This window comes from Chloroflexota bacterium, assembly GCA_016219275.1.
Classification (GTDB): Bacteria; Chloroflexota; Anaerolineae; order UBA4142; family UBA4142; genus JACRBM01.
Map to the genome: position 1 here is coordinate 230686 of JACRBM010000040.1, position 99097 is coordinate 329782.

Sequence of the window (99097 nt, forward strand, 5' to 3'; positions counted from 1 at the left end):
GTTCGATCGGTGGGGTGGCGTGGGCGATGTTCTTGAGCGCGCCCGATGTGACGACATTGGCAGAAGCAATTACGGCAATGATGGCGATTACGGTTGCGGCGTTCATCGCGCATCTCTTGGCGGAAAATATGCGGCAGAACCTGGCACACGCGCAACGCCAAGTCGCGGAACGTCAACGGATCGAAGTCGCCTTGCGCGAGAGCGAAAAACGGTATCGGCTTTTAGCGGAAAATATTTCGGATGTCATTTGGATTCTCGATTTGGACGCCGCGCGTTTTCGCTATGTCAGTCCCTCGGTCGAGCGGCTGCGCGGTTATACCGCCGAAGAGGTGCTCGCGCAAGATATGGCGGCGGCGCTCACGCCCCAGTCGCTGGCATATCTACAGCAAGCTCTCCCAGGGTGGCGCCACGCCTTCCAGCAAGGTCAGACGCACATTGACGGGTATGCCGAACTCGAACAACCCTGCAAGCATGGCGGAACAGTGTGGACCGAAGCCAAAGCGCGCTTTGTCGTCAACCCAGACAACGGGCATTTAGAAGTGTACGGCTTGTCGCGCGATATTTCGGCGCGCAAACAGATCGAAGATCAACTGCGCCAACTCTCGCGCGCCATCGAGCAAAGCCCGGTGTCTATCGTCATCACGGATACTGTCGGCGACATCGAGTACGTCAATCCCAAATTCACCCACGTGACAGGATACACGTTTGAAGAAGTACGCGGCAAAAATCCCCGCATCCTCAAATCGGGCGAGATGCCACCCCAAGCATACAAAGAATTATGGGAAACGGTTTTCACGGGGAAGGAATGGCGCGGCGAATTTCACAACAAAAAAAAGAATGGCGAATTGTACTGGGAGTCCGCCTCGATTTCGCCAATCACCGATATGGCTGGGAAAATCACCCATTTCGTCGCCGTCAAAGAAGATATTACCGCGCGCAAACGAGACGAAGAACAATTGCGCTTTCTCAGCACGCACGACACCCTCACCGGGCTGTACAATCGCACATTCTTTGAAGCGGAAGCCGCGCGGCTAGAACAAAGCCGCGCTGTTCCGATCAGCGTGATCATCGCCGACGTGGACCGGATGAAAGAGACCAATGATACCCTGGGACACCACGCCGGCGACGAATTGCTCCGCCACATCGCGCAGGCGCTGCAGTCGGCGCTGCGCACGTCCGACATTATCGCGCGCATCGGCGGCGACGAGTTCGCCATTTTGTTGCCCGAAACGGACGCGCGGACGGCAGACCAAGTATTGGAACGGATCAAGACAAAACTGGGTGAATCTCAGACCAGGCGCACGGATCTGGTTCTGAGTTTATCGCTCGGCGTGGCAACCGCCGAGGGTGGGCAACTCGAAGAAACGTTCCGTCTCGCCGATCAAGGCATGTACACCGACAAGCGCGCCCATAAACGGAACGGCGGATAATTAAAAGACCTTCCAGGTTTTCTCATGTAACCTGGAAGGTCTTTGCTCATTCTCGTCATTTTCGCCACGACGCCTTGGCGTAAATTTGCGCGAGAGGAATCTCGCACTCGACCGCGGCGAGTTTTAAGCTTGCCTCCAAGCCCTCGATCATCTCCACCGTCCACAAATCGCCGGCGCGGCGGTACACCTCGACATGCGCTTGCTCCGACTCCACCACCACATACTCTTGCAAACTCGGAATCTGTTTGTAGAAGTTGAATTTCGCGCCGCGATCATACGCGCGCGTGGACTCGGATATCACCTCGACAATCAACAACGGATTCATGATCGTATCGTTGTGTTGCTCGGCGTACTGAATCTTGCCGCACACGACTATGGCATCGGGATATGTGAACAGACCACTGCGCTTGACGAACAAGCGTGCATCGCTGGTATAGACGTGACAGGGCTTGGACTTGCCATCAATTTGTTGATTGAGCACAGTGATCAATCTGCCGGCAATTTCACTGTGATCAGTAGTGCAACCCACCATCGCAAAGATTTTGCCATTGTAGTACTCGCTCTTGGATTCGGCGGCATGTTCCATCGCGAGGTACTCGGCGGGCGTGAAATTGTTTTTCACTTGTCGGTTCATCGTCGCCTCCCGAACGCGCGCCAAAAGGTATCTACCCAGCCCATCCTTGCGAAGGTTACCAACCACGTTGCCGAGACTTGGCGCCTTCAAACCTTCGCACGGCTGAACCATCGCGCCAAAAGTACAGCGCGCGCCTCTACGAGTGTCAACCAGTTCACGCACAACGGTGCATTTGGATGATTTCTCCATCGGCGCGGGATGTGCGGCAATCCTCCACGCCACCCTAGTCAAGATTCAGAGACGCTAATTTTGACCAATTTTGACCTAATTTGCTATTGTAAATTATAGCAATTTATTGCAAAATAGGCACATGGACGATCTGCTGACCACCAAACAATTGATGGGTTTATTGAGCGTAGACCGCACGACGATCTATCGCATGCTGAACGATGGTCGCTTACCGGCGGTACGCGTCGGCGGACAATGGCGCTTTCCGCGCCAAGCCATCGAAAAATGGCTCGGCGAACAACAAGAACCCGCCGCAACGGATTCGGGTGCATCTATCGCGCCGCCGACAACGCCACATGCGACCATCGAAGTTTTGCCGGTCTATTGTTTGCAACCGATTCAAGAAGTGTTCGCCCAGACGAGCGACGTGGGCGCAATCACAACCGATCTCAACGGCAAACCGCTCACGCCCGTCAGCAACTCGTGCGCGATGTGCAACTTGATTCTTGCGACAGAAAAAGGACGCGCGCGGTGCGCGGCATCGTGGGAAAAACTCGCCGACCAAGCGGAGAAACAACCGCGCTTGGAAAAGTGCCACGCCGGTTTGACCTACGCGCGCGGGCGCATCGTCGTTCAAGACGAATTCATCGCGATGTTTTTCGTGGGGCAATTCGTCGTGGACGATCCAAAACCGCTGCGCGCGAAAACGCATCTAGCCCAGGTCGCGCGCGCGTGCGATGTGGATCCAAAAGAACTGACGCGCGCCGCGCAGAACATCCGCGTCCTCGAAAAAACTCGCGCCGAGCGTTTGCTTCATCTCTTGCAAATGGTCGCCGACACGTACTCGCACATCGGCGAAGAGCGACTCGATTTGGTCACCCGCTTGAAAAAAGTTGCCGAAATCGCGGGCGTCTCAACGGGATAACATGGCTCAATCTATTTTCGATCTCCAAGCCGAACTATGCCAGGCGATGTCGAACGCGACGCGCTTGCGCCTTGTCCACGAATTGCGCCAGGGTCCGCGTCGCGTCGGCGAATTGGCGCTTGCCGTCAATCTGGCGCAAGCCAAAGTGTCGCAACACCTGGCGATCTTGCGCACGCGTAACATTGTTCACGTCCAGCGTGAAGGCAACGAATCCATCTATCAAATCACGAATCCCAAAATCGAACAGGTCTGTGACTTGATGCGCGAAGTGTTAGCAGAACAAGCGGCGCAACGTTCGGAACTGATGCAAACGATGCAACAAAACTAGATCAATCATCAAGGTGATGAATGCCTTGGAAAAACGCTCGCCGGTTTTTTCCAAGGCGTTTTTGTGTCCAGGATTTTTTATAGGAGCGACGAAACGTATGCGAAAGAAACACGTCGGATTTTTTCTGGTGCTGGCAATTCTGTTGGCGACCGTTGTCTTTATCGCCTATCCGCGACCGGCAGATGCGCAGTGCGGTTCTACCGCGTCGTCGTGCAAGAATTGCCATGAAGTGCAAAAAGCGATGCCGGTCAACGCGAAAGGCGCGTGGCATACCGCGCACGCGTTTGGCGATTTCTGCGCGTTCTGCCATTCCGGCAACACCAAGTCGAAAGATAAAACTGCGGCGCACACCGGCATGCTCGATCCATTCACCGATGTCAAGGGCGGCTGCCAATCGTGCCACCCGAACGATTACCTGGATCGCGCGAAAAAGTACGCCGACGCGCTTGGCAAAACGATTGGCGCCGGCTCTGGTTCCGGCACAACGACCGCGAGTGGCACGACGATGACCGCGGACGCCGGACCCTGTGGTCCTGCCGCACCTACCGGCGGTCAGACGATTGACCTCAACAAGGTGTACGCTGAACTCGACCAAGCCGCGCCCAATATTCTCGGCAACGCGATTTTGATCGGGTTGATTCTTGCCGTCGCGTTCGTTCTCGCGGGACTCGTGTTTTATTACGAAAAACCTTTGCCGCGCGGCATCGCCGCGTTCCGTCAACTGCTCGCCACGCCAGTCGCCGCGCCGGAAGGTGTCGTGACGCGTCCCGAACTAGGATCGTTGTTGCCTCTACTCTCGTCGAGCGATCCTGGGACGGTGCGCGCGGTGACGCAACTCCTCTCCGACCGCGAGAACGGTCCGCGCATTTTGAAAGCGTTGAGTCATCTCGATTTGCGCGCGCTCGCGGAATTGGGCGAGAGCGATCAAAAGGCGCTCGCGTCATTGTTGACGCTGGCGAAAGAAATGAAGGCGTAAATTACCAATTACCACTTACCACTTACGCAATTTGTAATTTGTAATTGGCTTGAGGTGAAAACAATGATGAAACTCTTGAAACAGAAAGAATGGTCGCCGTATCTTGCTGGGACGTTACTGGGTTTGGTGTACGTCATCAGCATCGCCGTCACCGGCATCATCCCCGGCGCGTCCGGCGCGTTTGAAAACATCGGGGGGTTGATTGCGCAGGTGCTCTATCCCGACTTGGTGAAGAACACGTACTTTCAATTCGTGATGCCACCTGGCATTACGACCGCCGTGATGATCTTACTTGGTATCATTGTCGGCGCGTTCGTCTCGGCGAAATTGTCCGGCGATTTCAAACTGCAAGCCGTGTCCGATCCGCAGTGGAAACGCGTGTTCGGCAACGCGATGTGGAAACGCTGGCTCGTGTTGTTTATCGGCGGCATCATTTTGGAATTTGGCGCGGGCATCGCGGGCGGCTGCACAAGCGGATTGGCAATCGGCGGCGGCTTGTTCCTCGCGCCCTCGGCATTCATCTTTATCGCGGCGATGTTCATGTCCGGCATTCCGGTCGCGATGTTGATGTACTGGAGGAAATACTAGAATGTTTGAAATGATCTTTTCGCTCGTGATGGGTTTTGGTTTCGGCTTTGCGCTGCAAAAAGCCGGTCTCGGCAAGTACAACAAAATCGTCAACGTGTTTCGCTTTACCGATCTCGCCGTGCTCAAGTTTATGATGACAACGCTCGCCGTTTCGATGATTGGCGTGTTCGCGCTCAACTCGCTTGGCATCATCGCTCTGCCGAATATTCCGGCGACGTACGTCGTCGGCAATCTCATCGGCGGTTTGATTTTCGGCGTCGGCATGTCCGGCGCCGGCTTCTGACCGGGTACGTGCGCCGCTGGAAGCGGTCAAGGCAATCTCGATTACTTGATTCCTGGGATGCTCGGTTTCTTGACGGGCGCGCTGATCTTTGGCGCGGCATATCCGACGATCTATCCACCGATTAGCAAAATCATCAACCTGGGCAGCACGATCCTGCCCACCGCCCTCGATGTGAATTTGTGGTTGAGCATTTTGCTGTTCGTGTTGATCGCCGTCACGCTGTTCTACTTTTTGGAAAAGTTTGGGCAGTTGCGCCGCGACAAGGCGGCGTGATTTCAGATTGCAAATTTCAGATTGCAGATTGAAGGTTCGTAAATCTGAAATCTGAAATCTGAAATCTGAATTTGGAGTTTGGCATGAGTGATCACGAAATCAAGGTAGGCGATACGTTTCATTGGGAGATGTCGCGCCGTCAATTCTTGGCGATGAGCGCGGCAACCGTTGGCGCGCTCGCGGTGGGCGCGATTCCGTTTACGCACAACTCGGGCGCGAAACCGGTGCGCGCGCAAAACTCGCACACGCCGCCGACCAAGTTTGATCGCGAAGTGTTCACATTGTGCGAGCAATGCGTGTGGCGGTGTGGCTTGCGCGCCAAAGTCGTCAACGGCAAGGTGTACAAACTCGACGGCAACCCGAACCATCCACACTCGAACGGCATGTTGTGCCCGCGCGGGCAAGCTGGCATCGCCGCGTTGTACGACCCAGACCGTTTACAATTCCCGATGATTCGCGGAGGTGATCGCGGCAGTGGAATGTGGAAGCGCGTCACCTGGACTGAGGCGCTCGATTACGTCGCGGGCAAACTGCAAGCAATCAAGCAACAGTACGGACCCGAAGCGATGGTGTTCAGTTCGACGCACAACTTGTCCCAGGTGCAGTTTGAAAATCTCTTGCGCGCGTACGGCTCGCCGAATTACGGCACGCAACGCTCGCTCTGCTTCAACGCGATGATTGTCGCAAATCTGTTGACGTTTGGAATGCAAGAACCGGGGCGCGATTACAGCGCGGCGCAATACATCATTTATTCCGGACGCAATCTTGCCGAAGCGATTTCCAATTCCGAAACGCAGGATCTGATCGCGGCGATTGATCGCGGCGTGCGCGTCGTTCTGCTCGATCCGCGTTTTACCAAGACCGCGTCGAAAGCGACCGAGTGGTTGCCGATTCGACCGGGCGCCGATCTCGCGTTTTATCTCGCGATGTTGCACGTGCTCATCACCGAAAATTTGTACGCAAAAGAATTCGTCGCCAAGTTAACTGCTGGCTTTGACGAAGTTTCAAAAGCGGTCAAGCCGTACACGCCGGAATGGGCGGCGAGCAAAACTGAAATTCCGGCGGCGACGATTCGCCGCATCGCGCGCGAGTTTGCGGTTGCCGCGCCGCACGCATTCATTCATCCCGGCTGGCGCACATCAAATTTCGTCAACTCGTTCCAAACCGAACGCGCGATGGCGATCATCAACGCGATCTCCGGCAACTGGGGCGAGCCAGGGGGATTTTTTGCCGGCGCAGGTGAAGAAGGCGGCGGGTTAGGCGCGATTCCGCAACCGCCGTACCCGCGCGCGTCGGCGTTGCGTCTCGACGGTGTGCCGTGGAAGTATCCGCTCGTCCCGCTCGAAATCGGCGTGTATCAGGAAATGCGCGACGCGATTCTCGCGGAGAAACCGTACCCCGCGCGCGGCTGGTTCGTGCATCGCCAAAATCCAATCGCGTCGCTGCCCGAACGACGCAAGACGCTGCAAGCGTTCAGCAAACTCGATTTCATCGTGACGGTAGACACGACGATGAACGATACCGCGTGGTTCAGCGATGTCGTTTTGCCAGAGGCGACGTACCTCGAACGCTATGATCCACTCGCGGTCGTTGGCGACGGCGTGTTCATTCGCCAGCCCGTCGTGCCCGCGCTCGGCGAAAGCAAATCGGCGTTGTGGATTTTCAAAGAACTCGGCACGCGGCTGGGTCTGCAAGATTATTTTCAATACAAGGACGAGGAAGATTACATTCGCCAACAACTCAAGCCGCTCGGCATTTCGCTCGAAGAGTTGAAAGCGAAAGGGCATTATCGTCCGCCAAGCCATGAAGCGGCAACGGAAGAATTCAAATTCAACACACCGAGCGGCAAGATCGAATTATATTCCGCGTCGCTCGCGAAAAATAACTTTGCGCCTGTCCCGGTTTGGCAAGAACCGCCCGCGCCGCCCGCCGATCAATTTTATCTGTTGACCGGCAAGGTCGCGCAGCATACCCAGTTCGGCACGCAAAACAACAAACTTTTGTCCGAACTGTTCCCGGAAAATGTCGTGTGGATTCACACCAAGCCAGCCGCCGAGCGCGGCATCAAAGATGGCGACTGGGTCTACGTCGAAAGCACCGCCGGCAAAATCAGGATCAAGGCAAACGTCACCGAAGCGATTCGCCCCGACTGCACGTACATGACGCCTGGGTTTGGTCACTTGTCGAAAGGGAATCGCGTATCGTATGGCAAAGGCGCGAGCGATTCGGATATCCATTTGACCTTCACCGACCCGGCGAGCGGCGGGCAAGCGTTGTCGCAAACGTTCGTCAAAGTGTACAAGGCGTGAAACCTTGAAACCTTGCGAAGGTTCGGCAAGGGTGAGGAAGAATCATGGCATCAGAAAATAAACGACGCTGGGGATTTGTGATCGAGGTCAAGCGGTGCATTGATTGTAAAGCGTGCATGGTCGCGTGCGAAGTTGAAAATGCCGTACCGCTGGGCAAACATCGCAACTGGATCGGACGCATCGGACCGACCGGCACATTTCCAAACCTGGGTTTGAAATTCGAGCCGGGCAATTGTATGCACTGCGAAAATCCGCCGTGTATGCGCGTGTGTCCGACCGGCGCGACATATCAGCGCGAAGATGGACTCGTGCTCGTGGACTATGACAAGTGCATCGGTTGTCGTTACTGCATGCAAGCATGCCCGTACGATGCGCGCTATGTGGATCACGAACACGGTTACGTGGACAAGTGCACTTTTTGCGTCCATCGTCTCGACGCCGGACAACCGCCCGCGTGCGTCGAAACGTGCGTCGGCGGCTCGCGCCACTTTGGCGATCTAAACGATCCGAACAGCGAGGTCTCGAAATTGCTCGCGACGCGCGATCATTACGTTGTGTACGAAGAAGCCGGGACAGAGCCGAAGATTTTCTACGTTTCATAATGGAAACAAAGGAAATAAGGGAAATGAAGGAAATTTCCTTCTGTTCCCGCATTTCCCTCCTTTCCCTTGCTTTTCGAGGTTTTCATGGAACAAATTGAATGGAACTTGCTTGTCGTCAATTATCTTTTTCTCGCCGGCTTGAGCGCGGGCGCGTTTGCGATTTCGAGTTTCGCGACGTACATCGGCGGACCGCACTTTAGGCGCGTCGCGCGCATCGGCGCGCTCATCGCGCCGTTCCCGGTCGCACTCGGTGTCGGCATTCTCGTGCTCGACCTGGGACGACCGCTCGCGTTTTATAATTTGTTTCTCACCGTGCAATTCACCTCGCCCATGTCTATTGGCTCGTGGTTACTAACTGGTTTTATCTTTTTGGCGCTGGCATACGCCGCGCTGTGGTTGCCCGCGCCGTTCGATAATTTGTTGCGCGTTCCCAGCCGCGCGCACCTGCGCGATTTCTCGCGCTGGACACCGCTCGCGCAAAATACGATTCGCCGCTGGCGTGCGATTCTCGCCGCGATCGGTTTTCCGCTCGCGCTCGGCGTCGGCATCTACACCGGCATCTTGCTCGGCGCGATTCCGTCGCGACCGTTTTGGAATACGCCGATGGTTGCGCTACTATTTCTGTTCTCCGCGATGTCGTCCGGCACGGCGACGGTGTTGCTCGTCACCGCGCTGCTTGGCACACGACACGAACACGGGTACGAAGAGGAACGCCGTCTGCTCGTTTCGACCGACGTGGTTTTGATTGTGCTCGAAATTTTCATGCTCGTGCCATTCCTCCTGCATCACGCGCTCTCGACGTGGAGTTCCGCGTCGTCCATCGAATTGATCCTGGGTGGCAAGTATACGCTCTGGTTCTGGATCGGCGTCATCGTGCTCGGCATTGTGTTGCCCTTGTTGATCGAAGCGTACGAATTGTTCCCGGTCATTTTGAAAGAAGGTGCGGCGCGTTACAGTCTCGCGTTGAGCGCAGTCTCGGCGGTGCTTGTACTCGTCGGCGGATTCATTTTGCGTTTTGTGTTTGTGTATGCCGGGCAAGCGTCGCATTTTTTGCCGCTGGTGGAGCGGTGACAATGTAAACAGGTAAACAGGTAGACAAGTAAACACGAACCTGTTTACCTGTTTACCTGTCTACAATCTTACGGGGTTATTCCTTTGAAAAAACTTTTTCTCCTCGTAGCGCTCGCCCTCACCCTCGCCGCATGTGATCGCCGCGTGCCCGCACCGCCGCGTCCGACGATTCAATCGGTTGCATCGAACACAACACTCACCGGCGATGTGGCAGATGGCGCGAGGTTGTGGCGCGAGAAACAATGCGTCGCGTGTCACGGCGCGACTGCGCTGGGAGGCATCGGCAAACCGTTGGCGAACACCGCGCTGCCATTCGATCAATTCTTGTCGAAAATTCGCAACGCGATACCGCCCAAGCCGGCAATGAACGCGAACGATTTGCCAGAAGCGGACGCGTACTCGATCTATTTGTGGTTACACGCGTTCGGCGCGCAATCGTCAAAGGCGACACCCGCACCCGCATTGCCGTCCGGGCAAATCCTGGGAATCCAGGTCTGGGTCGAAAAAGGATGCGATCAATGTCACGGCGCGTTCGCACAGGGAAGTCCGAGCGCACCGGCACTTGCGCGTGAAAATTTTCCATTCGAGCGACAACGCGCGGTCATGCGACAGTACTCGGAGCAAAACCCGGCGCACAGTGAAAAGAATATCGCTGACGATCTTTTGCAACGCTTGCTCGACTGGCTCAAGCGCGGCGCTGACCCGGCGAGTGGCTGTTAAAACAGATAGGACGCAGACGAGCACAGACAACCGCAGATAAATTTTCGCAGGGCGTCCGCGTTCACCCGCGTTCATCGGCGTCCAATTTAGATTTGATTTTGAATGTCTCGATTTTGGCGTAAAGAAAAGAGTATCATTTACGCGCTCCACCCGGAAAAAATTCCGGCAAGCGGAGCGCGGCTTACATACACGTTTGGACTCGGCGGTATCGCGGTTCTCTCCTCACTCGTCACGCTGCTCACCGGCGTCGCGCTCACGTTCTACTACGTCCCCACACCCGGCGACGCGCACGCTTCGCTCATTCTCATTCAAGACGTCGTGAGTTTCGGCGCGGTGATGCGCGGCTTGCATTACTGGGGCGCGCAAGTGATGGTACTCGCCGTGACGCTGCACCTCGCGCGCGTCGTGTTCACCGGCGGCTATCGTCCGCCGCGCGAATTCAACTGGCTCATCGGCGTCGCGCTTCTCGTCATTACGCTTGTCTGGGATTTCACCGGCTATGTATTGCGCTGGGACGATGGCGCGTACTGGGCATTTCTCGTCGGCACGAATTTGTTGCGCGAAATTCCAGCGTGGGGCGATGCGATCTATCGCGCGATTGTCGGCGACGTGCAGATCGGCGCGAACGCGTTGTTGCGCTTTTACGGCTGGCACATTTTCGGGTTGACCGTCGCCGGCGTGTTCGGCGTTGTGTACCATTTGTGGCGATTACGCAAAGACGGCGGCATCTCGCGTCCTTTGCCGGACGAAGGCGAGACGCGCGAATTTATTTCGCGCGACGAATTGTTCTTCCGCGAATTCATAACCGCCGCGTTGGTTTCCGCCACGCTCGTTTTCATCACGCTGATTTTTCCCGCGCCGCTGGGCACTGCCGCGAATCTCGACGCCGGTGTGAGCGATGTGCGCGCGCCCTGGATTTTTCTCTGGGTGCAAAATCTGTTGCGAATTCTGCCGCCGCTGTGGGCGGGGATCATCGCGCCGCTGTTCATTCTCGCACTCATCTCCGCGCTCCCGTTTTTGGATCGGCGCGGACCTGGACGCGCGATTTGGTTTGCACGCGAACGCTGGAAGCCGCAAGTGATTCTCGCGGCGATTGCGCTTGTGTTGATTGCGTTGAGTGTGCGAGAGGTATGGCGATGAAACACAAGGGAGTGGAGGGAAACAAGGGAAATGAAGGAACTGAGGGAAAAACCGAGTTCCCTCAGTTCCTTTATTTCCCTTCAACCTGGCTCTTCATCGCTGGATTTGCATTACTATTCGCCGCACTTGCAATCGCCTGGAACGAATCGCACCAGCCCTGGCAAGGTTGGATCGCACGCTACAACACGCAAAGCGATGTAACGCCGGTACCTATCGAGATTCGCACACTCGTGCCGACCCAGACCGGCAAGCCAGAGTTGTGCGTCACGTGCCACATCGGGATCGAAGACATCAGCGCGTCGCACCCGGCGGAGACGTTTGGTTGCGTCGTTTGTCACGGCGGACAGCCGCTCGCACTCGATAAAGATCGCGCGCACACGACGATGCGCGGCGGGCGCAATCCATCCGATCTCAGCGTCGCGGCGCAATCGTGCGGGCAAGCGAATTGTCACGGCGGCTATACGGACGCGGAGCGGAATCATGTAGATCGCGTTTTGAAAAGCGTGCAGGCAACATACGCGGGCGGCGTCGCGCACGTGCGCTTTTCGTTCGGCGCGCAAAAATCGCCAACTGCGTTGTTCGGCATTCGCGCGGTGAGCGATCCGACCCAGGTTTTGCCGAGCAAGGAGTTGCGATCACTCGATATGTTTGCGACGAACCCAGTTTCTGGAACGCTGGATGCGAAAATGGTGTCGTGCTTGGACGGCGGTTGCCATCTGTGGACGACGCCGGCGAAACCGCAAGCGTATGCGTATCGCAGTTCGGGCTGTGCCGCGTGTCACTATGTTTACGCGGACGATGGGTTGTATCGCGGCAAGGACGCGACGATTGCGCGCGATGAACCGGGGCATGGCGTCGCGCATCAACTCACAACCGCGATTCCGTTTTCGCAATGCAATCACTGCCACAATCGCGGCAACTATGATTTGAAATCCATGACGTTCGATCTACGCGACGATTTGTCGCCGGTCGCGCGCCCGCTCTCCGCGCAAATGCCTCTCGAAGGGCGGCGGTTGCTCGAGTACTATCAGCCGATTGCTGATTTCACAAAGTGCGAGTACGAGTTGAACTGCGTGGACTGTCACACGGCGCAAGAAGCGATGGGCAACGGGCGCATCTACGGTTCGAAAAAAGACGCGCAGTACATTCAATGCCAAACGTGTCACGGCACGCCGACGACGAAACCGCAAACCGCGACGATTCGCAGCGCGAATGAACTCGCGATGCGGCAGGCGCGCATCAACGGACATGCGGAATTTTTGAAGGTGGGCGATCAAGTGATCGTGACCGAGCGCGGGGAATTATTGTGGAGCATCAAGCAGATCGCGCCGAACAAGTTTGTGCAGACCGAAAAAGTGTCCGGCAAAATCCACAACGTGCCGCTCGTGCAAGGGAGCAAGTGCACGCAAGATGGCAAGACGCAAACGTCGGACTATTGCCATGAGTGTCATGCGGTAGTCAGATAGTCGAATAGTCGGATAGTCGCATCGTCAACGTGACTACCCGACTATTCGACTACTCGACTATGAGACTAGACGACTAGATGACAAGACGTGATTTCCTAACAAACCTGGGTTACGGCGCGTTCCTTGCCGCGAGTGGGGCGTTGGCGACGATGTTCGCGCGCTTTCTCGCGCCGAATATCGTTACGCCCGCGCCGGGTCCGGTCGAAATCGGAATGGCGGACGAGTACGCGGTTGGCTCAGTGACGCACATCGAAAATGCGCGTGTGTACCTGGGACGCGACGAGCGGGGATTCTACGCGATTAGCGCGACGTGTACGCACCTGGGTTGCACGCCGCGTCTCGATGGCGACAAGTTCGCATGTCCGTGTCACGGCAGTCGTTTCTCGCGCGAGGGTAAAGTGCTCGCCGCGCCGGCAACACGCGCGCTAGATCGCGCATTCGTTGGGCGCGCGGCGAACGGCAAATTGTTCGTGGATCGGAGTCGCGTCGTGGATGCGAGTTATCGCCTGATCTGATCGCCAGTCTCAATCAATGTGGTTTACAACCCAAAGTGTTGTTTGGTCGGATGATCGCGCGCATCTGTCGGAAACAGTACGAGCAAGGATTGCGAAGGCACTTCGCCCACATTCTGCCAACGATGCGGCAAATGGGATTCGAACAACAGACTATCGCCTGGCTCTAACAGGTAGGTCTGAGTTTCAATCGTGTATGCGATGCGTCCTTCGAGACAGAACACAAACTCGTAGCCGGTGTGAACAATTGGATTGGCACCGCTACTCGCAAACGGTTCGAGACGAACCATGAAGGGTTCCACCCCGCGCTCGGTCAAACCCGCGCCCAGGTCTTCCAGACCACCGTGTTCAAACGCGACGCGCGGTCGGCGGTTCGATTTGATATGCGCGATCTTGCTCTGGGGTATATTCGTTTCAAAAAACGCGGTGATTGGTAGTTCAAGCGCGCGCGCGATCTGCTGCAAGGTGCTGACACTGGGTGACGTTTTCCCATTTTCAATTAGCCCCAGGGTATTGATCGAAAGACCACTTTTTTCGGCGAGCGCGCGAATGGAAAGACCGCGTTCGGTCCGCAACGCGCGTAACCGGCTTCCAACATCCACTTCGAGAACCGATTGTGATCCATTCGCAGCGGCTAACTTGCGCCGACCGTGGACTCGGCTTGCCGCGCGACGCGATGTTTGTTTAGGCATGGCATCACCCACTCTGGTTGAGAGTTCTCCCAGCATTATAGTTTAGAACAGCGGCAAGTCAATGCCTGGGCACACCAATTGACGCTTGCCAAATTATCAATCCCCATGCTTGGGGCTTGCCGCATTCATGGCTGTCCAGGGTCTGGGCTAGTGCAGTTTTTCAGGATGGTTCACCAACGAACCATCAAGATACTTCTTGATCGCGTCTACAATCATGGGGGTATCTGTCACGACCGGCGTAATATTCGCGGCGCGAATGGACTCGTATGCGCCAGCGCCCATCCCGCGCGCGATGAGCACCTGACAATCTGAAATCGCGTCCAGCATTCGCGCATGACGCGATTGCGCGCCGGCGTCAAAGCCGTGTCCGCGCGAATCACTCGCTTCCCCGTGCGCCTCGCCGTTAAAGTGCGCGTGTCCCATTTTGTCAACGATCTCCGAAGAGGTGATGCGTTGATTCTCCACGGTCACGACCACATAGTGCGCGGCGCGTCCAAAATGTTGGCTGATGGTCACTCCATCATCTGAAACAACGGCGATCTTCATTCTGACTCCTTATCGAAATTGGATTATCGAACCAGGGAGTACTCAAGCGCGGTTTAAGGCAATTGCGAACAACCTGGGTCTGGCGTTGGCGCAGGCAAAAGCACCGGCGGCAAGCAGGGTGGAAATTTTTGCGTAACGATGTTCTTGATTTGAAAGGGAATCTCTTGCTTCTCCCAATAACTTTGGTCGGCAGGGACGAACTGGGCGAGCGTTTGCTCTGCCGCAACTAACCAGATAGACGAATAGTACTCGGTCTTCAGGTGTTCCGGCTCCGAGGGACACGAGTTTGTCCATCCTTGTGATTGAGGATAATAGATCACCATCGCTTCTTTGATCGTCCACACGGTCGTTAGTATCTCGCGCGTCTCGACGTTGACCTTTTGCCATCCCGGCGCAGTAAAGAGGACCACTTCTCCCCCGTACTCGATCAGACCTAGGTGACTGTGACCGTAACTGCACATCGGACGTTCCGGAACCAGGGCGAGTGCCTTGACTCGACTCAACGCTTCGTAAATTGTATTTGGATTCATCGGCGGACCATCGGCTTGCCAATGATGAGTAATAGCTGGGTCGGTCGGTACCATCAAGTCGTTCAGCCGGGGAATCCATTTACTTAGCACATGGAGGATCCACTTTCCGCGCTCCTGAAACCGACAATAGCGCATCTGTTGTGGATCGAAGAGCCATGAAACCGCGCGGCTTTTTTCGAGCGCGGACATCTTTTCCCAGTCCCAGGTAATGTGTTGGTTGTGTGCCCGGTCATTCGGATCAAATCGCGCGACAACCGCGCCCGCCGAATTGGAGTAGTGAACTATTCGCGCGTTCGGTTGATTGTCGAATTCAAGGTCGGCATCAAACCCAGGAATCTCTGGAATCACGATAGACGGCGCGGTCACCGTGGGCAATGGCGTGGGCGGGCGCGTGATGACGACAGTAGCTTGCGTCGGCAAAACTGTCGGCGTCGGGGTCAGGATGGGCGCGCAGGCAAGACAATCTGCCACGACGATTAGAACCAGGGCAACGAGCCGGTGACTCATGCAGTCTTGCCTTTCCACATAACCCAGACTAGGATCAAGACAGCCGGAACGGGAGTTAGCCACAAAGTCCAAACCCAGTCGAACGAATTGGTAGGGATTGCTGACGGAACAACCAACGGCGTAGCAATCGGTCGAACGGCAACGGACGTCACTGATGCGAGGGAGCGCACCGCTGGTTCACGTGCCGATACGGTCACACCCAGCATCTTGGCAAATCGCTCCGCGAGTTGTTTATAGTCCTCGGGGTGACACACGTAACAACTGGTGTACGCATCTTCGAGCGGATGGCGTACCAATCCGACGTGCGCCAACTCTTTGTCCTGAGCTGTATCATTACCGCCATGACAATTCCAGCAAGCATAGCGATGACCATATTCCGAGTGCCACTCCGTTTTGCCACAGACTGGATGAGTATCTTGGTGACACTTGACACATGAGGATTCGATGCTTCTGCATTGTGCGCTTGTCACCGATGGCATCGTCGCCCACAGTATTGCCAATCCAACCAGAACGAATGCTCCCAGGATAAACAGCAGCAATACTCTAAACATGTGAACCTCCTTGTCCTTCAGTCTGGTGGTTAATTCGTAACGATGCAACGCGCACCGACCAACCCTATACCTCGCTCATCAAATTCGGAATTCACTCATTCCATCGAACAATCGTCCTTGCCCAAGATGGTGATCGCGAGTCCATTCATTGTTTTGATCGTCTCGTGAACCGGGCACAGGTCTGCCACGCGCTCGATGGCGTGGACCCGTGCCCCGCAATCGCCGTAGGGCAACTTGACGATTGCCTTCAAATCAACCAACCGGGTTGGTTTCGATGTTTTCTCGAAACTCATCTCCACGGTCATGCCAGCATCATCAATCCCATTGATCTCACAATACTGCGCCACGAAAGCGCCGATGCAACTGCCCAACGAAGCCACAAACAATTGTGGCGGAATCGGACCACGGTCTTCGCCGCCCACCATATCGGCGGGCACATCAATCGTAAGAATGTGATTCCCGATTCTGGACTCGAATAGCATGTCACCTTTGTAGTACGTTACAATTTGAGCCATTCCCTTTTCCCTTCTCCATGTGATCGGTCGGTTCATATCAAGAACCAGAATCTTGACGTATCGCGCTCTATAATCAAATAGAACAATATAATGCTGACTACACACAATATTATAGTCTATTTTTTCACTTATTGTCAATATTAAAAACATTATTTTGTGCTATCACAAAGAATGCGCTGGTCGGGAACTGCGCAAACAGATTTTTCTTTGTAACCTCCGGCGCTTTGGGGCATCAAAGAATGTGAAAGCGCAAAGACAAAGGAGATAGAAAATGGCAATTCTCAAGGATCAAGACCGCCAAGTTTTGCGGAAAGAATTCCAAGCATTGGTTCAGCCGCTCAAAATGAAAATCATCTACTATAAATCGCTCATCTGTCCGCGTTGTATTTCGACGAATCGCTTGCTCGCACGTGTGCGGCGCGAGTATCCCGAAATCGAGATCGAAGAAATCGAAGTCGTGACCCATCTACCGCGCGCGATTCGCGACGGGGTGATGATGTTGCCCACGCTTATCGTCGGTGAGAAACGGTACCACCACGCGCCGCCGATGGACGAGTTGCTCGATGCGCTTGGCGTCACACGTCGAATAACAGAACGGGTCGCGGCATAACTGGTAAACAAGAACGTGTTCCTTGTTGCCTCACTCGGACAAGCCGAATCCGAACAAGGCAATCTGGGACACGGATTTTCGCGGATAAAGAAAATATCCGCATTCATCCGCGTTTGTCCGCGTCCCAAAGATACAAACCTCTCGAAAGGCAAATAACATGAGTCTGCTCTCGCAATTATTCGGACCACCGATTCCCCAACTCGACGCGTCCACGGCAAAAGCTAAACTCGACGAAAAGCCGCGACCGTTTTTGCTCGACGTGCGCGAGCCGGAGGAATTTCACGCGGGGCACATTGCCAACGCCACGCTGATTCCGCTGCGCGATTTAGGGCGGCGCATCCACGAGTTGCCGCGCGACCGCGCAATCATTTGCGTTTGTCATTCCGGCAATCGCAGTTCGAGCGCGACGCGGCAATTGCTCGCGGCGGGATACAATGTGACGAACCTGCATGGCGGAATGCTTGCCTGGTCGCGCAGTAACTTGCCGATCAAACAAGGTTCGCGCTAAACATGCCGGCGTTGTGGCTCGACCTGATGCTGGGTTTTGGTATCGGCTTGTCGCTGGGATTGCTCGGCGGCGGCGGCTCGATTCTCACCGTGCCGGCGTTGGTGTACCTCGTCGGGCAATCGCCGCAAGCTGCCATCACGACCTCGCTCGCGATTGTCGGAGCGAACAGCGCACTCGGCGCGACGTTTCATCACGCGCAAGGCACGCTCAATTGGCGCGTCGCGGTAATTTTCGGCGGCGCGGGGATGCTGGTCGCGTAATTTGCCGCGGGAGTATCGAAATTTTTCTCGCCCGCGATGTTGATGGTCGCGTTCGCAATCCTTATGCTCGTCGTCGGCGCAGTAATGCTCGTACGCCGCGCGGCGACGCCGCGCGCAACCGCGCCGAACTGGACATTGATCATCGCGAGTGGCGCCGGCGTTGGCTTGCTCACCGGCATCCTGGGTGTCGGCGGCGGTTTTCTAATCGTGCCCGCGTTGGTGATGCTCGTCGGCTTACCGATGAATCAAGCGGTGGGTACGTCGCTCGTCATCATCGCCGCGAATAGCGTCGCGGGATTGCTGGGACATTTGAGCGGAAGTATGTTCGACGTGACGCTCACACTCACTTTCGTCGCGGCGGGTCTCGTCGGCGCGTTCGCCGGCGCGCGTCTCGCGCATCGCATTTCGACGGATCGCCTGCGCCAAGTGTTTGCGACGTTCGTCATCGTGTTGGCGCTGTTCTTGCTCTTTGACAATTTTATTGTTGGATAGGGTGAGCAAGACTTTGGAATCCAGGTTTCCCCGCAGGGGAGAAACCTGGATTTTTTCATTCTATCGTTTCTCAATCATTTCTCCATCGCTTTTCCACATCGCCGGTTTATAGTGCGGGCAAGAACGTAAATCAAATGGAGGATAACATGTTGAAACAAATCGCTATTGCCGTGTTGATCGGTGGATTGGTCGGGATTGTCGCGCTTGGCTTGGGCATGCGCGCACTGACGCCGGCGCCGGCAAACGTGGCGAATCAAGCGCTCGCCGCGCGTGGTCAAGGCACTGGCGCGCAATTGCGTGGCGGTGGTCAAGGACAAGGGCAAGGCGTCGCGGCGCAAGGTGTGCAATGGACGACGGTGCAAGGCAACGTGATTAGTGTGGATCAGTACGCGATGACCGTGCAAGCATCGAACGGCGAACAGGTGCGGATTGAAAATCGTCCGTGGTCGTACGCGCTCGAACAAAAATTTTCGGCGAAGGTTGGCGATCAGATCAAACTAAACGGTTTTTACCAGAACGGTTTGTTCGAAATCGGACAGATGCAGAATCTGTCGAATGGCGTGAACGCGCAGATCCGCGATCAATCTGGGCGACCGGGTTGGGCGGGTCGCGGCAATGGCGGCAACGGCGGTTAGAAATTAGCCAACCTTGCGGAGGTTTAGCCAACGAAACGAGTGTGTTTCGCAAGTGGCAGGAATGTCAATGCGAAACGCGATTCATATAAACCTTCGCAAGGTTCTTCGCTTCTCCTGACCGTGGGAAGAGTGCGCGTCCTTTCCGCTTTTTGTGAATCGTTATTTTGCGATGACGGAATGAGATGATGAATCCATCGAATAATTCCCCGCTTTCCATTTGGCAGCGCGTTTGGCGCAGCGCCGTGCGCGAGCCATTCACCGGCGACCGGCGCAGTCGTCTCCGCTTGGTGATGAATAACCTGGTTTTGCACTTGCACCCGTCCCAGGTTCCGGCGCGCACGCTGCGCTTTACGTACTCGTTTGGACTGGGCGGGTTGGCTGGCTTGCTCGTCGTGATTCTCGCGGCAACGGGGATGTTGCTCGAAACCGCGTACACCCCTTCGCCGGACAAAGCGTACACTTCGATTCTCGCGTTGAGCACGCGCATCTGGTTCGGGCAGTTCATCCGCAACTTGCACCACTGGTCGGGCAATTTGATGATCATCGTCGTCGCGCTTCATCTCTTGCGCGTCTTTTTCACCGGCGCGTTTCGCGCGCCGCGCGAGTTCAACTGGCTTGTCGGCATCGCGTTGTTGCTGTTGACCGTGATGGCAAATTTCACCGGCTATCTCTTGCCCTGGGATCAACTCGCATACTGGGCAATCACGGTCGGTTCGAGCATCATCGTCTACGTGCCGTTCATCGGTAACGGACTGTCAAACGTCTTGCTCGGCGGTCCCGAAATTGGCGCGGCGACGTTGCTCAACTTTTACGCGCTGCACATTTCGATCATTCCGATGGCGATGCTCGCGCTGATGAGTTTGCATTTCTGGCGCGTGCGCAAAGACGGCGGGCTGTCACTGCCGCGCGGAGTGGACGAGCCGCCGGTGAGCAAAGATGAAAACGTACTGACGGTCGCCGATCTCGTGCGTCCCGAAGCGGTGTGGGCGATGGTGGCGCTTGCCACACTGGTGGTCTGGGCGGCGCTCGTCAACGCGCCGCTCGAAGCGCTCGCGAATCCGGACGCGAGTCCGAATCCCGCCAAAGCCGCGTGGTATTTTATGGGCATCCAGGAATTGCTATTGCATTTTCATCCGCTCGTCGGCGCGATCATCATTCCGACACTCGGCTTGCTTGGACTGGGCGCGTTGCCGTACATGGACAGTGATATGAACAGCGTCGGCATTTATTTTCGCTCGCGCCGCGGACGCTGGCTTGCGTTGTTTAGCGCGGCAACCGGCGTATTGCTCACCGCGCTCTACATCGTGCTGGACGAGTACGTGATTGATTTCGCGGGATGGTTTTACGGTTTGCCCGCGCTCGTTTCAAATGGCATCTTGCCGCTGATTCTGCTGATCCTGGGAATCATCGGTTACTATGAATTTGTGCGCCGCGCGTTTCGCGCGACGAAATGCGAGGGCGTGTTGAGCGTGTTCGTCCTCGTGCTAGCTGGATTCATCGTGCTGACGCTCGTCGGCGTTTTCTTTCGCGGCGCGGGTATGCAACTGATGTTTCCGTGGGAAATCACGCCGACGCATTAATGGAGTTGAACGATGACAGAAAATCAACAACGATTGTGCGCTCCCGAATCACTCCATTCGCAAACCGGAATTCCGCGCCGCGATTTTTTGCGCCTCGGCTGGACGGCGCTCGCCGGCGTTGCCGTGGTCGAAGCGGGCGTCGTCAGCGTGGGATTCTTTTTACCGCGTCTCAGCGAGGGTGAATTCGGTGGGGTGTTCAAGTGCGGTGCAGTGGACAAGTTTCCGAACGGTTCGGTGACGCCGTTCAACGAAGGGCGATTCTATCTCGTGCGAACCCAGGACGGCGGATTTCTCGCGCTGTATCGCAAATGCACGCACCTGGGTTGCGCAGTGCCCTGGGATCAAACCAAGCAACAATTCATCTGTCCGTGTCACGCCTCGGTGTTCGACCAAAACGGCGATGTGTTGAACGCGCCCGCCCCGCGTCCACTCGACCTCTTCCAAGTCAACCTTGTCGGCGACCAAGTCCAGGTGGACACGAGCAAACAAACCCGCCGCGACCGATTCGATCCAACGCAAATCGTATACCCGACTTAGGATTGGCTAATCATGCGAACACAAATTTTCATCGGCTTTGTCGCCGCGCTCGTGCTCGTCACAACGCTCGGCGCGTACATGTTCTACGAACCGTACCGTCAAGACCGCGCCCGCGCGGATTTGCTTGCCGCGCAAATTCGCCAAGGGCAAGTCGTGTTCGCGCAAAATTGCGCGGTCTGTCACGGCGGCGCGGGCGAAGGATTGGGCGCAACGCTTCCGCTCGACAATCCTGGGTTGCGCGCGATGGAGTACGACACGCTCTACAAAACGATTGCGCGCGGGCGGTACAACACCGCAATGCCGGCGTGGGGCGTCGCCGATGGCGGCGCGCTCAACGATGCATCTATCGAGGCGGTGATCGCGTTGATTCAACACGGCGATTGGAATGGGACGCGCCTCGTCGTCGCCGACCTGGGATTGACGCCGCGCGTACCGGTCAGTGTGACGATTCCGGCGGAGACGCTGAAACTCATCGCGGCATTGCCGGATGGAACGCGCTTGTCGAACGCGGCGCAACTCTACGCGGCGAACTGTGTGGCGTGTCACGGCGCGAATGGTAAAGGTACCACGCTCGCGCCCGCGCTCAACGATCCACAAGTCCGCACCGACCGCACCGCCGATCAACTCACAAAAACAGTCACGCTCGGCTCGCCCGCGACATTGATGGCAGGTTGGAATCAACGTTTGAAACCCGAACAAATCGCCGACCTGGTTTTACTGATTCAACGCTGGGACACATTGCCGGCGAACGCGATTCCCGAACCGCCAGCACGACCGATCGTGGTCACGCAGAAAATACTCGATACCGGCAAAACGCTGTTCACCCAAAACTGTTCGTGGTGTCACGGGGCGGAAGGACAAGGTACGCGTCGCGCGCCCGCACTCAACGTGCAAAACTTTTTCCAAAAAGTGACGAGCGACGCGGCGATGGTTCAAATCGTGACGAACGGCGTGCCGAACACGGCGATGCCGGCATGGGGCACGCGCTTGGGCGCATCGGAGATCGAAGCAGTCGTCGCGTACGTGCGCCAGTGGCAAGCAACCGCGCCAGCCGTCGCCGCGCCGCAAACGACCGGCGGCGGTGGACCGCCGTGGATGCGGAACAATGCCGCGACGAATCCGCAACCGGTCGCGCCGGGTCAAGCGGGGCAAACGCAATCTGCCGCGCGCGCGCCGATGGATTGGCGACAAATTCTTCTCCTGGGTGTCCCAGGCATCCTGTTGATGATCGCGCTCGTGTGGTCGAGTTGGGCGCTGTGGACGTTGCGGCAAAGTCGTTGATTCAGGGCGCGTGCCAAGTCGCTTGACGCGTGTCCCGCCATCATTGCGAGGGCGTTCTTTACCCGAAGCAATCCCCTAAACCAACCCTCTCTCCGTTGTCGTGCGCGTGAACGCGACCTTGCAACAGCCGGGATGTCGCAGAGCATCTTTGTTGACAGGCATAATCTTCTACCATATAATCGAACCACTTTGTTGCTATTAACTCACTCGCTCAATCTGAAAGGGGGTGGTCGGATCAAAGACGATGCTCCACCACTCGAAAAGCAAAGACAATGAATGTCGCTTTTGCGGCGTGCCGCTACACATTTGTGCGCTTTCCCCGCGTGCACTTGCTTCGCTCTGTTTTTGCGCGACCCTCGTGTGGTTAGATTCTAATTCATGCCCATGCGTTCCCCATTCGAAAACTCTCAGGAGGAGAAAAGTAAGATGAAAAAGGCAACACTCATTCTCGGGCTGATGCTCGTCTTGGTGATGCTCGCCGCGTGCGCCGCGCCGACGGAAGCGCCCAAGCCAACGAGCGTGCCCGCCGCCGCGGCAACGACTGCTCCCGCCGCGACACAAGCGCCCGCCGCGGTGCGGAATAAAGGCGGCACCTTCATTGATGCCTCATTCGCCGAAGCAGTTTCGCTGCAACCGCTCATCACGAACGATACCGCGTCGAGCTCCTATCAGAGCTTTATCTATGCCGCGCTTACGCGCTCGGACCCCAACACCTTGGAAGTGTTAGGGAACCTTTACGAAAACAATCCCACGCTTTCTGCGGATGGCGCCAAGTTGATCTGGAAATTAAAGCAGGGTCTCAAGTGGAGTGACGGCACGCCGATGACCGCGAAGGACGTGCAATTCACTTGGGACAAGATGATGGAGGAAAAGACAAAATTCCCGGCGAAAAAGTTCTACTCCGATTCCTTCAAGTCGGTCAAGGCGCTTGATGATTTCACGATCGAGTACGAGTTGACCCAGCCGGGATTCTGCCCGGCGATTCGTAACAGCGCGATCCCCGGTCCCATTCCCATGCACATTTTCAAGGACGTGGACATTAACCAGAACCCGGCGAACGACAAGCCTCTCGCCATCAACGGCTATTGGAATTTGAAGGATTGGAAAAAAGACGACAACGCGCAATTCGCGCCATCCTATCCGAATTTTGTTCGCGGCGAAGCGTTGCTCGATGGATACACGATTCGCATCGTCAAAGACAACACCGTCGCCTTGCAAATGTTCAAGACCCAGGACATTGACATTGTGACTCCCGATCCGATTGATTGGGATGAAGTCAAAAAACTGCCCTTTGCCGCGACGTATGAATACTATCCCGCCGCGCCATCGTGGACGTATGTCGGCTTTAACACCGTGAATCCGTTGTTAAGCGATAAAAAGGTGCGTCAAGCGATTTCGCACGCGATCAACAAGCAAGAGTTCGTGGACAAGATTCGCCTCGGCTATGCCAAGGTGCAACACTCGAACATCCCCGCGACCTCGTGGGCGTTCACCGACGATGTGCCCAAGTTCAATTACGATGTCGCCAAAGCCAAGGCGTTGCTCAAGGAAGCGGGCTGGGTTGCCGGTTCCGACGGCATCCTGGCGAAAGACGGCAAAAAATTCCAAATTCGCTTGTTCTACAACGCGGGCAATAAACAACGCGAGATGATCTCGATCATTACCCAGGATTATCTCAAAGCGGTAGGCATCGCGGCAGAAGTGATTCCGGAAGAATGGACGGCGTACCTAAAACGCGTTCAAGAACCGGATCCAAAGAAACGCGACTTTGAGATGTTTGTCCTTGGCTGGTCGGGTGGGATTGATCCATTCGGCACCGGCAATATCTGGAAGTCCAAAGGTTCGCAGAACTATACCGGTTTCAACAGCGCGGAAATTGACAAACTGTACGACGACGCCGCGGTCGTGCCGGGTTGCAAGCAGGATGACCGCAAGAAACTGTACGCCAAGATTCAGCAGATCGTCGCCGAAGAACAACCGTACCTTTTCTTGTACACCAATCAATCGCTCATTGGGGTCAACAAACGCATCAAAGTGAACCCGGCTACCATCCTGGGTATCAACTACACTCTCGAAACCTGGCAACTCAACAAGTAACAACCTGTCGAATGTTGACAGTCCATTAGGGGCGAGCGCAGTCGCTCGCCCCTATATTGATTCAAGGGACGAACGTCATGACGCGTTATTTGGTTCGGCGCATTCTCCAAACGATTCCGGTCTTGTTCGTAATCTCGATCATTCAATTCGGTCTGATCAACGCCGCACCCGGCGGTCCGATCAAACAATATTCGCTCGATCCGAACATCAGCGCGGAAGACATTGCGCGGTTGGAACATGAATTGGGTTTGGATCAGCCCTTGCCGATTCAGTACTTGCGGTGGATGGGGAATTTTTTGCAGGGGAACCTAGGTTACTCGTATTTTTCACATCGCCCAGTCATCGAGGAGGTGATGGGGCGTCTGCCGGTCACGATTGAACTCAGTCTCGCCGCGACGCTGATCAGTTATCTCATCGGCATTCCGCTCGGCGTGTACGCCGGTTTGCATCGCGGCGGCAGAATTGATCATGTGATTCGCTTTTTTACTTCCCTTCTCAATGCCGTGCCGCATTGGTGGTTGGGTCTGCTCATTCTCATCGCGCTGGCGAACATCCGGGTGGCAACCGGCATTCAACTCTTACCGATGGGTCGCGCTGGCACACTCGGCAGAGAAGGATTCGACCTACTCGATTCCTTGTGGCATTTGGTTCTACCCGCGCTGATGCTCGGCACCGGCGGCTGGGTCGGCTTCGGTCGCTACATGCGTTCCGAGACGCTCGAAGTGCTGGGACAGGATTATGTCCGCACCGCGCAAGCCAAAGGTCTCGCGCCGCGCGTAGTCGTGTGGCGACACGTGTTGCGTAACGCGCTCATCCCGGTCGTGACGATCTCCGGTGGTTTGCTCGTCGGTTTACTGAGCGGCTCGGTCATTTACGAAAATATTTTTTCGTGGCCCGGCATGGGGCGTTTGTTGTTCGATGCGACGCTCAAAAAAGATTATCCGATTAGCATCGGCGTCGCGTACGTGTACACGATCCTGGCAGTGTTCGGACGCTTGATTGCCGATCTCGCGTACGGGTGGGTTGACCCGCGCATACGATACGATTGAGGTGAATTTAGCGATGGCATTCCGTACCCCGAATGATGAATCCCGTTTCGCCGCCGAGAACGCCTCGCGCGGACCCAGCCGTAGTTTTTGGCAGGACACGTGGCAACGCTTTCGCCGCGATCGGCTTGCGATTGCGGGTGGTCTGGTCTTTTTGTTGCTCTGTTTGATTTCGCTGGCAGCGCCGCTCGTCTCGCAGTACGTTACCGGGTATGATCCCGACAAGAATAATTTGAGCGAGCAGTGGAAACCCCCGACTGCCAAGCATTGGTTTGGCACCGACGAGTACGGACGCGATTATTTCACGCGCATTGTGTGGGCGGGACGCGTATCGTTGAGCATCGGCTTTTTCGTCGCGATTGCGAGCGTCGTGATTGGCGTCACGCTGGGTTTGATCGCCGGCTACTTTGGCGGTTGGATTGACGACTTGCTCCAAGCCGTCGTCAATGTCATCGCGGCAATTCCGTTTCTGCCGCTCCTCATCATCATCGGCTCGATGATTCGCTTGGACGCGCTGGGGATGGCGTTCTTGTTATCCGTGCTCGGCTGGACCGGCGAACTGCGTCTCGTGCGCGGGCAAGTGCTCTCGGTCAAGCAACGCGATTACGTGCTTGCCGCACGCGCCGTCGGCGCGCGCAACGGACGCATCATGGCGCAGCATCTCTTGCCGAACGTTTTTTCGATTGTGCTTGTCATCCTGGGTTTCGACATTGTCGGCGCGATTCTCACCGAATCGTCGCTGTCGTTCCTGGGTTTCGGCGTCGCGCCACCGACCGCAACCTGGGGCAATATGTTGACCAACTCCCTGTCGTACTATACGCGCGCACCCTGGCTCGTCGTTTTTCCAGGGATCGCGATTTCGCTCACCGTGCTGTCCGTTTATTTGCTCGCCGATGGATTGCGCGACGCGATGGATCCGCGTTTGCGGCGCTGATTCCTTTTCGCTTTTCGTTAACGACCGCCGATGACCGACCGCCACCATGTAATGCGGTCTGCCGTCGGCGGTCGTTTTGAGAGACAATTGTTGCGACGCATCAAAATTCTGTTTGCGCTTGCCGTTTGGCTTGTCGCGTGTCAAACCACACCGCCGAACATGTGGCTCACGCGCGCGAGTTTGCGCGAGCCGCGCAGTTGGTTTGGCACGGCGACGGTCGCCGGAAAAATCTACGCGCTAGGTGGGATGGTCGGCGCAGATGGCGCGCGGCGTGATACGAACGAAGTGTTCGATCCGCGCGCGAATGCGTGGAGTACGCTCGCCCCGATGCCGAGCGCACGCGCGTCGCTTGCCGTCGTCGCGGTCGGTGACACGATTTACGCGCTGGGGGGTTATCTTGAAAACGGCACGACGAATCGCGTCGAAGCGTTCGACACGACGACCGGACGTTGGCGCGCGCTGCCGCCAATGCCGACGCCGCGATTCGACCTGAGCGCGAATGTCATCGGCGAGACGATTTACGCGCTCGGCGGATTCGACGACGCCGTGATGAACGTCGTCGAGGCGTACGAAACGACGACCCAGCAGTGGCGCGCGCTGCCACCCATGTTGCGCGCGCGTTATGCGTTCAGCAGTCTCGTGCTCGATGGCAAACTCTACGCGTTCGGCGGTAGAGGCGAACGCGACGCGCTCGACACGATCGAGGTGTTCGATCCGCAAACGCAAACGTGGAGTATCCTCAATACGAAAATTCCAGAACCGATTGCCGGGTTTGGTACCGTGTACGCCGAGGGCTGGGTGCATGTGCTCAAGTACGACAAACATTTCGCGTACAATCTGCAGACACACGCGTGGCGCACCGATTTGCCGCCGATGCCGACCTCACGCCACGGCTTGAAAGCCGATTACATTGACGGAGTGATTTACACGGTCGGCGGTTGCTCGACCGGCGATGGCAACTTGTTCGATGTGGCGCGAAACGAAGCATTCCCGCTTCATCCTCCGGCGTACCTCACGCTTCGCGGTGCGCCGATGGAATTGCCGACCATCGTTTACCCGGCGATGCTTGCCGCCGCGATTTTTATTTGGTTCATGTTGCGCCGCGCATTATCGGCGGTGAGTTCGACGCGGTGATTGGACATTTTTTTTGTGATGCGGTATAAAAGCGCCTAGCCACGCCCTTGAGGGCGTGGCTAGATAAAAATGGAGAATGAACGTATGCGTCGAATCAAATTGCAGAGCGTTTTGTCGCTACTCAGCCCTGTGTCATTTCGAGGAGCGGAGCGACGAGAAATCTCTAGCCATGCCGGGATTTCTCGCTTCGCTCGAAATGACAACCTGAGTAGTCACGTTTTGGCGCTTGCTTTACTGTTACTCGTCTCGTGCGGTTCGCCCGCCACGCCAACCGGCACGCCCGCGGCGACAGCGCCAGTCCAAATCGTTCCAATCGTTGCGACGCCCGCCGCAACCGCCACAGCTACGCGCGCGCCGCGACCCAACCTCGTCCGCGCGAATCTGCCCGGTGATGTCACGACGCTCGATCCCGCCATCGCGTCGGATCCCAGTTCGCTCGCGGTGATTGAGCAGGTTTTCGTCCCGCTCGTGCGTTTGGATGAAGTGACGAACGAACCGCGTCCCGGCATTGCGACGACGTGGACGATTTCGGCGGATGGCAAGACGATCACGTTCAAACTGCGTGGCGACGTGCCCTGGGTCAAGTACGACGCGGCGAAACAACAAATCGTACAAGCGCAATCGTGCCCAGACAAGAACAAACAGACCAAAGCACGCCTGGTCACGGCGAAGGATTTCGAGTACGGCATTTTGCGCGCGCTCAAGCCGGCGACGGCTTCGCCGTTCGCGCCGTTGCTCGCCCCGTACCTCGATGGCGCGAGCGCCTACCTGAACGCGGAAACGGCAGACACGACCAAGGTCGGCGTCAAGGCGTTGGACGATGCGACGTTGGAAATCAAACTGCGCGAGCCGATCGCGTTCGCGTCCGTGTTGTTGGGTTTATCGGCGACGAGCGCGACGCCGCGTTGGTTGATTGACGGCGACGCGTGCACCCCGCGCGTGGGCGACAAGTGGAGCGACCTGGCGAACCTGCAAACGTACGGTCCGTTCGTCGTCAAGACATGGACGCGCGGCGCGAATTTGACGCTTACCAAAAACGCATTTTGGTTCGGCGACGCGACGACGCCCGCACCGGCACTGGAACAAGTCACGTTCACGTTCTTGGATGACGCGGCAGTGATGAATCGCTTTGAACGCGGCGAGCTGGACGCGGCGACCGTGCCGAGCGCCGAGTTCGAACGCGTCAAGTCCGACGCAACTCTAGCCAAGTTGTTGACGACCTCGCCGAATCAATGCACGTACTATTTCGGATTCAACACGCGCGCGCAAGTCGTGAACGACGCGCGCGTGCGCCGCGCCTTGTCGCTCGCGCTCGATCGTAAGACGCTTGTCGAAAATGGCGTGAAGAATGGACAGACGCCGGCGGGGTGGTTCACGTTGCCGGGCATCAATGGCGCATCCAAAGCGGATGCGAACCTCGGCGTCAAGTTTGACGCGACAGAAGCCAAGCGCGTGTTGGGTGACTATCTCACAGAAAAGAATCTCTCCGCCGAAAATCTCGACCTCACCTTGGCGTACAACACCATGCCCGGCAATCAGAAAATCGCGCACGCCGCGCAGGAAATGTGGAAGAACAACCTGGGTATCACGGTCAAACTCGCTGCGCAAGAGTGGGACGCGTTGAACAAAGCGATCAAAAGCAAGAACGCGCCGCAGGTCTGGCGCTTTGGTTGGTGCATGGAATATCCGGACGCGCACAACTTTATGCGCGATGTGGTCGCGGCGGGCGGCTCGGTGAATCCCACGAGCGGCAACGCGCCAGCCGGCGGTTTGAACTGGCGCAATGAGCGGTACGAAGATGCGATCAAGCGCGCCGCAATCGAAAAAGACAACGCCAAGCGCGTCGAGTTGTACGCACAAGCCGAAAAAATCTTGGTTAACGAAGATGCAGTACTATTGCCCGTCTACTGGTACGCGCGCGGCGTTGTCACGCAACCGTGGGTCAAACGCACCTTTGCATTCAACGGGCGCGAACGGTACGAGCGTTGGCAGATTTTGCCGTAGCAGTTGGTTGAACCAGCAGAAACCAGGTTTCGCGGAGAAACCTGGTTTCTATCGGGTTGGTTTTCACGCGATACGATAGGTTTGAAGGGTAGCATGTTCAAAATAAAAAAAATGATTTTGCTGATTGCGCTCGGCGTCGTCATGGCGTGGCTAGCCGCTTGCGAAGCGCCCACCCCACCGCCGATCCGGACGCGTGTCGCCGCGAAACCGACGCCGACAGCGACGGCGACACGAAACTCTAGGATGTTTATTGATTACGACATCAGCGACGCGGTATCGTTGCAGCCGCTCATCACCAACGATGGCTCGTCTTTCAATCGGCAAGCTTTGCTCTACGCGAGTTTGACGCGCACCGACCCAGACACTCTCGAAGTGAGAGGTAACTTGTACGAGGACAATCCGACGCTTTCTCCCGATGGTTCCAAGTTGGTCTGGAAACTCAAGCCGGGTCTCAGGTGGAGCGACGGCGCGCCCTTGACCGCGCGGGATGTGCAGTTTACCTGGGACAAGATGATGGAGGAGAAGACCAAGTTCCCGGCGAAAAAAACCTATTCCGATTCCTTCAAGTCGGTCAAAGCGATTGACGATCTCACGGTGGAGTACGAACTGACCCAGCCCGGCTTTTGTCCGGCGATCAGCAACAGCGCGATCCCCGGTCCGATCCCGATGCACGTCTTTAAGGATGTGGACATCAATCAGAACCTGGCGAACGATAGTCCTTCGGTGGTTAGCGGACTGTGGAAACTTAAAGACTGGACGAAAGACGAGCGCGCGCAATTCGCGCCGTCGAATCCGTACTATGTCCGCGGCGAGGCGCGGCTCGACGGATATACATTTCGCGTCGTGAAAGATAGCGCGGTTGCGCTGGAGATGTTCAAGGCGCAGGAGATTGACATCATTCGACCGGACCCAAGTGACTGGGACGAAATCAAACAACTCCGGTTTGCTCAGACGTTTGAATATTATCCGGCTTCGCCGGGATGGACGTTCATCGGTTTCAACATGGGGAACCCATCCTTGAGCGACAAGAAGGTGCGCCAGGCGATTTCGTACGCGATCAACAAACAAGAGTTTGTAGACAAGGTTCGCCTCGGCTATGCCAAGGTGCAGTACTCGAATATCCCGGCAACGTCGTGGGCGTTCACCGACGACGTGCCCAAGTTCAATTACGATGTCGCCAAAGCCAAGGTGTTGCTCAAGGAAGCGGGCTGGGTTGCCGGTGCGGATGGCATCCTTGCGAAAAGCGGCAAGAAATTCCAGGTTCGCTTATTCTACAACGCGGGAAACAAACAACGCGAACAAATCGCGATCATCACCCAGGACTATCTCAAAGCGGTTGGCATTGCGGTGGAAGTGATTTCGGAAGAATGGCTGGCATACCTGAGGCGGATTCAAGAACCCGATCTCAAGAAACGCGACTTTGAGATGTTCGTCCTGGGTTGGTCGGGCGGAATTGATCCGTATGGGACCGGCACTATATGGAAATCGAATGGTTCGCAAAACCATACCGGTTTCAATAATGCCGAAGTGGACCGGCTTTACGATGACGCCGCGGTAGCGCCGGGGTGCCGACAAGACGACCGCAAAAAGATGTACGCCAAGATTCAGCAGATCGTGGCTGAAGAACAGCCGTACCTTTTTCTCTACACCAATCAAACACTTGTTGCGGTCAATAAACGTATCCAGGTGAATCCGGTCACTGTGCTCGGTATCAACTACAGTCTTGAGACCTGGCAACTCGCCAAGTAGGAAATTCTTCGATTCGCACCATTACCCCCCACCCCGCCCCTCCCCCTGTTCGCCCAAAGTTGGCGAACGAGGGAGGGTCGGGGTAGGGGCAAACCTCGCATGGAAGAGAGAATGAGATTTCCCATTTCCGTTTTTGCGTTTTTCGTTTTGTTCGCGATGCTAGCCGCGTGCTCTGCGCCAACCGCGACGCCAGTTCCGCCGACTGCAATCACGACGCCAGTTCCGCCAACTGAGACACCAGTGTTGACACCGACCACAACGCCACCCCCTTCGCGCAAGGGTGGCACGTTGCGTAGCGCGGTCACAAGCGACGCGGTCGGTTTTCATCCGTACCTGACGACCGACCCGGTTTCTGCCGAGTATCAATCGCGCGTGTTCGCGAGCGGTTTGTTTCGTCGTGATCCGCAATCGTTGCAGTTCGTTCCAAATATGGCGAACACGTGGACGGTGTCGGACGACGGCAAGACGTTCACATTCGACTTGCGCCGCGATATGAAATGGAGTGATGGCAAGCCGATCACCGCGCACGATTTTGCGTGGACGTTCGAGCAAGCGAATCGTCCGCAAAATAATTATCCGTACCGCGCGAGTTTTGAATCCATCGCGTCATTCGTTGCAAAAGACGATTACACGCTTGTGACGACACTCAAGCAAACGGCATGTGTCGGGCTTGAGCTTGCCGACCCAGTGACGCCGTTGCCGAAACATATTTGGGAAAAATACAGTTGGAGCGACCCGGCGAAGAATCCGGAAATATTGAAACCCAGCGTCGTGTCCGGGCGATTCACGGTCAAGCAATGGCAACGCGATACCCAGATCGAATTTACGCGCAACGATGCGTTCTGGCGCGGCGCATCGAATCTCGACGGCGAAATCGTGCGCGTCGTGCCAGACCCGACAACCCAACTGCAATTGCTCAAGAGCGGTGAACTCGACGTTGTGCCTTTGCAGATTAGCGATGTTGCCGAGGCAAAGAAAAGCGACACGCTCAAATTGTATCAATGGAATTCCGCCGCCGCCGCATGGAATTTTGTCGGTGTCAACTTGCGGCGCGCGTTTCTGCAAGACGTCGCGATGCGGCGCGCGCTCGCGTACGCGATGCCGCGCCAAGATATCGCGGACAAGGTGTTTGCCGGTCTGCAAAAACCGCTCGCCTCGTTTATCGCGCCGGCGAATCCGTTCTACAATCCTGGGGTCGCGCCGTACGAGTACAACATCGCGCGCGCCAGAGATACGTTGGCGCAAGCCGGTTATCGTTTCGACGCCAGCGGCAAGTTGCTGGGCAAGGATGGCAAACCCGCGCCGCGCTTGAAAATTATGGTGAACACCGATAATCGTCCGCGCGAAGATACGAGTCTGATGCTTCAAGCCGAGTTGAAAAAAATCGGCGTCGAGTCGGATGTGACCGGGTTGGATTTCCAGTTATATCTCGAATATCTCAAGAAACCACCGTTCGATTATGACCTCTACTTGCTCGGTTGGCGCGGGACGATTGATCCGCACTGGTCGAGTCAACTGTGGAGCGAAGCCGCGATTCCCGATGTGAACACCGGCGGCTACATCAACAAACAAGTCGAAGCGTTGTACGCCAAAGCGAACGCCGCGCCGTGCGACCTCGACGCGCGCAAGCAAACGTATCACGAGATCCAAAAAATCGTCGGCGATGATGCGCCATACCTGTTCTTGACCTACACGCCGGGTTGGCTGTTTCTCAACAAGCGGGTGATCCCGAACGAACCGACCGCGCTCGGCATTGATTATCTGCCGGAAAAGTGGTACATCGGCGTACCGTAAATGAGACCCGAAGGGTTTTCACGGAGCGAACCCTTCGGGTCTTTGCTTGAGTGACATTTGTCCTTGCGCGAATGTTCCGCGTACGCTACGCTGTGCCAGGCGCGCTTGATCGCGCAATTCGATGTTTGAGGTGGCACTATGAAATTTTCGCGTCTCCCGGTTCTCGCGCTGGGGATGTTCGCGTTGCTCGCGGCAATGTGGGCGGGCTTGTTGCGTCTCGATTGGAAATTCCCCGAACTCGCGCCTTCGCTCGCGCAATTGCACGGTCCGTTGATGATCTCCGGATTTTTCGGCACGGTCATCAACATCGAGCGCGCGGTCGCGCTGAATCAGCGCCGTTATTGGCTCGCGCCAATGTTGAGCGGCATCGGCGCGCTTGTGACGATTTCCGGACTCGCGCCTCAACTGGGCATCGCACTGCTCACGCTCGGCAGTCTCGGTCTCGTCATCATCTTTGGCGTCATCGTGCGGCGTTACGCCGGACGCGACACGCTGACGATGGCAATCGCCGCGCTCGTGTGGCTGGTCGGCAACGTAATGTGGTTCGCCGAGTATCCGCTGTGGCGCGTCGCGCTGTGGTGGATGGCGTTTCTCGTGCTGACGATTCTGGGCGAACGGCTCGAACTGGCGCGTCTGATGCGACTCGACACGCGCGCGAAAAATCTGTACGTTGTTTCTGCCGCGCTGTTGCTTGCGGGTCTGGTCTTGAATCTGAGCGCGGGATGGATTCTGCCGAGCGACTGGGTTGAACTCAGCGCGCGCGTCGCGGGCGCGGGTTTTCTCGCGATTGCGTTGTGGCTCTTGCGCTACGACATCGCGCAGAAGACGATCAAGCAAACTGGCTTGACGCGATTCATCGCGGTCTGCTTGCTCGTTGGGTACGTGTGGCTAGGCATCGGCGGCGCGTTGCGTGTCGTGTTCGGCGTGGGGAGTGGGTGGCAGGGTGACGCGCTGTTGCACGCGGTTCTGCTCGGCTATGTGTTCTCGATGATTTTCGGTCACGCGCCGATCATTTTCCCGGCGATATTGAATCGCGCGATTCCGTACACGCCGACGTTCTATCTTCATCTGGTTTTGCTTCACGTATCGCTCGTCGTTCGTGTCATCGCCGATCTGTTGGATTTGCGCGAGGCGCGGATGTGGGCAGGGATGTTCAATGTGATTGCGATTCTGCTGTTCTTATTCGCGACGGTGCGCGCAATGCGATTGGGCAATCCCAATCGCATTGGAGTTTGAAATTGCGCCTTTCTTTTTTCGCCACTGAATCGCGCGGAAACACACAGAAAATTTCTTGCGCTGATTCTAAGAATTTTTGACAATCTGTCTTGACCAACCTATAATGATTGTCGAATAACGGATGCATTGAGGCTCGACTCGGTCATCGTGGACGCCAGAGGGTCGAGAGGAGCGAATGGCGTAACCGACCGTGCTCACGCGCAAGCGTGACACGGTTTTTTATTTGCTCGTTGGACTCGGTCAACTTGTTCTCTTGTGATGCAACCATTTTCGCAAATTCATAAACTTTGACTCGAGGAGAATTTCAATGAGAACGCGAACGTTGCCCAGGTGGACAGTGCGACAGGCGCTGTTTGTACTTGTCGCCGGCATTGTGCTCGGAATTGCTGGCTCAACGCCAAGTGAAACCCAAGCCTTGTCAACGAACATTGTCATCAGCCAAGTGTACGGTGGTGGTGGCGGCTCGGGCTATTATTTGTATGACTATGTAGAGTTATTCAATCTAGGGACATCAGCGGCTTCACTGACCGGCTGGTCCCTTCAGTACGGTTCGGCGACGGGAAACTTTGGTAGTAGTTCGTCCAATATCTATGCCTTTCCGGCCGGCACAACCATCCAACCCGGGCGGTATTTGTTGGTCCAGTTGGGTTCTGCCGGCTCATCGGGTGCCAATCTGCCCGTAACACCTGACCTAATTACCACCAACTTGAGTATGTCTCAAGCAAGTGGCAAGGTCGCATTAGCCAGCATTACCTCAGCACTTGGATGTGGTGCGACAGCAACTCCTTGTGCTCTTCCGAATGCCAACATTGTTGACCTGGTTTCGTATGGCGCGGCAAACAACGCTGAAGGCGGAGCAACGATCAACAACAATACCGCATTGACTAATCAACAAGGCGGTGTGCGGAAATCGAACGGTTGTCAGGAGACCGATAACAATAATAGCGATTTCAATGTCTTGAGCGGCGTGGCTCTCGTTGCGCGCAACTCTTCTTCAGCATCAAACGTTTGTTCGGGCGGCATTACTCTCTCGATCAACGACGTCACCGTGACCGAAGGGAATAGCGGAACGACGACCGCGACTTTTACCGTCAGTCTCTCCGCGCCGGCGGGCGCGGGCGGCGTCACGTTCGACCTTGCTACGGCAGACAACACGGCGACGACCGCGAACAATGACTATGTGGCGCGAACGTTGACCGGTCAAACGATTCCGTCAGGCAGTTCCAGTTACACGTTTAGTGTGATGGTCAACGGTGACACCACGGCTGAATCGAATGAAACCTTTTTCGTCAATGTGACGAGTGTCGTCGGCGCGACGCTCGCCGATGGTCAAGGCACTGGCACGATCAACAACGACGATGTCGTCATCACCACGCGCATTCGCGACATTCAAGGTTCGGTGCACATCTCGCCTTTGAACGGCACTGCTGTGACGAACATCCCCGGCATCGTGACCGCATTGCGCGCGACCGGTTTTTACATGCAAGACGATACGCCCGACGCGAACGATGCAACGTCGGAAGGTATTTTTGTTTTCACCTCGTCCGCGCCGACTGTCAGCGTGGGCGCAAGTGTGTTGGTCAACGGCACGGTGACCGAGTACCGCGCCGGCGCGAACGGACTCACGTTGACCGAGATCACCTCGCCGAGTGTCACGACGCTTTCGACCGGCAACACGCTTCCTGCCGCGATCGTTATCGGCAGTGGCGGACGCGTGCCGCCGACGACCGTAATCAATGATGATGGCACCGGGAATATCGAGTCCAGCGGCACGTTCGACGTTGCGACGGATGGCATTGACTTTTACGAATCGCTCGAAGGGATGCGCGTGCAGATCAATAACGCGGTGGTCGTTGGACCGCGCGTAGAATACACTGGGACGACACCCAACCGCGAGATTCCGGTCATCGGCGACAACGGCGCGAGCGCGAGCATCCGCACCACGCGCGGCGGCATCGTCATTCGCTCGAGCGACTATAATCCCGAACGCATCATCTTGAACGATCTCATTACCGGTGTGTCACCTTTGCCGGTCGCGAACGTGGGCGATAGTTTTGCGACGGTTGTCGGCGTGATAGACTATAACTTTGACAATTACAAACTCCAAGTCACGACGCTGCCTACGCTGGTGTCCGGCGGATTGGCGCAAGAGACGACGACCGCGCAAACCGGCAGTCAGTTTTCCATCGCGACGTTCAACGTCGAGAACCTCGACCCGAACGATGGCGCGGCAAAATTCGCCGGACTCGCCGCGCTCATCGTCACGAATCTGAGATCACCGGATATCATCGCGGTCGAAGAAGTGCAAGACAACAACGGCGCGACGAATGATGCGGTCGTGACTGCTAACACAACGTGGAGCACGCTCATCAACGCGATTGCGACTGCCGGAGGTCCGACGTACCAGTATCGCGATATCAATCCGGTGGACGATCAAGATGGCGGCGAACCTGGCGGCAACATTCGCCAAGGTTTTCTGTTCCGCACCGATCGCGGCTTGGCGTTCGTAGATCGCGCGGGCGGCACTTCGACCGCCACAACGACCGTCAATAATGTGGGCGGTGTGCCGCAGTTGTCGTACAGCCCAGGACGCATTGATCCTAGTAACGCGGCGTTCAGCGCGAGCCGCAAGCCGCTCGCCGGCGAATTCACGTTCGGCGGCGCGACGCTCTTTGTCATTGCCAATCACTGGAATTCGAAAGGCGGCGACATGCCGCTGTACGGATACACGCAGCCGCCCACACTCACTTCGGAATCGCAACGCGTGCAACAGGCAACCGTCGTGCGCGATTTCGTTTTGAACATTCTGGCGATTGATGCGAACGCGCGCGTCGTCGTCCTGGGTGACTTGAATGATTTCGAATTTTCGACGCCGCTGACGACGATCAAGAACAGCGGCATGATGAGCGATATGCTCGAGGTCTTGGCGCAGAACGAACGCTACTCGTACATTTATCAAGGCAACTCGCAGGCGTTGGAGCATATTCTCGTGACGTCGGCGCTCGCTTCTCGTCGCCAACGCGTAGACGTGGTTCACGTCAATGCCGAGTTTGTGACGCGGTGGAGCGATCACGATCCCATGGTCGCGGTCTTCGATCTGTCCGCGCCGACGGCGGTCACGTTGTCCCAGTTTGACGCGCACGCGAACGACGCGCGCGTGAGCGTCGTCGTGCTGTTCGCGCTCGTCGGGGCAGGGGCGAGCATCATCGCATGGCTAAGCGAGCGCGGGCGCAAACCCAGTCCCTAGATCCTTTGCGCGAAAAAATTCGCGCGCCGCCACCTTTCGGTGGTGGCGTTTTTTTGTGGGCACGCCGCGCCCAAGAACAAAAATTCCGTCTTGACAAAGCATCCAATTTGTGTGATACTCGCATTAGTTTGTTGGGCGTCCAAACAAAGTGAATAACCAACTCCGTCTTCCTAAAACCGGCGACCAGATGCTGGTGCGGCGTTTGAACACCGCCATTATTTTGGATTGCTTGCGACTGAATGCTCCTCTCTCCCGTGCGGCGATTTCGAGTCGCACCGGCTTGAATCGCAGCACGGTCTCAAGCATCGTCAGCGCGCTCGTCCGCGATGGGTTGGTGCGCGAAACCGAATTTCAGAAAGACAAACTCGGTCGCCCGGGCTTGTTGCTCGAACTCAGTCCGGATGGCGCGTGCGCGATTGGCGTACAACTGGGCGTGGATTTCATCTCGATCATGCTTGCCGATTTTGTCGCCAAGCCCATCTGGCGCAAACGAGTTGCGATAGACTCAACGCTCAAGCAATCGGCGATTATCAAACGCGCGGGCGACCTGATTCAAGAGGCGCTCGCGCAAGCGCGGCGGCGCAAATCGCGCCCGCTGGGTATCGGCGTCGGCGTGCCCGGCTTGGTCAATCTGCAACAGGGCACGATCGCGTTCGCGCCAAACCTGGGATGGTCCGAGGTGCCCTTTCGCGAGATCTTTGTCAAACGCTTCGGGATGCCCGTCTTTGTCGAAAACGACGCCAACGCGTCGGCGCTCGGCGAGTACTATTTCGGCATCGCGCGCCAGGTCAACGATTTTATTTTTTTGACCGCGGATGTGGGCATCGGCGCGGGTGTGATCCTGGGCGGCAAATTGTTTCGCGGCAACCGCGGCTACGCCGGCGAAGTCGGACACATGTCGTTCGACCCGAACGGCGAAATCTGCGGCTGTGGCAGACGCGGGTGCTGGGAATCACTCGTTAGTCCGCGCGTGGTGATTCGCCGCATTCGCACGGCGTTGCGGAGCAACGGCAAGCGCAGCGCGATCCGCGAACTGGTGGACAACCGGTTGGACGATATTACTTTCGACGTTGTGTTGCAAGCCGCCAATGCCAACGATCCGCTCGCGCGCGCCACGTTGGAAGAGGTCGCGCAATGGTTGGGAGTTGGCATTGCGAATCTCGTCAACGCGTTCAATCCCGAATTGATCGTGCTGGGTGGCGCGCTCGCGCGGGCAAGTAACATCCTCACCCCGATCATCGAAACGACGGTGCGCGAGAACGCGCTCAAGCAACCGCACGAATCGCTCAAAATCGAAACCTCGGTATTCGGCTCGGAGGCGTGTGTGATTGGCGCGGCGGCGATAGTACTCGATGAGATATTGCGATACCCTTTTCCGTAGATCATCCTAATCCAGGAGGTGATGTTGAGCCAAGTCAAGTAACCGGTCGCTGACAAGATGAATGTGAACCCGTAAAATCAAACTCAAGGAGGAGAGAAATGTCTCGTAACATTCGCTGGGCGATGATGGTCTGCCTGGCATTGATCGTTCTTGCGCTTGCCGTCGCGTGCGCACCCGCGCCGACCGCAGTTCCCCCCACCGCCGCACCCGCGGCAAAACCAACGGACATGCCCAAGCCGGCTGGTGGCGGCAAGCTCGAAATGTTCTCGTGGTGGACTGCCGGTGGTGAAGCCGACGGCTTGAATGGCATGTTCGCCGCGTACAAGAAACAATATCCCAGTGTCGAGATCGTCAACGCGACCGTCGCCGGCGGCGCGGGCACGAACGCCAAAGCGGTGATGACGACGCGTCTGTTCGGCGGCGATCCGCCGGATTCGTTCCAAGTTCACGCCGGCCTCGAAGTCGCAACCTACACTCCCGACAAATACCTTCAACCATTGGACGACATCTTTGCATCCGAGGGCTGGGACAAGGTCTTTCCGAAAGACCTCTTGACCTTGCTCAAATACCAGGATCACTATTGGTCGGTGCCGGTGAACATTCACCGCGCGAATGTCATGTGGTACAGCAAAAAAGTTTTCACCGACAACAAACTCGAAGCGCCCAAGACGTTTGACGATTTCTTCAAGGTCGCCGACGCGCTCAAAGCCAAAGGCATCGTCCCATTCGTGATGGGCGACAAAGAGGGCTGGGAATCCGGTCACGTCTTTGAGACCGTCTTGATCGGCACGCTCGGCGCGGATGGCTATCGCGGTCTGTGGACGGGCAAGACCGCGTGGACCGATCCCAAAGTCACCGAAGCATTGAACAATTACAAAAAGATGCTGTCCTACACCAACACCGATCACGCCGCGCTGACCTGGGATGGCGCGGGTGAGTACTTGCTCAATGGCAAGGGCGGCATGCAAATCATGGGTGACTGGCAAGACGGCTGGTTCACCTCCAAGAAATTCACGGATTATGGCTGGGCGCCCGCTCCCGGCAACAGCGGTATCTTCGACGCACTGTCTGACTCGTTCGCGATGCCCAAGGGTGTGAAGAATACCGACAACGCCAAGAACTGGATCAAGGTCGCCGGTTCGAAAGCCGGTCAGGAAGCCTTCAATCCCAAGAAGGGTTCGATCTGCGCGCGCACCGACTGCGATCAATCCTTGTTCAACGCGTATCTCCAATCCGCCGGTAAGGATTGGCAATCGAACGCCCTGGTGCCGAGCGTTGTGCATGGCGCTGCCGCATTCGAAAAATGGGCAACCGCGTACAAGGACACGATGGCATTGTTCGTGACCAGCGGCGATGTTGCCAAGACGCAAGCCGCGTTGGCGCAAAACTGCAAAGACGCCGGCGTCTGCAAATAGTTCGTTTCCGCTCGTAGAGTATAGCGAGGCAGTCGCGCAGACTGCCTCGCTCTTAAAATCGGGAGATGTAACTGTAAGCCCGCCTCAACCCTCACCCCCGCGCTTCGCGCGTCCCCTCTCCCCTCTCCTGTTTTGCCACGTCATTAACGACGCGGTAAAACAGGAGAGGGGAGAGGGGGTTGGGGGGAGTGGGGTGAGGCAATGGAGATGTCTATGGCTCAAGCAAGCATTGCCGCGCCGCGCAAATCGAAAGGTTGGCTCAAGACCGACCGACTCTTGGCGTTCGTGCTGATCGCGCCCTCCGTCATTGCGATCGCGGTTTTCGTGTACGGCTTTATCGGCTTTACCACGTTCGCGTCGTTCACGAAATGGGACGCACTCTTGCCGGATTTTTCGCTCGTCGGCTGGCGCAACTATGAAAAACTTTTCGATACCACGCGCTTTCAAATTGATCTCGGCAACACGGTTGTCTTTACGATTCTCTTCCTCATTGCTTGCCTGATGCTGGGATTTATGCTCGCAGTCTTGCTCGACCAGCGCATTCGTTTTGAAGGATTATTTCGCAGTGTCTTTCTTTTTCCGCTCGCGATTTCGTACATCGTGACCGGCGTGGTGTGGCGCTGGCTGTTGAACCCGGGAAGTGTGCAGTTGGGTAGCACCGGTGTCAACCTGTTGTTTGAAAAAGTCGGTCTCGATTTTCTCAAGAACGGTTGGTACACCGATCCGAACATTGGCATCAAAGCCGTGGTGATCGCGGCGACCTGGCAAATGTCCGGCTATGTGATGGCGATGTATCTTGCCGGGATGCGCGGCATTTCGGAAGATTTGCGCGAAGCCGCGCGCGTGGATGGCGCGACCGAAGTTCAAGTGTACCGCCACATCATCCTGCCGCTCTTGCAACCGATCACGCTCGGCGCGGTTATCATCCTGGGACACATGTCGCTGAAAATTTTCGACCTGGTTGTTTCGATGACCGGTCCTGGTCCGGGATTTTCGTCCGACGTGCCCGCGTTCTTTATGTGGGACACGACTTTTCGCGGCAACAATTTCGCACAAGGCGCGGGCATCGCGACGATTCTCCTCATTTCGGTCGCGGTGTTGATCGTGCCATATCTCATCTACAGCACGCACACGGAGGCAGAAGTATGACCGCGCAAAATCCCGCTCGTCAAAAAAGTTTGGCGTCGCACTTGCCGCGCGCGATCATTTATCTCATCCTGATCGCGTTCGCGGTCTTTTATCTTTTGCCGGTGTACGTCCTGCTCATTACCGGGATGAAGGGATATACCGAAGTCAGTCTGCACTCGATGTGGGACTTGCCGCGCGCATTCGCCTTTGACAGTTTTGCCAAAGCCTGGTTCGGCAGTCCGGCGGAAGGGTTTCGCGGCTTGGGCGATAATTTTTGGAACAGCATCCAACTCGCCATTCCGGCGACGATCTTTTCCGCGATGCTGGGTTCGATGAACGGCTACGTCTTATCCAAGTGGAAATTCAAAGGATCGAATACGCTGTTCATGCTCTTGCTGTTTGGGATGTTCATTCCGTACCAAAGCATTTTGATTCCGCTCGTGCTATTGGTGCAAAAGATGGGGCTGTACGGCACGATCCCCGGTTTGATTTTCGTGCACACCGTGTACGGCATTCCGATCACCACACTGATCTTTCGCAACTATTACGCGACGGTGCCTTCGGAACTGATCGAAGCGGCGGGGATGGATGGCGCGGGCATCCTGGGAATTTACTGGCACATCATGTTCCCACTTTCGCTCCCCGGTTTTGTCGTCGTAATGATCTGGCAATTCCAATCGGTGTGGAATGACTTTTTGTTCGGCGTCATCATCACGAGCCGCCCGGCGGTGCAACCGATCACCGTCGCGTTGAACAATCTTGCCGGCAGTTACATCGTCGAGTGGAACGTGCAAATGGCTGGGTCGCTACTCGCCGCGCTGCCGACGATGCTGATCTTTATCTTCCTGGGGCGCTACTTTATGCGCGGTTTGCTCGCCGGCTCGCTCAAGGGCTAGAAGAATTGCCGAATTTCGATTTTTGATTTATGATTGACCGGAAGGTGCGAGACGCGACAGCGTGCTTCGCGCCTTTGTCATCTGAACACTGAATACTGGATACTGAACACAAACAATGGAAATCATTAACAACCGATCCGCGCGCGCGCCTATTCGCGTCGCGATTTTCGATTTTGACGGTACGCTCTCGCTCTTGCGAAGTGGCTGGACCCAAATCATGCACGCGCTCATGTTCGATGAATTGAGTCGAACTCCGCGCCACGAAGACGCCGCCGCGCTCGATGGGTTCATCACCGATTTGATTTACAGCACGTCGGGTCAACAAACGATCTATCAAATGATTCGCCTGGCAGAAGAAGTTGAGAAACGCGGCGGCGCGCCGGACACGCCGCAAGCGTACCTGCAAAACTTTTCCGAGCAACTCGTCGCGCGCGTCAATGCGCGGATTATCGCGATAGAATCCGGCGCGAACACGCCCGCCGATTGGCTCATCCCAGGTACGTTGGAATTCTTGCAAGCCCTCGCCGCACGAGGCATCACGTGTTATATCGTCTCCGGCACCGGCGAAAATTTCGTGCGCGATGAAGCGGCATTGCTCGGTATCGCGCCGTACTTTGCCGGCATCTTTGGCGCGCACGCGGACTACAAAAATCATTCCAAGAAAATCGTCATCGGCAAACTGGTCGCGCAACACGCTTTGCAACCGGGCGAACTCGTGACGTTTGGCGACGGCGCGCCGGAAATCGCGGACACCAAAGCCGTTGGCGGCGTCGCGATTGGCTTGGCAACCGACGAAGAAAAACGTGCGGGCATCCATCCGCAAAAACGCGCGGTGCTGGTTCAAGCCGGCGCGGATGTGATCGCGCCGGACTTTTGCGACCGCGCCGCGTTGATTGAGTATTTGTGGTACTCCTGAGTTGTTTGATAAAAGACAACCATAGATTCCACAGATTTTGTTTTTATCCGTGAAATCCGTGCAACACTTGCCCTGGCGGGAACGCAAGTGCCAGGGTCTGTGGTTTATGCGCTTGAGGTTAGAATGCCATATCTAATGTTTGACCGCAGCCGATTGCGCGTGCTTCCGCTCGCCGATCGCGTGCACGACATGCAACTTGCCGAAGTGCTTGCGCTCGACGCGCAAACGCCGCCGTGCGACGATCCGCAACTCGCGCAAATTGCGGAACGGATGATTCGCGCGCGCGCCAGCCATCGTCCGGTGATTTTGATGATGGGTGCGCACGTCATCAAGACCGGCTTGTCGCGCTTTGTAATTGACTGGATGGAGCGCGGGATCGTTACACTCGTCGCGTTGAACGGCGCGGGCGTGATTCACGATTACGAACTCGCGCTCATCGGCGCAACGACGGAGAGTGTCGCGCGGTACATTCGCGAGGGACAATTCGGGTTGTGGCGCGAGACCGCGCGCATCAACGACATTGTCGCGGCGGGCAATCGCGAAAACCTAGGTTACGGCGAAGCGGTCGGGCGCGTGATCGAAGAGGAAAAATTTCCGCATCGCGACGCGAGCATTCTCGCGGCGGGTTATCGTTTGCGCGTACCGGTTACCGTTCACATCAGCATCGGTTACGACATCACGCACGAGCACGCGAATTGCGACGGCGCGGCAATCGGCGAAGCATCGTATCGCGATTTTTTGATTTACACGAACGCGATCACGCAATTGCAAGGCGGTGTGATGCTGAATTTCGGCACGGCGGTGATGGGACCCGAAGTGTACTTGAAGGCGCTCGCGATGGCGCGCAATGTCGCGCAGCAACATGGCGAACGCATCAACGAATTTACGACCGCCGTGTTCGATCTGCAAGACCTCGGCGGCGACGCGCATCACGAAGCGTCGAAAGACCAAGCGGCGTACTATTTCCGCCCGTACAAAACGATCTTGGTTCGCACCGTCGCCGACGGCGGCGAAAGTTTCTATGTGCGCGGCGAGCACCGGGCGACGCTCCCGGCATTACATCGGCAAGTTGGAATGGGACGCGGATGAACGCGGATGGACGCGGATTTTTATTTTTTATCCGCGCTCATCCGCGTCCAATTTTTTGACACAATGAACATCTCCGAACTTGAAAACCTACTCGCGCGATTTCCCGCGCTCACACTCCTCGTCCTCGGCGATTATTTTCTCGACTACTATCTGGAGATTGATTCGTCGCTCGCGGAGATTTCGCTGGAGACCGGACTGGAGGCGCACCAGGTCGTGCAAACGCGCGCGCATCCCGGCGCGGCGGGCACGGTCACGTCGAATTTGCGCGCGCTCGGCGTCAACGTCATCGCGCTCGGCGTAATCGGCGATGACGGCAACGGCTATGAATTGCAACGCGCGCTCCGGGAAACCGGCGTGGACATTGCGCCGCTGATTGTCTCGCGTGAACGCGTCACGCCGACGTACACCAAGCCCCTGCGCGACAGAATTGAACTGAATCGGCTCGACATCAAGAATCGCGTTGCGCTCGCGCCTAAGATCGAAAATGATCTCATCGCGCGCGTATGCGAAACGCTTCGCGTGCCGCGTGTGAATGGCATCGTTATCGTTGACCAGGTTCACGAAGACGTTGGCGGAATCGTGACGACACGCGTGCGTGAAGAAATCGCGCGGGTCGCTGAATCGAAAATCGTCGTCGTCGAATCGCGCGCGCGGTGCGGTGAATTTCGCAACGTGATCGTGCAAGCGAATCTGGGCGAGGCGAAACGCGCGACGGGGTTGGAGAGCATTGAGGCGTGCGGCGCGGAATTGCATCGTCGCACGAATCGAATCGCGTACATCACCGCCGGCGCAAATGGCATCTTTGTTTTCGATGACCTGGGATGCGCGCAAATCCCGGCAATCCCAGTTTCCGAACCGATTGACACGGTTGGCGCGGGCGATAGTGTGCTCGCCGGATTCACCGCGGCAATCTGCGCCGGCGCAAACGTGCGCGACGCGGCGTACATCGGTAACCTCGTCGCGTCGGTGACGATTCGACAAATCGGTACGACCGGCACGGCGACGCCGCAACAACTGCTTGCCGCGCAACGCGCTATAGAATGAACGCAAACAAAAACCCGAAGGGTCTGGGAGACCCTTCGGGTTTTTCGTCCTGTCACAATCCCAGGTACGCTTTGCGGACACTTTCCATCTGGCGTACCTTTTTCGCTTCGCCCTCGGTTTCGACGCGCCCGTTGTTCATCACGTACGCGTAATCGCTGACCGCGAGCGCCATCTGCACGTTCTGCTCGACGAGGAGCATCGTGTAACCTTGCCCCTTGAGTTTCTGAATTACTTCGAACAGATTCATCACCAACAGCGGCGACAAGCCGAGCGACAATTCGTCGAACATCAGTACTTTGGGCTGGCTCATCAAGCCGCGCGCAATCGCGAGCATTTGTTGCTCGCCGCCGGAAAGCGTGCCGGCGATTTGCGTACGGCGTTCTTTCATGCGCGGCAATAGTTCAAATACCCAGTCGAGATTTTTCTGATACTCGCCGCGCGCGCTATTGGGAGTCGCGCCCATTTCGAGATTTTCGAGCACGGACATATCGGTGAATAGTTGCCGCCCTTCGGGCACGAGCACCAAACCCGATTGCACTTTTTCGTGCGGCGAAAGGTGCGTCACATCGCGTCCATCGTAGACGACGCTCCCTTTCCACGCCGGCACCAGCCCCATCACCGCGCGCAACAGGGTCGTCTTGCCGCTCCCGTTCGAGCCGACGAGCGTCGTCAACTTACCCTGCTCTAAACGGAGCGAGACGCCCCACAGGATTTGTACTTCGCCGTAACCGGCTTGGACGTCCTTGACTTCAAGTGTACTCATCCTGCGCCCTCCAAGAAACGTTCCGCGATTTTGGGATCACCCAGGTACGCTTCGATCACTTGCGGATTGTTGGACACTTCAGCCGGGGTGCCTTCCGCGACTTTTGCGCCGTAGACGAGCACGACCACACGGTCGGAAAGATTCATGACCGCATGCATCAAGTGTTCGATCATCAGGATCGTTACGCCTTGCTTGCGAACATTGCGAATCACTTCGACCATGCCCGCAACTTCTTGCGGATTCAGACCGGCAAGCACCTCGTCGAGCAGGAGCAGAATCGGTTTCTGCGCGAGCGCGCGCGCGAGTTCGAGCCGTTTCTTTTGCGCGACGTTGAGTTTGCTCGCGAGCATATCGCGTCGGTCGGTCAGCCCAACCGATCCGAGCACCTGATCGGCGACGTGCGCCGCCGCGCCGAGCGAAAGATTTTCGCGACCGAAGCACGCGCCAATTGTCACGTTCTCGTGCACGGTCAATTCGGCGAGCGGGCGCACGATTTGATGCGTGCGCGAGAGACCGCGCTTGGCGAGTTTGAACGGCGGCAAGCCGGTCACATCTTCGCCGCGAAAAATCACCTTGCCGCTCGTCGGCGCAAACACGCCGTTGATCGCGTTGAACATCGTCGTCTTGCCCGCGCCGTTCGGACCGATCAGACCCAGGATTTCGCCTTGCTGGATCGTGAAATTTACCTTGTCCAACGCGAGCAAACCGCCAAAGCGTCGGCTGACATCTTCGACTTTGAGAATTTCCGAGGGGACGGTAGTCATTCGAGGAACCTCCGCAAGGTTGGAATGCGTTGACGCAACCAACCAACAACCCCGGCGGTTACGAACAGGACGATGATGAGCAATAACAGACCCGAGATAACCAGGTGCGCGTTGCTAAAAATGGGATCGGTGATCAAGAATCCGCGCAAGCGTTCGTAGACGAATGCGCCGACGATGGGACCGGTCACGGTGCCGAACCCACCCAGCATCACCATCACCAGCGCTTCAATCGAACGATGCAATTCGAACGCGGGTCCCGGTTCGATGTTGCCGTTCTTGAAGAAAAAGAGCGCGCCGGCGAGCGCGGGGAAAAACGCCGAGATGGTGTACGTCATTACTTTGGCGCGCGCCGGGTCAATGCCCAGCACCATCGCGGTATCCTGGTCTTCGCGGATCGCCATCAGACTCAACCCGAATTTGGATTTCTTGATGACGAAACTCGCGGTGATCGTCAACAGCGCCACCAAGATGATGCCATAGTACGCTAGTTGCGATGCGCTCTTGGCTCCACCGTAGGCATCGTACACCGAGAATTGCAAGAGCATGCCCACCGCACCGCCCAGCGCGTCCACGTTGGTGACGAGCGTGCGAAATGCTTCGTTGATGCCAATCGTCGCGAGCGCAAAGTACGCGCCGCGCAAACGCAACACCGGCATTCCGATCAGAAACGCGATCAAACTCGCGATGCCGCCGCCGATGAGCGCGGCGAGCACAAAGTTGAATTGCAAGGTCTGGATCAGATAGAACGCGGTGTATCCCCCGATGCCGAAGAAAACAATGTGACCGAAACTCACATAGCCGGTGTAGCCCATAATGATATTGACGCTGGAGGCAAGCGTCACGAGCATGAGAAGCACAAAGAGTTCTTCGCGCAGCGCCGGCAAGTTGCCGAAGACCGGCATGAGCGCCACACCCAAGACGACGAACCAGATGATCCAGAGTGAGGGATTGGTTAGCGATTTCATCTAGCGCGCTCCCAACAGACCGTTCGGACGGAACAACAGGATCAAAATGAACACGACGAATTCGAACACAGGCACGTAACTCACGGGCATGAAAATCGTGGTGATACTTTCGAGCAAACCGATAACGATACCACCGAGCAATGCGCCGGTCGGATTGCCCAATCCACCCAGGACGACGATGACAAAACTTTTGGTTTCGAGTCCGCCGCCGGAGAGAACGGTGAATCCAAAGAGCGTCGCGAGCAGAGCGCCGGATACCATCGCCAACACGGTGCCGATGCCGAAACTCAACGCCAGCGCCCAAGTCGAATTGATGCCCATCAACTCGGCGGCGGAGCGATTGTTCGCCACCGCGCGGATGGATTTGCCGATGTGCGTGCGATAGAGGAAGGCGTAGAGTGCGCCGGTAACGAGGAGGGCGATCAACACGGCGACGACGCGCGTGCCGAGCACCGTGATTGTGCCAGCGCGAAAGGCGGGGAGTTCAAGCGAGAGACCGCGCGGGCTGGTGGAGAAAATGATCGTCAACGCGCCGATGAGCATCATATTCACCGAGAACGTTGCGAGCAAGGTCGTCAATTCCGGCGCGTTGATGACGCGATGCACCGCGACAAAGTACGTGACGACACCGGTTACGAGTCCCAGCACGATGACAATCGGCAGAGCGAGATAGGGATTGATACCCAGGTTTTGGCTCAGCACCAGGACGGCGAACATACCCATCACGATGAAGGGTCCGTGACCGAGGTTGATCACTTTCATCACGCCGAAGATCAGCGTCAATCCCATCGCCATCAAGCCGAAGACGAATCCGAGCGTCAATCCATCAATGGACGACGCGATCAGGACTTCAAAGTTCATTGCCACCTCTCTGTGGTAAGTTGAATAGTGAGATAGTGCAACAGTGCGATAGTTGAACTAGCCAACTATCGCACTATCGAGCTAGAAAACTAGCGCACTATTTGCGAAGTTGTCCGTCTGCCGATTTTGCTTCGAGAGGCCAAACGATGTTGGTGATCAACTTGCCAGAGGCGTCCTTTTGCCACTGCATATAGACCATATCGTGGGCGACTTGCTTGCCATGCGTCTTGGCTTCGGTGCTGAACTTGATGACGCCGTAGAACGTCATCAGATTCATCTTGTCGAGCGCGGCGACGATTTTCGCCGGGTCAACACTGTCGGCGTCTTCAATCGCTTTTTGGAGGAGCAAGCCCTGCGCGTAACCGCCCGCCGAGTGATAGGACGGCGAGTCTTTGTACTTGGCGACGTACGCGTCCGTGAATGCTTTGACGCTCGGACCGTAGTAGGGGATGTTCGCGGCTTTGGCGGATTCGGCGCTGTACGTGACCTGCGGTTCCCATTGGCTGGGTCCGATAATGTACTGCGCGGCATCGCCAATATCTTTGAAGGTGGGTTCCGGCGGCGCGACCAACAAGGTGACAAAGCGCACCGGAGTCTTTTTATCGTACAGTTGCTTGGCAAAAGTCGTGCCATCGGCAAAGTGACCGCCGCCTAAAATCGCATCGGGATTCGTCGCACTGATCTTGTTGATAAACGGCGAAAAGTCGGTCGAGCCGGTGTCGTACCCTTCGAACATGACGACGTTCAAGCCCTTGCCCTCGGCGTAGGGTTTCAGCGCGTTGGCAACCGAGGTGGAGAACGAGTCTTTTTCGTACACGATCGCGATCTTTTTCGCGGTCGGATCAATTTTCATCAACATGTCCGCCGCACCGGTCAGGTAGCGGCTCGCGGGCGTGTACAACTGGAACGTATTTTTGAAACCTTGTTCCATGGTAACGTCATCCGCCGCGCCGGCGGTGATCATTACTTTGCCGTTCTGTTCGCCAACGACGGCGGCAGCGCGGGCGAGACCACTGCTGTACGGGCTGAGGAGGAAATCGGCTTTGTCTTCGTTGATGAGTTTGGCGTAGAGCGCTTGCACGCGGTCGGTCTTGCTTTCGTCGTCGTAGAACTTCATTTCCGGCATGTAGAGGGTACCGTCTTTCAACTTGATGCCGCCGGCTTTTTTCACATCATCCAGCCACAATTGCAAGCCCTCGACCTGTTTCTTGGAGGCAACTTGTTGCGCGCCGGTTTGAGACGCGGTAAAGCCAATCAAGAGTTTCTTGGCTTGCGCGGCGAGCGCGGAGGTTGCCGCCGGTTTAGTCGCTTCGGGCGCTTTGGTTGCCGCGGGAGCGGTGGTTGCTGCCGGGACAGCTGTGGGAGCGGGGGCTTTGGTCGGTTCAACGACCGGGGCTTTGGTGGGCGGAGCGGAGGTTGGAGCGGCTGTCGGCGCCGCACAGGCAACGATGATCAGTCCCAAGGTCAGCAGGATACCGATCGTCAACACACGTAACTGGTTGCGCATTCTTCTTCTCCTTTTCCTTTTGCGCGTCTTTGCGTTTTTCTCCGAGACACTGAGGTGCCGTTCAAAAAGGGCAGCGAACCCTGAGGTCTGCTTGCATCACCCTTTCTCACAGGAATTGAGATGTAGAGCGTGTGCCAAAATTAGATGTTAGGGCTATTATATCCAGTAGAAGAAAATAAATCAAATTTGTTGCGATTATTGGGTGTGCGTCAAGTTTTTGGGTGGTAAAAAACCTTGCGAAGGGTGAACGGCAATCATATTTGATTTGTCGTCAAAATCTTCGCAAGGTTGAGTGTTCCAAAATTTTGACGGACGCCCCGCCGAGCACGGCGTTTCAAAAGTCGCTTGACTCACTTGCCAACCTAACCCCCAACCCCCTTCCCTATAAGGGAAGGGGGCAGGGGGATGGGTCTGCAAATGACTTTTGAAAAACCGTGCCCCGCCGAGTCGGCAACAGGGGTGTGCGTCAAGTTTTTGGGTGGTAAAAAAACCTTGCGAAGGGCGAACGGCAATCATATTTGATTTGTCGTCAAAATCTTCGCAAGGTTGATTGTTCCAAAATTTTGACGGACGCCCGCGATTATTTGCGACAAAATACGAATCCAACCGCCAAGCGGATGGATTCGTGTGTCATTCAATTGCACAGCCATCCTTGCGAAGGTTGCCGAAACACCTACGAAAGCAACGATTCTTGGCAAAGCAATACCTTCGCCAATTTATTCCTTCATCCGCGAATCTCACGAATCTTCGCTCATTTTGTTTTTTATTCGAGACTGTAGCATGCCCGCCGGTAAAATGGCAATTGAAATTGCCCCGCGTGAGCCGTTGGCTGGTCGCCCGCCTACGCCGGCGAATTTCGCGTCCACGAAGGTGGACGCCCGGCAGAACACCCACCAAGGGCGATTTCAATCGCCCCTGTCGGTCGCCATGCTACACTGTCTTTTATTCGCGGGATTCGCGTTATTCGCGGATCAATTTATGATATTGGCGAAGGTGTTGGCAAAGGAAACTGCATTTCAATCCAACACGCGTTCGAACCTTCGCAAGGGTAAGCGCTAGACCCATTCAGACCCACGTGGTCAGAAAAAGTTTGAAACCCCGGCGGGCTAGTCTTTGCCGGACATCCGTTCGTGAATTATTTGATCGAGCCGCGAACGATCAAACACCTCACCCACCGAACGGCGCATGGGCACTGTCAGCAAGCCCATGCCGAAAAATAGCGCGAGAAACGCCGCCATCACGCCGATGACGATTTCTCCGCCGATCGGTCCAATCGCGCTGCGCGGCACGAACGCTTCCCAGGATGTAATGGAGGTCGGTTGCGTAACATTTTTCAAAACCCAACTGGCGACGAGCGTGAGAAAAATCCAACTATAGTTGCGTCGAAAGCGGCGACCCAGGGCTTCCCACAACGAGATCGGAAACTGCGGGTGGCGCAAACTCTCCGCCAGTTTGGTCGCCCAATCGGCTGCGGGTTCGTACGGCGGCACCAACATCGCGGCAAAAAAATTCTCTTCCATCAAGCGCGTGCGGTACGCCCACAGTTCGTAATAGCGGTCGCGCCGCGCCTCGATGAACAGAAAGAGCGCGATCAAGATCAGGTTGATGATGATGACGCCGTGATGATGGTCCGGCGACGACAAGGAAAACGAAATCGCCGCGCCGGCGGTGATGATTGCCCAGTTGGTCGTCGCATCCAAGCGCGTGCGCCACACATTCGACCGTTGAATTTCGGCGCGATAGAAATGGACGAACGCGGTGTTGAATTCGCCGGTCTTCAAGTCGCGTCCGCGAAAGGTCCAAAGGGGTTCGAGTTCGGGTTGTGGCTCTGTCATTACGGTTGTTCCTGCAAAAGCATGGCGGCGTCGAGCAAATCGCCCAGGGTGATGCTGATGATGGAATCGCCCGCGCGCGCTAGATCGCGGGAATGCCTGGCGCGTGGTTTTCTATCTTGGACTAGTCGGTGTGTATTATCGGCGGGGGATTGTCTTTTGTCAAACGAGGTACGCGGGAAAGGAATTAGCGCGCGGGCGCGCGCCCGCGCCAGTTCAACCAGCGATTAGGTTTCGACGGTTAACTCGTTCAACGAGGTCGAGCGTTAGCCGCAGATTGCGCTCGACGACGAGGGAATGCTCGTCGTGAACCTGACGCAAGTTCATCATCCGCAGCGCGCCGCCGCATTTAGCGCACGCGGAAACCAGGATGGCTGGGGCATCGGTCGCGGCGCTGGTGAGTTGATCGGGGTCATCGCATCCACAGAGCGGACAGGCGGAGCGCCAAAACGTCCATTCGAAATCGCACCGCGAACAGATTAGCCGGCGCGCGCCAGTCTCTTTTTCGAACGCGCCAAAATCCGGTTTGCCGCCGCACACTGGACAGCGCGGGCGATACCACGTGCTCGCGTCCACATACGCGCCGAGCGATTTGGCGTACTTGCGCAACGTTGGATGCAACGCTTGATTGAAAACAAAGGCAAGGAGTAAATCCGCTGCGCCATGCTCCCTGCCTCGCTCTATGCGCTCCTGGTCGAGATAACGTTCCGCCACGTTGGCAAGCGACGCGTACTCGTGGCACAACCAATCGCGAATGTCTTCGAGTGTCGGCGCCCACTCTGGGAAATGGTTCGCTGTGACCAGACAGATCCGATGGCAGAGCGTCGCCAACACCATGCGGTCTATCTCGATTTCCGCTGGACACAGAATCGGCTGCCATTGTTTCAAGCGCGCGAGGGCTTGGCTCGCCTGGGTCTCGCAATCGCCGCGGCGGGGTTCGGCGCGCGCTTGCAGGGCAAGCATCGCGAGCCAATACGCGACGACGCCGGAATGATTCGCGCGGTTCGCGGCTTGCGCGTACAGTTTTTCCCGAATGCGATCGTAACCGATCATCGTCCCTCTTTACGCGGGTTGGCGCGCCGCCGCCAATTCCACGCGCGCAAAGTGTAAGCGTTCGATTGAGATTTGCGCGACCTGGCGCATCAACGCATAGCCCATTTTGCAGTCCACTTCGCACAGCGCGCGCAACGCCTTGGCTTCGACTTGGAGGATGCGGCTGGGACTGGCGACCCGCGCGGTAGCGGTGAGCGTGTACGGCTCGATAAGCGCGGAGATGCCGAACGCTTCACCGATGCTCACATCGCCGACGAGAAATTGATCTTTGGGATCGCCGCTTGCGGCGTAGTACAAATCCACACTGCCTTCCATCAGCAAATAGAGCGCCTCGACCGGTTGCCCTTCCGCAAACAGAATCGTGTTCGCATCCGCTTGGATTTCTTCGGTCACCATCGCAATCGCTTTTTGCTGATCCTCATTCAAGCAACAAAAGAACGGATAGCGGCGGAGAACTTCGGGGGAAATCATGGCTCCTCCTTGAGATTAGTTAACAGTGAACAGTGAACAGTGAACAGTGGGACAGTGGGACAGTGTTCAGTATTCAGTATTCAGCGTTCAGTCAATTGAGTGATAACAAGACGAACCGCGTCGGGAATCGCGCGCGCGACGGCAGGCGAGAGTTCTTCGGAAAAATCGTACACCTGTTGGGATTCGATTCCGACGATGACAATGGCGCGCGGCAACATCGCACCCATTTGGCGTCCGACCTCTAGCGCGGTTTGCAAATTCGTTTCGTGCGCCGAGGCGAGATGGCTCGCGGCATCCTTCGGCAAATTCTCCAAACGAAAGCAACTCACACTGCCTTGCGACGCACGCCCGGTGTTGATCGCGTCCACGATGATCACGCGCTCGTAACCGACGAGGCGTTCCATCAACGACAAGCCGCCGCCGGCGTGATAGTCTATTTCGTATTGCGTGTAGCGCGCCGCGTTGGCGTCAAGCGACGCGGCGACTTGTTCGACGATACGCCAGCCCACGCCATCGTCACCGAGAAGTGGATTGCCGAGACCGAGAACAAGTACTTTCATCGTATCAAGCAATTCCAACGGCAGGGGTGCAAGGGAGTAGGGGGGCAGAGGAGAATTCGGTACGCTCCCCTGCTCCTCTGCCTCTCTGCTCCCCGGCTTAACAATGTTGCTTTAGAACCTCAACCACCTCGCCGCGCGCGTCGCGCACCGTCACTTGCAGCGGCATCTGACCTGGGAACGAATGCGTCGCGCATCCGAAACACGGGTCGTACGCGCGGAACGCCATCTCGACGCGATTCAACATGCCTTCGCTAACGATCGTTCCTTTTTTGATGAAACTCGCGGCGGCTTTTTTGATGCTCATGCTGATCGGCGCGTAATTGTTAGTCGTGCCGACGATGAGATTCACCTTCGTCAGAATACCGCGTTCGTCCGTCCAATAGTGATGCGTCAGCGTCCCGCGCGGCGCTTCGACAATGCCGACGCCTTCGGTCGGCGTTTCGGTTGGTATCGCGCGGAAATTATCGGACGTAATTTCCGGATCAGTCGCCAGTTCGACCCAGCGTTCCGCCGCGTACAACAATTCGATCAGGCGCGCCCAGTGCGTCGCGAGGCGTTGGTGCACCGGCTTGCCGCCGAGTGCGTTGTAGAACTTGTCGTACTCGGCTTGCGCGAGCGGCGTCGCCATGCCGTCCGCCGCGTTGAGCCGCGAGAGCGGCGTCGCGCTGTACACGCCGGACTCGACGCCGTCGGTAAAACCATTCCAACCGATTTTCTTAAGGTACGGAAATTTCAAGTACGTCCACGGCTCGACGCGCTCGGCAATCCAATCGGGATACTCGTGCGGCGCGTACTTGCCGATGCGTTTGCCCTCCGGGTCAACCACGCTGACCAAGCCGTCGTAGAAATTCACCTTGTTGTTCGCGTCCACCGTGCCGATAGAGTACGTGCGATGCATATACGCATCGCCCAGCACCAAGTCCACGTACGCCTTGTTGCTCAACACAATGTCGCCGAACAATTTCAAACTGAACTGCGCGAACTCGATTGCCCAGCGACCCAGTTTTTCGATTTCGACGCGCTGTTCCTCGGTGATACCTTTCGACAAGCCGCCGGGAATCGAAGTGCAGGGATGCACCTTGCGCCCGCCGATCATTTCGATGACGGTGTGCCCGGCGCGGCGCGCCTGAATCACCTTGCCGCCGATTTCGAGTCCGACTTTGTGAATGACACCCAGGATGTTGCGTTCGGCGACCGGCGCATCGGGACCCATCACGAAATCGGGACCGCCGAGCGCGTAGAAATGCGTCGTGTGATCGGTGACGTAGAACGCGCTGTACAACAACTCGCGCAACAGTTTTGCCGGACGCGGCGGGTCAAGGTGATACACCGCGTCGCACGCCTTGGCGGCTGCCATGTGATGCGCTTCAGGGCAAACGCCGCAGATGCGTCCGGTTAGCACCGGCATTTCCTCGACGGGACGACCGACGCAAAAGCGTTCAAACCCGCGTAGTTCGGGAATCTGAAAGTACGTATTCGCGACATCGCCTTCGTCGTTCAAGAAAATTTCGATCTTGCCGTGACCCTCTAATCGCGTTATCGGATCTATTGTGATTCGTTGCATGTTTCCTCCGTCTAGTTCGATAGTTCGATAGTGCAATAGTGCGATAGCTGAACGACCTAGTATGACAACTAACGCACTAACCAACTATTGCACTAACGCACTATCCTTTCCACGCATCCTTGCTCGCGCGTAACAGTGACCCAGACATGCCAAACCGATAAAACATTCCGGCTGGGTCGGGGATGCCGTCGAGGATTTGTTCGACCTGCTTGGGATCGCGCGCGTCAATGACCGACGCGACCGCGGAGAGCAAGCGCGCACCCTGATCCATCGCGCCGTCCGTCGCGCCGTAACATCCCACGCACGGCATACTCGCGGTCGGACACGCCGCACCGCAACCGCCGCGCGTCGCGGGTCCGTTGCACAACACACCTTGTTCGAGCAAGCACAGCGTCGGATCGGGTTTGATGTCTTGGATGCGAACGAACTGCGTGATCTTTTTCTCGTTGCGCGCGCGCTGACATTCTTCGCACACAGTCGAGGCGCCCGCGCCGATGACCGCGCCCTTGGGCGGCAACTCGGCTTTGCCTTGCAACACCTGGATCACCAAATCAATCACCGCCGCGATTTGATGCGATTCGGGCGGACAGCCCGGCATATAGTAATCTACAGGCACGACTTGTTCGAGCGTTTTCACAACGGGATACATTTCCGGAATCGTGATTTCGCCTTCGGGCATAGTCCAACGCGTTTGCGGCAGGATGTGGTTCGGGTTCTCCGTCGAAATGGTATTGAACGCGGTGTCGAAGATGGATTGTTTGTCGCTGAGATTCGCCAGCGCGGGGATGCCGCCCTCGGTCGCGCACGCGCCGAACGCGACGAGCAGTTGCGATTTACGGCGCAGCAAGCGTGCAATGTGTTCGTTCTCGTCGTTGCGAATCGCGCCGTTGAACAAGGTCAATAAGATAGACTTGTCCTCCATCGCTTGTACATCTTTGTATTTCGCGTCCATTGCGACGGGCCAAAACACGACGTCGAAATTCGCGTCCACGTCGAGAATTTTTTCGTGCGTGTTCAGCACCGCGATTTCGCAGCCGCCGCACGACGCCGACCAGTACATTGCGAATTTAGGTTTGCTCATGCGGGCACCTCCTCCAAACCTTGCGAAAGTTGCTCGCTCTGCGCCTTCGCAAGAGTCCGGCGCGTGTGCCAATTGAGCGGACCGAGCGCGCGGACTTGCTCGACGATTTGGGTCGCCTGCTCGGCAAAGTACGCGCCTTCCGCCGCGCTCGCCCAAATCAGTTTGATGCGTTGCGGCTCGATGCCGAACGACGCGAGCAAACGTGTGAGCAACAGATACCGGCTTTGCGTCTTGTAATTTTGTTCGAGGTAATGGCAATCGCCGGGATGACAACCGCTAATCAGCACGCCATCCGCGCCGTCCGCAAACGCTTTCAACACGAACGTTGGATCCAATCGCCCCGAACACATCAAGCGAATCAAACGCAAGTTTGGCGGATATTTCATCCGTCCCAGCCCAGCCATGTCTGCCGCGCGATAACTACACCAGTTGCAGGTGAATCCGATTATCAATGGTTCGAATTTGTCAGGCATACTTATCCTCCATATTCCCTCCCCTGTCGAAGACGGGGGAGGGTAGGGTGGGGGTCGTAACGCGGGGACAGTCGGCGCGGAACCCTCGTCACGAGCACGCGCGCTATCCCCGCGTTCTCACTCATGCTGGGACGGGTTCGGTCGCCTCAGTGATGGGAACGCCATTCTCCATCAACAGTCCGCGCAACTGTGCCAACACCTGGTCGTTGCTGAACACCGTGCCGCTGATCGCGCCGGCGGGGCACGCGGCGACGCAGGTACCGCAGCCCTGGCACAACGCCGGATTCACTTCCGAGTACGCGCGGTTGCCGTTGTATTTCGCGACGAACGTGATCGCGTTGAACGGGCACAGGTTGTTGCAGATGCGACAACCGGAACAATGTTCCTTGTCAATGCTCGCGCGCACCGGTTCGAGCGAAATTTGCTTCTGCTGAATTTTGCCGATGACGCGCGCTGCCGCCGCAGCGCCTTGCGAGACCGCCGCCGGAATATCCTTCGGACCCTGGGCACAGCCCGCGATGTAAATGCCTTCGGTCATCGTCGCGACCGGATCGAGCTTGGGATGTTTCTCGATGAACCAGCCGTTCATGCTGCACGAGATGCCGAAAATCTTGCCGACTTGTTTCGCGTCCGCGCGCGGTTCCAGCCCCACTGAAAGAATCACCATATCCACCGGGATACGGCGTTGCTGTCCGATGAGCGTGTCCTCTGCCTGAATGATGAGTTTACCTTCCTCGCCCGGCAAGCGCGCGGCATCGGTCACTTCGGCGACGCGCCCGCGCACGAACAGCGTTCCTTCCTCGAGCACGCGTTGATAGAATTCGTCGTAATCCTTGAACGCGGTGCGAATGTCGAGATAAAAGTTGTACACGGTCGCGCCGGTTTTTTCCTTGACCAGGTGCGCGAATTTCAAACTCTGCATACAACAGATATTCGAACAATAATTGTTGTGCCGCTTGTCGCGACTGCCGACGCAGTGAATGATGCCGACGGTTTTTGGTACGGTCACGCCATCGCGCAAAAAGATTTTGCCGCCGGTCGGTCCCGCCGCGTTCGTCAATCGCTCGAATTCGAGACTCGTGAAGACGTTGGCGAGGCGACCGTAACCGTACTGCGGAATGCGGCGCGCGTTGAAGAGATCGTAGCCGGTCGCCAGAATGATGTTGCCGACTTGCAAGGTCAGCGTCTCGTCGTGTTGTTTGAAATCAATCGCGCCGGTCGGACAGAATTTTTCGCACGCCTTGCACGTTCCTTTTTGAAAGAACGTGCAATTCGCGCGATCAATCACCGGATATTTCGGAATCGCTTGCGGGAACGGTTTGTAGACCGCTTTGCGATAACCCAGCCCGGCTTCGAAAACCTGGTCTACCACTTTTTTCGGACACTTGTCCTGGCATACACCGCACCCGTTGCACAAATCGGTGTTGATGTAGCGCGCTTTGCGTTTTACGGTCGCAGTGAAATTGCCAACGTATCCATCCACGTTCGTCACTTCGCTATAACTCAACAGCGTGATGTTGGGATGGTTGCCGACCGAAACCATTTTCGGCGTGAGAATGCACGCGGAGCAATCGAGCGTCGGGAATGTTTTGTCGAACTGCGCCATGTGTCCGCCGATGGACGGCTCACGCTCCACGAGATAGACCGGCGTGCCGCTGTCCGCGATTTCGAGCGCGGCTTGAATGCCGGCGACTCCGCCGCCGACGACCATCGTCGCCGGATGAATCGGCACGCGGAGCGGTTCGAGCGGTTCGTGATATTCCACACGTTCGACCGCGCCGGAGATCAACGCCATCGCTTTCTCGGTCGCGGCGAGCGAATCGGTGTGCACCCAGGATACTTGCTCGCGAATCGAAACGAGTTCGCACAGATAGCCGTTCAGCCCGGCGCGGGCGCACGCGTTGCGAAACGTTTGCTCGTGCAAGTGCGGCGAGCACGCGGCGACGACGACGCGCGTCAGTCCCAGTTCCTTGATGTCTTTTTCGATCATCTCTTGACCGGGACTGGAGCACATGAATTTGTAATCGCGCGCGATGACGACGCCGCGCGGTTTGAGTCGTTCGCCCGCCCACTTCGCCGTGTTCTCGCAATCCACCATGCCGGCGATGTTGCTGCCGCAATGACAAATATAAACGCCAATGCGTTGAGTCATGGTTTACTCCTCCTGCCCCGGCATTTCCGGCATCGGCAGCGCCTCTTTCGATTTGCGCGGCGGGCGCGCCGGTTTTTCCTCAGCGGGTGGCGGTACTTCAACGCCGAGGCGCGCCAACGCCGGACGCGCGTCCACGATTTCCGAACCGATACCCAGGGTTGCCGCGTTCATGCCGAATGCCAAGCCCATCATCTGCGTAAAGTACAGCACGGGCACGTGATAGTTCGATTTGTAGAACCGATTCATCGCGCCCTGAAAGCCGTCGAGGTTCAGTTGACACATCGGGCACACGGTCACGATCATGTCGGCGTTGTAATCCGCCGCGCCCTTGACCAAACGCTGAATCAAATCGAACGCGACCGATTCGCTGATCTGGGTCATGTGTCCGCCGCAACAGTGCGCTTTCATTGGATAGTCCACGACTTCCGCGCCCAATACCTTGAGCAATTTGTCGAGCGCGGTCGGATATTCCGGATCGTCTACCTGTCCGTAGAACGCGGGGCGACCGATCAAGCACCCATAGTACGGCGCGATGCGTAAACCCTTGAGCGGTCTGGTCACGCGTTGCGCGACCGCGGCGTACCCGACATCATTGACGATCACGTCGAGCAAGTGCCGCGTCTTGATCGAGCCAGGTTTGTACTGCAAGCCGGCTTCGGCGAGCGCGAGGTTCACTTTCGTCGCGAGCGACGCATCCTCGGTCAAGTACGTGTCGGCTTTGCACAAGTTGAGATAGCACGCGCTGCACGGCGCGATCATTTCGGTGAAATGATCCATCCGCGCGGCGAGCGCGAGATTGCGCGCGACGAGCGCGTACGCCGCCATCCGATTCAACGCGATGTACTCGGTCGCGCCGCAACAATTCCAATCGTCCACTTCGGTTAACTCGATGCCGAGCGGCGGGGTCACGGCGAGCGTGGACTGCCAGTACGGAAAACCTGCCGCGCCTTTTTCGAGCGAGCAACCGGGAAATACGCTGTACTTCATGCGGCGCCTCCCATGATTTGCGCGTCGTCCTGGGTTTCCAACTCTTTGGCTTTGGCGAGGATCGCTTTCAGTCCGTCCATGCCCTTGATGCGTTTGGGCGTGAAACTGATGCGTCCTTTCGTGACCATACTCACACCCATGTCGGCGATCTTGAACACGCCGAACGGATTGTGCCGCAGCATGTGTTGCGACATCAGACCCAGTTCGAACGCGCGTCCATAACTCTCGACGGTTGCGATAAACGTCTTGGAAAAATCCGGCGCGGTCGAATCGTCGAACAACTTGGTCTTGACGGAGAAGCGCTTCAAGGTGTACATCAGATCGGTGACGTGCACCTCTTGCGGACAGCGCACCATGCAATAGTAGCACGACACACAAAACCAGGGCGTGTTACTCTGCAGGACTTGATCTTTCATCCCCGCGCGTACCATCGCGAAGAGTTGCCGCGGGGTGTGGCGCATGTCGGGACCCGAAGGGCACGAGCCGCCGCACGTGCCGCACTGAATACACATCACGAGGCGCGGATCGCCGGGGGTGGCGGCAACGACTTGATCGAGGAATGTGATCGGGCGTACCGCCGGCGTGGTTTGGTGCATAAAACCCTCCTTGCTAGCGAGCGAATCCACTGGGGAGTCGAACAAAACCAAACTGAGATGAAACCTCCGCGTTCCATCCTGACTACAGTCTACGCCATCTCGCGTTCTACGACTATCGGTAGATGGCAGTATTTTGCCTTGCAGAGTTTCGGTATTTAAGAACAATACCTTCGCCAAATCGTTTTCGCCCGTTTTTTATCCGCGTATAACGCGAATCTCCGCTAATTTTTAAATTCATTCGCGTTACACTTGCCCTGGCGGGAACGCAAGTGCCAGGGTTCGCGTTATTCGCGGATGAATTTATGCAATACCGCAAAACTCACTTTTTGTCATTCTGAGGAGCGGCTCTTGAAAACGCGCAACCAAGTGAATTCAAACAAGCGACGAAGAATCTCGCCAGTTGCTTGAGCGATCCTTCGCTTCGCTCAGGATGACAAAGCGAGTTTTGCGCTTTTGCGAATTTATGATTTTGGCGACGGTGTTGTAAAAATAAAGACCTTTCAGGTGTGCCCTGAAAGGTCTGACTATCTTACCCTTTACACTCCGACGTATCCCTTATCGCGCGCCGCCACATCCATTCCAAGCGTCAGCACGCGTTCCGCCGCCAAGATAGCCGGCGGTTCCATGTAGCGCGCGTCAATCGCTTTGAGATAGCGTTGGCATTTGTCGCACACGTACAGCCAGTACCCCGCGTCCTCAAAGTAACTGTCCGCGCCGTCGCCGCAGAACGGACAGCCGACGCGGCTGAATCGCCATTCGGTATCGCACCGCGAACAGAGCAGACGCCGCGCATCACCCTTTTCCAGCGCGGCGAAATCCGGCGCGCCACCGCAAAACGGACACGACCCCAGATACCACGGCGCGCTGGCGAGCCACGATTGCCAACGTTCCGCCTCGGCGCGGAGGAAGGGACGCAAGGTGTGATTCAGCGCGACACGTGCCAGCGGAAACTCTGGATTATTTTCGGCGTCCGCGATTTCTTCATCGGCGAGGTACGCGCCGACGAGCGACACGAGCCGCTCCGCCGGCAACTGAGCGATGCATGCAATCGCCTCTGCGAGGTCGGCGCGGTGCGTGGCGATGATGAAGCAGACCTGGGTCCATAGTTCGGCGACGCGCGCCGCGTCCGGTTGCCACGCGAGCAGAGTAAGTAACGGTTCGCCGCGATCGAGCGCGCGCGCGGCGCTCTCGCCGTCTAACGCGCGCGCGGCATTGGCAAACGCGATCGGCGCGCGCGCTTGAGCTTGGATCAAATCCGCGTGCAACGCGATGACATCAACCAGGTCGGGATGTGCCGACCTGGCTTGATCTAACGCGGAAAGAATGCGCGAATAACTGGCAATCATTTATTCGGACGCCATCACGCCTGCCGATTGCGCTCCAACCGGTTGCATTGCAGTTCGTGGTTCAACCAGCGCGGGGTGATGTTCGTCTTCAAACAAGGGGAGATATCGCGCCGCGAGCGCAAACGCTACGACCATCGCCGACAGCACACCGAGCTGAATCGCCACTTCCATCCAGCTGGGCGTGTACTCGTACCCGGCAATCGGCAACATTGCGAAAAGCGTGGTGTCGAAGCGATTGAGAAACACGCCCGCGAGCACGACCGCGCCGCCGAGAAACGACAAGGGGCGACTCATCCGTACGCGCTCGCGCGTGAACAACGCGATCGGAATGACGCCGAACAACACGATTTCACCGACGAAGAGCCAACTGTACGTCGCGCTCGTCCAGATGAGCGTAAACTCACCCGCCGCCAACAACTCGCCGAGACGCAACACCCAGTAAAACGCCACCGCCCAGGGCAAGATCAACCCCAACTCTGCGATGATTTTTTGATTCAGACTCCGATGAAAAGCCAGGTGGCTCCACATCGTCGCGCAGATTACCGTCGCCATCCCTGCCGCGATGGACGAGACAAAGAACAACACGGGGACGAATGGCGTGTACCACAACGGATGCAAACGATGATCCATCACGAGAAACATACTGCCCAGCGAGGACTGGTGCAAGGTGGACAGCGTTGCGCCGGCGATGATCAGCGGCATCGTAATCTTTTTGACGAAGGCAAGCGCGCGATGCCACTTTAGTTTCTGCAAAACGACCGGGCTAAACTCGGCGAACAGGATCGCGCTATAAATCGCGATGCACCAACTCACTTCGAACAACGCCGAGTTGATGTTGGGGTAGATGAAAAAATGATACGCGCGATCCCAGCGTCCCAGGTCGAACGCGAGGATCACGAGCACCGAGAGATAGCCGAGCAGACCGGTGAGAACGGTGAGCCGCGTGGCTTTGTGCAATTCTTCGATTTGAAAAATGTACACAATCGTCGCGAGCGTAAACGCGCCGCCGGAAAACGCGACCATGAACAGATCAAAGCCGATCCAGATGCCCCACGGATAACCGTCGTTCAAGTTCGTCGTGGGACCCAGCCCGACCAACAGCCGATACAAGGCGATGCCGGTGCCAAAGAGCGCGAGCGCGACAAACGGATAAAGCCAGCGCGGTTGACTCACGGCTTCTTTGAGAATGCGCTTAACCATGATGAACCTCCCCGTCATTTTCGGTGTGGGCGCGCAACGCGGCAACCTTGCGCCGGCGATTGATCGTCCAATAGACGCCGCTCAACACCAGCGCCATCCCGGTTGCCACCGTCGGCGTGAGATGGATGACTTGATTGTTCAATTCCACCGGCGACCGGTCGGGCAAGACCGGAAAGCCCACTTGCTCGAACGGCACGGGCGAAATGTACAGCCACGAGGTGCCGCCGACTTCGTGCTCGCCGTAGACATGTTTGACGTACTTGCCCGGATTGGAATAGATGCGATGGTTCGCGATTTCGAGCATTTCTTCGCGGGTGCCGTACTTGAGCGCGCCGGGCGGGCAGGTCTTGGCGCACGCCGGTTGCTCGCCCGCGTCGAGGCGATCCACGCAAAAGTTGCACTTGGCGATGAGCGAGAATTGTTTGTTCCACTCGAACATCGGCACGTGAAACGGGCATGCGTACTGACAGTAACGACAACCGATGCACCGCTCCGCATCGTAGACGACGGGACCATCTTCGCGCTGAATCAGCGCGCCGACGGTGCACGCGGATACGCACGAGGGCGTGGCGCAGTGCATACATTGCCGCTTGGCGAAAATCCAATTCATCTTGTCGCCCTGTTCGAGTTCGTGAAACTCGATGAGCATAAACGTCCGGTTGTTGCGTTTGATTGGATTTTGATACGAACCCAGGTTGCGCGTCTTGTCGCTAGGCAAGTCTTGCCACTGCTTGCAGGCAACCTGGCAACCGCGACAGCCAATGCACTTGGCAAGATCAACGAGGACTGCATGTTTTGCCATTGTGTTATCCCTCCGCCTTTTTCACGTCCACCAAGAACGCCTTGTATTCGGGAATGCCGGTATTGCCGTCGCCAATGTGCGGCGTGATGTCGTTGGTGATGTCACCCGTCGCGATGCCTTGCCAGCCAAAGTGCCAGGGCATCCCGATTTGGTGTACGGTTCTGCCGTCCACTGTCAACGGCTTGAAGCGCGCCGTGACCACCGCGACGCCGGAAATTTTTCCGCGCGCCGACGAGACAACCACGCGGTCACCGTTCTTGATCGCTTTCTCCTTTGCCAACTCTTTGCTGATTTCGACAAAGAGATCGGGTTGCATTTCGGCAAGCCACGGCAGCGTCCGGCTCATCGCGCCGGCTTGCCAATGTTCCGTCACGCGATAGGTCGTCGCGATGATCGGAAACTTGTCGCGGGTACCCAGCCGATTGCCGATTTCCTGCTCCTTGTCCGTGTTATACGCTTTGACGACCGGGTTGCACTGTGCCCCGGAAACGCAATTCACGATGGGCGATTCGAACGGTTCGTAATGTTCCGGCAGAGGACCTTCGTTCAGTCCTTTGGGCGCGAACAACCAACCCTTGCCGTCCGCCTTCATAATGAACGGGTCGGTGCCGGCTTGCGCGCCGAGACCTTTGGCGGTGAGATCGGCTTTGGCAGTCGGCGCTTTGGTCGCGGCAAAGTCGGGCACGTCGTATCCGACCCAGGATTTTTTCTCCGCATCCCACCAGATCAGTTTTTTCTTTTCCGACCACGGTGTGCCGTCCGGGCGCGCCGCCGCGCGATTGTAGAGAATGTGGCGATTGGCGGGCCACGCCCAACCCCAGAACGGATACATGCCCAGGTCGCCTGGGTCTTTTTGTCCGCGCCGTTTCGCCGCCGGCATCACCTTGCCGTTGCCATCATCCGCCGACGCGAAATAGCCAGAGTAAATCCAGGTGCCGCATGCAATCGCATCGAAGTTTGCCGCCGAGGCAATCGTCGCAAACGACGGAAGCAACTTGCCTTTTTCGATCAACACTTTGCCGCTCGCGTCCTTCACTTCATCGAGCGCATAGCCGTTGATTTCGCGCGCCACGCGTTCGGCATCCGGCGGCGCGCCGTAATCCCACACCACGTCGAGAATCGGGCGGTCTTTATCATCCGCCGAACTCTTGTACAGGTCCTTGAGTTTTTTAACGAGTTCGGTGAGAATCCAAATATCTTCTTTCGCGTCGCCGGGCGCGGAGGCAACCTGGGAACGCCATTGGATGCGGCGACCGCTCGTGACGACACTGCCGGCTTTTTCCATCGCGTCCGCCGCGGGGAGCATGAACACTTCGGTCTTGACGTTCTTGGGATCAACGCCCGGCGCGCGCCAGAACGACGCGGTCTCCGTCTCGAACAAGTCCATCACGATGAGCCAATCGAGATTGGCGAGCGCACTGCGTTCGCGGCGCGCGTTCGGTCCGGACACGGCAGGATTCTGCCCCATACAAATCAAGCCATTGATGTTGCCTGCGTACATCGCCTCGAACAACGGAATCCAGGAATAGTTGCCGCTGACTTTGGGCAAATAGTTGTACGCGTAATCGTTTTCTTTCGTCGCCTTGTCGCCGTACCATGCTTTGAGCAAGTTCACGATAAAGCGCGGTCCGTTCGACCAGTACGAGGTCGTGTCGAATTTCGCGGAGAAGGTTGCCAGGTCAGGCAACTTGTCGGTTGGCGCGCCGAGATAGCCGGGCAAGTCTTGATACAACAGCGCCATATCGGTTGACCCTTGCACGTTCGATTCGCCGCGCAGCGCGTTGACGCCGCCGCCGGGCAGACCGATGTTGCCGAGCAACAACTGGAGAATCGCCATCGAGCGAACATTTTGCGTGCCGACCGTGTGTTGCGTTTGTCCCATCGCGTACAGAATCGTGCCCGATTTGTCCGCCGCGCCGGTCGCGCAAAACGTCTGCGCCACTTGGAGGAATTTTTCTTTCGGCGTGCCGCACACGCGCTCGACCAGTTCGGGCGTATAGCGCGCATAATGTTTCTTGAGATGCGCGAACGCACAGTTCGGATCGTCGAGCGAACCGGCTTGCTTGAACGCCGTCACTTCAACTTCTTTGCCATCCGCGCCAGTTACTTTTTGTTTTTCGATTTGATATTGCCAACTACTCGTATCGTAAACCGCGCGGGACGCATCAAAGCCGGAGAAATAACCGTCGAGCTCGGCGGGACCGCGGTACGTCGGATTGATGAGCGTCAGCGCGTTCGTGTACGCCTTGACATACTCTTCGTTGTAGAGTTTATTCTGCACCGCGTAATTGATGAGTCCGCCGAGGAACACAATATCCGTTCCTGCGCGCAGTGGTGCGTAGTAATCCGCCGTCGCCGCCGAGCGGGTAAAGCGCGGATCCACGACGAGGAGTTTCGCGCCCTTTTCGCGCGCCTTGTTGATCCAGAGAAACGAAGCGGGATGATTTTCCGCCGGATTGCCGCCGATGACGAGCAGACAATCGCTGTTCTTCAAATCCACCCAATCGTTCGTCATCGCGCCGCGACCATACGTGGGGCCCAGACCGGCCACCGTGGCGCTGTGTCAGATCCGTGCCTGATGTTCGAGCCACACGACTCCCAGGGTGCGCGCGAATTTGCTCGCGAGATAACAATCTTCGCTGTTGTTCGCCGCACCGCCAAGCCACGCGATGCCTTCGGTCCGATTCACGGTGACGTTCTTGTCGCCCACCTTGATTTGCTTGGTGAAAGTCTTGTCGCGCGTCTCTTTGATGCGCGTGGCAATCTGCTCGACCGCCCAATCCCAGGGTTTTTCTTCCCACTTGTCCGAGTTGGGCGCGCGATACATCACGTGCTTTAACCGGAGCGGGCTGTTCGAGAGTTGCGTCACGGCAACGGATTTGGGATCGAGCGCGCCGCGATTGATGATATGTTCGCTGTCCCCTTCACAGTTGATGATGTGCCCCTTGGCATCCGTGGCGACGACCAACCCGCACCCCACCGAGCAAAAGGGGCAGATGGTATGTGACTCACCAATCTGTTTGTGCAGGGGAAACTTGCGAATCTCGCCGGCGGCGGAGGCAGAACCGGCAACCGCCGGCAAAAGCATCCCTCCCGTTGCGAGGAGGGAGGACTTGAGGAATTGGCGACGTGACAAATCGAAACTCATGTGTTCTCCTTTGAGCAGTCGTGTCGGTTATCGAATTATCGGCAAATGCGAATGTATATTTAGGATCAAACACAACGCGCCCAGTGTACGCCATCACGCGTGTTTCGCCTATCGGTAGATTTCGGTATTCTGGGATACAGAGATTCGGTATTTGCGAATACAAAAACCCTCCCGACAGTTGTCGGGAGGGTCCGAGAGAAATCGCGGCGCGGGTAGACGAACGTGGCTACTCGACGCTCACAATGCCGTTACGAATCGCGTACTTGATCAATTCCGCGCTGTTGTGAATTCCCAGTTTCTCCATAATGTTCGCGCGATGCGTGTCCACGGTCTTGACGCTGATAGACCAGCGCTCGGCGATTTCGCGGCTACTTAATCCTTCCGCCACGAGACGCACGACATCGCGTTCGCGCTCGGTCAAAACCGATTGTTCGAGTGAACTCGCGTTCGGCGCATCGGCGAGCGCGTTCACGACCAGATGTGTAATGCTCGGCGGCAGGTACGCGCCCGAGTCGTGCACCGCGTGGATGGCGTGGATCAACTCGTTGGCGCGCGCGCGTTTGCTGATATAACCAACCGCGCCGGCTTGCAAGAGCGGCATGATGTACTCTTTGTTCTCGTGTTGCGTCAGCACCAACACGCGCGTGTCGGGAAATAATTTGTGAATCTCACGCGTCGCGTCCAAGCCATTCATCACCGGCATCGTAATGTCCATCAACACCACGTCGGGCTTGAGCTGGGTCACCGCGTCAATGGCTTGTTTGCCATCCACCGCTTGCCCGATGATCTTGATATCTTTTTGGTGCGATAGAAGCGAGCCGATCCCTTCACGCACGATGGCGTGATCGTCAACGAGCAGAACTCGAATCGGTTTGGACATGGTCACCCTCCTCGATGGTATCGGCGACATTGGATGGATCGAGCGGCACACTCAGGCGCACCACCGTCCCAGCATCGGGCGCGGCGTGAATAATCAGTTGACCGCCTACTGCATCCATCCGTTCGCGCATTCCCATCAAACCCAACCCGCGCTGGCTATCGGTATTGCTGTACACGCTGTTCACATCAAAGCCCTTGCCATTATCGGTAATCGTGACTTCCAAACAATCGGGCAGGAATTCAAAGACGAACTCGGCGCGCGATGCGCCGGAATGGCGCGCGATGTTATTGATCGCTTCCTGCACCACGCGAAAGAGCGCGCTCTCGACCGGGGAAGACAAACGGCGCGCGTGCCCGGCTTCGCGCATCCCAAAACGAATCGGCAAGCCATTGAAACGCAATTCGGCGCACCAGCGTAGCGCTGAAATCAAACCCAAATGGTCGAGCATGGTCGGACGTAAATCCGCGATGATGCGATGGATCTCTTCAAGCGCGGTGTTGGCGAGTTCGTGCATCCGTTCCAACTGCGGTCGGATTTCCGGCGCGGTCGTGGTTTCCGCCGCATCGTCCAACGCGTAGGACAAGCCGGTAAGCACCTGGCAGGTTTCGTCGTGCAAATCGCGCGAGATGCGTTTGCGTTCTTCCTCCTGCGCCGCAAAGATTCGCCGCAACAATTCGCCGCGCACGTGTTCTTTGCGTTGCAACTCGCCGTACAAACGCGAGATCTCGCTCTTGGCTTGCTCGACGGCAGTGGTGCGCTCGCGCACACGCGTATCCAATTCGCGGTTCCAGGTTTGGATCTTGGCGATGGAATCTTTCAGTCGCAGACGCATCGTGTCGAAGGACGACGCCAACGCGCCGATTTCATCGTGCCCTTCGACGTTTAGAGGCGTGTCGAGATCGCCGTCGGCAATGCGTTGGGTGGCGGCGGTCAATGCTTGGACTGGCGTAATCACACTGCGCGTCGTGAGGTACACCAGAATCAATGCGCCGATCAGCATGATCGCCATCAGCGCAAAAATGCGTAGTTGTAATTGGCGGATGGAGCCGAACACTTCGTCCTCGCTTTGGCGAACCGTGACACCCCACTGCACGCGTTCGAGCGGCGCAAAGGCGAGGACTTCAGCACGGGGCTGGGACGCAGTCGGCGTAGCGTGACAATCATGGCAGGTCGAGACCGCCGGGCGCTGATCGCGAATCAACGCCGCAAGCGCATCGCCGTGATCGCTCGTCTGACCGATGTGTTCGGGACGCGTGCTGATGAGAATATTTCCACCCAGATCAATCAGCTCGAGATAACCCGTCTCACCTAATCCAATCGGGTGGGTGAACAAACGAAGATGCGGACTGGTTAGATTGAGCGGGATGACCAGCGCACCTTTGACCTGATTGTTTTCATCGCGGATGGGCGTCGCGGCAATCGTGGTCGAACCCAGGACGCCGAGCGGTCGCGTATAGCGCGACACGGCGAAGGATTTGCCGTCGAGCACATCCGCGATCGAGGCAAAATGACCGAAGGAAACGGTTGCCGTCAGAGGAGGAAGCGCGGCGACGACATCCCCGCGGCGATCAAGGAGAAAAACCTGGGTCGTGTAGAAATCAAGTCGTTGGGAAGCCCGCCTGAGCGCCACACTGATACTCGCGGCGTCCGTCCAGATAGATTGCGCCGCCGCATCCGTCAGCACATCTTGCACGCCGGCAAGCACATAGTCAACGTGCCGGGCGGTTGCCTGTGCGAGGATCACGCGCTCGTGCTGAGTGCGCTGGATGTTTTCATTCAACGCCGCCGTGCCCAGGTACGTGAACAATCCAACCAGCGCAATGATCCCAACCACGACAATCGCCGCCATCTTGGCGCTCAACCCAATGTTGTGCCAGCGCCACCGGACGATGCGCTGAGGTAACCCCGACAGCATGTGCACACGCGTTTTTGGACTGCACATTCGGACGTCTTCTTTCGGATTCAGCAGGCGCGAAACAAAAGCGACTTATCCTAAACGAATCAATGTTCATTCATCCAGCCACGTACGTGAATATTGTACTGCGAATCACGGCGCAAGTCAAAAGAACTTGGCAACAGGGATGTCCATCAAGTTTTTGGGTGGTGAAAAAACGCAATACCGCAAAAGTCACTTTGCCTGAGCGTGTTTTGAGCGTGATTCATGCAATTCTGAGTGTGCCCAAAGTGAGTTTTGCGCTATTGCGAAAAAACCTTGCGAAAGTTGAACGGCAATCATATTTGATTTGTCGTCAAAACCTTCGCAAGGTTGAGTGTTCCAAAATTTTGACGCACACACTTGCAACCGCCCTGTCTGCGACATGGTTCAATGCGATTAGCGCGTGTGGGTTGGGATGCAAGGCGATACACGATTCGTTGCGGCGTTTCCCCGAATCCAAAAGCAAAGCGGATTAACGCGTCGCGCAACCAAGCGCCTCCGCGGCTTGGCGAATGCCGGCGTTCGATTTCAAGCGCAACGCGCTCGCCCAGTAATCGCCCGCGTGACCGCCGAATATCGAACGCGTTTCGCCGAACGGACCGGTGAGCGGAATGAACAACGTATCCGGTTCGCCAAATTTATAGGCGACGTGAATCTTGACACGCTTGGGATACGTCACTTCGAGCGCGCGTTGTTTCTCGCGATAATCGCGCAACGAGTCCGGCGGCAAGCCGTACGTCGGATCGTAACCGTCAATCTGCGACAACGCGGCGTTGAGCGCGCGCGTCAGCTCGTCGAACCCAGGTTGTCCCGGCGTGATCGTGACGCGGCAGCCCTCGCGATAAACCACGATGCTCTTAGGCGTCTCATTAAAATACGGCAGAAACCACAACGGATCGCCGTTCGCCAGCGAGCTGCTACAAAAAACTAGTCCACCGATCATTACAATCAGAACGAGAAATAAATCGCGCAAGTTGAATCGAACCGTCTCTAAATCCATTTGACTTGTCTCATACCTTCGCCAGAATCCAAGTTTCTCGAAGAAACCTGGATTCTAAAAGCGTCACTTGCACCCAACAAAAAAAGGCGACTCTCCAGCCGCCCTTTTCAACAGACGAAACCGATTACGCGTCGAATGCTTTCGCTCTTTGCGCGGCGAACTGGGAATCGTACAGCCAACAGCGCGCGGCTTGCCCCGACCCGGTTTTGATAAGCGGCGGGTCTTCTTCGCGGCACTTGTCGAAAGCGAAGGCGCAACGCGGCGCGAAACGACAGCCCGGCGGCAACGCGCGATACAAATTCGGCACATTGCCCTTGATGACGTTGAGGCGCTGATCGGACGACGTTTGCAAAGTGGGAATGCTCGACAAGAGCGCGCGCGTGTACGGATGCTTGGGCGACTGGAACAACGTCACCACGTCCGCTTCTTCCACGATTTTGCCGACGTACATCACGATCACACGTTGCGCCATTTCCGCGACAACGCCGAGATCGTGCGTGATGAGCGCAATCGCCAGACCCAGGTTTTGCTTCAACTCTTTCATCAATTCGAGAATCTGCGCCTGAATCGTCACGTCGAGCGCGGTCGTCGCTTCATCCGCGATCAGCAAACTGGGCGTGCACGCCAGCGCCATCGCGATCATGATCCGTTGCCGCATCCCGCCAGACATTTCGTGCGGATACGCCTTGAGGCGTTTTTCCGGTTCGGAAATATGCACTTGCCGCAGCAATTCGATAGTGCGCCGCAACGCGATTTCGTGCGTCATGCCCTGGTGAATGATGAGGGCTTCCGCGATTTGATCGCCGACGCTGAACACAGGATTGAGCGAGGTCATCGGCTCTTGAAAGATCATCGAAATTTGCGAACCGCGAATCGCGTACAACGCGCTATCCGGCAGTTTGACCAAGTCTTCGCCATTAAACAAAATTTCGCCGTTGATGATCTTGCCCGGCGGCGCGATGAGCCGCATGATCGAAAGCGCGGTCACCGATTTGCCGCAACCGGATTCGCCCACAATCGCCAGCGTTTCACCCTCGCGAATTTCAAAACTCACACCGTCCACCGCCGGCACCGTGCCATCGGACGTGTAGAAAAAAGTTTTGAGATTGTTGACTTGCAAAAGAGGTGGATTGTTCGTTGCCATTTGAGTTTTGATTGCTCCGCAGAATTATCGCTCACGTACTTCTAGCGTGAATGAATGAATCGCCGACGTGCCGTCCGGAAAAACGTCGCTCAGAATGCCCGCCCTCGCATCATCCTGGGTTGCGCCGGCGCGATCCGTCGCGCGCGCCATCAAGGTGTAGCGTCCTGCCGCGACATCGCGCCAACGCCAGCCCCACGGCGTCCACACGTACGGCGACGGCGCGGGCGTGATCGTCGTCGCGTGCCAGGTTGCGCCGGCATCGGTACTGACGTCCACCGCACGAATGCCGATCGCGTTCGTCTGCGCGTACCCCGCGATCAACAGGTCGCCGCGCGCGGGCGTCGTGCCTTGGCGCGGTTCCTGGATTCCCGAATTGAGTTTGATCGTCGCGCGCCGCGACCACCCCTTTTGTTCCCAGGGACCGAGTTTGTCTTCGTTCGTCACTTCGATGCTGGTAATCCATTTGGGTTGTTTCTGTCCATAGACGCCGGGCAAAAGCGCGCGCAAGGGAAAGCCGTGTGACAAGGGTAGCGGCTGGTCGTTCATCGCGTACGCGAGCAACGCGTGCTCCTCCAGCGCGGTCGCCAGCGGCACGGTCGTGAAATAATCGTCCACACCGCCAATCGTCACGAACTGCGCGCGCGTGTCTACGCCCGCGCGCGTCAGCACATCGCGCAACAAAATGCCGCGCCAGTTCGCGTTGCCGATGAGATTACCGCCCACCGGATTCCCAATGCATTCGAGCGTGTGCATCGTCGTGATTGCTGGTAGTGCTTTCACCTCGTCGAGCGTGAGACGCATCTCGTCGCGCACGAGACCGTACACAAACAGTCGCCACGAATCAAGACCAATACTGGGAAGGTCCGCATATTTCACGGTGTAAAAATCTTCGTTGCGCGTAATCCAGAGCGGCAAGGGCAATGCTTGCTTCGGGTCCAGCGTGAATTTGCCCCCGTCCGTCTGCGGACCCGCTACCGGCGTCGGCGTTGGAATAGTTGTTGGCGCGCAGGAGACAAGTCCGCCGCTGGCGAACACGACGAGGCCGCTGGCGCTGATTGTTAAAAATTCACGACGCGTTAAACGTCGCATGGTTCATTATTTTCGTAGGGGCAGGGTTTGTCCCTGCCCAAATTGGGCAACCACAAGGGTCGCCCCTACCAATAAATGTTACGCGTAATGGCACGCCGCCCAATGCCCAGGTTTCACCTCGCGCCATTCCGGTTCCTTGACATCGCACTGCCCGCGCACCGCGATGGGACAACGCGTGTGAAAGCGACAACCAGACGGCGGCTTGAGCGGCGACGGCACATCGCCGGTCAGCACGATGCGTTCGCGCTTGAGCGTCGGGTTGGGTTCGGGAATCGCAGACAACAGCGCCTTGGTGTATGGATGCAATGCGTCGGCGAACAACAACTTGGTCTCCGCGAGTTCCACGATCTTGCCGAGGTACATCACCGCGATGCGATCGCTGATGTACTTGACGACCGCGAGGTTGTGCGCGATGAACAAGTACGTCAGACCCAGTTCTTTCTGCAAGTCCTTCAACAAATTGAGCACTTGCGATTGAATCGAAACGTCGAGCGCGGAGACCGGCTCGTCGCACACTACGAACTTGGGGTGCAGAATCAACGCACGCGCAATGCCGATGCGCTGGCGCTGCCCGCCGGAAAATTCGTGCGGGTATCGGCGCGCGTACTCGGGGCGCAACCCGACGCGCATCATCATTTGCGTCACTTGCTTTTTGCGTTCCGCCGATGTGAACGCGCTGTGCACGCGCAACCCTTCGCCGATGATTTCGCCAATCGGCATGCGCGGATCGAGCGAACCGTACGGGTCTTGAAAAATGATCTGCATATCTTTGCGCGCGGTTTTAAGTTGATTGCCACCCATCCGAAACACGTCTTGCTGTTCGAAGGACACTTGCCCGCCGGTCGCCGGCACCAAACGGAGAATCGCGCGACCAGCCGTCGTTTTACCGCAGCCCGATTCGCCGACCAAGCCCAGCGTTTCGCCTTTGCGTAAATCGAACGAAATGTGATCCACCGCGCGCACATTGGCGACGACGCGCTGGAGCACTCCGGCGCGCACGGGATAATAGACGACGAGATCGTTCACGCGGACGAGCGTATTGTTTTCAGTTGACATGGCAGACTAGACCTTCATCCGAGGATCGAGCGCGTCGCGGAGACCATCGCCCATAAAGTTGAACGACAACGAGGTGATAAAAATGAAAAAGCCGGGGAGCACCGCTTTCCACGGCGCGAGGAACATGTCGCTCTGCGCGTTTTGCAACAGATTGCCCCAGGTCGCGGTCGGCAGTTGCACGCCAAAGCCGAGAAAACTTAACGCCGATTCGGTGATGATTGCCGCGCCGACCGCCAACGTCATCGCGACGATGATCGGCGCGAGCGCGTTCGGCAACATGTGCCGCACGATGATTTCAAAGTGCGATACGCCGAGCGCGCGCGCGGCTTCGGCAAATTCCTGACCGCGCAAGGACAGCACGACGCCGCGCACGACGCGCGCCGAACTCGTCCAACTCAGCGCGACCAGAATGCCGATCAACATCGGCACGCCGCCGCCTTTGAAGAACGACGCGAGGATGAGCAGAATCGGCAATTGCGGCATGGTCAAAATCAGATCAACCAGGCGCATCAAGATCGTATCTACCCAGCCGCCGAAATAACCGGAAATCGCGCCGATGGTCATGCCGATCAGCGTCGCGCCTATCGCGACGCTGAAACCGATCGAGAGCGAAATCTGCCCAGCAAATAACAAGCGCGAGAGCAAGTCGCGACCCAGTTCGTCGGTGCCAAAAATATGTCCCGCAGTTGGACCTTGATTACGATTGACCAGGTCCTGGGTGAGCGGATCGTACGGTGCGATGATACTGGCGAATGCCGACAACGACAACAGGGCAACAATGATCACCATGCCCATCAAAGCAAGGCGATGTCGGCGAAACCGCCGCCAGACCATCGCGGCTTGCGTTTCCTCCTGGACATTTTCCAGGTCGAGCGGCAATTCTAGTTCGGCAACTGACATAACGACCTCATGGTTAAACACTACGCACTACGCACTACGCACTACGCAGTACGTATTCCGTATTTCGTGGCGCGGGTTACGAGTACTTGATGCGCGGGTCAACGACAGTGTAGAGCACATCGGCGAGCAAGTTCGCGATGACGACGAGAATCGCGCTGATGAGCAGAAACATCATCAAGACCGGATAATCGCCGCGCGTGAGCGCGTTGATGTACATGCGCCCCATGCCATTCCACGCGAAAATCGTTTCGGTGATCACCGCGCCGTTGAACAGCGTCGGCAGCGAGAGCACGACAATCGTGATGATGGGAATCAGCGCGTTGCGGAGCGCGTGCTTGGTGATGACGAGCCGCTCGACGACGCCTTTGGCGCGCGCGGTGCGGACGTAATCCTGGCGCAACACTTCGAGCATGCTCGACCGCATATAGCGGCTCCACGACGCCATCTGAAACAGACTCAACACAATCGCGGGCATGATGAGATGTTGCGCGAGATCGAAGAAGGTACCCTTGTCCGGACCGAACAATGATTCGTTGCCGCCGGGCGGCAACGCGGGCAAGCCCCACGCTTTGAACTGCAATGAGAAAACAAGAATCATCATCAAGCCGAACCAAAAGACCGGCATCGCCACGCCGATGAAAGAGAACGCGGTCAGCACATAATCGAGCAAACTGTACTGCTTGACCGCGGCGATAATGCCAATTGGGATGGCGAAAATCAGCGAGATCAACAGCGCGGTACCCGAAAGCATCAGCGTGTTGCCGATACGCGTCGAGAACAATTCCATCACCGTGACGCCTTGCGCCACTTTCCACGATTCGCCCCAGTCGCCGCGAATGATGCCTTTGCGTTCGCCGCCGTCGTACCAATCATCGCCGGCAATCCAAATGAGGTACCGAATGTGCAACGGTTTATCGAGACCCAGCATTTTGGTCAGGCGTTGGTAATCTTCGGGCGTCAGCGCGGTTTCACGGCTCGTGCCCTGCTGGGTGTACTCCCACAGTGGACCGCCGGGCGCGAGATTCAACAACATATAGATGAGGAAAGATGAAACCACGACCACGAGTACCATCTGAACGAAACGACGAACGAGATAACCTGTCATACGCTTCTCCCAAGACCCGAAGGGTTTTCGAAAGCCCTTCGGGTCTAGCGCCCACAAACAAAAACGTGGCGGGTGCGCGCGTGCGCGCACCCGCCGGGTTGAGATGCTATTGTTTGATGTCGAATTCTTCGATGTTGTAGATTTCACCCGCCGTCGGATCGGGTTTGAAATTCAACACGCGTGGATTGGTCGCGTGGACGTTGATGCGTTGGTACAACGGCAAGATCGGCAACTCTTTCGAGATGAGGGAAAGCGCCGCGCTGGCATTCTTGGCTTGGCTGTCGCGATCCATCGAAGAGAGATACCCGGTGTACGCTTTGTCAAAATCGTTGTTGCACCAGAACGTGTTGTTCTGACCCGCCCACGTCATTTCCTTGGTCGGCGTTTCGCCGCAGGTGTACACCAACAACGTCGGTTGTGGTCCAGCGACCCAGGCGAACAGCATCAGGTCAAAGTTGCCGCTCATATAGTCGCTGTCCTTGCCGCGACCAAAGAGCACGGTCGCCGGCGGAAAGTCGAGTTTGACTTCGATGCCGATCGTCTTCATGTTCGCTTGGAAAATCTGCATAACCGCTTCGCGCGGTTTGTTGCCGGCGGTCGTGCTGATCGTCACCGAGAAACGTTGACCGTCTTTCGCGCGCACGCCATCGGCGCCTTTCTTCCAGCCCGCCGCGTCGAGCAATTCTTCGGCTTTCTTGGTGTCGAACGCGTACTTGGTGATCGCAGCGGCATCCTTGGGATACGCCCAGTGCGTCGTCGGCACCGTGGTATCCATCAAGTTGCTTTTGCCGAACAGAATCTTGTCGTTCATCTCTTTGCGATTCGTGCCGTATGCCATTGCTTGGCGCACACGCGCATCGCTAAAGAAATCGGGGCGCGGCTTGGGCGCTTTGGGACCCGCGACGTTAAAGTCAATATGTTCCCAGGTCGAACCGGCGATATAGTACGGTTTGACCAGACCGTTCTTCTCCGCTTGATCGAAGAACGGGATCACGTCGGTGTTCAACGCGTCCTGTGTCCCAATATCGCATTGACCGGCGATCAATTGCGCTTGCAGTTGGTTCGTGTCCGGGATAAAGCGGAAGATCACACGGTCCACTTTCGGAAGACCTTCACTCGCGCGCCAATAGTTCGGATTCTTTTCGAGTTCGATGCGGTCGCCGGAGACCCAGTTTGTCACGCGGAACGGACCGAAACCGACCGGCTTGCGTGCGTACGGGCTGGACTTGACATCCTTAGGCGCGACGCCCTTCAACACATGCTCGGGGAGCGGGTTGAAGATGTTGGTGTAGTAGAACCCATCCACGTAGCCGGGAATACCCGTCCACTCGACCGTCACATCGTCTTTGGCAACGAATGAAGTCGTGCGATCAATCAAAAAGCGGCTGGTCACGCCAGAGTCCTTGTCTTTGTAGGTGTTGTACCCAAAGACCAAATCCGACGCCTTGAGCGGTTGACCATCCGACCACTTGAGACCAGGTTTCAACTTGAACGTGACGACCATCTGATCCAGTTCATCATCTTTTTCGGCTTTGACCACGGTGCCTGCCGCGTTTTGAATCATGTCGCCGGCTTTGACTTTGACTTTACCCACTTTGGCGTCGCCGTCTTTGATATTTGGCAGCTTGGCAAGACCGGCGGGTTGATAGTCATAGTTCACCTGATCAATGAACGCGACCGCGCCACCTTCCCATACACCGGCTTGCGCGACAAAGCGCGCGACCTGCATGCTTGTCCCGTTCTGATAGAGCGATTCGGGTTCCTGCGCCATGCAGACGACGAGCGTCTTGAGCGCCGGCGGCTTGGTCGCCGCGGGGGCTTGCGTAGGCGGCGGGGTCGCGGTGATGACTTTTTCAACCACTTGCGGCGTACCCGCGATGACGACGGTTTCTCTCACGACTTGCGGCGGCGGCGCGGTCGGCGCGGCGCATGCCGCTAACAAGGCGATAACGAACAACGTCATCAGAATCAAGCTTACCTTTTTCATTTTGTTCCTTCTCCTCCTGGAAATTGACCTTGGACGACAGAACCATACACTCGTACGAGTTTGTCCTTCTTGGACATTCGCGCGACCTCGCGCGATAAGCAGAGTACTTGCGCCGGGCAAGAGCATCTGTCTGGAATCAACCACCTCCTTTCAAAAACAGAACAAATGTGCCGACACGTAGTCGTCATTGTGCTACGCTCGACACCAAGTTGCACTGATTATATGGAAATCGGGTACGCTGTCAACGGCGACGGTTTTTTCGCGCGTTTACTGTTCGCCCAACAACAACCGATACAACGTTCGCGTCGCGAGCAAATCCGCGGTGATCGCGCCAAGGAGTTGCCCATCGGGCGAAAGCACTGGCAACGCCGAGATGCCGTGTTGTTCGAGGCGCGTGACGACTTCGAGAATGCTGTCATGCGGTCCGCAACTCACTACCTCGCGCGACATTACCTCGTCCACGCGGACGCCGGCAATCTTGCCGCGCGCCGCGGCTTGCGTAATATCCCAATCCGTCACAATGCCGACGACGCGACCGTCCGATGCAAGCACCGAGAGAATATCCGTATTCTTTTCGATGAGCACGCGCGCGGCATCTTGCACCGAACTATCGAGCAGCGCCGTCGCCATCGCGATCATCACCTCGGACGCGACGCGGTGACTTTCGCGGCTGACGATGCGGCGAATGCTAATGCGTTCCGCGACCTGGCACGGCAATGCGTCATCCTCCTCAACCAAGCCGTCCACCAACTCGACCATATTTTGCCGAATCACGTGATCGCGTTTTTTCTCCGCCGCGCCGCGCCGTTGTTCCGCGAGTTGTGCGAACTGCGCGGCGTGCTGCTTGAGCCACTGCTCCACCGCCGCGCGATTACCGATCATCGCGTCCGGAATCTGCAAATCCTGGGGCGTTGGAATCATTCGCTCGTGCGCGGCAAAAATCACGCCGCCGGAATTGACCAGGTAATCCGTCGCGATCAACGTGCCGCGTTCCTGATACACGCGACGTTCCATTTTGCGCCGCGCGGCTTTGCGTTTCGGATCCGGCGAGTACGTATTCGCGCCTTCGATGACCATCGTCCAGCGTCCCATCTTGTCCACCGTGATCGAAGGATGTGACGATTCGTCCACGTCGAGATAGTTTGGTTGTGGCGCGGCAGGAATCAGCGCGAACGTAGACTCGCGCAACAAATCATCGCGCGCGCTGGAGAATTTCAAGGTGGGGCAACCGGCGTCCGGTCCGTCGGGATGCGCGAGAAAGTATGGCTTGGCGACGAGCGGATTTTGTTTGCGGAGCGCGAGCAAGAGCGGCACGTCGAGACCGGATTCGCAATACAAATAACCGGTCGCGTCGCTGATGCCGACGACGCGCGGCGCGTTCTCTTTTTCGGCGAGCAAGCGCGCCACGTTCGCGCCGACCGCGCCGAATCCTTGCACGATCACGGACACTTGATCCCACGCGGGAATTTGCACGTTGCGAAATTGCGGCAACACACGCAAGCGTTCGGCTTCACGATACAACGCTTCGAGCGCGATGACACAGCCGCCCGCCGCCGCGCCGAGTTGGTCAATGCGATTGCCGCCCATCTCGACCGGTTTCGAGACGACCGCGTCGAGACCGTTTTCAATCGCGATCGTTTTCATGTCCTGGTCGTTCGTGCCGACATCCGGACCGGGATTGTAGAGCCGGACGTAGCGGCGCAACAAATGCGCGAATCCGCACACGACCTCGGTGTGCTGCGCCGGCGAAAGGTTCGTCGGCGCGACAATGCCGGACTTGCCGCCGCCGTAGGGCAAATCCGCCGCGGCGTTTTTCAACGTCATTCCGCGCGCGAGATTGTGAATCGCCGTCGGCGTCACGTCGGGCAACATGCGAATGCCGCCCATCGAAGGCAGACCCATCGCGACATTGTCCACGACGAGATAACCACCAACCTCCAGCGACGCGCGCTCGTTCCACATGCACACGACGAGACGCGGACCCAGGTTGTCCACTTCAATGCCCAGACGATGCAACAGCTCGACATCCTGGGATGTGAATTCGAGGTAGACCAAGCCATCGTCTTCGATGCGCCGCGCCTGCAAAACGTGCTCGGGCAAGAGATCACGCAAGTACTCGTTCATTCGTTGGGGTAGCATCTTTGCTCCTTTGGACGTGACTACTCAACTTTGCGAAGGGTTGTGACCTTTGCAAGGTTAGGTTGCGCTGAACAAAAATCGCCGCGCTACCGCGAGGGCAACTCGGCGTTGGGCAACGCTACGCAGGTAGCGAACTCGATGTATCCAGTTGTTTTGATTCTAACTCGAAAGCGCCGCGTGTCAAGTCATGGACGTGCCTTCTCACAGGTTTTCCAAAGTCCTCTGCCAGTGTCATTGCCACGCATTGCGTGTCACGCCGCGCGTGGCATGTGTAACGCTTCGCGCAGAAACGATTACTGTCATTCCGAGGAGCGCAGCGACGAAGCCGCAAAGCGCCCGATTCACTAGACTTTATCGGAAACAACTTTTGCCTCTCGCCAAGACGCCAAGCACGAAAAGAATCATCTTGAAAAAACTTGGCGTTCTTAGCGGCTGGGCGAGAGAGGTCTTATTCCCGATAATGTCTACTAGTTGGGGATTGCTTCGGCGCAAAAACCGCGCCTCGCAATGACAAATGCGGATTGTCAATTGACTTTGCACATACCCTGGCGCCTTCTCCGCAAATCAAGTACTGCGCTCTCATGACCATCACCTTATATCCATCCCGCCGACGATTCTGTACAATTTGAACCAGAATGATTAGCTCGCCTCGCGCGAAGGAGCATCGCATGGCGCCATTTCAGCAAGTCCCAGAACGGCTAGATTTCCGAATGTTCATCAAACGATTCCTCCAGGTTTTCTTGACGCTCGCGCTCGTCCTCGCCATCGCTGCCGGCTTTGCGCACTCTAGCGATGTACGCAACGCGACGACGCTGATCGGCGAAAATGAGACGCACACACTCGACCTGGCGCGCCAAGGACTCGCGACTAGCTTTGAGCGAATTCTCTCCGATCTATATTATCTCGCCGAGTTGCCAGAAATTCAAGGTCACGCATTGGACAACGCGGAACTCGCTAGCGAATTTTTGCTCTTTGCCAAACAGAAACGCATGTACGATCAGATTCGGTTGATGAACCTGACCGGGATGGAACTCATCGCCATCAACTATAACCATGGCGCGCCGCTCATCGCGACTTTGGATCAACCCCAGTCCAAAGAACAACGGTATCATTTTCGCAATGCCCTTGACCTGAATAACAGCGAAGTGTACGTCTCCCCGCTCGCTCTAAACACCGCCGGCGATCAGATTGAAGAGCCGCTCAAACCACTGATTCGCTTCGGCACGCCGGTATTCGACGCACAGGGACGCAAAATTGGTGTGGTGATGCTGAATTATTTCGGCGCCGACCTGTTGACCATGCTGAGTCATATCAGCGCGCCTAGCGCCGGCACGGTTATGCTACTCAATGCGGATGGGTACTGGCTCAAGGGACCCACGCACCAAGACGAGTGGGGCTTTGTGTTTCCCGACCGGCAAACCCGCACCTTTGGCAACACGTATCCCGATGCCTGGTCGCAAATCAGCCACGCGGAACAAGGACAATTTTTTACCTCGGATGGATTGTTCACATTTGTAACCGTTCATCCACTCTTGGACGGTTTGCAAGCGAGCACCGCCGCTGGCGAAGCGTTAGCGACGAGCCGCGCGCAACTCACCGCGCGCCAGTACACGTGGAAAATCGTCACGCACATTCCGCAAGCCGTGTTTGACGCGCAATCCAATCAGGCGCTCCTGAGCTTGTTGCCGCGTGCCGTGATCGGGTTGCTCATCTTGGCATCCATCGCGTATATGTTGGCGCGCGCCATCGTGCACCGCCGCATGGCAGAGCAAACGCTCCATCAACAGTACGATTTCATGCAAAAACTGATTGACACGATTCCGGCGCCGGTCTATTACAAAGACACGCGCGGCGCGTATCGCGGATGCAATCGCGCGTACGAAGAATTTTACGGCGTCACCGCCGCGGACTTGATCGGCAAAACCGCGTATGACATTCATCCCCAGGAAATCGCCGAGCAGTACACCGCGCTCGACCACGCGTTGCTCGCGCAAACGGGCGCGCAACAACACGAAGCGCGCGCGCGCCGCGCGGACGGCGACGCGCGCGACATTCTTCTCAACAAAGCCACATACACCGACGCGCACGGCAATCTCGCCGGCATCGTCGGCATGGCGCTCGATATTACCGAACGCAAGGAAATGGAAACGCGCCTCGACCGTCTGGCGCATTTCAACGAGAACATCGTGCAAAGCATCGGCGAAGGCATCATGATGGACGACACCGAGGGGCACGTCGTTTTTGCCAATCCCGCCGCGTGCGCGATCCTCGGTTACGCGCCATCCGAATTGATTGGAATGCACTGGAGTGGTTTCATCGCGCCCGACCAACACACGCACATCGAACAAACCAATCAACAACGCGCCGCTGGCGCGAGCGGTCGCTACGAGGTGGAGGTACTGCGCCAAGACGGACGGCGCTTGACCGTGATGGTCAGTGGTCAACCGCGGATCGAAGACGGCGCGTATGTGGGCACGCTTGCCGTATTCAGCGACATCACCGAACGCAAACAAGTCGAAGAACGTCTGCGCCAACTCTCGCGCGCCGTCGAGCAGAGTCCCGTCTCCATCGTCATCACCGACACCCAGGGAGCCATCGAGTACGCCAATCCGGAATTCACGGAGGTGACCGGCTATACCCTGGCGGAAGCCCTGGGTCAGAATCCGCGCATTTTGAAATCCGGCGAAACGCCCCCCGAGGAGTACGCGCGCTTGTGGCAACAGATCAGCGCGGGCGGACAATGGCGCGGCGAATTTCACAACAAGAAAAAGAACGGCGAACTATACTGGGAATCCGCCTCCATCTCTGCCGTCACCGACGAACATGGCAAGATCACGCATTACCTCGCGGTGAAAGAAGACATTACCGCGCGCAAAGCGATCGAACGCAAACTCGCCGACGAACGCAACCAACTCAACACGATTCTCGAAAATTTACCGGCGATGGTGTTCATCAAAGACCCCACCGGACGCTACGTCTTTAGCAATCGCGAGCACATGCGCTTTCTCGGCTTTGACCAAACGCACGGCATCCTCGGCAAAACTGCTGCCGACCTTTTCGATTCCGAGTTTGCCGAACGCGTCCGCGCCGACGACGCCAAGGTGCTCCGCGACGGACTGACCATCGTCAATCGCGAAGAAAATTCGGCGGATCCCGTCACCTGCGAAATGCGCTGGCGCTTGACGACCAAAGTGCCCTTGCGCGACATTGCCGGCAACATCACCGGCTTGCTCGGCATCTCGCGCGATATGACCGAACGCAAGTGCGCGGAAGAAGAACTGCGCGCGGCGAAAGACACCGCCGAAGCCGCGACCCGCGCCAAGAGCGAATTTCTCGCGAACATGAGCCACGAAATCCGCACGCCGATGAACGCGGTCATCGGCATGACGAGTCTGCTCCTCGACACGCCGCTCACCGAGCAACAACGCGACTTTTGCCAAACGATTCGCGCGAGCGGCGATGCGCTCCTCGCAATCATCAACGACATTCTCGATTTCTCCAAGATCGAATCAGGACGTCTCGAACTCGAACGTCAACCCTTCGAGGTCGCGCGGTGCGCCGAGGAGGCGCTCGATCTGCTCGCGGCGCGCGCCTCGCAAAAAGGATTGGACCTGGCGTACACGATTGACGCGAGTGTGCCCGAAGCGATCATCGGCGACATCACGCGCTTGCGCCAAATTTTGGTCAACCTGCTCGGCAACGCCGTCAAGTTCACCGACACCGGCGAAGTCATCATCGCGGTAACTGGAACCGCGCCCGCCGAGAACATGTACGATTTGCATTTCGCCGTCAAGGATTCCGGGATCGGCATTCCCCCCGACCGGATGGATCGCCTGTTCAAATCGTTCAGCCAGGTAGACGCTTCGACGACGCGCCGGTATGGCGGCACCGGACTGGGTCTCGTCATCAGCAAACGGCTCGCGGAAATGATGGGCGGCGCGATGTGGGTCGAAAGCACCGGCGTACCCGGCGAAGGCACCACGTTCCACTTTACGATTCGCGCGCTTGCCTCACCGCACCAACCCAATTTGAATTTGCGTTCGATTCAACCGCAACTTTCCGGATTGCGCGCGCTCATCGTGGACGACAACGCCACCAATCGCAAGATCATAGATTTGCAACTGCGCGCCTGGGGCATGACGCCGACGACGGCGGCTTCGGGTGCCGAGGCGCTCGCGCTGATTCAGCGCGGCGACCGCTTCGACATTGCGATTCTCGATATGCAAATGCCGGAGATGGATGGCTTGACGCTTGCCGCCGAAATCCGCAAGCAGCGCGATGCGAACGCGTTGCCGTTGGTCATGCTCACCTCCATCGGCAGTCGCGCCGAAGCGGAAGGCGCGACCAACGTCCGCTTTGCCGCGTACTTGTCCAAACCGATCAAGGCATCGCAATTGTACAACGCACTGGTGGACGTGTTTGCGAAACGTCCCGTGCGCGCGCCGCAACTCGCCGCGCAACCGCAAATGGATGCGACGATGGGGACGCGGCATCCGCTCCGCCTTCTCCTCGCCGAAGATAACTTGGTGAATCAAAAAGTCGCGTTGCTCATTTTGCAAAAGATGGGGTATCGCGCCGATGTCGCCGGCAACGGCTTGGAAACGCTCGACGCGTTGCGCCGACAAACGTACGACGTGGTGTTGATGGATGTGCAAATGCCGGAGTTGGACGGACTCGATGCGACGCGACGCATCCGCGCCGAGTTCGATCCCGCGCAGCAACCGCGCATCATCGCGATGACCGCGGAGGCGATGCAAGGCGACCGCGAGATTTGTCTTGCGGCGGGCATGGATGATTACATCACCAAGCCGGTGCGCGTGGAGGAATTAGCGCGCGCGCTCGAACGCGCCACGCCACTCGTGGAGATTGCAAATCCCGAACCGGCAACCGCACAACCAACTGCCGATGTGCTCGACGCGCATTTGCTTACCGATTTGCGCGAGGTAACGGACGGCGACATGGAACCGCTGATCGAACTGGTGAACCTGTTTCAAGTGAACGCGCCGTCGCTCATCGAAGCGATCCGCCAAGCCGCGTCGAATCATGATGCGGATGCGATGCGCCGCGCGGCGCACACCTTGAAATCGGCGAGTGCGAACCTCGGCGCGCACGTGCTCGCGGATGTGTGCAAAGAGATCGAAGAAGCAGTGCGGAGCGGCAAACAGAACGGCGCGGATCCGACCGCGCGTGTGGAACGCGAATACGCGCGGGCGCTCGACGCGCTGCGCGCGTACACGGCGAAAACGTAAAGCGACGAATTGTAACCGCTCAACCTTACGAAGGTTCGCGCGGTGTCTCGATTTGAAATGCGTTTTCGCAACCTTCGCAAGGTTGGGAACAGTCACCACGAATTTGAATTTGACACGCCAACTTGAATCAGTATAATCGGGTTACGGATTCGTTTGCCGACGTAGCTCAGTGGTAGAGCAGGGGACTCATAAGCCCTTGGTCAGTGGTCCGACTCCACTCGTCGGCACAAACAAGCGACCTTCGATATGCGAGGGTCGCTTTTTGATTTCGCTATTTCCACGCGATTGGAGTAAAATAGAGTCGCCTGGAATCTTGTGCAGATACTCCTCCGCTTGAAAAGTCACATGCCTAAAGTACTGATCCTACTATTCCTGGCGTTCGCGGCTGGGTGCGGTACATTTTCCGAAACCGCTGACCCCACCTCGGATGCGCCGGAAATTCCGAGACCGCAAGTTGCGTCTTTCAAGGATGCCGTAACATACCAACAAGCTTTGCAGGTATGGCAAACTCCCGAAGACATCAACGCGTGGATCGGTGCCAGGTTCACTTATGACATGGCGCGAGCAATGGCACTATCTGAGACCCAGCGAAACAGGTCCGGTCAATTATCCATCTACGAGCCACACGATTTCTTCGCCGCCCCTTCAGGAGTGTGCGTTGACCTGTCTCGCTTTGCCGTCGAAACCCTCCGACACATCGCGCCGGCTGTCAAGCCCAACTATTTGATGATTGAGTTCACGCCAGTCGAGCTGGATGGCAACACGTTGCGCCTACACTGGCTCACCTCTTTTCGGCGAGACGGGAACTATTATTTTTTTGCCGACTCCAAGCGCCCAGGTCACATCGCAGGACCGTATATCGGCATCCCAGAGTTTGTAGCCGAGTACGCCAAGTACCGCGGCAGACCCATCGTCGCATTCCAGGAACTAGAATCGTACCAACGCAAGCAACGCACACCGGCATTGAAGCAACATCGCGAAGAACGCCCCTAGCTCTTGGGAACAACCACGTGACCTTTGAGTCGAAGGTTGCTTTTTGATCTCGCTATTTCCGCGTGATTGGAGTAAAATACAGTCACTTCAACCTGAGACAAAACCAATGGCAAAAATCGAACTCGTCCACATTAGCAAAGCATTCGACGCGCGCAAGCCAGCGCTTACGTTCCCCTTCCCATCGCGCGATTTGCCTGCCGCGCGCCGCCCGTTCGCAATCGAAAATCTCAACCTCACGGTTCCGCACGCGAAGACACTTGTCATCCTGGGTCCGAGCGGGTGCGGCAAAACGACGATTCTCAAAATGATCGCGGGGTTGATCGAGCCGGATGCCGGCGAAATTCTGTACAACGGCACCAACATGCAAGATGTGCCGCCCGGTCAACGCGGGATCGGATTTTTGTTTCAAGGGTACGCGCTCTATCCGCACCTGACTAGCAAGACCAACATCCTCTCGTACTTTTTCTTCAAGAAGAAAACGCCAACCTTGAATGCAGAGGCGCAAGCCAAGTACAAACGCACGAGCGAATTGCTCGGCGTCGAGATCGAGTACCTCCAAGACCGGATGCCGAGCACCTTGTCCGGTGGCGAACGCCAACGCGTCGCGCTCGGACGGTGTATCACACGCGACCCGGTCGTGTTTCTGCTCGACGAGCCGTTCTCGAATCTCGATCCGAAACTGCGCGAGAAATATCGCGTGAACTTGAAAACGCTGCTCACACAATTCAACGTGACGACGGTCTACGTCACGCACGATCAACAAGAAGCATTCATCCTCGCCGATATTATCGCGATCATGGATACCGGACGCATCGAGCAGACCGGCACGTACGAAGACATTTACAATCGTCCCAAGAATGTGTTCATCGCGGAATTTCTCCATCTCAACGTCGAGACGCCGCCGATCAACTGGGTTGCCGGCGCGCGTGTCGTGTCCGAATTCTCCGGCGACAAGGTCGGCGCACGTTCGGAAGATGTGCTCGTCACGCGCGAGCCACGCGAGAATGCGATCCAGGCGACTGTTCGTAACCGGCAAAACCTGGCGCTCAAAAGCATCGCGATCTTGACGCTCGCCGTCGGCGATGACCAGGTCGTCGCGTCCGTGCCCATCGCGGCAGAGTTTCGCACCGGCGACCAGGCATGGCTCACATTCCGCAAGTACCACGTGTTCGATCACAAAACGCAACTTCGCACGCGCACGATTCTCGCGGAACCACCCGCTTAAACCGTTGCGCGAGAAGCAAAGTTTCTTTACCCACGAAGGACACGAAGGAGCACCAAGTTTTGTTTTTTCTTCGTGATCTTCGTGTCCTTCGTGGAAAATCGCCTGAGGATAAACGATGATCATCGTCGAACCGGCTTTCACGATTCTCAATCCGCAATCGAAAGACGACGCGCTGGCAATGCTCCGCCGCGTCGAATTCGCCGGACGCGTGTGTTACAAGTCCGAAGACCGCGTCACGCCCGACAGTTATCATCGTTTCATCCAGATGTTGATGCAGAAAAATCACTGGTCGGTGATCGAACACGCGACGATGACCGCGCACATCGTCACGAATCGCGGCGTGACGCACGAACTCGTGCGCCATCGCATCGCGTCGTTTTCGCAAGAGAGCACCCGCTATTGCAATTACAACAAGGGCAAGTTCGGCGGCGAGATCACCGTCGTCGCGCCGCGCGAACTCGGCGAAGCGGACAGGGAGATTTGGCGCGCGACTATGGAATCATCGGAGCAAGCATACCTGGAATTGATTCAACGCGGTGCGTCGCCGCAAATCGCGCGCGGAGTTTTGCCCAACGACCTCAAGGCGGAAATTGTTGTGACCGCGAACTTGCGCGAGTGGCATCACCTGTTCGCGTTGCGCTGTGCGCCGAACGCACATCCGCACATTCGCCACGTGATGCAAATCGGCTTGGCGCAAGCGGTCGAAATGTTCACGCCCGTGTTTGATGATCTGAAAGAATTGTGCGTGGTGGGATGAGGTTGATAAAAAAACGCGGTTCGCCGAAAATTTCAGCGAACCGCGTTTCGATTTTAGATCGCACTCATCGAACGACTCGACGCCGCGCGAACACGAATGCGAGCGCGCCGACCAGCATCGCGCTGAAACCACCAATCGCGAACCACCCCGATGCTTCGTCCTCGCGAGCATTGAGCGACGAAAGCGTGACTGCCGTGGGCACATTGTTTGGATTGCTCGTCGCGAGCGTCCACCGACTCAATTGCGTAACGCCCGGTAACGTGGCGCAATTGCCGCTGGGCGCGCTGGGCGGCGCGCCGGCATCCGTCCATGATGCGCCACTGTATCGCCAGAACCGGAGACTCGCCTCCGACAACCCGCCCAATTCCGCGGTGGTGTAGCACAATCTAAGCGTGAGACTGATTCCACTGCTCACCGTCGGCGAAATGCTCCACCACGCGCCCAATGTATTGCTCGGCGTGCCGCCAGTCCAACTAGTCTGTTTAGTTACGGTGATGATACCTGGGTCAGTAAAACTCGCATCGCGCTGGATGCCGGACACCGTCGGTCCGAATGTTGTCTGTGCGGAACTGCTCACCCCACGCTGAACCCAGTTGCCATCGGCGATTTTCAATTCGTACGCGCCCGCATCACAATTCAAATCGTCGCGCGTCTGTCCACGCTGATCGGTCGTGGGGCAATTGGCGACGGTCGCCGCGTCAATCGCCGCGCTTTCAGGTCCAAGTTTCATCGTTTGCGAACCGCCGCCATTATTCGCGAGCGCGCCAAGTTTGGGATCGCCGCTGGTCGCGCCGGGACAACTCTCGTCGCCCCAATGCACATTGCCACTAACGCCGGTGTAGTAGGTGCCGCCGCAATTGCCCGCCGCGCCATGATTCGCAATGATCGAATTATTGATTCGGTAAGGACCCGCGCCATACACGCCGCCGCCGTTGGTAGCCGTGTTGCCGGACAACGTGCTGTTGGTTATTTCCGCCAATCGGTTCGTCACGTTGTAGATGCCGCCACCCTGGGACGCGTTATTCGCGGTGAAGGTACTGTTGATGATGTTCAACGTGCCGTCGTTGTAGATGCCGCCGCCGTTCGAGGTACTGGCGTTATTGTTCGAGAACGTACTGTTGGTCACGCGCAACGCGCCGCTGTTGCTAACGCCCGCGCCATTGCCACTGGTGCTGCCCTGAGTAATATTCAACCGATTCAACGTCACACTAGTGCCGGCGACCGTGGAAAAGACGCGCACACTGCTGCCGCCGCTCACCGTGATCGTGCGACCGGTTCCATCAATCACCACGTCGCGGTCAATCACCACTTCGCTCGATAGATTGATCGTATAGTCGCCATCGAAAACAATCGTGTCGCCGGCAGAGGCGTCCAGAATGGCTTGGCGCAATGAACCAGCGCCGGAATTGTTCGCGTTCGTCACGTGCCGGGTCGTAGTCGCGGGGGGCCAACCCAGGTCGCGCATCAAACCCATCGTGACCGGTCCGGGGCTGTGCTTGGCTTGCCCACTGCCAATCGCATAGACCATCAACTCGCTGGCGCTGTACGCGTTATAGTCGAGGTGCGAGATGCTTGACCCAGAACTGTAGGTAGACGGTGCGTAGATTTTAGCATAGTTGCCGCCATTCGCGGCGGTGGCATTCGTACCTTGAAAGTAAAGGTTGTTGCTTGTCAATTGGCTTCCCAGCGCGGCGGAAGGATTGACGAAACTGCTGATGAGCAACTGACTGGAGCCATTGTATACAGAACGATCATAAATAGTTGGATACCCACTCATGCCCCAACAGCCAGAGTTGGCGGAGCCACAACTCGTCGTGCCATAAGCGAACGAGCCGAGAAATCCCAAGCCGTGGAGAATTTCGTGGAACGCCACGCTCACCAGGTCGGTCTGACCGCTGGGCGGGTTCGCATCCGTGCCATAGTACCAGGTAAAGGCATTGCTGTAGCCGATGTAGATTTCGTTGGTGGACACATTCAGATCGGAACCGGCAAGCGCATTCGCGAAGGGGTAGGCATACCAGGTGTTTGCGACTGGTGCGCCGGGAAAATCGCGGTAAAAGGTGGTCGGCGCGCCATGTCCCAGCACCCCAGGAGCCAGGTTGTCCGCCCAACACGCATTGATGGTCGTAGCCACAGTGGAATTGAACCGCGCGGCGGCAAGACTGGCTGCGTAAGAAAAAGCTGTTTGGGCGTTGGCGGGCCAAGCGATACAGTTGTCTCCGTACGATCCCGAACCGGTGATATAGTTGATGTTGATCGTCATCGCGTTTGGCGCGCGAACCTTGGGATTAAAGCCGCGCGGAGCCGGAATCCGAATCGGACGTGAATCGGGAACGTAGCGCATCTCCAACAAGCGCGGAGTGGGACTCGCTTGCAGGGATGGCGCGGCATTGGACGTACTCGCGCCGAGAAACAAGATTGCGAAACAGAGGATCGTACCAACGAGGAATGCGGACAGACCGAGCTTACGCAAGTGGTTCATGCTTTGTGCCTCCTTGAATATGTTATGACAAACTGCCACGACGAGCCGCAATGTGCTTGACGCTCGTTATCTCAGCAATTTGAACCAATCTGTGCCGGTAATGATGTTGCACGCCAGGAATAAAAAGATGCACAACAAAATGATGCCGCATCCAAATCCCGAACATCCTCGGCGGAAACCGAAATTGTCTTGCAACCAATCAAAAATCTTGCCGAGCAAGAATAATTCGAGCAGACCGGCAAGACAACCTTGACGCTCGCGCATCCCTCCTCCTGTTATTGCAGACCGCTCGTCACACGCGAGAACACGTTGCCAATTTGCGGACCCAGTAAAAGAAGTACCGCGATCGTACAACAGACGATCAAGACACACGCGACGATAACGACGACGATTCCGATCAGCACCTTGCGATTCATTTTGTCTACTCCATTTCGGCAACCAACCTTGGGAAGGTTGGTTGATTTCCTAAACAACGTCGAAGAAAAAAGCAACCTCTGTTTCCAGAGATTGCTTCTTCACAAAATCACTACGGCTTCGCCACCGCAACCATTCGCATACCCCACGCGGCAAGGTCAATCAGTTGTTGCGGGAACACGGCGAGCAAGAGCACGACTGCCGCGCACGCCACGACCGATGCGGTCACAACCATCGGCACGCGAATCGGCTCGGCGGTCTTGGGCGCATCGAAGAACGCGGCGCGCACGACCGAGAAATAGTAGAAGACGCTGACGACGCTGTTCACAACGCCGATGGCGGCGAGAGCCAGGTATCCTTCTTTGAGCGCCGCGCCGAACACAAAGAACTTGCCGATGAACCCCGCCGTCGGCGGAATGCCGGCGAGCGAGAGGAAAAAGATCACGAGCAACGCGGCGAGCAAAGGCGCGCGCTTAATCAGTCCGGCGTACTCGGGAATTTCGACCGCGCCGGTCGCGCTTTCAATCGCGACGACGACGATGAACGCGCCCAAGTTCGTGAATAGGTACGCCGCGAGATAGATCAACACGCCGTTCAACCCGGCGAATGGCGACGCGCCGCCGAGCTTCACGCTGACCAAGCCGATCAAAATATAGCCGGCTTGCGCGATGGACGAGTACGCGAGCAAACGCTTGATGTTCTTTTGTTGCAATGCGACGAGATTGCCGAGCGTCATCGTCATAATCGAAACAACTGAGAGCAACGCCGCCCATTCGGTTTGGAAACCGGGGAACGCGGTCAACGCGACGCGCATCAACAGCGCAAAGCCCGCGGCTTTCGAACCGACCGAGAGGAACGCGACAATTGGCGTCGGCGCGCCTTCGTAGACATCGGGCGCCCATTGGTGGAACGGCACCGCCGAAATCTTGAAGCCGAATCCCGCCAGCACGAGCGCGAACGCGACGAGACCCAGTTCCCTCGTCGAAGCGTCGGTCGCGGTCGCAAACACCTGTGCCATGTCCGCGAGATTCAGCGAGCCGGAAATGCCATAGAGCAACGACAAACCGTAGAGCATCACTGCGCTCGTCACCGCGCCGTACAAAAAGTACTTGATCGCCGCTTCGTTCGATTTCTTGTCCTCGCGTAAAAATCCAGCGAGCAGGTACGACGTGTAACTCAGGAACTCGATGGAGAGATAGACCATCAACAAACTGGTCGAACTAGCCATCATCATCGTCGCGAGCACCGCGTACGTGAGCAAGAAATAAAAGTCGCCTTTGAATGGCGTGCGTCCCTTCAAGAAACTGATCGAGACCAACACGGTGAGCAAACCCGCTAACGCGCTAATCAGTTTGAAGAACAACGCGTACGTGTCCACCGCGTACATTCCGGCGAATAACGACTGGTTCGCGCCCCAGTAATTTATCGTCGCGCCGAGCGCGAGCGCAAAACCCAGCACGGCGAGCCACGGTAAAACCGGTTCGCTCTGCTCGCGCCAAACCAAATCCACGACGACGATCAACAGACCGACGACCGTCAGAATCAGTTCGGGTGAAATCAAAAGCCAGGTATTGATGTCAGGCATAAAAACTCCGCGTAGTTTGCTAGTGCGATAGTTCGATCGTGCGATAGTTTATTCATCCAACTATCGCACTATCTCACTATCTCACTATCGCACTAAAACTTGAACGCGCTGATCAACGCGACCGAAATCGTATTGATCGTGTTAAGAATCACTGACGGATACACACCGATGAGCACCATCAAGAAAACGAGTGGCGCGAGTGTGAGCACTTCGGGCGTCGTGAGATCGGTGAGATGTTTGTGCGGAGCGTCCCACTTGGCTTCGTCGAACGTGCCGAGCAAAACATTCTGAATCACTTTCCAGAGCAACAACGCCGCGCCAAAGATGATGCCGAGTACCGAAATCGTCGAGAGCACCGCGAGCGTTGCGAACGCGCCGCGGAACACCATGAACTCACTGATGAACCCGGCAAGTCCCGGCAAGCCGAGCGACGCAAACGTCGCGACGAGCAGGATGCCGCCATACACCGGCACCTTCGCGCCGAGTCCGCCGAACATTTTCAAATCGCGCGTGTGCGCGCGCTCGTACAACATGCCGACGATAAAAAAGAGCGATCCCGTGATGACGCCGTGATTGAACATTTGCAAGATCGCGCCGTCGAGCGCGATACTCCGGTCGGTTAATGTCGCGCCGCCCGCCGCCACCGCCGCCGCGATGCCCAGGATCACATAGCCCATGTGATTGACGGACGAGTACGCGATCAAGCGTTTGAAATCGGTTTGCGCCATCGCGGCGAGTGCGCCGTACACAATCGAGATCGTCGCGAGGATGCCGATGATCGTCGCGTTCGCTTGGAACACTTGCGGGAAAATCGGGATGAGCACGCGGACGATGCCGTACGTTCCCAGTTTCAGCAGGATGCCTGCCAGGATGACTGAGCCAGCGGTCGGCGCAGCCGTGTGCGCGTCGGGCAACCAGGTGTGGAACGGGAAGAGCGGGACCTTGATCGCGAATGCGATAAAGATGCTCCAGAATGCGAGCGAGGCAAACGTCCAATCATTCGCGAACGGTTTGCGCGATGCCAGCTCGATGATGTCGAACGTACCCGGCGTGCTCGCGCTCGACGTCGTGATGTACATCGCGATGATCGCCAGGAGCATGAACACGGAACCGGCGAGCGTGTAGAGAAAGAACTTGATCGCCGAGTACTGCGGACGGTCTTCCGCATGTCCCCAAATCGCGATGAGAAAGTACATCGGCACGAGACCCAGTTCCCAGAACACGTAGAACAAGAAGAAATCGAGCGAAAGGAACACGCCGATCATGCCAGTTTCGAGTAGCAGAAACATCAGGAAGAATTCGCGCACGCGGTCGTTGATGACGTACTTGGAATAAAACAGCGAGAGCGTCGTCAGCAACGTCGTGAGAAACACGAGCGGCATACTCAATCCATCAATGCCGACGTGATAACGGACGTTGAGCGACTGAATCCACATCACGGATTCTTCAAGTTGCATCTTGGCGTTGCCGGTATTGTACAAAACAAACCAGATGTACCCCGCAATCGCCAAGGGAATCAAACTCCAAAGGATCGCGAACCACTTGATCGTTGGATTCGCTTTCTCGCCTTTGGGGAAAAAGAGCAATGCCGTTGCGCCAATGAGCGGCAACACAATCAATAAAGTCAGCCAGGGAATCATCTACGTTTCCTCCGACCTACCCCTCCCACACCCTCCCCTTGCGAAGGGGAGGGCTGGGGTGGGATCAGGTTTTATCGAATCATGAAATAGACCACGAAAATTGCCGCGCCGGTAATCGCGAGCAACAGGTACGCTTGCACGCGACCGGTCTGAATCAATTTCAATCCATCGCCCAGTTCGGTCGTGACAAAGCCGGTCAGGTTGACGAGACCATCCACGACGTTCTTGTCAATCCAACCGCTGATCGCGGAGAGCAATCGCCCAATCGCGCCGGCGAGATTGACGAGACCATCCACAATCGCTTTGTCGAACGCGTAGCACACTTGCGCGAGCCAACCAAAGAATTGGATGACGACGCCGGCTTGAATCCGCACCGAGTCCACCGTGCCGGTCTTGCCTTCGGGTCCTTCCTTCTGCGCGATGACGAGACCGTACACTTCGTCGAGATAGTACTTGTTCCGTAACAGTTTCCAAATCGGACCGAGCGCCATCAATGGATCACGTTGACCGTGTTCCAGCGGTTTCATTCCGTACAACAACCAGCCAAGCGCGATGCCGACGAATGCGATGCCGACCGACATCCCGGCGACCATCGGATTGAACGGTGTGTGCTCCATGTGCTCCGCGATGCCGAGCACATTCTCGCCGACGAACTTGCCAAAGAATTCGATGCCGAGCGGCGACGCGTTCATGAAACCAATCGTCGCGGCGAAGAACGCGAGCACCGCGAGCGGCGCCCACATCACGACCGGCGATTCGTGCGCGTGCTCGACCACGTGATGATCGCGACCCGCGCCAAAGAACGTGAGGAAAATTTGGCGCGTCATGTAGAACGCGGTAAAGAACGCCGCAATCGCCAGCATCACAAACACCGCGAGCGCGACCGGGTTCGGATGTTCGCCAAATCCCAACTCGAACGCGTGCGCGAGAATTTCGTCCTTGCTCCAGAACCCGGCGAGTGGCGGAATGCCGGCGAGCGCAATCGCGCCGATGATAAACACCGTCGCGGTGATCGGCATTTTCTTTCTCAAGCCGCCCATGTTCATCATATCGTTCGTACCGACGCCGTGAATCACCGCGCCCGCGCTGAGGAAGAGCAACGCCTTGAAGAACGCGTGCGTGATAAGATGGAACGCGCCCGCCGTGTACGCGCCGATGCCAAGCGCCGCAACCATGAACCCAAGTTGCGAAATCGTGGAGAACGCGAGCACGCGCTTGATGTCGTCCTGCGCAACTCCAATCGTCGCGGCGAACAACGCGGTGAACGCGCCGATGAGCGCAACGACCGTCATAGCGGGTCCACCGATTTCTGCCGCGGTGATGAACAGCGGGAACGTGCGCGCGATCAAATAGACGCCGGCGGAAACCATCGTCGCCGCGTGAATGAGCGCACTAACCGGCGTCGGACCTTCCATCGCGTCCGGCAGCCAGACGTGGAGCGGGAACTGGGACGATTTGCCGACCGTGCCACCCAGGATCAATAACGCGATGACAGTGACGGCAGGGATTCCCAGGATTTGCGCTTCGGCGAGATGGTGCAAACTTTTTTCGGTAAAGATCGCCGGGAAGTTCAAATCGCCGGCGGTGATGTAGAGCAACAAAATACCGACGAAGAAAATCGAATCGCCGACGCGCGTCGTCATAAACGCTTTGAGCGCGGCGAATTTCGCGCGCACCGTTTGCGCGTCGTCAATGTGATGCTCATGCGGCAGTTTGGTAGACCAGAAACCGATGAGCAAGTACGAGCACAAGCCCATGATTTCCCAGAACACGAACAACTCGATGAGGTTGGACGAAATCACCAAGCCAAGCATCGCGCCGGCAAAGAGCGAGATGTACGCAAAGAATCGCGCGTAACGCGGGTCGTCGGTGACGTGGTGATGACCGTGCTCGTCGGTGTGGCTGTGCTGCATGTAGCCGATGCTGTAGATGAAGATCATCAAGCAGACTGTCGTCACCATAAACAGTACGATTGCCGCGAGCGGATCAATCATCACGCCAACCGTAAAGCTCTCCTTGCCGGTTGGCAAGCCGAGGAAACCAAGGAGCGGTTGATAGAACGGGTGCTTGGCAAGTTCGCCGCCCTTACCGATGGCTTCGTACAACACGCCGTACGCGAACACACCCGATAGGAAAATTCCGGCGACGGCGGTCAGCGCGCTGACGCGATTGTTGCGATTGAGAAACAACACAATCAGCAAAAATACGGCGAGCGGAAAAATTGGAATCAAGAATGCGTAATTGAACATTGACGCCTCTGGTCAAGAATTACCACTTACCAATTACTAATTACCTTTTGGGGAATTGGTAATTTGTAATTGGTAATTTTTACCACTTCATCAAATTAACGTCTTCGACATTCACCGTATCGCGCGAGCGATAGATCGCGATGACGAGCGCGAGACCAATCGCGGCTTCGGCGGCGGCGAGCGTGATGACGAACAACGCGAACACTTGCCCGGCGAGATCGAACACGTCACCCGCCGGTTTGACGTAGCGCCAGAACGCGACCAGGTTGATGTTCACCGCGTTCAGCATCAACTCGACGCCGATCAAAATCGCAATCGCATTGCGTCGCGCGAGCGCGCCGTACAAACCGAGACAAAACAGCGCCGCGCCGACGAGCAAAAAATACTGGAGTGGAATCATATTTCATCCTCGTTATCTACTGATGAGATCACCGATCTTGATTATTTCACCTTGTTCGCAGTTGGATTGATTTTTAGTATGTACCATCCGTCTCGACCACTGTATAAAATTCGCTTTCCATCGGGAGACCAGTTGGACAAATATCCATCGCCCAGGATTTGTTGTCCCATTACCCCATCTGTCGAGATTATCCAGATTGGAGCCGGGCTACCCCGTCCATCTCCACGCGTGAACACAAGATATTTGCCGTCCGGAGACCAGGACAAGTTATTTAGATGGTCGAACACATCATTGCGAAACACAACTTGCGTTTGACCGGATTGCACATCGTAGATCCGAATTTCCGGTGGATCCGCATGAAGCGGATAAGCAATTCTATCTCCACTCGGAGACCAAACCATTTTAACTGCCGAGCTGTGACAGTTCTTCAGTAATGGAATTACCGCGCCATTCGAGCGGTGCAGAACTGCAACTGCTGGGACAAGCTGCTCACCGTTCATGCTTGCCGAATAGGCAATGGCCGCGTTATCGGCTTGGGGCGATAAAAGAACCTGGTCGCTCGGTATAATGTCAATGGGATCCGAGAAACGTCCATCCGACAAGGGACGACTGAATCCAAAGCCAGTTCCTGAATCAGGCGCGCTCAAACCTGCATGGATGGTTTTCCGCGTACCGAGATCGAATCGCATCAGATCAGTACCGGCAATGAAATAAATGCTCTGACCATCCGCGGACCAAACCGGACGCGCGCCATCATCGGTGATTTTTTCCCATGTATTGCGAGAAGGAGAGTACAGCGATAGTTTAGTCGTACCAATTCCCACTAGTACAGCTCGGCATAAATCCTTCGGTAGTTCAAACCGTTAATGGACGGCCAGCATAGGTCCACTTAAACGGCTTGGCCATCGTGCGATTGAAGTACTCGATGAATTTCAAAATCCGTTGGCGCAATTCTTCCAGGGA

84 protein-coding genes, 1 tRNA gene and 1 riboswitch (1 of these 86 cut by a window edge) are annotated in these 99097 nt (G+C 56.8%); of the genes, 43 read left to right on the forward strand and 42 right to left on the reverse strand.

Going from position 1 to position 99097, the window contains the following annotated elements:
• A protein-coding gene (locus HY868_10165; protein ID MBI5302492.1) for a PAS domain S-box protein crosses the window boundary here: on the forward strand, positions 1–1430 show its 3' portion. Its footprint begins 397 nt before the window's first position; only the last 1430 of its 1827 coding nucleotides appear in the window; its start codon lies off the left edge, out of view; its stop codon occupies positions 1428–1430.
• A 55-nt stretch (positions 1431–1485) separates the two neighbouring features.
• On the opposite strand, the gene HY868_10170 is transcribed toward HY868_10165, so the two are convergent.
• Entirely contained in the window at positions 1486–2064 is a 579-nt protein-coding gene (locus HY868_10170) for a Uma2 family endonuclease (GenBank protein ID MBI5302493.1), read from the reverse strand.
• Positions 2065–2374: 310 nt separating this feature from the next.
• Between HY868_10170 and HY868_10175 the strand changes: the two genes are divergently transcribed.
• From HY868_10175 to HY868_10235, 13 genes are all read left to right on the forward strand, one after another.
• Positions 2375–3157 (forward strand): PocR ligand-binding domain-containing protein, encoded by a 783-nt coding sequence (locus HY868_10175; protein MBI5302494.1) that lies wholly within the window; start codon positions 2375–2377, stop codon positions 3155–3157.
• 1 nt (position 3158) lies between these two features.
• On the forward strand, positions 3159–3485 hold the full coding sequence (locus HY868_10180; GenBank protein MBI5302495.1) for a winged helix-turn-helix transcriptional regulator: 327 nt from the start codon (positions 3159–3161) through the stop codon (positions 3483–3485).
• Between the two features lie 97 nt (positions 3486–3582).
• Positions 3583–4461 (forward strand): hypothetical protein, encoded by an 879-nt coding sequence (locus HY868_10185; GenBank protein ID MBI5302496.1) that lies wholly within the window; start codon positions 3583–3585, stop codon positions 4459–4461.
• A 66-nt stretch (positions 4462–4527) separates the two neighbouring features.
• Entirely contained in the window at positions 4528–5049 is a 522-nt protein-coding gene (locus tag HY868_10190) for a YeeE/YedE family protein (protein MBI5302497.1), read from the forward strand.
• A gap of 1 nt (position 5050) precedes the next feature.
• Positions 5051–5332 carry a YeeE/YedE family protein gene (locus HY868_10195; GenBank protein MBI5302498.1) on the forward strand — a complete coding sequence of 94 codons (282 nt, stop codon included), beginning with the start codon at positions 5051–5053 and terminating at the stop codon, positions 5330–5332.
• A gap of 57 nt (positions 5333–5389) precedes the next feature.
• On the forward strand, positions 5390–5605 hold the full coding sequence (locus tag HY868_10200; GenBank protein ID MBI5302499.1) for a hypothetical protein: 216 nt from the start codon (positions 5390–5392) through the stop codon (positions 5603–5605).
• 128 nt (positions 5606–5733) lie between these two features.
• A complete protein-coding gene (locus HY868_10205) occupies positions 5734–7914 on the forward strand; it encodes a molybdopterin-dependent oxidoreductase (GenBank protein MBI5302500.1) in 2181 nt (726 codons plus the stop codon).
• A gap of 44 nt (positions 7915–7958) precedes the next feature.
• Positions 7959–8516 (forward strand): 4Fe-4S dicluster domain-containing protein, encoded by a 558-nt coding sequence (locus HY868_10210; GenBank protein ID MBI5302501.1) that lies wholly within the window; start codon positions 7959–7961, stop codon positions 8514–8516.
• Positions 8517–8600: 84 nt separating this feature from the next.
• Complete coding sequence (gene nrfD / locus HY868_10215) at positions 8601–9587, forward strand: polysulfide reductase NrfD (protein MBI5302502.1); 987 nt, start codon at positions 8601–8603, stop codon at positions 9585–9587.
• Positions 9588–9671: 84 nt separating this feature from the next.
• The gene (locus HY868_10220) at positions 9672–10307 is read left to right on the forward strand and encodes a cytochrome c (GenBank protein ID MBI5302503.1); all 636 of its coding nucleotides are present in this window, start codon (positions 9672–9674) and stop codon (positions 10305–10307) included.
• 102 nt (positions 10308–10409) lie between these two features.
• The gene (locus HY868_10225) at positions 10410–11447 is read left to right on the forward strand and encodes a cytochrome b N-terminal domain-containing protein (protein MBI5302504.1); all 1038 of its coding nucleotides are present in this window, start codon (positions 10410–10412) and stop codon (positions 11445–11447) included.
• Positions 11444–12913: a hypothetical protein gene (locus HY868_10230; protein MBI5302505.1), complete on the forward strand. Its 1470-nt coding sequence runs from the start codon at positions 11444–11446 to the stop codon at positions 12911–12913. Before HY868_10225 ends, HY868_10230 begins: the two co-directional genes overlap by 4 nt.
• A 77-nt stretch (positions 12914–12990) precedes the next feature.
• A complete protein-coding gene (locus HY868_10235; protein MBI5302506.1) occupies positions 12991–13428 on the forward strand; it encodes a Rieske 2Fe-2S domain-containing protein in 438 nt (145 codons plus the stop codon).
• Positions 13429–13451: 23 nt separating this feature from the next.
• On the opposite strand, the gene HY868_10240 is transcribed toward HY868_10235, so the two are convergent.
• The 4 genes from HY868_10240 to HY868_10255 all read right to left on the reverse strand — a co-directional run bounded on the left by HY868_10240 (position 13452) and on the right by HY868_10255 (position 16766).
• Entirely contained in the window at positions 13452–14117 is a 666-nt protein-coding gene (locus tag HY868_10240) for a helix-turn-helix domain-containing protein (GenBank protein MBI5302507.1), read from the reverse strand.
• Between the two features lie 147 nt (positions 14118–14264).
• On the reverse strand, positions 14265–14663 hold the full coding sequence (locus tag HY868_10245; protein ID MBI5302508.1) for a dinitrogenase iron-molybdenum cofactor biosynthesis protein: 399 nt from the start codon (positions 14661–14663) through the stop codon (positions 14265–14267).
• Between the two features lie 53 nt (positions 14664–14716).
• On the reverse strand, positions 14717–15700 hold the full coding sequence (locus HY868_10250; GenBank protein ID MBI5302509.1) for a hypothetical protein: 984 nt from the start codon (positions 15698–15700) through the stop codon (positions 14717–14719).
• 646 nt (positions 15701–16346) lie between these two features.
• Positions 16347–16766 (reverse strand): OsmC family protein, encoded by a 420-nt coding sequence (locus tag HY868_10255; GenBank protein MBI5302510.1) that lies wholly within the window; start codon positions 16764–16766, stop codon positions 16347–16349.
• A 271-nt stretch (positions 16767–17037) separates the two neighbouring features.
• Between HY868_10255 and HY868_10260 the strand changes: the two genes are divergently transcribed.
• From HY868_10260 to HY868_10375, 24 genes are all read left to right on the forward strand, one after another.
• The gene (locus HY868_10260) at positions 17038–17376 is read left to right on the forward strand and encodes a hypothetical protein (GenBank protein ID MBI5302511.1); all 339 of its coding nucleotides are present in this window, start codon (positions 17038–17040) and stop codon (positions 17374–17376) included.
• Positions 17377–17533: 157 nt separating this feature from the next.
• Positions 17534–17884 (forward strand): rhodanese-like domain-containing protein, encoded by a 351-nt coding sequence (locus HY868_10265; GenBank protein MBI5302512.1) that lies wholly within the window; start codon positions 17534–17536, stop codon positions 17882–17884.
• A 2-nt stretch (positions 17885–17886) separates the two neighbouring features.
• Entirely contained in the window at positions 17887–18144 is a 258-nt protein-coding gene (locus tag HY868_10270) for a TSUP family transporter (GenBank protein ID MBI5302513.1), read from the forward strand.
• Between the two features lie 42 nt (positions 18145–18186).
• Complete coding sequence (locus HY868_10275; GenBank protein ID MBI5302514.1) at positions 18187–18636, forward strand: sulfite exporter TauE/SafE family protein; 450 nt, start codon at positions 18187–18189, stop codon at positions 18634–18636.
• Between the two features lie 146 nt (positions 18637–18782).
• Positions 18783–19271, forward strand: coding sequence for a hypothetical protein (locus HY868_10280; protein ID MBI5302515.1), 489 nt, complete (start codon positions 18783–18785; stop codon positions 19269–19271).
• 185 nt (positions 19272–19456) lie between these two features.
• Complete coding sequence (locus HY868_10285; GenBank protein ID MBI5302516.1) at positions 19457–20851, forward strand: cytochrome b N-terminal domain-containing protein; 1395 nt, start codon at positions 19457–19459, stop codon at positions 20849–20851.
• 12 nt (positions 20852–20863) lie between these two features.
• Positions 20864–21388, forward strand: coding sequence for a Rieske 2Fe-2S domain-containing protein (locus HY868_10290; GenBank protein MBI5302517.1), 525 nt, complete (start codon positions 20864–20866; stop codon positions 21386–21388).
• Positions 21389–21400: 12 nt separating this feature from the next.
• Positions 21401–22669, forward strand: coding sequence for a c-type cytochrome (locus HY868_10295; protein MBI5302518.1), 1269 nt, complete (start codon positions 21401–21403; stop codon positions 22667–22669).
• 426 nt (positions 22670–23095) lie between these two features.
• Entirely contained in the window at positions 23096–24766 is a 1671-nt protein-coding gene (locus tag HY868_10300) for a hypothetical protein (protein MBI5302519.1), read from the forward strand.
• Between the two features lie 77 nt (positions 24767–24843).
• Positions 24844–25815, forward strand: a complete 972-nt coding sequence (locus tag HY868_10305) for an ABC transporter permease (GenBank protein MBI5302520.1) — start codon at positions 24844–24846, stop codon at positions 25813–25815.
• A 13-nt stretch (positions 25816–25828) separates the two neighbouring features.
• A complete protein-coding gene (locus tag HY868_10310) occupies positions 25829–26746 on the forward strand; it encodes an ABC transporter permease (protein ID MBI5302521.1) in 918 nt (305 codons plus the stop codon).
• 87 nt (positions 26747–26833) lie between these two features.
• A complete protein-coding gene (locus HY868_10315; GenBank protein ID MBI5302522.1) occupies positions 26834–27880 on the forward strand; it encodes a hypothetical protein in 1047 nt (348 codons plus the stop codon).
• Between the two features lie 219 nt (positions 27881–28099).
• On the forward strand, positions 28100–29884 hold the full coding sequence (locus HY868_10320) for a peptide ABC transporter substrate-binding protein (protein ID MBI5302523.1): 1785 nt from the start codon (positions 28100–28102) through the stop codon (positions 29882–29884).
• Between the two features lie 93 nt (positions 29885–29977).
• A complete protein-coding gene (locus tag HY868_10325) occupies positions 29978–31633 on the forward strand; it encodes a hypothetical protein (GenBank protein ID MBI5302524.1) in 1656 nt (551 codons plus the stop codon).
• A 111-nt stretch (positions 31634–31744) separates the two neighbouring features.
• Positions 31745–33427 (forward strand): hypothetical protein, encoded by a 1683-nt coding sequence (locus HY868_10330; protein ID MBI5302525.1) that lies wholly within the window; start codon positions 31745–31747, stop codon positions 33425–33427.
• 138 nt (positions 33428–33565) lie between these two features.
• Positions 33566–34663 (forward strand): hypothetical protein, encoded by a 1098-nt coding sequence (locus HY868_10335; protein MBI5302526.1) that lies wholly within the window; start codon positions 33566–33568, stop codon positions 34661–34663.
• Between the two features lie 110 nt (positions 34664–34773).
• A riboswitch (cyclic di-GMP riboswitch) is annotated at positions 34774–34862 on the forward strand.
• A 108-nt stretch (positions 34863–34970) separates the two neighbouring features.
• On the forward strand, positions 34971–37910 hold the full coding sequence (locus tag HY868_10340) for a lamin tail domain-containing protein (GenBank protein MBI5302527.1): 2940 nt from the start codon (positions 34971–34973) through the stop codon (positions 37908–37910).
• Between the two features lie 148 nt (positions 37911–38058).
• A complete protein-coding gene (locus tag HY868_10345) occupies positions 38059–39291 on the forward strand; it encodes an ROK family transcriptional regulator (protein MBI5302528.1) in 1233 nt (410 codons plus the stop codon).
• Positions 39292–39518: 227 nt separating this feature from the next.
• Positions 39519–40706 carry an extracellular solute-binding protein gene (locus tag HY868_10350; protein MBI5302529.1) on the forward strand — a complete coding sequence of 396 codons (1188 nt, stop codon included), beginning with the start codon at positions 39519–39521 and terminating at the stop codon, positions 40704–40706.
• Positions 40707–40913: 207 nt separating this feature from the next.
• On the forward strand, positions 40914–41855 hold the full coding sequence (locus tag HY868_10355; GenBank protein ID MBI5302530.1) for a sugar ABC transporter permease: 942 nt from the start codon (positions 40914–40916) through the stop codon (positions 41853–41855).
• On the forward strand, positions 41852–42730 hold the full coding sequence (locus tag HY868_10360; GenBank protein MBI5302531.1) for a carbohydrate ABC transporter permease: 879 nt from the start codon (positions 41852–41854) through the stop codon (positions 42728–42730). The genes HY868_10355 and HY868_10360 overlap by 4 nt, the downstream gene beginning before the upstream one ends.
• Positions 42731–42845: 115 nt before the next feature.
• Complete coding sequence (locus tag HY868_10365) at positions 42846–43646, forward strand: HAD family hydrolase (protein MBI5302532.1); 801 nt, start codon at positions 42846–42848, stop codon at positions 43644–43646.
• Positions 43647–43769: 123 nt separating this feature from the next.
• On the forward strand, positions 43770–44735 hold the full coding sequence (locus HY868_10370) for a hypothetical protein (GenBank protein ID MBI5302533.1): 966 nt from the start codon (positions 43770–43772) through the stop codon (positions 44733–44735).
• Between the two features lie 6 nt (positions 44736–44741).
• Positions 44742–45779, forward strand: a complete 1038-nt coding sequence (locus HY868_10375) for a carbohydrate kinase (protein ID MBI5302534.1) — start codon at positions 44742–44744, stop codon at positions 45777–45779.
• Between the two features lie 52 nt (positions 45780–45831).
• Here the strand turns inward: HY868_10375 and HY868_10380 are convergent, their stop codons facing one another.
• The 29 genes from HY868_10380 to HY868_10520 form a co-directional block, all read right to left on the reverse strand.
• On the reverse strand, positions 45832–46542 hold the full coding sequence (locus tag HY868_10380) for an ABC transporter ATP-binding protein (protein MBI5302535.1): 711 nt from the start codon (positions 46540–46542) through the stop codon (positions 45832–45834).
• Positions 46539–47306, reverse strand: a complete 768-nt coding sequence (locus HY868_10385) for an ABC transporter ATP-binding protein (protein MBI5302536.1) — start codon at positions 47304–47306, stop codon at positions 46539–46541. Before HY868_10385 ends, HY868_10380 begins: the two co-directional genes overlap by 4 nt.
• Positions 47303–48271: a branched-chain amino acid ABC transporter permease gene (locus tag HY868_10390; GenBank protein ID MBI5302537.1), complete on the reverse strand. Its 969-nt coding sequence runs from the start codon at positions 48269–48271 to the stop codon at positions 47303–47305. Before HY868_10390 ends, HY868_10385 begins: the two co-directional genes overlap by 4 nt.
• Positions 48272–49132, reverse strand: coding sequence for a branched-chain amino acid ABC transporter permease (locus HY868_10395; protein ID MBI5302538.1), 861 nt, complete (start codon positions 49130–49132; stop codon positions 48272–48274). It abuts the gene before it with no gap.
• A 97-nt stretch (positions 49133–49229) separates the two neighbouring features.
• Positions 49230–50639 carry an amino acid ABC transporter substrate-binding protein gene (locus HY868_10400; protein ID MBI5302539.1) on the reverse strand — a complete coding sequence of 470 codons (1410 nt, stop codon included), beginning with the start codon at positions 50637–50639 and terminating at the stop codon, positions 49230–49232.
• Between the two features lie 1106 nt (positions 50640–51745).
• Entirely contained in the window at positions 51746–52474 is a 729-nt protein-coding gene (locus HY868_10405; protein MBI5302540.1) for a DUF2270 domain-containing protein, read from the reverse strand.
• A gap of 213 nt (positions 52475–52687) precedes the next feature.
• Positions 52688–53524, reverse strand: a complete 837-nt coding sequence (locus HY868_10410; protein ID MBI5302541.1) for a formate dehydrogenase accessory protein FdhE — start codon at positions 53522–53524, stop codon at positions 52688–52690.
• 9 nt (positions 53525–53533) lie between these two features.
• Positions 53534–53995, reverse strand: coding sequence for a Crp/Fnr family transcriptional regulator (locus tag HY868_10415; GenBank protein MBI5302542.1), 462 nt, complete (start codon positions 53993–53995; stop codon positions 53534–53536).
• A gap of 80 nt (positions 53996–54075) precedes the next feature.
• On the reverse strand, positions 54076–54555 hold the full coding sequence (locus HY868_10420) for a hydrogenase maturation protease (protein MBI5302543.1): 480 nt from the start codon (positions 54553–54555) through the stop codon (positions 54076–54078).
• A 97-nt stretch (positions 54556–54652) separates the two neighbouring features.
• On the reverse strand, positions 54653–56119 hold the full coding sequence (locus tag HY868_10425; protein ID MBI5302544.1) for a Ni/Fe hydrogenase subunit alpha: 1467 nt from the start codon (positions 56117–56119) through the stop codon (positions 54653–54655).
• A gap of 100 nt (positions 56120–56219) precedes the next feature.
• Entirely contained in the window at positions 56220–57200 is a 981-nt protein-coding gene (locus tag HY868_10430) for an oxidoreductase (protein ID MBI5302545.1), read from the reverse strand.
• Positions 57197–57673: a hydrogenase iron-sulfur subunit gene (locus tag HY868_10435; GenBank protein MBI5302546.1), complete on the reverse strand. Its 477-nt coding sequence runs from the start codon at positions 57671–57673 to the stop codon at positions 57197–57199. Before HY868_10435 ends, HY868_10430 begins: the two co-directional genes overlap by 4 nt.
• 121 nt (positions 57674–57794) lie before the next feature.
• Entirely contained in the window at positions 57795–59825 is a 2031-nt protein-coding gene (locus HY868_10440) for a CoB--CoM heterodisulfide reductase iron-sulfur subunit A family protein (protein MBI5302547.1), read from the reverse strand.
• A 3-nt stretch (positions 59826–59828) separates the two neighbouring features.
• On the reverse strand, positions 59829–60812 hold the full coding sequence (locus tag HY868_10445; GenBank protein MBI5302548.1) for a CoB--CoM heterodisulfide reductase iron-sulfur subunit B family protein: 984 nt from the start codon (positions 60810–60812) through the stop codon (positions 59829–59831).
• A complete protein-coding gene (locus HY868_10450; protein ID MBI5302549.1) occupies positions 60809–61408 on the reverse strand; it encodes a 4Fe-4S dicluster domain-containing protein in 600 nt (199 codons plus the stop codon). Before HY868_10450 ends, HY868_10445 begins: the two co-directional genes overlap by 4 nt.
• 536 nt (positions 61409–61944) lie before the next feature.
• Positions 61945–62754, reverse strand: a complete 810-nt coding sequence (locus tag HY868_10455) for a formate dehydrogenase accessory protein FdhE (GenBank protein MBI5302550.1) — start codon at positions 62752–62754, stop codon at positions 61945–61947.
• A complete protein-coding gene (hybB, locus tag HY868_10460) occupies positions 62755–63954 on the reverse strand; it encodes a Ni/Fe-hydrogenase cytochrome b subunit (GenBank protein ID MBI5302551.1) in 1200 nt (399 codons plus the stop codon).
• Entirely contained in the window at positions 63947–64756 is an 810-nt protein-coding gene (locus HY868_10465) for a 4Fe-4S dicluster domain-containing protein (GenBank protein MBI5302552.1), read from the reverse strand. The genes hybB and HY868_10465 overlap by 8 nt, the downstream gene beginning before the upstream one ends.
• Positions 64757–64760: 4 nt before the next feature.
• Complete coding sequence (gene fdnG, locus HY868_10470; protein MBI5302553.1) at positions 64761–67904, reverse strand: formate dehydrogenase-N subunit alpha; 3144 nt, start codon at positions 67902–67904, stop codon at positions 64761–64763.
• Positions 67905–68130: 226 nt separating this feature from the next.
• Positions 68131–68784 carry a response regulator transcription factor gene (locus tag HY868_10475; GenBank protein MBI5302554.1) on the reverse strand — a complete coding sequence of 218 codons (654 nt, stop codon included), beginning with the start codon at positions 68782–68784 and terminating at the stop codon, positions 68131–68133.
• Complete coding sequence (locus HY868_10480; GenBank protein MBI5302555.1) at positions 68753–70726, reverse strand: HAMP domain-containing protein; 1974 nt, start codon at positions 70724–70726, stop codon at positions 68753–68755. Before HY868_10480 ends, HY868_10475 begins: the two co-directional genes overlap by 32 nt.
• 466 nt (positions 70727–71192) lie before the next feature.
• Positions 71193–71720 carry a hypothetical protein gene (locus HY868_10485; protein MBI5302556.1) on the reverse strand — a complete coding sequence of 176 codons (528 nt, stop codon included), beginning with the start codon at positions 71718–71720 and terminating at the stop codon, positions 71193–71195.
• Positions 71721–71844: 124 nt separating this feature from the next.
• Positions 71845–72864, reverse strand: coding sequence for an ABC transporter ATP-binding protein (locus tag HY868_10490; GenBank protein MBI5302557.1), 1020 nt, complete (start codon positions 72862–72864; stop codon positions 71845–71847).
• Between the two features lie 24 nt (positions 72865–72888).
• Positions 72889–73953: a molybdopterin-dependent oxidoreductase gene (locus HY868_10495; protein ID MBI5302558.1), complete on the reverse strand. Its 1065-nt coding sequence runs from the start codon at positions 73951–73953 to the stop codon at positions 72889–72891.
• A gap of 78 nt (positions 73954–74031) precedes the next feature.
• Positions 74032–75009, reverse strand: coding sequence for a dipeptide ABC transporter ATP-binding protein (locus HY868_10500; protein MBI5302559.1), 978 nt, complete (start codon positions 75007–75009; stop codon positions 74032–74034).
• A gap of 6 nt (positions 75010–75015) precedes the next feature.
• A complete protein-coding gene (locus tag HY868_10505) occupies positions 75016–75909 on the reverse strand; it encodes an ABC transporter permease (GenBank protein MBI5302560.1) in 894 nt (297 codons plus the stop codon).
• A 76-nt stretch (positions 75910–75985) separates the two neighbouring features.
• Positions 75986–77014: an ABC transporter permease gene (locus HY868_10510; GenBank protein ID MBI5302561.1), complete on the reverse strand. Its 1029-nt coding sequence runs from the start codon at positions 77012–77014 to the stop codon at positions 75986–75988.
• A 106-nt stretch (positions 77015–77120) separates the two neighbouring features.
• Entirely contained in the window at positions 77121–79001 is a 1881-nt protein-coding gene (locus HY868_10515) for a peptide ABC transporter substrate-binding protein (protein ID MBI5302562.1), read from the reverse strand.
• A gap of 267 nt (positions 79002–79268) precedes the next feature.
• The gene (locus HY868_10520) at positions 79269–81140 is read right to left on the reverse strand and encodes a CBS domain-containing protein (protein ID MBI5302563.1); all 1872 of its coding nucleotides are present in this window, start codon (positions 81138–81140) and stop codon (positions 79269–79271) included.
• Positions 81141–81808: 668 nt separating this feature from the next.
• Here HY868_10520 and HY868_10525 point away from each other — a divergent pair.
• From HY868_10525 to thyX, 5 genes are all read left to right on the forward strand, one after another.
• Positions 81809–86389, forward strand: coding sequence for a PAS domain S-box protein (locus HY868_10525; GenBank protein MBI5302564.1), 4581 nt, complete (start codon positions 81809–81811; stop codon positions 86387–86389).
• A 155-nt stretch (positions 86390–86544) separates the two neighbouring features.
• Positions 86545–86616: transfer RNA gene (locus HY868_10530), tRNA-Met, on the forward strand.
• Between the two features lie 118 nt (positions 86617–86734).
• Positions 86735–87382, forward strand: a complete 648-nt coding sequence (locus tag HY868_10535; protein MBI5302565.1) for a hypothetical protein — start codon at positions 86735–86737, stop codon at positions 87380–87382.
• 106 nt (positions 87383–87488) lie between these two features.
• The gene (locus tag HY868_10540; protein MBI5302566.1) at positions 87489–88607 is read left to right on the forward strand and encodes an ABC transporter ATP-binding protein; all 1119 of its coding nucleotides are present in this window, start codon (positions 87489–87491) and stop codon (positions 88605–88607) included.
• Between the two features lie 115 nt (positions 88608–88722).
• Positions 88723–89364: an FAD-dependent thymidylate synthase gene (gene thyX, locus HY868_10545; GenBank protein ID MBI5302567.1), complete on the forward strand. Its 642-nt coding sequence runs from the start codon at positions 88723–88725 to the stop codon at positions 89362–89364.
• Between the two features lie 64 nt (positions 89365–89428).
• Here the strand turns inward: thyX and HY868_10550 are convergent, their stop codons facing one another.
• The 8 genes from HY868_10550 to HY868_10585 form a co-directional block, all read right to left on the reverse strand.
• Positions 89429–91846, reverse strand: a complete 2418-nt coding sequence (locus HY868_10550; GenBank protein ID MBI5302568.1) for a hypothetical protein — start codon at positions 91844–91846, stop codon at positions 89429–89431.
• 66 nt (positions 91847–91912) lie between these two features.
• Entirely contained in the window at positions 91913–92110 is a 198-nt protein-coding gene (locus HY868_10555; GenBank protein ID MBI5302569.1) for a hypothetical protein, read from the reverse strand.
• Positions 92111–92121: 11 nt separating this feature from the next.
• Positions 92122–92262 (reverse strand): hypothetical protein, encoded by a 141-nt coding sequence (locus tag HY868_10560; protein ID MBI5302570.1) that lies wholly within the window; start codon positions 92260–92262, stop codon positions 92122–92124.
• A gap of 110 nt (positions 92263–92372) precedes the next feature.
• On the reverse strand, positions 92373–93845 hold the full coding sequence (locus HY868_10565) for an NADH-quinone oxidoreductase subunit N (protein MBI5302571.1): 1473 nt from the start codon (positions 93843–93845) through the stop codon (positions 92373–92375).
• Positions 93846–93937: 92 nt separating this feature from the next.
• Entirely contained in the window at positions 93938–95485 is a 1548-nt protein-coding gene (locus tag HY868_10570) for an NADH-quinone oxidoreductase subunit M (GenBank protein MBI5302572.1), read from the reverse strand.
• Between the two features lie 71 nt (positions 95486–95556).
• A complete protein-coding gene (nuoL, locus tag HY868_10575; GenBank protein MBI5302573.1) occupies positions 95557–97734 on the reverse strand; it encodes an NADH-quinone oxidoreductase subunit L in 2178 nt (725 codons plus the stop codon).
• A 79-nt stretch (positions 97735–97813) separates the two neighbouring features.
• Positions 97814–98131, reverse strand: coding sequence for an NADH-quinone oxidoreductase subunit NuoK (gene nuoK / locus HY868_10580; protein ID MBI5302574.1), 318 nt, complete (start codon positions 98129–98131; stop codon positions 97814–97816).
• Positions 98132–98175: 44 nt separating this feature from the next.
• Positions 98176–98958, reverse strand: a complete 783-nt coding sequence (locus HY868_10585) for a PD40 domain-containing protein (GenBank protein MBI5302575.1) — start codon at positions 98956–98958, stop codon at positions 98176–98178.
• Between the last annotated feature and the right edge of the window lie 139 nt (positions 98959–99097).

Coding starts and splice junctions, on each gene's coding strand:
- HY868_10375 (MBI5302534.1), top strand. CDS start 44,742: ATGGACGCGGATTTTTATTTTTTATCCGCGCTCATCCGCGTCCAATTT.
- HY868_10205 (MBI5302500.1), top strand. CDS start 5,734: ATGTCGCGCCGTCAATTCTTGGCGATGAGCGCGGCAACCGTTGGCGCG.
- HY868_10495 (MBI5302558.1), bottom strand. CDS start 73,953: ATGCGACGTTTAACGCGTCGTGAATTTTTAACAATCAGCGCCAGCGGC.
- HY868_10570 (MBI5302572.1), bottom strand. CDS start 95,485: ATGATTCCCTGGCTGACTTTATTGATTGTGTTGCCGCTCATTGGCGCA.
- HY868_10465 (MBI5302552.1), bottom strand. CDS start 64,756: ATGGCAAAACATGCAGTCCTCGTTGATCTTGCCAAGTGCATTGGCTGT.
- HY868_10515 (MBI5302562.1), bottom strand. CDS start 79,001: ATGAAAAAGGTAAGCTTGATTCTGATGACGTTGTTCGTTATCGCCTTG.
- HY868_10555 (MBI5302569.1), bottom strand. CDS start 92,110: ATGCGCGAGCGTCAAGGTTGTCTTGCCGGTCTGCTCGAATTATTCTTG.
- thyX (MBI5302567.1), top strand. CDS start 88,723: ATGATCATCGTCGAACCGGCTTTCACGATTCTCAATCCGCAATCGAAA.
- HY868_10440 (MBI5302547.1), bottom strand. CDS start 59,825: ATGACTCAACGCATTGGCGTTTATATTTGTCATTGCGGCAGCAACATC.
- HY868_10565 (MBI5302571.1), bottom strand. CDS start 93,845: ATGCCTGACATCAATACCTGGCTTTTGATTTCACCCGAACTGATTCTG.
- HY868_10525 (MBI5302564.1), top strand. CDS start 81,809: ATGGCGCCATTTCAGCAAGTCCCAGAACGGCTAGATTTCCGAATGTTC.
- HY868_10285 (MBI5302516.1), top strand. CDS start 19,457: ATGAATCCATCGAATAATTCCCCGCTTTCCATTTGGCAGCGCGTTTGG.
- HY868_10310 (MBI5302521.1), top strand. CDS start 25,829: ATGGCATTCCGTACCCCGAATGATGAATCCCGTTTCGCCGCCGAGAAC.
- HY868_10350 (MBI5302529.1), top strand. CDS start 39,519: ATGCCCAAGCCGGCTGGTGGCGGCAAGCTCGAAATGTTCTCGTGGTGG.
- HY868_10180 (MBI5302495.1), top strand. CDS start 3,159: ATGGCTCAATCTATTTTCGATCTCCAAGCCGAACTATGCCAGGCGATG.
- HY868_10450 (MBI5302549.1), bottom strand. CDS start 61,408: ATGCACCAAACCACGCCGGCGGTACGCCCGATCACATTCCTCGATCAA.
- HY868_10250 (MBI5302509.1), bottom strand. CDS start 15,700: ATGAGTCACCGGCTCGTTGCCCTGGTTCTAATCGTCGTGGCAGATTGT.
- HY868_10270 (MBI5302513.1), top strand. CDS start 17,887: ATGCCGGCGTTGTGGCTCGACCTGATGCTGGGTTTTGGTATCGGCTTG.
- HY868_10360 (MBI5302531.1), top strand. CDS start 41,852: ATGACCGCGCAAAATCCCGCTCGTCAAAAAAGTTTGGCGTCGCACTTG.
- HY868_10380 (MBI5302535.1), bottom strand. CDS start 46,542: ATGAGTACACTTGAAGTCAAGGACGTCCAAGCCGGTTACGGCGAAGTA.
- HY868_10430 (MBI5302545.1), bottom strand. CDS start 57,200: ATGAGCAAACCTAAATTCGCAATGTACTGGTCGGCGTCGTGCGGCGGC.
- HY868_10265 (MBI5302512.1), top strand. CDS start 17,534: ATGAGTCTGCTCTCGCAATTATTCGGACCACCGATTCCCCAACTCGAC.
- HY868_10550 (MBI5302568.1), bottom strand. CDS start 91,846: ATGAACCACTTGCGTAAGCTCGGTCTGTCCGCATTCCTCGTTGGTACG.
- HY868_10385 (MBI5302536.1), bottom strand. CDS start 47,306: ATGACTACCGTCCCCTCGGAAATTCTCAAAGTCGAAGATGTCAGCCGA.
- HY868_10405 (MBI5302540.1), bottom strand. CDS start 52,474: ATGACAGAGCCACAACCCGAACTCGAACCCCTTTGGACCTTTCGCGGA.
- HY868_10365 (MBI5302532.1), top strand. CDS start 42,846: ATGGAAATCATTAACAACCGATCCGCGCGCGCGCCTATTCGCGTCGCG.
- HY868_10420 (MBI5302543.1), bottom strand. CDS start 54,555: ATGAAAGTACTTGTTCTCGGTCTCGGCAATCCACTTCTCGGTGACGAT.
- HY868_10325 (MBI5302524.1), top strand. CDS start 29,978: ATGTTCAAAATAAAAAAAATGATTTTGCTGATTGCGCTCGGCGTCGTC.
- HY868_10245 (MBI5302508.1), bottom strand. CDS start 14,663: ATGAAGATCGCCGTTGTTTCAGATGATGGAGTGACCATCAGCCAACAT.
- HY868_10475 (MBI5302554.1), bottom strand. CDS start 68,784: ATGTCCAAACCGATTCGAGTTCTGCTCGTTGACGATCACGCCATCGTG.
- HY868_10225 (MBI5302504.1), top strand. CDS start 10,410: ATGTCTCGATTTTGGCGTAAAGAAAAGAGTATCATTTACGCGCTCCAC.
- HY868_10455 (MBI5302550.1), bottom strand. CDS start 62,754: ATGATTGCCAGTTATTCGCGCATTCTTTCCGCGTTAGATCAAGCCAGG.
- HY868_10370 (MBI5302533.1), top strand. CDS start 43,770: ATGCCATATCTAATGTTTGACCGCAGCCGATTGCGCGTGCTTCCGCTC.
- HY868_10185 (MBI5302496.1), top strand. CDS start 3,583: ATGCGAAAGAAACACGTCGGATTTTTTCTGGTGCTGGCAATTCTGTTG.
- HY868_10295 (MBI5302518.1), top strand. CDS start 21,401: ATGCGAACACAAATTTTCATCGGCTTTGTCGCCGCGCTCGTGCTCGTC.
- HY868_10275 (MBI5302514.1), top strand. CDS start 18,187: ATGGTCGCGTTCGCAATCCTTATGCTCGTCGTCGGCGCAGTAATGCTC.
- HY868_10510 (MBI5302561.1), bottom strand. CDS start 77,014: ATGACAGGTTATCTCGTTCGTCGTTTCGTTCAGATGGTACTCGTGGTC.
- HY868_10500 (MBI5302559.1), bottom strand. CDS start 75,009: ATGTCAACTGAAAACAATACGCTCGTCCGCGTGAACGATCTCGTCGTC.
- HY868_10390 (MBI5302537.1), bottom strand. CDS start 48,271: ATGAAATCGCTAACCAATCCCTCACTCTGGATCATCTGGTTCGTCGTC.
- nrfD (MBI5302502.1), top strand. CDS start 8,601: ATGGAACAAATTGAATGGAACTTGCTTGTCGTCAATTATCTTTTTCTC.
- HY868_10335 (MBI5302526.1), top strand. CDS start 33,566: ATGAAATTTTCGCGTCTCCCGGTTCTCGCGCTGGGGATGTTCGCGTTG.
- HY868_10520 (MBI5302563.1), bottom strand. CDS start 81,140: ATGCTACCCCAACGAATGAACGAGTACTTGCGTGATCTCTTGCCCGAG.
- HY868_10505 (MBI5302560.1), bottom strand. CDS start 75,909: ATGTCAGTTGCCGAACTAGAATTGCCGCTCGACCTGGAAAATGTCCAG.
- HY868_10255 (MBI5302510.1), bottom strand. CDS start 16,766: ATGGCTCAAATTGTAACGTACTACAAAGGTGACATGCTATTCGAGTCC.
- nuoL (MBI5302573.1), bottom strand. CDS start 97,734: ATGTTCAATTACGCATTCTTGATTCCAATTTTTCCGCTCGCCGTATTT.
- HY868_10230 (MBI5302505.1), top strand. CDS start 11,444: ATGAAACACAAGGGAGTGGAGGGAAACAAGGGAAATGAAGGAACTGAG.
- HY868_10535 (MBI5302565.1), top strand. CDS start 86,735: ATGCCTAAAGTACTGATCCTACTATTCCTGGCGTTCGCGGCTGGGTGC.
- HY868_10485 (MBI5302556.1), bottom strand. CDS start 71,720: ATGGATTTAGAGACGGTTCGATTCAACTTGCGCGATTTATTTCTCGTT.
- HY868_10340 (MBI5302527.1), top strand. CDS start 34,971: ATGAGAACGCGAACGTTGCCCAGGTGGACAGTGCGACAGGCGCTGTTT.
- HY868_10300 (MBI5302519.1), top strand. CDS start 23,096: ATGAAAAAGGCAACACTCATTCTCGGGCTGATGCTCGTCTTGGTGATG.
- HY868_10195 (MBI5302498.1), top strand. CDS start 5,051: ATGTTTGAAATGATCTTTTCGCTCGTGATGGGTTTTGGTTTCGGCTTT.
- HY868_10235 (MBI5302506.1), top strand. CDS start 12,991: ATGACAAGACGTGATTTCCTAACAAACCTGGGTTACGGCGCGTTCCTT.
- HY868_10355 (MBI5302530.1), top strand. CDS start 40,914: ATGTCTATGGCTCAAGCAAGCATTGCCGCGCCGCGCAAATCGAAAGGT.
- HY868_10400 (MBI5302539.1), bottom strand. CDS start 50,639: ATGCGCAACCAGTTACGTGTGTTGACGATCGGTATCCTGCTGACCTTG.
- HY868_10490 (MBI5302557.1), bottom strand. CDS start 72,864: ATGGCAACGAACAATCCACCTCTTTTGCAAGTCAACAATCTCAAAACT.
- HY868_10540 (MBI5302566.1), top strand. CDS start 87,489: ATGGCAAAAATCGAACTCGTCCACATTAGCAAAGCATTCGACGCGCGC.
- HY868_10175 (MBI5302494.1), top strand. CDS start 2,375: ATGGACGATCTGCTGACCACCAAACAATTGATGGGTTTATTGAGCGTA.
- hybB (MBI5302551.1), bottom strand. CDS start 63,954: ATGGTTAAGCGCATTCTCAAAGAAGCCGTGAGTCAACCGCGCTGGCTT.
- HY868_10410 (MBI5302541.1), bottom strand. CDS start 53,524: ATGATCGGTTACGATCGCATTCGGGAAAAACTGTACGCGCAAGCCGCG.
- HY868_10560 (MBI5302570.1), bottom strand. CDS start 92,262: ATGAATCGCAAGGTGCTGATCGGAATCGTCGTCGTTATCGTCGCGTGT.
- HY868_10330 (MBI5302525.1), top strand. CDS start 31,745: ATGAGATTTCCCATTTCCGTTTTTGCGTTTTTCGTTTTGTTCGCGATG.
- HY868_10395 (MBI5302538.1), bottom strand. CDS start 49,132: ATGAACTTTGAAGTCCTGATCGCGTCGTCCATTGATGGATTGACGCTC.
- HY868_10260 (MBI5302511.1), top strand. CDS start 17,038: ATGGCAATTCTCAAGGATCAAGACCGCCAAGTTTTGCGGAAAGAATTC.
- HY868_10305 (MBI5302520.1), top strand. CDS start 24,844: ATGACGCGTTATTTGGTTCGGCGCATTCTCCAAACGATTCCGGTCTTG.
- HY868_10170 (MBI5302493.1), bottom strand. CDS start 2,064: ATGAACCGACAAGTGAAAAACAATTTCACGCCCGCCGAGTACCTCGCG.
- HY868_10290 (MBI5302517.1), top strand. CDS start 20,864: ATGACAGAAAATCAACAACGATTGTGCGCTCCCGAATCACTCCATTCG.
- HY868_10425 (MBI5302544.1), bottom strand. CDS start 56,119: ATGCAACGAATCACAATAGATCCGATAACGCGATTAGAGGGTCACGGC.
- HY868_10240 (MBI5302507.1), bottom strand. CDS start 14,117: ATGCCTAAACAAACATCGCGTCGCGCGGCAAGCCGAGTCCACGGTCGG.
- HY868_10190 (MBI5302497.1), top strand. CDS start 4,528: ATGAAACTCTTGAAACAGAAAGAATGGTCGCCGTATCTTGCTGGGACG.
- HY868_10480 (MBI5302555.1), bottom strand. CDS start 70,726: ATGTGCAGTCCAAAAACGCGTGTGCACATGCTGTCGGGGTTACCTCAG.
- HY868_10200 (MBI5302499.1), top strand. CDS start 5,390: ATGCTCGGTTTCTTGACGGGCGCGCTGATCTTTGGCGCGGCATATCCG.
- HY868_10445 (MBI5302548.1), bottom strand. CDS start 60,812: ATGAAGTACAGCGTATTTCCCGGTTGCTCGCTCGAAAAAGGCGCGGCA.
- HY868_10415 (MBI5302542.1), bottom strand. CDS start 53,995: ATGATTTCCCCCGAAGTTCTCCGCCGCTATCCGTTCTTTTGTTGCTTG.
- HY868_10435 (MBI5302546.1), bottom strand. CDS start 57,673: ATGCCTGACAAATTCGAACCATTGATAATCGGATTCACCTGCAACTGG.
- HY868_10210 (MBI5302501.1), top strand. CDS start 7,959: ATGGCATCAGAAAATAAACGACGCTGGGGATTTGTGATCGAGGTCAAG.
- HY868_10280 (MBI5302515.1), top strand. CDS start 18,783: ATGTTGAAACAAATCGCTATTGCCGTGTTGATCGGTGGATTGGTCGGG.